This is a genomic window from Seonamhaeicola algicola (assembly GCF_007997385.1).
Lineage (GTDB): Bacteria > Bacteroidota > Bacteroidia > Flavobacteriales > Flavobacteriaceae > Seonamhaeicola > Seonamhaeicola algicola.
This window is the reverse complement of record NZ_VOSC01000025.1, coordinates 346,319-461,661: the sequence shown is the minus strand read 5'-3', so window position 1 is coordinate 461,661 and position 115,343 is coordinate 346,319. Positions and strand designations below refer to the sequence as shown.

The window sequence follows — 115,343 nt, the reverse complement described above, 5'->3', positions numbered from 1 at the left end:
TAGTTCTACACATATCTAAAGGTCTGTCTACTGCAAAAATTAAGGCTAACGCTATTGGCAAAATATCGGAAGGAAAGCCTATGGCTTCTAAAACAATAACTAACATAACCATACCAGCGCCTGGTACAGCTGCGCTTCCAATGGAAGCTAAAAGCGCTGTTAAAATTATCATTAATTGGTTACTAAACACTAAGCCTTCTGGCCATAAAACTTGCATTATAAATACAGCTGCAACACCTTGATAAAGGCTTGTACCATCCATATTTATGGTAGCGCCAACTGGCAAAACAAAACTTGAAACCTCTTTATCTACCCCTACATGCTCTTCAACCCGCTCCATAGTTACGGGTAAAGCCGCAGCACTACTACTTGTTGAAAATGCTAATAATTGCGCAGGACTAATTTGACTTAAAAACCAAAGCGGTGATTTTTTTGCATATACAGCAATTAAAAACAGGTAAAAACATATCATTAATATAAGCCCTAAAACAACAACACCAGCATACTTTAATAACGCAATTAATATGTCAGGATCATCAGCAGATACTACAACGGTAGCCAAAAGTGCAAATACAGCGTAAGGGGCAGAAAGCATTATTAAATCTACCAACTTTAAAATTACTTCATTCAAAGAATCAAAAAAATCTTTAAGAGGTTTTGCTTTTTCTTCGGGCACTAACAATACACAAATACCTAATAAAATAGCAAACACTATAACCTGAAGCATTAATTTATTATCGCTCATTGCTGTTACAGCATTATCAGGTACCATATCAACCACAAAATCTAAAGGACCAGCTTCAGCTTGTTTTTGGGCGTTACTCAAAATAGTTTGCGCTTTTCCGCTAGTAGCATATTTTTCCTTTAACATAGTAACGGTTTCAGGCGTTATACCTTCTCCTGGTTTTAAAACATTTACCAAACCTAAACCTATGGTAATAGCTATTATAGTAGTTAAAATGTACACAAAAATAGTGCGTACACCCATATTTTTAAACTTTGAAATATCTTTTAAATCTGAAACCCCTTTTATTAACGAAGCTAGTATTAATGGCACTGCTATAAGTTTTAACAACTTAACAAATATTTTACCTACAGGCTCTACCCAATCTAAAACAAATTGTTGGTAGTTAAATGATGCCATTGTAAAACCAAAAACAACACCAAGAACCATTCCTATTAGTATTTTCCAGTGTAATGCTAATTTCTTCATATATTAAAATAAGATATTAAAAGCTATAAAATTACGGAATTTGCAGCAAATTTTACTGAAGCTGAAATTATAAGGTATAAAAAAAGCATTGCTATATGCAATGCTTTTTGTCGGGGTGGCAGGAATATTCACAAACCACTTTTATTAAAAAACCAACTATTGCATTTAACCTATTGCTTTTACAACTGATTTTATAACTTGTTTGATATGAAGTTTAGTTTTACTTTTTTTAAGTTACACAAATGTCTTTTGTTTTTAAATTAAAGAATTTATTTTGAATATTTTCTATTTAGGCTATATCTCAGAAATAAACTTCGCCAAATTATCACCTCTTTCTAGGTTAAACTTTTTTCTTAATCTATGTCTAGCAATATGAACACTTGGAAGAGATATATTAAGTAATTGAGCCATTTCCTTTCCGTTAAAATTAAGTTTAATTAGAGCGCAATGTTTTAATTCTGTTGAAGAAAGCATAGGATATCTTTTTCTTAATTTTTCATAGAAACTAGTATTAACATTGGTAAAACGTTCATTAAACTCATTCCATAAATTCTTATTAAAATCTTTTGTTGCGTTAAATAGCATTCTATAGTCCACCTCATTTAAATGCTTTTTTAACTCTTGTAAAAGATCATCTATAACCCTTTCTTTGTCTATTAGTTGTAAAGTATATGATGTGATTTCTTTATTTTTAACATTAATCACCTCTGCTTGTTTCTCTTTTTCATGCTGTGCTTTTAATTTAGATTTATTTCTACGCTCCAAAAACTGCTTTCTTTGATACCAATTCTTCACTATCATAATGGTACTTATAATTATTAAAACAATAAAACCCAATGAAATTTTAAGCTGAAAATTTTGTTGCTTCCTAGCACTTAATAGCTTTTGTTGTTGTGCCATTTCTTTATTTTTTTTATTTACCTCTTTTCTATATTTGTTTTTCACATCGAGAAGATCTCCATTATTTTTTGCACTAAACAAACTGTCATTTAACCTATTAGCCTCATACATAAACCTATAGGCTTTTCCATCCATTCCCTTTGATGAATATATTTGCGCGAGTTTGTGTAAAACTTCAGGTTGAATATCCTTATGTGCATTATTATTCTCCATAATTTCTAAACACAAATTGTAATAATAAAGTGCTTTATCTAGCTTACTTTGTTTCAATTTTAAATTACCAAAATAAGAAAGTGTAACAACTGCAAAATGTGAATTATTCTTTAAGAAATAAGGAGTGATAAAATCAAGTATTTCTTCAGCTTCATCTAGCTTATCTTGAAGCAAAGCAGCATTAGCCTTTTCAGCTAAAATATAGTATGGTTTCACTTTATATTTTTCAGCAATCACCAAACAAGAATCTAAGTAAAAATTTGTGTGTTGAAATTTACGAGAACGTGTGTAGCTTGCGGCAATCCCAAGATAATTTCTTATCAAATCTCTTTCTGTAACTGTTTTAAGTTTTAGTTGTTTTTTTTGATACTCTAATCCTCGCTTCATATGACCAACCGCTTCTTCTTCTTTATTAAAAACTAAATACAATAGGCCTAACTCATAATGACACCTTACTAAAAAATCCCTATTATCATATTTTTCAGCCAACAATAGGGCTTCCCATAAAAGGTCATAAGCCTTACTATAGTTTCCTTCACTTTCTGCGTTATCGGCTTTTATCATCAAAGCAGACATCTTATTTATAGCTGATTTATCATCCTGCATATCCTGAAAATCGGAACTAAAAAGATTATGTAAATCCCTATTGAACATTATAATCTCAAAATCAATGATGTTAAGTTTTAAATTTAAATCATTACTATTTAATGAAGATGCTGAAAAAACAAATTGACCTCCAAACCACAATGATATTAAAAAGAAAAAAATACATTTAAGCCTCATATTCTGAATATTACAAAAAAAATATCAATTAATTTTACTAGAAATCAAATTTAAAAAAAGGAGTTGTTTAGAAAGTTATAGTATAGCCTAATAAACCTCTTGTTAAGTTTATTCTAAGTTCTGTTAAGGTAATTTTTAAAAAAATTAATTTGAAATTTGCATAAATTAAAATAAAACACCATCAATATATATAATAATACAATTTTATTCTAAACAACAATTTCAATCAGTAAACTAAATAAAAACATTAAATAACTAATTACCATTATGAAGTCAAAAAAAATAATTTTAATCATATTTATTACACTCATTTGTATTTCAGAGCTTTTTTCACAAGCTTGGAATTACAATAATAATAGAATTGCTGTAAGTGCAGATGGGAATAGTGCTCCAGACAATGCATACAAATGGCCTATTGGTGACCCAGATGATTGGGGTGCTAATGCTGCTATACTGGCCACTTTGGCAAAAAAAGAACTACAAAATAAATTAGTGCATTTTTCATATAACAATTTTATTGATGCTCCCAGTGGTCCTGATTATGAAAATCAAAATAAAATAAGTTGCGATGGAGGAATCATTAGGTGGCACTTTGATGCTTCTCGTTTTTTTGATGTTACAACACAAAAAGATGCTGCTAGATTGCACCTTGCAAAAGAAATGGCTAAATCTACTGAGGAAAACCCTCTTTATTTATTACATGCTGGCCTTTCAGAGTTCATATATCAAGTCGTTGAAAAAACAATAGAAATTGGCGGATTAAAAGCTCTAAAGCATGTGAAGTTAATTTCACATAGTGGATTTAATGAAAATGAAAAGAGAAGAGAATGGCATCGTACATGGGCTGATATTAAGCAACTATGTGGAAACCGTATTCAATATTATAAAATTAAGGACCAAAATGCTTGTGGAGAACCAAACGTATTGTGGTGTTCTGGAAAAGACTTCTCTCCATGGTATTGGATGAGAGACCATAAAGATGAGAGTATACGCTGGCTATACACTCGCATGCTTGCTCATGATACGGGAAAAGCCGATATCTCTGATGTTGGTATGCTATACTGGCTTCTGACCAAAGATGAAAATGGAAGCCCTGAAAAGTTTAAATCATTCTTAGGTGATGATATTAAAAATTCAGTTCAAGGCATAGCTGTAACAAAAAAACTAAACGGTGAAGGTAAATTTTCTTTGGACGCTACCAAGGACTTTCCTATTGTATCAATTCCGGGTTATGAAAAACCATACTTAGACTCTTACAGAAAGGCTTTAGCCATAGACGCTTCAAAACACCAAAACACCTTTGCTGCAAGTAAGGTTGAATTAACTGCTCCAAGCGGACTCTACTTCATCACCCTAACCACTCTTGGTGAAATTGATGGAGAATCTTCATACCAATTATTCATAGATGGTAAACTGATTGGTGAGGCAAAAAATCGTAAAACAGACAAAGACTATAAAGAACAACATCATAGTTTTAGAAATATCAGATTAAAAAGCACGAGTGAAATTCTTGTATCTTTTAATTCACATTCCAATGAGAAAATACCTGAAGATGATGCTTTTGCTTTTTCACGTGGTAGATGGACTAAATTAAACTTTCATTGTGTTGAAAAAGACGTTGTAAAAAATGAAGCAGGTGATATTATTACAATTGAAGGTGAAAAATTTGATTTGCATGGACAATGGAAAATAGTAAATGATAAAATAGCAAGTGGCAATAAATATATAACATATTTTGGCCCTAACCATTATCAAAAAGTAAATCCGAAGGAAACCATTATTTCACAATTTGAAGTAACAGCTCCCGGCACCTATACGGTTAAATGGTTTATGCGTCAGCCACTGGAAGCTGAAGGTGATAAATCTAATGATGCCTGGATAAACTTCCCAGACGCTACGCAAATCGGAAGGCATACGCTAGAAGGCTTCCATAAATTTGTTGGGCGAAGTAAAAACGAATTCAAATGCAATGGACAACTTGATTTACATGGAGACCAGCCCTGGATGAAAGTTAAATTTGACAAACCTGGGGTTTACACACTTAAAATATCAGGAAGATCGGAGTTAATTGAAATTGATAAAATCATCTTATACAAGGGAATTAATTTTGATGAAATTAATTATAATTCAAAAGGCTAATTATTATTCTATTTCCACAATAATTCAAAATTTAGACTATGAGATTATATTCCTTAATTTACATAACAACCTAAGTTTTTTACTTTATCGGAAATGCTCAAAAACTATAAGGAGCTCATAAAACAATATATGAACAGAAAAAGAAACTACTGGAATAATGTAGTAGCTAAAAGTTTCTTTAAAAGCTTAATAGTGAAACTTGGTATATAAACTCAAATACTGGCTTAAATCAGAAGCTGATTAACCTATATTTCAATGGATAGAAACTTTGTACAACAGAAGAGAAATACACTCTTATTTAAGGTATAAATCTATAGAAAAGTTTAAAATTGAAATTTTTAATCAAAAAGTAGCTGCATGACTCTTATCTAATTGTCTACTTTTTTATTGCAAGTCCAAAAGCCAACTCTAAAAAATTTAGAATTGGCTTTTTTAATATTTTAACCATAAGGTCTAATAATGCAGATATGTGACATATTTTTAATTATTTAGCAAATTTAAGAATGCCATGATCTGTTGCCAGAATATACATTCCGCTTTTAAGATTTGTTATTGAAATTTCTCTAGACTCTATTTTAGCTTCTTGAACGGACTGACCTAATAAATTAAAAATTTTGTAGTCGCCATAAATCGCTGTACTTAAAACAAGAGCATCTTTATTTGAGCTATAAAATGCATCCAACTTAGATTTATTAAAATCGACTGTACTTAGAGAAGGACCAATAGTAGCCATAGCATCATAAGTCATACCTTGTACTACTAAAGTTCCACTTCCGTTATCTACAACCGGTACAGCTTCAAGACCATCGGCATCTCCCATGGCAGTACTAAACCATCGACATACTATAGTATAATCTACACCATTGGTGTAAGTTCCATCCCATCTATTATAGGCTATGGTAACATCAACGGTACTAGTTCCATCGCCGTTGTCTGAAATAGTAGGGCCAGCTAGTATATAACTTTCTGTGGATGCAGCTGACGCAGGTGTAAGACCTTGTGGTGCAAGAGTGGGTATACCAGCATTTGGAGTTCCAGGGTTACCCGTTATACTGGTAACATTAGGACCAGTAATAGTTTGTCCTGATAAACTTGATTGAACATTGGAGGTCTGACGTATTGGTGAAAATAAACCAGCAGAGGATAAATTAGCATTGCTAATAGTAATACCCGTATATTTTATGACAATATCCGGTTGTCCTACTGCAGGGCCATAAGCCCCTGCGCCATCTCCTGCAAATGTAGCTGGATATGATAAAAATTCAATTGTCTGAGCTTGTACAAATGTAAAGCAAAATGATAGTAATAAAATTAGAGTAATTTTTTTCATAATATTTGATTTTAAGTTTGTTAATTTTTAATTTTCAAGCACTTATTCTTTAGATTATATGATTAATTATTTATAACAGCATGATTAACCAAGTTGTTAATTTTTAAATAATACTTTTTAACATGTCTACAAACATAATAGAAACAATACTATCACAACCGTTATTCAATTAATAACCAACAACATACTAAATAAAAAATATTGTAAGGAGTATGGCCCTTGATATTTCTTAATTCAAAATTAAGATGAATAAATCTTTTACTTTTTTACGAATTTATAAACACCTTCTCGAACTACAAGAATATAAACTCCATTGCTTAGCTCCTGAACATCAATATTTTTTGCATAGGTCCCTTTTTTAACAATAGCACCTAGCATATTAGCTATATAATAGCTAGCACCATTCCCATTGGTTGATAACGTTATGGTTTCCTCAACAGGATTAGCTGAAGTAATTAAGCCATTAATACTATTTTTAACTGAGTTACTTAAAGTAGCACTAGAATCATAAACCATACCTTGCACCACTAAAACTCCACTACCATTATCTATTACAGGAATAGACTCTAAACCATCAGCATCGCCTTCTTTTGTGGAAAACCACCTATTTACTATGGTGTAAGATTGACCGTTGGTATAAGTGCCCTCCCATTTATAAAAAGCAATAGTAACAGATACATCGCTAGTGCCATCACCATTGTTAATTACTGTAGGGCCTTCCAAGATATAATTCTCTGAAGGTGTAGCACCTCCTGGTTTAAAACCTTGAGGAGCAAATAAAGGTGTACCCGCATTAGGAGCACCAGGATTGTTTGAAATACTGGTAACATTTGGCCCCGTAATTGTTTCTCCTGTTAAACTATTTTGCACATTAGAAGTGAGTCTTATAGGTGAAAACATACCCGCAGTTGTTATGTTTGCGTTGTCTAAAGTAACATTGGAAAATTTAACTATAAGGTTTGGTTGCCCTAAAGCTGGCCCAAAGTTACCCGCACCATCACTCGCAAAAACAGCTGGCACAGATAGATATTCAATATTCAAAGTTCTTGGACCGGTATCGGCAACTACTTGAATTGTAATAGTAGTTTCTTTAGTATCTCCAGTATTGTTACTTGCTACTGCTTTTAGTTCATAAGTACCTTCCTGCATATTAGTTAAAGCACTATCGTTTTGCCCAGCAAAACCCCATTGGTACGGTGCTGTATTTATTTGGCGAACAAGTACATTATTCAAATAGAGTCTAACATTATTAACAGATCCATTTTCGTCATTAGCATTTACTTCTACTTCTAAATCTGTCCCCACTTGAAAAACCTGAGAATTAAAAGGTTTCACAAAAGATATTGTAAAAGGGCTATCAACAGGACCTTCTTTAGACAAGTAAAAGATATCATCCTTAATATTATCATGCGGGTGCGGATTATGCCAAGGCAAATTGGTTAATGTCCAAACATAATTTCTAAAAAACGTATTGCTGGGTCTATTTATTTGAAATTGGTCTCTCATTTTAACACCTGATAATCCATCATGAGGATAAAATACATGATTATACCTCCATACATTATTTGCCGTTGGTCTTTCCCAATTATTATTGGATCCATTTTCTGAAAATCCGCCATTACTATCATCTCCTTCATAATGAATACCAACATTATTCTCAATTAGATTATTTGAGGCTGATACTTCTGTCCAAGCCATAAATCTATTACCAGATTTAATAAAAAGGTTTTCAATCACACTTGCTCTTTCTGTAAAAGCATCAATATCAACTCCATCTTGCCATGCATTAAAAACTAAATTATTTTTAATTACTAAATCTCTACATACTTTCATATGTATAGCTCTTCTTCCATCATCCATTACCACATTATTTTGAACAATACTATTCTGTGAAATTTGTTTAAGATGAAGACTGTTGTAGCAGTTATACATTTCTACACCATTAATTTCTAAATCATTAACAAATTCAGCATATATTGCATTACCAACTTGTCTTTTGTATTCTAATTGCCCTCGTTTTGTACCTATAATTTTCACATTATTTTTTCTACTATTGTTATTTAGTCCTACAATTTCAATTATTCCCCCCTCTTTTTCACCTAATGGCGTACCTGAGCTAGCTCCGGTATTCGGTATTTCTTTATCATATAGTATTATTCCATCTATAATAAGAGTGGTATTACTTCCTACTTCAATTGGGTTTCCTTGATTTATATCAATAGTTCCTCTAAAGATATAAGTAGTCATGGAAGTATGGTTTTGTGCTATTGTACTTCTTAAATTATTAAGTTGTGCTATTGTATTAATAACCGTACCAGTACCGGTATATGTTTCTGACCTTGATTTTAAATTACTTATTGTGTTTTTGGCTCCAGCTTGTTCTGCTATATTTTTTTTAAAATAACCTTCAACTAATCTGGCCTTAGAATCTAGAAGCGCATTTAGCAAACCATTACTTAGTCCTGCTTGGTTAAGATCATTTTTCAAATCTATGTCTGGAGTTCCAGTAACCGTTGGTGCTTTCTTCACTTTAACAACTCCAGGAGTAGGTGTACCGTCGGGTAGTTTATCCCATGTTTTAAATTTACAATCTGCTTGTTGATTAGGTCGATCTACTCCATCGCAAAAGGTTTGGTTTTGACTTGGATATCCCATTGTTGAAGCTACAAACTCTGTATAACCATTAGTATCATTATAAAATTGAGCTTGCACACCTAGTGATGCAAATAAAAGTGCTGCCAATATATTTACTTTAAACAAAGTTTTCATCTTTTTTATTATTAATCAATTTTGTTTACCATCAGTTACTTTAATGTTTTTTATTATGCTAATCAATTCTTTTCTTAGTATATATAGTTTTGTATTATTTCATAATTATATGTAGTTACAATGTATTTATTAAGTGATTAAAAGATCTAAACCACTGACAAACATTTTATTACACACAACTAATTGCCTTACTATCTTTTTAAACTATAAAACACAAATAAAATAGAACCCTAAAAGTTTTTAGGGTTCTAATCAAAACTAAAACTAACTAAATAACTATAAATCTCAATATTAAACTAAATGCCTAATTAGAAATTAACCGCTCATTCAGATAAATTTATTATTGCCATTCTTGCAAATTTAATTCTGTATTTCTGTAAATAAGTTCTTCTGATACATTGTGCACATCTCCATTACCATCAGTATAGCTATATTGTAACGTAAAACCTCTTGTTTGTGAATTATAGGTTCCTGTTCCGTTAAGGTTTGTTATATCACCTGTTCCGCCAGACAATGTTACATTACCAGTATCATCTATTTCAACATTCATACCTCTTCCAGAAACATCAGGATTTCCAGCATAAGGTGCGGCTAACGAACTTTTGTTTAAGGTTGTTAGCAACATATCTTCATTGCTTACCAAGTCTTGTTCTGAGTATGTTACTACTGAATTATCAACTGTATTAGTATCTGTTCCTTTTACATAATACCACCCATGGTATTTGTTATAGTAACGTACTACAAATATTGAATAATGCTTTCCGTCTAGTATAGAATCTGTTGTTGTGCTTACTAATTGCAGGGGTAATGCATAACTTTCATCAACAGCTAAAGGATCATTCATAAACAAATCTTTATTTAAAGTAATTGGTAAACTACCTTTAAACTTTCCTTTGGGTATAGTTATACTTGTACTATTCATGCTGTAGTAATTATCGGGTAACTTTGTTAATTCTGGGTAGGCATTTAATAATGTATCTTCTATAATAAAGCCAACTTCTTCGTTTACATCGTTGGTATATTTACCGCCTAAAACAACGCCTACTTCAAACTTTAAATCTTGCCCATCTGCATCAACTAATGTTCTTAAAGGAAATTGCCTTGGAAAATATGTAGCTGAATAAAGGAAATCTTCTTTGTAATCATCATAACACCCCTGGAAAAAAATAAAACTCACAATTAGGACGAATACTGTTATTTTTTTTATCATTTTTATTAATTTTTTATTAATCTTTTTCTTACCAGCCTAAATTTTGGGTTAGGTTGTTTGTTCTTAACAATTCATTAAATGGAAGTGGACCGTAATTCATAAAACTTTTATAATTTGGTGTTTGAATTACTTTTCTAGAGTAACTAAAAATACCATTTCCGCTATTGGTAATTGTTACACCTGAAATAGGCACATTCAAATCATCCTCCCATCTTCTTAAGTCGTAAAATCTATGTCCTTCAAAACAAAGTTCTATTCTGCGTTCATTTTTTATTAATTGCCTCATAGACTCTTTAGTATTAATAGACATTAGGTAGTCATCTGTTCCTCCCGAAGCAATTCCAGCTCTTCTTCTAACCTCAGCAATTGCTTCTCTTGCAGATAAACCATATGTTCTATCATCAGGACCATTAGCTTCATTAGCTGCTTCAGCAAAATTTAAAAATATTTCTACTTTACGAAATAAAGCATTGTAATGCACATCGTTTACATTGTTTCCTTCTACTAAGTTGGCATCGGAACTAATCCACTTTCTTAAATAATAGCCTGTTCTAGTAGCATTCTCAACTGTTACTCCTGGCGCTCCCACCATATGAGCTCCTCCATCAAAAGTCTCAATAACTCTTCCTTTAAAATTTTGATTATTATAAATTACAGTCATATAAAACCTAGGGTCTCTATTTTGATACATTTGGTTTTCATTATAACCACTCATACTTTCTGTAATAGGATAACCATTTGCCATGGGGAAAGCGTCTACTAGATTTTGAGAAGGATTACAGTTACCATTCCCCTCAAGCCCTGCTCCGGGAGGAAAATGGTTTTTCTCAAGATTATTATTTCCAGATGTACCTCCACTAACTCTTCGCATGATTAATTCATCATTTACATCATTGTTATAGAACGTATTTGAAATATCTCCAACATTATATACATTACTTGGAAGTGTTAAACCTATATCATCTATAACTTCTTTTGCTGCCTGTGCTGCTTCAGCATATGAAGAGGTTCCAAAAGCAGGACTAGCTGCATATAAAAGAACTCTAGATTTCAAAGCTTTACAAGCAATGGTTGTTGGTCTACCAAGGTTTGTTAAATCAAAATCAGGATCTATTGTACTGTTATCATAAGCCTCAGGTAATCCAGCATCTAGCGCTGTATCTAAATCATTAATTATTTGTTGAACTGTTTCACTATAAGTGTTTCTAGGAATGTTAGATATATCTGGGTCGTTAACATCCAATCTTGATATCATTAATGGTACCCCCATTAACTCGCCATTTTCATCAATACCTCCGTATCTTTTTAGTAATTCAAAATGAATATATGCTCTTAAAAAGAAAGCTTCTCCTTTTAAACGTTCTTTAAAAGCGGCATCTCTTGTTGGGTTAGATCTATAATACATTACTCTATCATCTAGCCCTACATCAATAAAAAGATTTATGTTCTTTAAATCATCAAATCTATCTTGCCAATTATCAAGAGGGTTTCTAACAGATGTCCACCAGCCATCTATGGCACTCATTTGATTTATTGCCCCTGTAAGGTTATTTGAAAGTGCATTATCTGTGGCACTATCTAAAAAGTCTGAACCAAAAACATCATAACCAGCAGGTATAGAACGATAAGCGTAGGTTAATAAACCTCTAACATTATCAGGTTGTGTTAATAGTACATCAAATGTTCTTTCATTTGTTAATTTAGGCTCAAAGTAATCTTCACAAGAAGATAATACTATTAAAGCTCCTAAAAAAAACATTAAATTCCTCATCTTATATTTTGTTTTAAAAACACTAGTGTATGCTGTGACAGTGTTTTCTTTTTTATTTAACTTTTGTCTCATAATAAACTTTTTAGTATGTTAATTTTAAGCCTAAAGACAGCGTTCTAAACCCTGGATAATTAGCGATTCCTGAACTTAAACTTTCAGGGTCTAAATCTTTAATTTTTGATATAGTAAACAAATCGTTACCTCTTAGAAATAATCTAAAATTAGTTGCTCCAAATTTCTTGCTAATTCTTTCATTAAAGTTATAAGCAAGTTCTGCAGTTCTTAATTTAAAGTAGTCTCCATTAGTTAACCAATAGGTTGAAGTACGGTAACTATGTGATTGATTTAAAGAGGTTAACCTAGGAGATGTTGCATTAGACACTGCCCCTGGTGTTGCTGAGCCCAAAGCAAATACAGAATACTTATTTTCACCTGTATTCCAGTAATAAGAACCGTTTCGTATGATATCAGAACCTGCTGTTCCTTGTCCTAAAAGGAATAATTCAATACCTTTATATTCTAAATTTAAGTTAAGGGAGTAATTTACTCTAGGAAACCAATTACCAATTAACTTAGTATCAAATTGATCTATTACATTGTCGTTATTATCATTGGTTATATCTATTAGTTTAACATCTCCTGGAATAATATCTCCAAATGCTGATGATACACCATGAGCTGCTATATCAGCAACATCTTGGTATAGACCATCTGCTTGCCAGCCCCATATTCCGTCAGCTACTTGACCTGTTCGGTTTTGAGTTGTATACTCGTTAAGCTCATCAAATACTTCATTAACAGATTTAGAGTATAAAACATTTGCGCCTATAGAATAATTAAAATTGTTAATATTATCTGTATACCTAATAGAAGCGTCTATACCTTTATTTGATACTTCATTAAAGTTTCCAATTGGTTTTAAATCTCCTGTATAATCAGGTAAAGCGTTTCGTAGCACTACTGGCATTGAAGTCCTTAACTCATTAAAGTAATTTACCTCTAGATCTATTTTATTATTAAATAATTGAGCTTCTATGCCTACATTTATTTCTTTAGATTCCTCAAATGTTAGACCTGGATTACCAATTTGACCTGGTCTCCATCCATATTCTGTATTAGAGTTTTGAGGACCAGTACTAAAAGCTCCACTTGCTTGATAAAAATCGCGATACAATAAGTAATCAAAAGTTCCTTGCCTATCATAACCCATTACTCCAAAAGAACCTTTCAGTTTCAAATAGTTTATATATTTATTATCATTTAAAAAGTTTTCATTAGAAACTAACCAAGCAAAACCACCTGCTCCATATAACCCCCACCTATTATCTGATATGAATTTATCAGATCCCATGTAGGAAGATGATCCTTCTAAAACATATTTATTTTTAAAGGTATAGTTTACCCTAGTTCCAATATTTACACTTTTATCATCCTGTTGAGTTGTTGGACCGTCTAGAGTTGCTTTTCTTGTAAGTGTTTGATTGATTCCTACCAAATTAATTAGTAAATCATTATTACCCCAAGATCTTTTATAATCTACTTGCATTACTAATCCTAAATTTTGAGTTGAATTATCTCCTCTTCGGCTTTCGTCTCCATCTAACCTATCAGTACCAATTCTTGTTGTTATTGACAAATCGTTAGGGTCATCAAATCTAATTCTAGAATACTCTAGGGGTTTACCAATAGATATATTATTGAATACATCAAAGGTTACATACCCTTTCGCACTTAATCCTTTGAGTATAGTATTTAAATTAAAATCAATACCTAAGTTAGTTTGTGCATAATAATTCTTTTCATTAACATAACCTGACCTAGCAAGTTCACCAACAAGGTTAGTATTAATTCTTGGGCTGTAGCCTAGGTTATCAGTATCTCCTATTTCACCTGCCCAGAGAGGATAATCATTCGGACGATGTGAAGACAAGGAACTAAAAAACTGGCTATTACTTATATTAGCTCTATCCCAAACGTCCATTCTTCCTGCTAAATCTAGAAACATAGAAACTGTTTTATTTACAGTATAATCTAAATTTCCACGAATGTTGAAGCGGTCAAATTTTTGAGTTCTTCCTTTATTTTCTATTCCATCTTCATGAATATATCCTAGATTTAAGAAATATTGGATTTTTTCATCACCTCCAATTAATTGTGCATTAAATCTTTGAAAAGATGTACTTTTTTTCAAGAATTCATCATAAAAATCAACATCAGGATAGATTACTGATGGATTATTTGCATAATTATCAATATCATCTGAAGAATAGATAGGCTCTAGCCCATCATTAACTCTAGCTTGGTTATACAAGGTTGCATATTGAGCAGAGTTTAAATACTGGGGTAACCTTGTAGGTGTTTTTATTCCATACTCATGATAGAATGACACTTTATGTTTACCATTATAACCTCGTTTAGTAGTTAACATGATAACACCATTAGCAGCTTTACTACCATACAACATTTTAGCTGTAGCGTCTTTTAAAATTTGAATACTTTCTACCTCATCTATAGCAATACTAGATAACGCTCTGTTAGCTATTCCATCAATTACAATTAATGGAAAATCATCTTGCCCCCCTCTAGAAAGCCCTCTAATTTTCATCCAAGTATTATCTAAACCAGGTGCCCCGTTACCTTCGTAAACAACTAACCCTGAAGCTTGTCCAGCTAAAATAGATTCTACATTATAATCTGAAGAATGCAATAAATCATCTCCTTCAATAATATCTACGGCACCAACCAGCCTATTTCTATCAATTTTGGTAAAAGGAAGTTCTACTTTTTTAGAGTTTACAACCTTTAACGTATCGTTTTTCTGTTGTGCAGAAACACTCCCTATTAAGGCAGTTAAAAATAATAATATGTAGTATTTCATCTTTTTTATTTTATTTACCATCCTGGGTTTTGTTCAAATTTTGACATAATATCCATTACTTCTTGAGGGAATGGATACCAATAATGTTTATCTTCAAAAACTCGAATTGCCCCTTCAATAATTTTTTTACCATAAACAGTTTGCCCATTTATAGTTTTTATATCTGCTGCATAAATATTTCCTTGACCTAAAACTTCTTTTGCTAATTTCCATCGTCTTAAATCATGCCATCTATGTTGTTCATGAAATAATTCAACTGCTCTTTCATTGTATATTCGTTTTCTAAACTCTTCTTTACTTGCCGAATATTTAGATAAAACATTAGGCATGTTAGCTCTATTTCTAACCACATTAATAGCTTCAATTGCAGTTAAAGAGCTACCTGGTGCTGTACCATTGGGACCATATGCTTCATTAACCGCCTCTGCATAATCTAAGTATAGCTGAGCTACTCTTATGTGTGGCATTGAACGATAATAACCTCCTATTCTATTCCACCTGTCACATCCTAACCATCTGTGTTTTCCTTTGTGATAATATCCTGTAAACATTTTGTTTTTTGAAACATCAAAATTATAATGCCATCCAACAGGGTTTGAAGATGCATCTAAAACTCTTTGATTTTGACCGCTCGGATTTGGTAATCCTTCAAACATATCGTCACCATGTGTAAATATTAATTGTTTTAATCTAGGGTCACGGTTTGCATAAGGATTATTTGGATCAAACCCACCATTAGTAACAGCCTCTGGATCATTAACATCATAACCTAAAGCTGTTTCAAACCATTCTACAGCATTATGAGTTGGAGGGCTTTCTGCAAACCAGCCTCCTGCAAATTGTGGTAGTACCCAACCTTCACCAATTATACCTCCAACAGGATCTGAATGTCTGGAAAAAGGAGCTACAATAATAGCTTCTTTGGGAAAACCTGGAGTTCTACTTAACCAATTTTCTGTATAATTATCCATAGAATACATAGAATATCCTCCTAAGCTATAGCTATTAATAGCCTCAGCTGCTGCTACTGCTGCTTTTTCTGCGTAAGAGATATTGTATGTTTTAGAATTTGAACCGTATGGGTTTAAATCAGGGTTCATTAGAGGACTAGCCGCATACAGTAAAGCCATTGCTTTTAATGCTCTTGCAGATGTTTTAGTGGCTCTTCCTTCATTTTGATCGTTCCATACTTCAGGTAATAAGTCTATAGCTTTATCACAATCTTCAATCAATGCATCTGTTGATTCTAAATATGTTGGACGCTCTTCATCAAAATTATAACTTGTAGAATATACTTTATTCATTATTGGAAAACCGCCATATCTTCTAATTATTTGAAAATAATGAAATGCTCTTAAAAAGTAACTTTGGCCTACAAGTTGATCTTTCAATTGTTGAGGAGTATACCCCAACTCTGTTGGATATTCTTTTAACAAATCAATGTTATCTAAAACTGAGTTAACAGCACGAATTGCCAAAAATGCTTTTGCAACAGGCTCTGAGTTAAAGTCACTTCCATCAAACTCTGTTCCCTGATTAATATACCTCATGCCACCAATTTCTCTGGCTCCAGAATCCATCCATACCCCTGCATTTAAGGTATTATGTGTTGGAAATCTTTCTTGAGACATTTGGCATTCATCAGACATAGCTCCTATTTCACTTGACCAGTCAGTTTGATTGTAAACATAGTTATGTATTAATCTACTAGCCCTGTCTACAGCTCCGCGAGTACTAAAATAGTCGGTAAAAACTTCATTTACATCTATTCCTAAATCGGGACTAACATCTAGATAATCCTCACATGAAATTAGTACAGACACTGTTGTAAACAACAACAGTAGTCTTAAATAATATCTTTTCATAATTTTTAAATTTTGTTTATTTTTTAGAAAGAGGCTCTCAATCCAAAATTGTATCTTCTAACAAGTGGGTATACCAGCAGTTGTCGCTGTTCTGGGTCAAACTCATCTGGTAAAGCTGACCAAGTCATTAAATTATTTCCATTGGCAAATAATTCAAAAGAATCAAACAAACCTATAGCTTCATTTAACCTTTTACCAAATTTATACTTAACCTCTAAGGTTTTAAATCTTAAAAAATTACTTGATCTATTTGTATAAGTACTAGCCTGGGTATCATGACTATTTGCCGATGTTCGTAATGCAGGGTGAACTCCATTAGGATTACTAAAAGACCAAGCATCTCTTTGTTCATTATTAAGAAGTTGAAAGGTGTTGACTGAAACACTTTCGTACTCAAATAAATAAATTCTACCTAAGCTTTTTGAAATATCAAACATGCCATTAAATAATGCGTTAACAGAAAAGTTTTTATAGCTAAACCCTAAATTAAATGCATACGTTTTTGTTGGATACGACGGGTTGTTTATTGGTACTACATCGTTTTGATTAATAATACCATCTCCGTTATAATCTACATAACTTAACATTCCAGGAATTGCTATATCATTTGTTAACCATACAGATGTAGGGCTATTATATAAGTCATTCCATGAATTATACAATCCATCGGATAACAAACCACTATTCCAACCTATTGGTTTTCCTGCATTTGCTCTATATGCGTCTGTTGAAGGTGGATCATCTCGTTCTACTACTCTACTTTCACTTAATGACATGTTTGCTCTCAAAAAGTATTCAAAATCTTTACCTATTCTATCGTTCCATTTTACTTCTATATCAATTCCATGATTTTTTGTTTCTCCAATATTAGCTTTTGGAGCCGCATTTCCGAACCAAGGAGCAATTGTATTACGTTGCATGATGATATCTCTTCGACGCTCATCAAACAGTTCTACTTGTAAGCGCAATCTATTATTTAACGTAGCTAATTCTACGGCTAAATCTTGCTTAATGGCTTTCTCCCAGGTATTATCTAATACTGCTGGTGTTCCTTCTCTAAATACTCCATAATTTCCTCCCCCGTAATTTATTAAAGGGTTTCCATAGAAAAAGGCGTTATTGTTATTTGTTCTAGATTCCCAAGGAGATAGATATAAAAAGCGATCATTCCCTATTCCGCCATCAGAACCAATTTCTCCGTATGAGTATCTAAACTTTAAAAAATCTAAAAAACCGACATTTTCTTCAAACCAGTTTTCCTTAGAAACAACCCAACCTACTGCAGCTGAAGGGAAAAATCCAAATCGTAAACCAGGAGCCCAATTTTCATTACCATTATATGCCCCGTTAAACTCTGCTAAATACTTACCTTTATATCCATAAGTTGCTCTACCAACCCAACTTTCTTCATATCTAGGAAAGTTTGCATTGTTTTGAGATTTTCTTCTGAAGAAAAGCCCCATAATACCGACATCATGACTATCTCCAAAAGTTTTATCATAATTTAATCTAAACTCGTAATACAAACTACTATTTGAATAACCTATACTTTCCCCATTTACTTGAAGTGGAGGTTCAACTGCATCTGGATTATCAGGCAATGTAAAATCATCTATATCTTCATCATAATAATAAAACAGAGGACTTCCTGTAATACTACTATTATACCCCTGACTAAAATTATACGACAATTTTGCACTAGCTTTTAAGTTTGCAGTTATATTTTGAATTAAAGTGAAATCAGTTATTAAAGTGTTAGATCTTCTTTTCCACTCACCCTCTCTTTCAATTCTATAAAAATTAGGATTTACAGTAGCTCCTTGAATTGTAGTTAACCTACCATCTTCCAAAATAGGTTGTGGTCCCGCAAGCGGTGTTTGCCAAATACGTGTAAAACTATCCCCTCCTCCCGGAGCAATACCATTATTGGTAAGCCTTGTTACAGAATTACCACTCCATTGTTTAAAATTACCACCAAGACCTACTTGAAATTTTGTTGTTTCACTGAAATTAAAATCTAAGTTAGACCTCCAGTTGTATCTATTTTGAAAAGTACGAGGGTCAAAATCTTTTTGCTTATTAAAGTCAAAAATATCTCCATCATGCTGATAACCTAATGAAGTAAAATATTTTACAAAATCATTCCCTCCAGAAACATTAATGTTATACTGTGATGCCTTTCCAGTAGTAAGCAACTCGTTAATCCATGTAGTGTAAGAATATAATCTTTTGTCTCTATTAGGGTCTCTCCAAGTGTCTATAACACTTTGAGGTACTAAGCTTTCATATTTTCTATCGTTCATAGCAGCTTGATTAAAAGCCTCTAGCGTAGTTGGATAATCTGCGTAGTAATTTGTATTCATTGTGGGTTCTTTAATTCCCCAACTACTTGTTATACTTACTTTAGTTTCTCCTTTTTTACCTCTTTTTGTAGTAATAACCACAACTCCATTAGCTGCTTTAACACCAAACACAGCTGTTGCAGAAGCATCTTTTAAAACTGAGATAGATTCAATTTCATTGGGATCTATATCATTAAAATCTCGCTCTACACCGTCCACTACAAATAAAGGGTCATTATTTGTCCATGTACTTTGACCTCTAATAGTGATATTTGCCTGAGTAGCCCCTGGCTGACCAGCTGCCTGCATAGTTGACACCCCGGGCATAAGACCTGAAAGAGCCTCTGATACAGTGCCTACATTTCCTGCCCTAAGGAGTTCTTCTCCTTTTGCCTGCGTTATAGACCCAACTACTGTTTCCTTTTTTTGACTTCCAAAACCTACAACCACAACTTCATCAAGTTCTGATAAGTTTTCTTTTAAAACTATTTTAATTTGTGATTGATTATTAACCGGTACTTCTTTAGTTTCAAAACCAAGAAATGACACAGTCAATATAGCATTTTTACTAGCTACATTGAGGGCAAAATCACCATCAAAATCTGCAGTTGCTCCATTTGCTGTTCCTTTTTCAATAACATTTGCTCCAGGTAGTGGCTGCCCGTTTTCATCTAAAATAGTACCGCTTACCAAAAACTTTGTTTGAGTTAGATTTTGTTTTAAGGGTATCTCATTTTTTGACTCCTTTTTAGGTTTCAATACAATTTGTTTTTTAGAAAGCTTATATTGGATTTTTGTATTGAAAAATAAATCATCTAACACTTCTAAAAGCGGTTTCTTATTTACATTAACTGTAACGCGCTTTTGATAGTTAACATCTTCATCTTTATAGATGAATTTATAATCGGTAATAGTTTCAATCCGATTTAACACCTTTTCCAAACGCACGTTTTCTAAATTAATAGTAACTGTGGTATTATCTTTTTTAGATACAGGGTTTGCGTGTGTTTGAAACAAGGCAACAACTAAAAAGATTGTGGTTAGTTTCATTTTTAAATTGCTTTGTAACAGAAAGAGAATATTTTCCCTTTGAATAACAAGGTTTTTCATTACTTTTATAGTTCTTTACGTTGGTTATTAATTTAATCACACATTTAACCGGTAAAATGTTCCCGCATTTTCCGGTTTTTTTATGCTCTTGTTTGCATAAATATGATTAAGTAGAATAATAAATTAGTTTGTTGTGTAGTGTTTTCTCTATGTCATATGTGGTATAATTTAGTTTAGTTGATTATTATAGTTGGCTTGTTTGTTGTGTTATTTATAGTGTAGTTAATACTATAGTTTTCTTTAAAAGTTCCTAAGATATATTCAATACTAGCATTATTAAAACTTGCTGTAAATGTTGTGTTATTCAATGCATTATCATTACATTGTATTGAAACATCATAATACCTTTCAAGTTTTCTTATAATATTTTTAAAGGGTTCATGTTTAAAACTAACCACTCCATTTATCCATGAAGTGTATAATGAAACATCTACATTTTCAATAATTAAATCACCTGTCCCTCTATTTAAAACAGCTAATTCTCCTGGCGTTAATCTAGTTTGAGTCTCGGCTTCGTCTATTTCTTCATTAAATAAACTTACTGCTCCTTCTACTAAAACCGTTTTAGTTTCTATATCTTCTGGATATGAAGACACATTAAATTGTGTTCCTAAAACTTTAACGTTAACACCTTCTGCTTTTACAATGAAAGGATGTGCTTTATCTTTTGTTACATTAAAAAAAGCTTCACCAGTAATAAAAACTTCTCTGTTAAAGCCTTTTAAAAATTTAACTGGATATTTTAATGAGCTACCCGCATTTAAGGTAACTTTGGTACTATCTGAAAGTACAACATCAAACCGCTTGCCGTAGGGCACTTTTAAAGTGTTGTATATTAATTTATCTGTTTTTGTATTATAATTATAATGCAAAACATTTCCTTTTTGCTGCCCATAATTATTACCTTTTGAATCAGCTAAAACCGCCACATTATTTTCGGTAATTATTTGTGTTTCACCTGTTTCTAATTGTAACACAATAGCATCTTCAGGAATAATATTATTGCTAGAATTATTCAACATGAAATATGAATACCCTACACCTAAGCAAATAACTATTAATGCGGCATACTTAAAAAGATTAGATAAATGAGTTCTTTTTTTATTTATACGTTTTTTATAAACATTATAAGCCTTATCTGTTTTAACAACCTTTAAAGTTTCTTCAAAAGTTAAAGTAATGTATTTCGCCTTTAAATCATTGAAAATTTGGATATTACGCTCTGAAGTATTCATCCAATTCACAACACTTTTAGCTTCTTCTTGAGAAGCTAATCCCTTAATGTATTTTAAAAGTTTTTCGGTTTCCATAGTTAGTTGATATTATATAGACGACTAACTATCAAACTATACCTAGTTAAATTTTAAAAAAAATGATAATTAGTGTTAAATATTCTTTCAAATAAAGCCTCATATGCTGTAAAGCTGTTGATATGTGGTTATCTACAGTTCTTTTTGAAATTTGAAGTTTTTCTGCAATTTCTGCGTTTTTTAATCCTTCAAACCTACTTTTAATAAAAACTTTTTTACATTTTTCTGGCAAAGCAGCTATGGCATTATCTATTGTTTCTTGTAATTCAGATTCTATAATTAATGAAGCTGCTTCATCTTTAATAAATTGGCTTTGAATTGAAATTCTTTGCTGATAGTAAACTGAGAAGTTATTTTTAACTTTTTGATGCTTTAAAAAGTCTAAACAAGCATTTTTAGTTATGGTATGAAGATAATTATTAATATTTTTTACAGCAGATAAGTTTTCGCTTTTTTCCCATATTTTAACAAATACATTTTGCACAATACCTTCAGCATCTTCATAATTATCAAGATAACCTTTGGCTATGTGCAATAATTTACCATAATATAGACGAAAAAGCACCTCGTGAGCGTGGTCATCTTTTTTTTCTAATAAACTGGTAAATTTTTTAGAACCAATATCTAAATGAAATTTTTTCAGCTTGTAGTGGTTAGTTAGTTTAGTTTTTTAAATTTAGCTATTAAAAAATATTGATGTGCATTATAAATGTTCAAAACACTACAACAAATGTTTATTTCACCTTTTTTTGAACAGTATTCACCTTGTTTAGTAGGAAAAAACAACCAATTATTATGAGCGCTCATTTACAAATTACTCAAAAGGGATATTGTATTGATTTTACCTGTATATTTTTTTTTTAAAACAACAAACTTTATTGCTAGCATTTAGGTCGTAAGGACCTGGATTATAAACCTTTGTTAAAAGAGCAACATAACCATCTACCAAACCATGTCTCATTTCATTATAGCTTAATTAAAAACAACAACACTACTATACTCGAAACGTACGGATCCGTCATAGAGATTCCATCATGTACAGCAACATCTTGATTAGGCATTGTGAAAAATATTTGAAAATGAAGCAACTACATCTAACTTAGTACCATCTCAAGAAGTCCCACTTCATATACCATTTGAATTTATTGTGGTTGCAAACGTATGACGAGCAATATGGCAAGTTAGATTCTTTTTGATTTTACATAGGTAAGCTATTTCCTTTAAAGATGAGTTGAGTTTTTTATTTGAAGTATTCGGGAATAAGGTTTTCGTTTTCTTGGTGTTGATATGTTCTTTGTATTTCTCTATCAATTCTTCAGCAATTGGCAGTAATGGAATTTTTACGTTGTTATGAATTTTTTGCCTATTAGTGATTATCCATTTACCACCATCTATCCCGAACGTAATATTATCTTCGTTGAGGTTCATTACATCAGTATACGATAAGCCAGTATAGCAACTAAAAACGAATAAATCTTTAACGAGCTCCAGCCTCTCTATTTCAAATTCTTTTTCAACAATAGTTTGATGTACTATTGAGTAGTGAAATAGTTCTTTAAAGTACCATAACTTAAAGATTCGTTCATTTGGGTATTGTGGTAATCAACCAATGTTATTAAAGAATACTCTTCATTATCTTCTCCCAGAAACCTTGCTTTAATAGATTGAGCACAGATAAACGCTTTTTCTTTTACCAATTCGTCATGAGTTTCGTAAATTCTATTTTTAACCTGGTCTAAATATCAGTTGAGTAGCCGTGATTCTTGTTTATTCCCTTTTGCTCTTCCTTTGTTAGAATTCCATTCGGAAAGTATTACTTTTTGTTGCAGACTAATATTTGCACGTTTACCATTTACAGTAACTCTTGCCAAAACTGAAACTTGATTGTTTTTAATACGTGTAGCATTAACCCGAAATGACAAGGTTAAGGTGGTTTATGATTGTACTGTTGTCGCCTTTTGGTTAAACATTCATTCGAGACGAAAGTCAAATCAACTATTTCAACTACAGAATTTTAATCATCGATTCGGTTCACACTTTTTGTGTTTTGAAACTGTGAACCGAATTAAGTCATATTAATTCAATTCTTATGATAGTCTAAAAACCATAAAACCTTGTAAATCATACAATTTACAAGGTTTTAGTTTCTATTGGTATTAATTTTTGTCGGGGTGGCAGGATTCGAACCTGCGACCTCCTGCTCCCAAAGCAGGCGCGATGACCGGGCTACGCTACACCCCGAATTGTAACGGGGTGCAAATATAATTTTTTTATTCATTTTAACACCTTAATTTTAAAAAAAATATCAAAACCAAGTACTTTTTAATCTAAAAACATACCTTGCTAATTATTAAAAAAACCTGTGAACTCAAAATTTATTTACCTTTTTACTTGTGTATTAATCAGCACCCTAAGTTTAAGTCAAAATACAATATTTGGAAAAGTTATAGAAGAAAACAATAATGCTTTAGCGTATGTTGAAATTAAAAACCAAAAAGCTTCTAAAACTTTTTTTACCGATGTTAATGGTAATTTTAAAATAAATGAAGAAGGCATTTATATGTTTACAAAAGCAGGGTATAAAACTACATCAATACAATTATTTTTTGGTAAAAGTTACAATATTAAACTATTGCTAAACCCTTCTCAATTAAACGAAGTTATTGTTACTAGCAGTTTAATACCCCAAACACTAAAAACACTACCCACAACAACTCATATTATTTTAAGAAAAGACATTAATTTAAACAATAACACAAATATAAATACTACTCTAAACACTATACCTGGTGTCTTCATGCAATCTGGTGCTCTAAACACTAATCGTATTACCATAAGAGGCATTGGCGCTAGAAACTTGTTTGGAACATCAAAAATCAGAGCTTATTTTAAAGATATTCCATTAACAAATGGTAGTGGAGAAACTAACATTGAAGATTTTGAACTTGGCGCCATTAGCCGCATTGAAATTAGAAAAGGCGCTACATCTAGCACCTATGGTGCCGGTTTGGGTGGCACCATTACTTTATTTCCTGAAACCTCAAATTTCAATAAAAAAACTATAAACAACCAACTTACAATAGGCTCTTTTGGGCTTATTAAAAACTTAACAAGTTTAAATTACCACACAAAAAAACAAAGCCTAAACGTTGTTTACAGCAACACCCACAGCAATGGTTTTCGTGATAATAATACATACAATAGGCAAGCGTTTTTACTACATACAAATCATTCTATAAACAATAAAAATCATGTATCCTTTTTAGGAAGCTACGTTAATTTAAAAGCTTTTATACCAAGCTCTTTAAACGAAACCAACTATGAAAACACACCTAAAATGGCCGATTTTAATTGGAATAACGCTAAAGGTTTTGAAGACTCCAAAAGAGGCATTTTTGGAGTATCATGGGAACATAACTACAATAACAAATTAAAACAAAACACCAGTATTTTTTCTTCTTTTAGAAGTGCTTTTGAACCAAGGCCCTTTAATATTTTAAAAGAAAACACCTTTGCTTACGGCGCTAGAACACGCTTAACTAACAACTTAAAACTATTTAAAAAACCATTAAGCTGGACATTAGGAGGTGAATATTTTAAAGATATTTACACATACAAAACTTTTGAAAATTTATATGAAGATTTTCCGCCAGAAACAGGTAGTGTTCAAGGGAATTTGCTTGCAAATTTTGAGGAAAACAGAAGCTATTTCAACATTTTTTTTGAAGTTAATTACAAACCAACCACAAACACAACCATTATAATTGGTTCAAACCTAAATAAAACGTCATATACGCTATATGATAATTTTACGGCAAGTGCTGAGAACCCTGATCAATCAGGAAAATTCAAATACAAAACAATCATATCACCAAAATTTGGCATCTCACATCAAGCCACTAAAAATTTCAATATTTATAGTAATATAAGTCATGGGTTTTCGCCACTTTCTTTAAACGAAACACTATTACCAAACGGATTAATTAATACCGATTTAAATCCAGAAACAGGCTGGAATTTTGAAACAGGCATAAGAGCTACATCAACAAACAATAAACTTCAACTTAACATAGCTATTTACAGGTTAAGCTTAAAAAATTTGTTAGTAGCCCAAAGAACTTCCGAAGACCAATTTATTGGCATAAACGCTGGTAAAACACAACACAACGGTTTAGAAACCAGCATTAATTACCATATAATTTCAAACAAAAAAATAAATTTACGCAGTAGCATTAACGCATCATTAACTAATTACAAATTCAAACACTTTATTGATAATACAAATAACTACTCTGGCAACAAGGTTACAGGTGTGCCTCTAAATACAATAAATGCTAATACTAGCTTTAATATACCTTATGGAATTTATGGCAATATTAATTTTTTACACGTTGGAAAAATACCAATTACAGATGCTAACAACTTATTTTCAAAACCTTACAACCTTACAAACACCAAAATAGGTTTCAAAAAAAAACTAAATAAAAACATAAAAACAAACCTATTTATTGGTATAAATAATATATTTGATGTTAAGTATGCATCGCAAATTTTAATTAACGCCTCTAGTTTTGGCGGTAATGCACCCCGATATTACTATCCGGGAAATCCTGTAAATTTTTACAGTGGCTTTAACTTAAATTACACATTTTAATAATGAAAAAACTAAGTTTAATACTCATTATATTTTTAACATGCACTGCTTGTGCACAACAAGTTGAGTCTGAAATTAAAGCTGAAACTCCTACTGAAATTAGTTACACAACAGAAATGGTTGTGCCAGATTTAACAATACCGTGGGGCATGACATTTTTACCCGATGGCAGCATGCTAATTACTGAAAAAAACGGCGACTTAATTCATTTTAAAAATGGAAAAAAAACAACTATTGAAGGCGCACCAACAGTTTATGTACGTGGGCAAGGTGGTTTTTTAGATATTAAAGCTCACCCAAATTTTGAAAACAACGGATGGATTTACATGACGCACGCATCTAGCGAAGGTAACGGTGAGGGCGGTAACACAGCGTTAGTTAGAGCGAAATTTAATGGCCATAAACTAGAAAACCTTGAAACCTTATACAAAGCAGCGCCTAACACAAAAAAGGGGCAACATTTTGGCTCTAGAATTGCTTTTGATAATGAAGGTTACATATATTTTTCGGTTGGAGACCGCGGCAACAGAGATGAAAACCCGCAAGATATTAGTAAAGATTGCGGCAAAATTTACAGATTACATGATGATGGCACTGTGCCAGAAAGCAATCCGTTTATAAACACCAAAAATGCTAAAACAGCCATTTACAGCTACGGGCATCGTAATCCACAAGGCATGGTAAAACACCCCGTAACTGGTAAAATTTGGACCCATGAACATGGGCCACAAGGTGGCGATGAAATAAATATTATTGAAAAAGGTAAAAACTACGGTTGGCCAGTAATTTCATATGGCATTAACTATAGCGGCACCACATTTACTGATATTACCGAAAAAGAAGGTATGGAGCAACCGCTATTTTATTGGGTTCCGTCAATAGCTCCTAGTGGTTTAGCCATTGTATCTTCAAATAAATACCCCAACTGGAATGGTAATGTTTTAGTAGGCTCATTAAAGTTTCAATATTTAGAACGCTTAATTTTAAAAAATAATAAAGTTATTAAGCGCGAAAAACTTTTCGAAAATATTGGTAGAGTTAGAAACGTTATACAAGCACCAGATGGTTTTATATATTTAGCCGTTGAAAATCACGGCATTGTTAAAATTGTTCCAAATTAATTAAAAAAAGATGATGAAAAATTATTACCTACTTGCAGTTGCCTGCTTATCATTTACATTTGCTCAGGCACAAAACAACCTAAAACAAAGTATTGAAAACGGTAAAGAAATTTACAATGATTTTTGCATAACATGCCACATGGCTAAAGGTGAAGGCGTTAAAGATACATATCCGCCACTGGCAAAATCTGATTATTTAATGAATAACAGAAAAGCCGGCATAAGAGCCATTAAATTTGGCATTTCGGGTGAAATTATTGTAAACGGAAAAACATACAACAACACCATGGCCACTATAGGCTTAAGTGATGATGAAATTGCCGATGTTATGAATTATATAACCAACACTTGGGGTAATAAAAACGACAAAATATTTACAAAAACCGAAGTTGAAAACACCCAAAATGTAAACTAAACCACAAACATTGTTTATGCATTTAAATAATTTTTATTAGGTTTTTATTTAATTATTCGTAATATAAACATCAAATACACTAAAAAAATACAATAAATAATTTTAAATTTGCCTTTATAATTATAGGCAAAAACACATGTTAATAATAGGAATTGCAGGCGGTACAGGCTGCGGTAAAACTACCGTAGTAAACCAGCTTCTTAAAGAATTACCAGAAGGTGAAGTAGGTGTTATTTCACAAGACTCATATTATAAAGACACCTCTCACCTATCATACAATGAGCGCGTAAATATAAATTTTGACCATCCAAGATCTATAGATTTTGAACTTATTGAAGCGCACTTAAAACAATTAAAAAAGAACAAACCTATACACCAACCTGTGTATTCATTTGTAAAACATAACCGTACGGGCGATACCATTTTAACACACCCAAGAAAAGTTATGATTGTTGAAGGTATTTTAATTTTAACTAACCCTGAATTAAGGGATATGTTTGATATTAAAATATTTGTACATACAGACTCTGATGAACGCTTAATTAGACGCCTAAAACGTGATATTTCTGAACGTGGCAGAGATTTAGATGAAGTTTTATCGCGCTACCAAAACACACTCAAACCCATGCATGAGCAATTTATTGAGCCCATGAAAGAGTATGCTGATATTATAATACCAAACAACCGATACAACACCGTTGCTATTGATATTGTTAGAACAATTATAAACGAAAAGCTATAATGGCATTTTTAAAACATCCTTTTTTTAAACCGTTCAAAAACATATTCATACTAATTCTGGTAGCTTTTGGTATATGGATGTTGTTTTTTGACGCCAATTCGCTACTAATTCATCATGAATTAAATTCTGAAATTAATGATTTAGAAGATGAAAAAGAATACTACAAAAAGGAAATTGAAAAAGATAATAAAGCACTCAAAGAACTTAGTACAGACGAAGGTTTAGAAAAATTTGCTAGAGAAGAATATTACATGAAACGTGATAATGAAGAAATTTTCATTATTGAATACGAAGACAGCCTAAAAACAAAAAAATAATGAGCAAAAAATTGTTTAACAGTTTTGATGCAGTTTCAGCTAAACAGTGGAAACAAAAAATTCAGTTTGACCTAAAAGGAGCTGATTATAACACTACACTTAACTGGCACACAAATCATGATATTACTGTTAAACCCTTTTACCATGCTGATGATTTTAACGCTCTTCCAAACCCTTCAAACACGCAAGCAACAAAATGGCGTATTTGCGAAACTATTTATGTTGCTGATGAAAAAACAGCCAACAAACGCGCTATTAACGCTTTAAAAAAAGGCGCCGAATGTATCAAATTTATCATTCCTTCAAATTCAATTTCAATAGAAAACCTATTAAACGCTATTAATATTGATGAAACACCTTTATATTTTGAATGTGATTTCATATCAGAATCTTTCATAAAAAACTCATATTCAAAATTCAAAAAAACGGCTATTTTTCAAAATGATATTATTCACAATCTAGCAAAAATAGGAAATTGGTACGCAAATTTAAATACAGATTTTAATACATTTAAAGCTATTGTTTCGCAAACAAATAGTATAAGTATAGATACTACCTTATATCAAAATGCTGGCGCCAATATAGTACAACAACTAGCGTACGCTTTAGCACATGCTAATGAGTATTTAAACGTCTTAACTTTGCCACAAAACGCTGTAATAAATTTTAATGTTGCTATTGGCTCAAATTATTTTTTTGAAATTGCCAAACTTAAAGCTCTTAGGCTTTTATGGCAAACTTTAGCCCACGAATACAAAACAAATACAGAGTGCCACATTTTTGCAACACCAAATAAACGCAATAAAACAATTTATGATTATAACACTAACATGCTACGCACAACCACAGAATGCATGAGTGCTATTTTAGGTGGCGCCAATACCATTAGTAATTTAGCCTATGATAGTGTTTACAATAAAACCAATGCTTTTGGTAGTAGAATTGCCCGAAATCAACTATTAATTTTAAAACACGAAAGTTATTTCAATAAGGTTAACAACCCTACCGATGGTGCTTACTACATAGAAAATTTAACCCAACAATTAGCCGAAAAAGCTTTAGAGTTATTTAAAAATATTGAAACAAATGGCGGCTTTTTAAAACAACTAAAATCGGGCATTATTCAGCGCAAAATAAAAGAAAGTGCTGCTAAAGAAACTGAACAATTTAACAACGGAACACTAGTGCTTTTAGGTACAAACAAACACCCAAATAGTTTAGATAAAATGAAAAACAATTTAGAGCTATATCCGTTTGTTAAAACCAATAAAAGAAAAACACTTATTGAGCCTGTAATTGAAAGACGATTAGCCGAAACTTTAGAACAAAACCGTTTAAAAACCGAATCATAACACATTTTACAAATTAATTTAACCCATGAAATCTATTTTTAAAACGTTTATTTTAGCATTAACTTTTGTACTATTTAACTGCAAAAACACCACTAGCAATTTAGAGTACAAATACACCAACAAACCCGCTACAATTGCTTGTAAAAACACTAATGCTAAGCTTTATGCAGAAGCTTTATATGCTTTTGAAGAAGACATTTTAAATTACTACGGAAAAAATAGCCGAAATAACAACGCACAACCTAATTTAACCTATGCTTACAACCAATTTATTAGAAATGCGGTTTATAGTAAAATACCTTATGAAAGTGTTATTTCTCAACACACTATAAATGTATTTAAAGCTTTAAAAAATGACAATACACTTTGGGACGCCAACAATACAAAAAGCCATTTGAATTATAATAGTTCACTTGTAAAATGCATTGCAGAAAACTTAAAAAACACCAATTTAAAAACAACCTTTAATGCGCTACTTTCTGTTAATGATTTAAGCACAAAACTTATAGGCCCACCAATTGTATCTAATTACAGAAGCGCTTTAAACGATAAACATTTAGCTACATTTATTGCTTTTGAATTCTTTTACGCTAAACTTTTTGAGGTAGATTTAACCAAAGTAAACCCACATAAAGTTGATACAAAAGTAGATTTTAACAAAACACCAACTTCACCTAAACAACAATAAAAATATTACCGTCTTTTGAGAAAAAACCTTGAACATATAACCCTAAAAAATAGCCAGAGCAACAAAACCAAAAGCAATGATACCTTTGAAACTTCTGAAGGTATTTTAATAAAATCAACATATTCAAAAAACGATTTAAAAGATTTAGAACATCTAGATTTTGTGGCAGGTATAGCTCCCAATTTACGCGGTCCGTACAGCACCATGTATGTACGCAGACCTTGGACTATTAGGCAATATGCAGGTTTTAGCACCGCAGAAGAAAGTAATGCATTTTACCGCAGAAATTTAGCTGCAGGTCAAAAAGGCCTATCTGTTGCTTTTGATTTGGCAACACATAGAGGCTATGACAGTGATCATGAGCGTGTAGTTGGCGATGTAGGAAAAGCAGGTGTAGCTATAGATTCGGTTGAAGACATGAAGGTACTTTTCAACCAAATTCCTTTAGATAAAATGTCGGTTTCAATGACCATGAATGGCGCGGTTTTACCTATTATGGCATTTTACATTGTTGCTGCACAAGAACAAGGTGTAAAACCAGAATTACTATCGGGCACCATTCAAAATGATATATTAAAAGAATTCATGGTGCGTAATACATACATTTACCCACCTTCGCCTTCAATGAAAATAATATCTGATATTTTTGAATTTACAAGTAAAAACATGCCTAGATTCAATAGCATTAGTATTTCTGGCTACCACATGCAAGAAGCAGGTGCCACTTGCGATATTGAGCTAGCTTACACACTAGCCGATGGTTTAGAATACATAAGAAAAGGCCTTGAAGCAGGTATGGATATTGATACCTTTGCACCACGTTTATCATTTTTTTGGGCCATAGGCATGAACCATTTTATGGAAATTGCCAAAATGCGTGCCGCACGTATGCTATGGGCTAAAATTGTTAAACAATTCAATCCTAAAAACCCAAAATCATTAGCACTACGCACACATTGCCAAACTAGTGGCTGGAGTTTAACCGAGCAAGACCCCTTTAATAACGTTGCCCGAACCACTATTGAAGCCGCCGCCGCCGCATTTGGTGGCACCCAAAGTTTACATACCAATGCCTTAGATGAAGCCATTGCATTACCAACCGATTTTTCAGCACGAATTGCCCGTAACACACAAATATTTTTACAAGAAGAAACACATATTACCAAAACCGTAGACCCATGGGCAGGTAGTTACTACGTTGAAAAGCTAACACATGATATTGCCCAAAAAGCATGGAGTTTAATTGAAGAAGTTGAAGCCCTTGGTGGCATGACAAAGGCTATTGAAGCTGGCATACCAAAAATGCGTATTGAAGAAGCCGCTGCCAAAAAACAAGCCAAAATAGACGCTGTACAAGATATTATTGTTGGTGTTAACAAATATACTCTTGAAGAAGAAGCTCCAATTAGTACGCTTGAAGTTGATAACCAAACCGTAAGAAACCAACAAATTGAAGGTTTAAAAAAACTAAAAGCCGCCAGAAATACTGAAAAAGTAAAACAAACGCTTTTAAAATTAACCGAAGCAGCTAAAACAGGTAAAGAAAATTTACTAGTTTTAGCTATTGAAGCAGCCAGAGAACGTGCCACTTTAGGTGAAATAAGTGATGCTTTAGAAACTGTTTTTGGGCGTTATAAAGCACAAATAAAATCGTTTTCGGGTGTATATAGCAAAGAAGTGAAAAACAACGAATCATTTAAAAAAGCACAAGAATTAGCTGATGCTTTTGCTGAACAAGACGGCAGACGACCACGCATAATGATTGCCAAAATGGGGCAAGATGGCCATGATAGAGGTGCTAAAGTTGTAGCAACTGCTTATGCTGATATTGGTTTTGATGTTGATATTGGTCCTTTGTTTCAAACACCACAAGAGGCCGCTAAACAAGCCGTTGAAAATGATGTGCATGTATTAGGTGTTTCGTCATTGGCTGCAGGCCATAAAACCCTTGTTCCGCAAGTCATTGAAGCTTTAAAAAATTACGGAAGAGATGATATTATGGTAATTGTTGGTGGTGTTATTCCTAAACAAGATTATCAGTTTTTATTTGATGCCGGAGCCATTGCCGTTTTTGGACCTGGCACCAAAATTAGTGATGCTGCTATTAAAATATTAGAAATTTTATTAGATTGATTTTAGTAAAAAACCTATTAAAAACAACATTATTGTTTTATTTAAGCATTGTTAACAAAATGGGTTTTTATTCCTCATAAATAATTGTATTTTTACCGTTATTAAAACCGAACTATTTAATGGGTAAAATCATTGCAATTGCTAATCAAAAAGGTGGTGTAGGCAAAACAACTACATCAATTAATTTAGCAGCTTCGCTAGGTGTTCTTGAGAAAAAAGTATTATTAATTGATGCAGATCCTCAAGCAAATGCAACTTCAGGTATTGGTATTGACGTAGAATCTGTTGAAATTGGTACATACCAATTGCTAGAGCATTCGCACACTGCCAAAGAAGCTATAATTAAAACTGAAACTCCCAATCTTGATATCATACCTGCTCATATAGATTTGGTTGCTATTGAGATTGAATTGGTTGACAAAGAATCTAGAGAATATATGCTTAAAACAGCTTTAAGCGATATTAAAAATGATTATGATTATATTTTAATAGATTGTGCGCCATCATTAGGTTTACTAACATTAAACGCATTAACTGCTGCAGACGCTGTAATAATACCTATTCAATGCGAATATTTTGCTTTAGAAGGTTTAGGCAAACTATTAAACACCATTAAAAGTGTACAAAAAATACACAATAAAAGTTTAGATATTGAAGGCTTACTACTAACAATGTATGATTCGCGTTTACGCTTATCAAACCAAGTTGTTGAAGAAGTACAAAAGCACTTTAACGATATGGTTTTTCAAACAATAATACAAAGAAACATACGCTTAAGTGAAGCACCAAGTTACGGCGAAAGCATAATAAATTATGACGCTAGTAGTAAAGGCGCTAACAACTACTTAAGTTTGGCAAACGAAATTATAAATAAAAACTCCTAAAAAATGGCCAAGGCAAATAAGAAGCAAGCTTTAGGAAGAGGTTTATCGGCCTTATTAAAAGACCCTGAAAACAACATTCAATCTGCTCAAGATGAAGGAGCAGACAAAGTTGTGGGTAATATTATTGAATTGGATTTAGATTATATTGAAGTAAATCCGTTTCAACCAAGAACTAATTTTAATGAAGAAACACTTCAAGAATTAGCCACTTCAATTAAAGAACTAGGTGTTATTCAACCAATAACAGTTAGAAAATTAGAATTTAACAAATACCAATTAGTTTCAGGCGAAAGACGTTTTAGAGCCTCAAAACTACTTGGTTTAGAAACAATACCAGCATACGTAAGAATAGCAAACGACCAAGAATCATTAGAAATGGCCTTGGTTGAAAATATTCAGCGCCAAGATTTAGATCCTATTGAAATTGCGCTTTCTTACCAACGCTTAATTGATGAAATTAACCTAACCCAAGAACAAATGAGTGAGCGTGTTGGTAAAAAACGCTCAACCATTACAAACTATTTACGCTTGTTAAAACTAGACCCTATTATACAAACGGGCATGCGTGATGGTTTTATTTCTATGGGGCATGGGCGTGCGTTAATTTCTGTAGAAGACACTTCAACTCAGCTAGATATTTATGGCAAAGTGTTAGAAAATGAACTTTCAGTAAGAGCTACAGAAACCTTAATTAAAAATTATAACGCAACTAACGAGGTTACAGTACCATCCAAAGAAAAAACTAACGAAGAAAACACACCTAAGTTCATTAAAAAAGGCATTAATGTGTTTTCTGAATACTTTGGACACAAAATAGACGTTAAAGTTTCTAAAAATGGTAAAGGAAAAATAACCATTCCGTTTCATTCAGAAGAAGACTTTAATCGTATTAAAAAATTAATTGAAGGTGCTAAATAAATCCTTAATAGTAAGTGTACTAGCCTTTTTGTTTTGTTTTTCATTGGTAGCTCAAGAAGAAAAAGAAAAAAAATCAAAACGAAAAAAAATTTCAAAAGAAATAGTAGTAGACTCTGTAATTACAAGAGAACCAATAGACCCTTTATCTCCATCAAAAGCAGCATTTTACTCTGCTATTCTACCAGGTTTGGGTCAAATTTACAACAAAAAATACTGGAAAGCTCCCATAGTTTGGGGTGCTTTAGGTACAGGTATTTACTTTTACACCAGTAACAATAAAGAGTATAACAGGTATCGTGACGCCTACAAAAGAAGACTTGCTGGTTTTTCTGATGATGAGTTTTTAAGCGTTGCTCCCGATGGCACTATTACCGAACGGGTTACTACCGAAGGTTTAGAACGCGCCCAAAAATTTTATCGAAGAAATAAAGAAATATCATTACTTGTAACCATTGGTATTTATGCTTTAAACATAATTGATGCCAATGTTGATGCTCATTTACTGCAATATAATGTAGATGAAAACCTATCTTTGGCACCACATTATAAATTCAATGAATTTGACGGAAAAAGTAATGCCGGTTTAACTTTAAATTTTAAATTCTAGTTCATTATTTTTTTTGAACTTTCAGCTATAAAACACATAACCTTTCAAAAATTAAACACATGAAAATTGCTTTATTAGGATACGGACGTATGGGGCAAACCATTGAGAAAATAGCAATTAGCCGCGGACACGATGTGGTGTTAAAAATTGATAAAGATGATGTAGATTATGATATAACTCAAGCCGATGTTGCTATAGATTTTAGCCTACCTACAGCTGCTTTTGGAAACATAACAAACTGTATAAACAATAATGTTCCTGTAGTTTCTGGCACAACCGGTTGGTTAGAAAATTACAATAAAGCCGTTACACTTTGTAATGATAAAAAAGGCGCTTTTATTTATGCTTCAAATTTTAGTTTAGGTGTAAACATATTTTTTGAACTTAATAAAACCCTTGCAAAAATGATGAGTAACTTAAAACAATATAATGTTACTATGGAAGAAATTCATCATACAAAAAAATTAGATGCTCCTAGCGGAACAGCTATAACTTTAGCCGAAGGTGTTATTGAAAACAATACAAATTATAATGCTTGGGAGTTAAACGAAACAAAAAACAATAACGCTATACCAATTGTAGCAAAGCGTATTGGCGATGTACCAGGTACGCACGTAGTTAATTATGCAAGCGAGGTTGACACTATTAACATTGAGCATGTGGCTCACAACAGGCAAGGCTTTGCATTAGGTGCTGTGGTTGCTGCAGAATGGTTAGTGGGAAAAACGGGGGTTTTTTCAATGAATGATGTTTTGGGCATTAAATAAAGTTGTAAATCTTTGTTAAATGGGCACAAATGCGCACTCATAATTTTTATTTCACCCAGAAAAACTGCAAATTTGAAGCGCTAAAAAATTAACCTAATTGTTTTCAAGCAATTACAATAACATAAAACTATGTCATTATCTCAATGGTTCATATTAATTTTAATAATTCAAGTGATACATGCATTAGGCACTTGGAAATTATACATTAAAGCCGGCAGACAAGCATGGGAAGCATTTATTCCTGTTTATAACGGTGTTATTTTAATGAAAATAATTAATAGACCGTGGTGGTGGGTAATTTTATTATTTCTGCCTATAGTAAACCTTTTTATGTTTGCTATAATTTGGGTTGAAACTGCTAGAAGTTTTGGTAAAAACCAATACTTAGATACTTTTTTAGCTGTGGTAACACTAGGTTTTTATAACTACTATTTAAACTATGTTGAAGATGTTAGTTATATAGAAAATAGAGATTTAAACCCTAAATCATCATCGGGTGAATGGACAAGCTCTGTACTATTTGCTATTGTTGCTGCCACTATTGTGCATACGTATTTTATGCAACCGTTTACAATTCCGTCGTCATCACTAGAAAAATCATTATTAGTCGGCGATTTTTTATTTGTCAGCAAATTTCATTATGGTGCCAGAGTGCCAATGACAACCGTTGCAGCTCCTATGGTGCATGATACCATTCCTGTTTTAAAAACAAAATCGTATGTATTTGATGACGATTTTTCTAAACGAAACACCTCGTGGTTAAACAAACTACAACTACCTTACTTAAGAATTCCCGGGTTTCAAAAAATAAAAAGAAATGATATTGTAGTATTCAATCAACCTGCTGATACACTTCGTGATATGAACGATTTTCATCCAGACAGGAATTACTACAAGCCTATTGATAAAAAAACAAACCTAGTTAAGCGTTGTGTTGCCATTGCCGGCGATACATTTGAAATAAAAGATGGCTACGTATACATAAACGGTAAAAAAAATGAATTGCCAGACAGAGCCAAACTTCAATTTAGTTACTATGTGCAAACAAAAGGCAGATTAAATCCTGAGTATTTAAAAAAACGCTATGATATTACCGATAATATTTATGCTATGGATGCCCAAGGCACCAGCTATTTGCTATCTGCTGTAAGTGATGAAGCCCTAGCTAAATTTAAAAACCATCCAGATGTTGTAAACATTGTGCCTAATAAACAAAAAGAAGGCGAAGGTACACCTGAAGAAACGTTTCCACACGACCCAAATTACCAATGGAATCGTGACTTTTTTGGACCACTTTACGTACCCGAAAAAGGAAAAACAATTGACATAAATCTTGATGTATTACCACTTTACAAACGCGTTATTACAGAATACGAACACAACAAACTACAAGTAAAAGGTAACCAAATATTTATTAATGATGCATTAGCTACAACGTACACTTTTAAGCAAAATTATTATTGGATGATGGGTGATAACCGCCATAATTCTATTGATGCACGCGCTTGGGGTTTTGTACCTTTTGATCATGTTGTTGGAAAACCTGTATTCATTTGGATGAGTTGGGATGGTTTCCCTAATGCACGTTGGGAACGCTTTTTTACAACCGTTGGTGGCAGTGGTAAAGCAACATCATTTTTCATTCCATTTTTGGTAATACTGTTAGGCTATGTTGGTTTTAATAAATGGCGTAAACGCAAACAAGCAAACGCGTAAATTTACAGGGTTTAAACCATGAATAACATACTTATTCACCCAACATATTTTCCTAATGTAGCACACTTTTCTGCTATAGTTAAGGCAGATAATGTATACTTTGAAGTTACCGATAATTTTGTAAAACAAACCTACAGAAACCGTACTTATATTTATGGGGCTAATGGCAAACAAACACTAAACATTCCTGTTGTTTATTCTCAAAAAAACAGACAATTATATAGCGAAGTACAAATTTTTAATGACGAAAATTGGCAAGCCAACCATTGGAAATCATTACTTTCGGCCTATAGAACATCACCTTTTTTTGAGTATTACGAAGATGAACTTCAACCTTTATTTGAAGAAAAAGAAGATAACATTTTAAACTTCAACCTAAAGTGCATTAATGTTATTTGTGATTGTTTACAATTAGATATTACACCCTTACAAACTACTGTTTTTGAAAAAACACCAACTAACAAAACCGATTTAAGGTATTTGGTTAACGCAAAAAAAGAGCCTTTATATAATTTTGAAAGCTACACGCAAGTATTTAGTACAAAACATGGTTTTATAGAAAATTTAAGCATCTTAGATGTATTATTTAATGAAGGCCCAAACGCACTTAATTATTTAGAAAACCAAACCTTAAATTCACTTTAATGCTTCAACCCATTGCGCATTACGGTTGTCATTTTTTATTACCACTAGCTGTTGCTTTAATTGCATATAAACAGCATTGGAAACGTGCTTATTTAATTATGATTGCAGGCATGTTAATAGATTTAGACCACCTTTTAGCAACTCCTATTTTTAGCCCAAACAGATGTAGCATTAACTTTCACCCCTTACACACTTACTACGCCATTATTCTGTATGTTTTATTATTAATTCCAAAAAAGACTAGGCTAATAGCTTTAGGCTTGGTAATACATATAATTTCTGATGTTGTAGATTGTAGTTTTATGGTATAAAGCTAATCTGTTTCAAGCGCCAACTTAGTCATTATAGGAAAATGATCAGAAAAATGCTCGTTATAAGCTTTAAAGCCATTTACGTTAAAAGCTTCATCGGCAAAAATAAAATCTATACGCATTGGAAAAAACTTAAAATCGTGCGTACGTCCAAAACCTGTGCCAGCTTCATCATAAGTATCTTGTAAATTGCCTTTAATTTTACGGTAAACATATGAAAATGCCGTGTTATTAAAATCGCCACAAATAACCATTTTATATGGACACTGTTTTTTATGCATTAAAAACAATTCGGTTTGAAATTGTTGCATTTTAAATGTTGAACTAACACGATTAAATAAACGCTCAGAATCTTCATTTTTTAAATGTTCAACATTGGTATTTATTTTTAAAGACTCTAAGTGAATATTATAAATTCTAATGGTATCTGTACCTTTAACAACATCGGCAAAAATGGCATTGTTTGCAGTATTTGGAAACTCAATAGAACCTGAATTTACAATAGGAAATTGCGAAAAAATAGCTTGACCATACTTATCTTTTTTACCTGATAATTTTTCATATTTATATTTAAAAAAAGACAAGTTTATATTTTTATGCGGATGATACTCTTGTACACTTAAAACATGTGGCTTCTCTGTGTTTATAAAGTCTACAATTTTAGTTTCAATACTATCTTTATCAATCCATTTATACAAATTAAACAACCTAACATTGTAATTCATAACCTTAAAATTGTTAGGGTTTTCAATATTTTTTGAGGCTGAAAACTTAAACAACGATCCGTAAAAAACATAGCCAACTATTAAAATAACAATTGAAAGCATACTTTGGCGTTTCAATTTTACCAGCCAATAAACAGCAAATAAAATATTTAGAATAATAAGTAAAGACACCCCTAAATTTAAAACTGATAGTACCGAAAAAGTTTTTGGAGGCAAAAACGGCAATACGTATGAAAACAAAAGTGCCAGCGCCACAATAACGTTGATGAAGTATATAATTTTATTTAAAAAACTTAGGTGCTTCATCTATCATTTTAATTAATATTGTGCTTTAAAAATTATTTTTTTCCGGCTCTAAACAAGAAATCTTTTTCTTCAGAAGTTAAACTGTCGTAGCCGCTTTTACTAATTTTATCAAGAATTATATCTACTTTTTTCTGGTTATTAAACTCGTTAAACTCGCTTTTAGTATAACCACCAACTTTACTTTTATTTTTATGTACGGTTTTTAACGGACCCTTTTTTGATGGTTTAAAAACATTAACCAACCTATCCATAAACCTCTCAAAACCCTTGCCAATATCATTGCCTTTTGTAAGCTGCGTTGCGTATAAATACCCTAATAAAGCGCCTCCTAAATGCGCTAAATTTCCGCCGGCATTTATTGAGCCTAGCCCTATAACATCTAAAACTACAATGGCTACAGCTATGTACCAAAGTTTAATTCTGAAGCTTAAAAGTGCTACTTCTTGGTTAGGCATGTATGCGCAAATAAATATGAGTAACGCCCTAACGGATGCTGATGCACCAACTAACGTAGATTTTCCTCCAAAAATCCCTGGAAAAATTTCATAACCCAACATAAATAGCAAACCACCAAAAATAGCTCCTAAAAAGTATACATTTAAGGCCAATTTTGCATTAAACATATTTAATACACTTTTACCAATAAAGTAAAGCCAAAGCATGTTAAATAGAATATGGAAAAAATCATGATGCAAAAAAGCATAAGTTACCAAACTCCATGGTTTTAAAATAAAACTAGAAAAACTACTTGGTAGCATAAACCACGACAAACTTAGGCGTAATAATACTTGTACTAAATAAATAATAACATTAATTGCTATTATTTTTTCTAGAACATTGAGTCTGCTAAATTTATATTTTATGTTTTGCACAAACGTTGCCATTAATACCAACGGTTTTTGTTAAACTGATTTTTTTTCCAGTACCACATAATTAAAAACCCCGTTAAAGCGCCACCTACATGGGCAAAATGAGCTACATTACCATAACCAAAAATAGATTGTCCGCTTATACCCGAAATTAAGTCTATTAAAATAATACCCGGAATAAAATATTTTGCTTTAATGGGAATTGGTAAAAATATCATCATAAGTTCTGCATTAGGATTCATCATTGCAAAAGCAGCCATTATACCCATTAAACAACCAGATGCACCAACCATAGAAGCATTAAACGCTGAAAATATACTTTTTAATTGAGAAAACTGAAGTTCTGTTATACCAGTATCTAACACTTTATTTGTAGATAACATTTGTAAAATTTCACTTGGTGTTAAACCCGATGAAACTAATGAATTGTATGTTGGCACAAACTCATAATAATGGTAACCTACCTGCAAAGCTACTGCCCCTAAACCAGCCGAAAAGTATATAAACAAAAACCGTTTACTACCTAAAACCTGCTCTACTGGTGTGCCAAACATCCAAAGCGCAAACATATTAAAAAACAAGTGGGCAACTCCACCATGCATAAACATATGGGTTACTATTTGCCATGGTTTAAATGCATCATTTTTAGGGAAATGCATTGCAAACCAATCATAAAATAAAATGCCGTTACCTACGGCCAAAGTCCCAATAAACATAATAACATTAATAATTATTAAATGTTTAACGGTTTCTGAAATTCGCATCATATTTTAAATAAATTTTTTATCTAACTCATCAACACTCATGGTTATAAATGTTGTTTTGTTAGTTGGTGTAACATTAGGTTCTTTGCAAGCAAAAAGCTTATTTACCAAATGTTCTTGTTCATCTTTTTTTAAACTCTGCCCTGTTTTAATAGCTAAACTTTTTGCCATAGATTTTGCTAATAAATCAGTGGCGCTAAAATGCGCATCGGGCACTTCATTTTCAACATCGCTAATAAGCTGCTCTAAAATGATTGACACTTCGCTTTCTGGCACACTAACAGGCACGCCTGTAATTTCTACAGACTCATTTAAAACACTAGAAAACACAAAACCTGTGTGCTCTAAATCTTCTTTTAACTGTTTTAAAATTTCAATTTCTTTTACTGAAAAATGTAACTCTAAAGGAAATAGTAATTGCTGACTAATAGCTTCCTTTATTGTCATATTTTTTAAGAAATCTTCATATAATATACGTTGATGAGCACGGTGTTGGTCTATTAACAACATGCCCGATTTTATGGTACTTACAATATATTTGTTGTGAAGCTGATAGGTTGTATGGGTTTGCTCTACTTCTTTTTCATCATTAAAAATAGATGCTGTAGTTTGGTCACTTTCAAAATGAACTTCGCTAAATTCTTGTGATTCGTTATTGCTTTTAGACTCTAAACCAACATACAAACTTTCCCAATTACTTGTAGACTCTTTTTTATAAGAATAACTTTTTGAAGGTGATGTTGAAACTGGTGATGGAGCTTTTACTGGCCTGTCATCAGCAACAAAGGGATTAAAACTTCTATCTACCTCAATAGTGGGAGAATTGGTTTGTTTACGCTCAAAATTATAGGGCGTATCTAAACTTGCATCACGTTCAAAATCTAAAACAGGCGCTATATTAAATTGGCCCAAACTGTGCTTTACTGCAGAGCGTAATAAGGCATACAGTGTGTGCTCATCATCAAACTTAATTTCGGTTTTTGTTGGATGAATATTAATATCAATAGTTTGCGGGTCTACGGTTAGATATAAAAAATAACTGGCATGTGTGCCCGATTTTAACAACCCATCAAAAGCCGATGCTATGGCATGGTTTAAATAAGCACTTTTTATAAATCTATTATTTACAAAAAAATATTGTTCGCCACGGGTTTTTTTAGCAAATTCGGGCTTGCCTACAAAACCTGAAATTTTTAAAACTTCGGTATCTTCATCAACAGGCACTAACTTCTCGTTGGTTTTGGTGCCAAAAATATTTACAATTCGTTGCCTATAGTTACTTACAGGTAAATTAAACGTTTCACTACCATTGTTGTAGAGTACAAAATTAATATCAGAATGCACGAGTGCCACTCTGTGAAACTCATCAATAATATGACGTAACTCTACAGCATTCGATTTTAAAAAATTACGGCGTGCAGGAATATTAAAAAACAAATTTTTAACAGAAACCGACGTGCCTTGTGGCGTAACAACTACCTCTTGTGATGTAACTGAGCCTCCTTCTATAACAATAGCTGTACCAACATCATCACCAGCTTGTTTGGTTTTTAACTCTATGTGCGCAATGGCGGCTATACTTGCTAAGGCTTCGCCCCTAAAACCTTTAGTGTTGAGTTGAAACAAATCATCAGCCGATTTAATTTTTGAAGTAGCATGACGCTCAAAACACAAACGTGCATCTGTAACGCTCATACCTTTACCATCGTCAATAACCTGAATTAAGGTTTTACCAGCATCTTTAATAATTAATTTTATAGTTGTAGCTCCTGCATCAATAGCGTTTTCTAATAACTCTTTAACAACTGATGCTGGCCTTTGTACAACTTCGCCAGCAGCTATTTGGTTTGCAACATGATCAGGTAATAGCTGTATAATGTCTGCCATTTATTATTTTGAAAAGAAAATAGATAAATCAAACCCAATTATAAACAAGAAAATTAAAACTAGTATACCAATAATTATTAGCACACGTTTATCTGCTTCTTTATCTGGGTTGTATTTGTAATCGTTTAATGCATTATTAAATTTTGCTTTTATGCCGTTATTGTTTCCTATGGTAGTTCTGTGCTCATCAAACTTATGTTTAATTTCATAGGGGTTGCCTTCACCTTTATAATAACGTGGCGAATAACTAAACTTTTTGTTTTTTCGCGTTTTTAAAAGTCCCATAATGTGTTGTTTTTGTGAGTTACATGTATTTTTTTTCTAATACATACATAAGAATCAATAATAGTACCAAAGCCAAAATTAAGGTTCTTACGGGTAATACGCCTTTAACTTTGCGTTTACCTTCTTTGGCGGCTTTCCATTTTGATATAAAATCTGGTTGAGATTCAGTATTGTTTGAATCTTCAGGTTTATGCTCTTCAGAAAACCTTGGCTTATAATTAAAAGTTCTATGTTTACGCTGCTTAAACAAAATAAGTAATGCTTGTACTTTCAAAAGTACAAACTATAGTTTGAAGTTAAAAGTAGAACCTTAGTAACTTAACAGAAAGTTATGAAAACAGGCTGATATTAACTGTTTTTTCTTAATTCTGCCATTTTAATAGCAGCAATGGCAGCCTCTGTACCTTTATTACCATGTTTACCACCAGCGCGGTCTATGGCTTGCTGCATTGTATTATCTGTTAACACACAAAAAATAACAGGTGTTTCTCTGTTTACATTTAAATCTTTTATGCCTTGAGAAACTGCTTCACAAACAAAATCAAAATGTTTAGTTTCACCTTGTATAACGCTACCTATTGCTATAACAGCGTTTACCATTTGCTCTTGCATTTTTTTTGAGCCGTAAATAAGCTCAAAGCTTCCAGGAACATCCCATCGTATTATGTTACTTGGTAAAGCACCATTTTCAACTAAAGCATTATAAGCGCCTTGGTAAAGTGCTTCGGTGATGTTGTTATTCCATTCTGAAACAACAATCCCAAACCGGAATTTACTCGCGTTTGGGATTGTTGTTTTATCGTAATCTGATAGATTTTTGTTTACCGTTGCCATAAAAATTTCAAAATTAATTTTGAATTAGCTAATAAACTACAAAGTTAGGCAATATTATTTACTTGCTAACACTTGGGCTTTACCAATAAATGCATCAATATTAGCCGCTTCTGTAGCATTTGGGTAATCTGTTTTTATTTTTTCAAAGTATGATAATGCTTTACTTGCTTTTCCTAAATCTAAAGCAATGTTACCAGCTTTAAACAAATACATAGGTGTTGTAAACGCATTATCTCTCATATTTGCTGCTTTTTCATAGTACCCTAAAGCATCTTCTGGTTGGTTTAACTGTACAAAAGCGTCACCAATATTTCCTTTTGCTAAAGGCGCTAAAACTTCATCATCACTTTCAAAATCACTTAAATATTCTACAGCTTTTTCATAATCTTTCAATCTTAAATACGCTGTACCAGCATAGTAGTTTGCTAAATTAGCAGCATCTGTTCCGCTATATTCACTAATAATATCTAGCATACCGTATTTACCTTCGCCACCGTTAAGAGCTAAATTGTAAAGTGAATCTTTTTCAACTGCAGTAGTTGCTTGGTCAAAATATTTTTGAGCTTGAAACATATCATTCATAGCTGTAGTTTGTTTTGGGCCAGCAATAAACTCTCTGTAACCAATTGTACCTAAAACCACAACGGCCACTACACCAATAATGATGAATATGTATTTTTGATTTTTTTCAACAAAAGCTTCAGTTTTTGAAGCACCTTCATCTAAAGTATTAAAAACCTCTGCTGTTGTAGAGCTTTCTTCAATGTCATGTTGTTTCTCAACTTTAGTTGTAGGTTTGTATCCTCTCTTCTTGTACGTTGCCATATATTTTAAATTAATGCGCCGCAAAAATATAATTTTTCTTCATAACTAAAAGGCTATTTATTTGATATTTTTCAATAATTTGCACATCTTTTTAAAGGTTTTTCTGTAAAAACCATTTAAAAAATTGCTTTTGGTAATATGATTTTAAAATCCATTTCATTACTTAATTACAAAAACTTTGATAGTAAAACGTTTACTTTCAATGAAAAAATAAACTGTATTGTTGGTAACAATGGCATAGGAAAAACCAATGTTTTAGATGCTATTTATCACCTATCTTTTGGCAAAAGTTACTTTAATCCTGTGGCTTCGCAAAATATTAAACATGGCGAAGAGTTTTTTGTTATAAATGGTGAATACACAAAAGATGATAAGCCCGAAAAAATTGTTGTTAGCCTAAAACGCGGACAAAAAAAAGTTATAAAACGAAATGGTAAAGCTTATGACAAGTTTAGCGAGCACATTGGCTTTTTACCACTTGTAATAATATCGCCAGCAGACAGAAATTTAATTATTGAAGGAAGTGATACCAGACGAAAGTTTATTGATAGTGTTATTTCGCAAAGTGATAAAACATACCTAAACAACCTTATCAATTACAACAAAATACTAGTACAGCGTAACGCCTTGCTTAAATATTTTGCCTTAAACCACACCTTTAATGCCGATACTTTAGATGTTTACAACACACAACTTAACGAATTTGGCACACATATTTTTGAAAAAAGACAAACCTTTTTAAACGCGTTTATTCCTATTTTTAAAGAACGCTACAAAGCTATAAGCAACGGTAATGAAACTGTAGAACTGGTTTACAATAGCCATTTATTTGATAATGATTTAAGCACGTTATTAAAACAAGTAATAAATAAAGATAAAGCGTTACAATATACAAGTGTTGGCATACATAAAGACGATTTAAGTTTTGATATTGAAACACATCCTATTAAAAAGTTTGGTAGCCAAGGCCAGCAAAAGTCTTTTTTAATTGCTTTAAAAATGGCACAGTTTGACTTTATTAAAGCGCAAAGCGGCGTTAACCCCATTTTACTGCTTGATGATGTTTTTGATAAATTAGATGAACAACGTGTGGCACAAATAATTAAATTAGTTGACGATGAGAATTTTGGACAATTATTTATTAGCGACACCCATGCCGACAGAACTGAAAATGCAGTAAAACAAGTACATCAATCTTTTGAAATTTTTAAATTATAAAATTTAACAATTCAACACTTATAATTTTGGTACTTTTGAAGCATCAAATTTAGAGCTAGTTTATAATGATTGGCACCAAAAACAAGCTTTAGTAAAAAACTACTCATATTTAATTTATAAAATAAAACATGCCCAAACGCCATAGCGAACATATAAGCATTAAAGACGCATTAAAAGAATTTGTTGAAAGCAATAAGCTAGACAAAGGTTTAAATAAAGTAAACGTTGCCGATGCTTGGGCAAAATTAATGGGTAACGGTGTAAACAATTACACAACTGCAATAACCTTACAAAACGAAATTTTATATGTTCAGTTAAGTTCAAGTGTTTTAAGAGAAGAACTTAGTTACGGAAAACAAAAAATAATTACCTTAATTAACGAAGAGCTAGGTAAAGAAATTGTTAAAAAATTGATTTTACGCTAGTAAAACTACCAATTTTAAAAAATAAAAAATAGCCTACAACCCTTAATTTTAAAGGGGTTAGAAAAAAATTGTTAAAATTCACAAAAAAATAACTGTAAATAAATGATTTACAATTGTTTTAAACACTACCTTAGCATCAATATTAATTTAATTTTTTAAACATGAGTAAAGGAACAGTTAAATTCTTCAATGACACTAAAGGTTTTGGTTTTATTGTAGAAGAAGGTTCACAAAAAGAACATTTTGTTCACATTTCTGGTTTGGTTGACGAGATTAAGCAAGGAGATGAAGTAGAGTTTGACCTACAGGAAGGTAGAAAAGGCTTAAACGCAGTAAACGTAAAGGTAATTTAACATATAGTATTACTTATTATTTACAAAAAAAGCCCGCAATTGCGGGCTTAATTTTTTTTGCGTTTTTAATACAATATTAAAACTGCTCTCTACCTGAAAAATGAAAAGCACCTTCAATTGCTGCATTTTCATCACTATCACTTCCATGTATAGCGTTTTCACTAATAGATTCTGCATATAATTTTCTAATAGTACCTTCGGCTGCATCAACTGGATTAGTTGCACCTATTAAAGTTCTAAAATCTTCAACTGCATTATCTTTTTCTAAAATAGCTGCTACTATTGGGCCACGCGTCATATATTCAACTAAATCTGGAAAAAACGGACGCTCATTGTGTATTGCGTAAAACGTTTCTGCATCAGCTTTAGTCATTTGTGTTAATTTCATTGCTACAATTTTAAAACCTGAAGCTGAAATTTTTTCTAATATTGCGCCAATGTGCCCTTTTTCAACAGCATCTGGCTTAAGCATTGTAAATGTTCTATTTGTTGCCATTTGTTTTTTAAAATTTTGCGCAAAAATACTCTTTTATATTTATTTACGCTATTTATTTAATGTTCATTACTTTTAATACAAAAGTAAAACTATTGCTTTAAAGCATATGTTATTAAATTGTATATTCGCTAATTATGATAAAACAATACATTCCTAACATAAAACAATTACTGGCTACACCAAAAAAAATTGTAATTGTACCGCATAAAAACCCTGATGGAGATGCTATTGGCTCTACGTTAGGCTTATTTCATTATTTAAAAAAATACAACCATAACGTTAGCGTAATTACACCTAATGATTATCCTAATTTTTTAAAATGGATACCTGGTGAATCTGTTATTTTAAAACATGACAGCCAAACTAAACAATGTGAAACACTAATTGCTGAAGCCGATATAATTTTTACTTTAGATTTTAATGCATTTCACAGAACAGGTAACATGGAGCCTATTTTGGCAAACAGTTCAGCTTTAAAAATAATGATAGATCACCACCAAGCACCTGATGATTATGCAACTTACATGTATAGTGATGTTAGCATGAGTTCTACATGCGAAATGGTTTATCATTTTATTGATATGTTAGGCCATTTAAATAGTATTGATGCCAATATAGCAACGTGCTTATACACTGGTATTATGACAGATACTGGCTCATTCAGGTTTTCATCTACAACTAGTACAACCCACAACGTTGTAGCTACGCTTATTGAAAAAGGCGCAAATAACAGCCAAATACACAATAATGTTTATGATACAAATAGTTATAACAGGTTACAATTATTAGGCTGCGCATTAAACAATTTAAAAATAGTACCAGAATATAAAGCTGCATACATTACACTTTCACAAGAAGATTTAAATAAATACAATTACACTAAAGGAGATACTGAAGGCGTTGTAAATTATGGGTTATCGCTTGATGGAATTGTATTGGCTGCTATTTTTATAGAAGATAAACAAGAAGGTATTATAAAAATATCATTACGCTCAAAAGGCAACTTCTCGGTAAACGAAATGTCGCGCGCACACTTTGATGGTGGCGGACACACAAATGCTGCTGGCGGCAAAAGCTACCTGCCTTTAAAAGATACTGTTGAAAAATTTATTAGTATCTTACCAGAGTATAACAAAGCCCTAAACAATGCATAAATACATTACTTACTTTATACTACTACTTTTTTTTGGTTGTAAAACACCTGAGGCTCGCAGACCTATTACCTCAAAATCAGGGTCGTTTATTAATGAATCTATTGCCAGAAATAAAGCATTAAATGCCAAAGAAACTGCTATTATTGAAAAAATAATGCAAGAAAGCAATCAAAATTACATAGCTTCAGAAAGTGGTTTTTGGTATTATTACAACACTAAAACTGAAAGCGACACCCTTTTTACTGCCCAATTTGGAGACATTGTTAATTACAACTACAATGTTAAAGCTTTAAATGGCAATGTGATTTACAGTAAAGATGATACTAAAACTCAAAACTATGCCATGGATAAAGAAGAATTATTCACAGGCTTACGCGAAGGTTTAAAACTCATGAAATCTGGAGAAACTGTTACTTTTTTATTCCCATCGCAAAAAGCATACGGTTATTATGGCGATGAAAATAAAATAGGCACCAACGTTCCTTTAATTTGCGAAGTAACAGTAAATTCAATAACCAAAAGCCAAAACTAAACATGACATTTAGTCCCAAATTTAACGTGTTTTTATTGGCATTAACTTTGGTTTTTGTTTCTTGTAAATCGTCTTATGAAAATTTAGACGAAGGTATATACGCTGAAATTAAAACAACCAAAGGCACTATGCTAACTAAATTAGCCTACAAAAAAGTACCTGTATTAGTAGCCAATTTTGTGTCTTTAGCCGAAGGTACAAACACCCTAGTTGACAGCGCCTTTATTGGCAAAAAGTTTTATGACGGACTTATTTTTCACCGTGTTATAGACTCTTTTATGATTCAAGGAGGCGACCCTCTAGAAAATGGTTTAGGCAATCCAGGGTACAGGTTTAATGACCAGTTTCACCCAGATTTAAACCACAACAAACCTGGTGTTATTGCTATGGCTAATGCTGGTCCAAACACCAATGGCAGCCAATTTTATATTACCGAAGTTCCTAGACCAGACCTTAATGATGGCTACTGTGTATTCGGGCATTTAATTGAAGGTTATGAAGTACAAGATAGCATTTCTAATGTAAAAACCGATGCTAATAACAAGCCCCTTGAAACCATTAGCATTAAAACTATAAACATTATTAGAAAAGGTAAAGACGCTAAAAAGTTTGATGCCCCAACAATATTTAAAAATCACTTTATAGCCGAAGCTAAAAAAGAAAAGAAAGCCAAAGAAAAAGCATTAGCCCTATTAAAAACCACCAAACAACGTTTTGAAAAGCAAAAAGCTAAAGCAAAAACATTACCATCTGGTTTAAAATACTACATTACAAAAAAAGGAAGCGGCCCTAAATTACCGCCAGACTCTGATGTTAAAACACATTACGCTGTTTATTTTGAAAACGGGCAATTACTACAAACAAGCAGTTTAGAAATTGCAACAAAACAAAATGCTGTTAACCCTAAACGGCAAAAAGCCAACGGTTATAAACCAATTATTGCCAGTACAAGTGCTGATGCACAAATGATTCCTGGTTTTAAAGAAGGCTTAAAACAACTTAACGTTGGTGATAAAGCCACACTGTTTTTACCATACCATTTAGCTTATGGTGAAGAAGGCAACAGAGGTATTCCGCCAAAATCTAACTTAATTTTTGAAGTAGAAGTTTTAAGTATTGAATAACCCAACATTTTTTTAACACTTAAATTACAGCAAACACGTATATTTACAGCGCAAAAAACACAAGCATGCAAGCATTAAAATTTGATTGGAACCCTATTACAGGTATAGATATTGTTGGTAATTTTAAACTTCATTTTTACAGCCTTATGTGGGTAATTGCCTTTATACTTGGCTGGTATATAATGAAACGTATTTTTACCAAAGAAAAAGTTTCATTAACCTATTTAGATCCTTTATTTATATACACCGTTTTAGCCACCATGATTGGTGCACGCCTTGGTCATGTATTGTTTTATCAATCTGAACTTATTGATGATGATTTTTTTAGTATTTTCTTACCATTTAAATTTAAAGGCGGTATAGAGTTTACCGGCTTTCAAGGGTTAGCCAGCCACGGCGCTGCTATAGGCATTATTATTGGTATGTATTTATACCGTAGAAAATACAAGTATAAATCAATGCTTTGGATTTTAGATAGAATTGTAATTTCAGTAGCATCAGGTGCTGTGTTTATTAGAATAGGAAACTTTATAAATTCTGAAATTATTGGAAAAGTTTCAGGCAATTTTCCGTTAGGTGTTCGTTTTATTCAAGATGAATATTACAAAAGTCAAATTGTAAAATTAACAGGTATTAATGATGTACAAAAAGCATATAACGCCGTTACCGAAAACCCACAATTTGCCGATTTATTAGAAAAAGTACCATACCGCCACCCCGCACAATTATATGAATCTGCTTGCTACATAATTGTATTTTTAATATTATGGTTTTTCTACTCTAAAACAGCTAAAAAAGACCAAACTGGCTTTTTATTTGGTTTGTTTTTAATTTTACTTTGGACGGTTAGGTTTATTGTTGAATTCTTTAAAGAACCACAAGGCGACGAGTATATAAATTGGTTTGGATTTAATACTGGCCAATGGCTAAGTATTCCTTTTATTTTAATTGGTTTATATTTTATGTTTGGGTTTAAGCAAAAAAACACCATAAAATAATGCACCTAAAACACCTTATTTTCTATTTTGGCTTAATAGCATTAACCGCGTGTAAAAACGATAAAAAAATGGTTTCGCAAACTAAGGTTGCATTTACCAAAGAAGGTGAACTTACAATACACAGAATAACGTCAGATACTTCAAAAATTAATTTTGATATTGAAATAGCAGATACAGACTTTGATATTCAAACGGGATTAATGTATCGTTCCTCAATGGCACAAAACCAAGGCATGCTATTTGTTTTTAATGATGAAACCGAACGGTATTTCTACATGAAAAACACTAAAATACCTTTAGATATTATTTATGTAAATGCGGCTAAAACCATTGTAAGCATTCAAAAAAATGCTAAACCTTTTGATGAAACCTCGTTACCATCAAACGCACCTGCAAAGTATGTACTTGAAATTAATGCAGGTTTAACACAAACACTAAACATAAAAGTTGGAGATAGTTTAAGTTTTTAAAAACGTATCTTAAGTTTACTATATTTACGTTATCAAACAACTAAACTTTATGATTTTAAAAATATTCAAACTAATGGCTTGCGTGCTTTTTATAGCATGTATAGGCTGTGCAACACCTCAAAAAAAAGGTATAAACACTAAAAATTGGGGCACTGTTAATGGTAAAACTATACAACTTTATACCTTAACCAATAAAAATGGCACTGAAGCTAAACTTACTAATTTTGGTGCAATACTCACTGCACTTTCGGTTCCTGATAAAAACAACACTTTTACTGATGTTGTTTTAGGTTTTGATAATTTACAACAATACGTTGATGATAATCCTTGTTTTGGCGCTACTATTGGAAGGTTTGCAAACCGTATTAAACAGGCTCAATTCACAATAGATTCCACTTTATATCTTGTTGAAAAAAATGATGGCAATAATCACATTCATGGTGGGCAAGAATTTAATAAAGCTATTTGGACAGGAAACACTTTTGAAAATGATAATGCTGTAGGTGTTATATTCACGTATTTATCAAAAGATGGGGCAATGGGTTTTCCTGGTAATTTAAACGTTACTGTAACGTATACATTAACAAACACGAACGATTTAAAAATTGACTATACTGCCACTACCGATAAAAGTACTCACGTAAATTTAACACATCATAGCTACTTTAATTTAGCGGGTACAGATAAACTTATTTACGACCACAAAATAAAGATTGATGCCAATAATATTACAGCTATTGATGAAGACATTATACCCACTGGTATTTTAGAAAATGTTGTAAACACACCCAAAGACTTAACTAAACTTACAAGAATTGGTGATAACATCGGTAAATTCAATAATAACGGATATCACTTTTGCTATGTTTTTAATAAGAATTTAAAGGAAGCTAAAACCGTTATAGAAGTTATTGAACCTACTTCTGGCAGAACCATGACGGTTACAACAACACAACCTAGTGTACAATTTTACAGCGGTAATGCCATTAGTAAAATTAAAGGAAAATACGGCATTACCTATAAACCACATTCAGCTTTTTGCTTGGAAACGCAACATTTACCCAACACACCAAACTTACATAATTTTCCTAGCACTTTGCTACAGCCAAATAACACCTACAAAGAACATGTTATATACAGTTTTGGTGTTGTTAAATAATTCTAATTCTTTATTAATTAAAATAAAAAAAGCCTATCAACGTAATGCTGATAGGCTAAAACATATAAGTTAGTTTTTGTTTTAGTTTTTCTTCTTTTTATCATCTAACTTACTTACGGTATCGTACATTATTGGTGTTGCAATAAATAATGATGAATATGTACCAACAATTACACCAACTATTAATGCAAACATAAAGCCTCTAATAGAATCGCCTCCAAAAATAAAGATAGCTAATAATACCACTAACGTTGTTAATGAGGTATTTAATGTTCTACTTAAAGTACTGCTTAATGATTGATTTACAACACGGTCAAATTTCCAACCTGTATGCTCATTAAAGAATTCACGAATTCTATCAAATACAACCACGGTATCATTTAATGAGTAACCAATTACCGTTAAAATTGCAGCTATAAATGCTTGGTTAATTTCCATGTTAAATGGCATAAACTTATAGGTTAATGAGAATATACCTAGAACAATTAATACATCATGGAATACTGCTACAACAGCACCAAGTGAATATTGCCAACGTTTAAAACGGAATAATATATAAAGGAATACAACTATTAATGACCCTAATACAGCCCAAACTGATGCTTGTTTAATATCGTCAGCAATTGTAGGACTCACTTTATCAGATTGCATTAAACCTGTTTGCTTTGTATCATCACTTAAATCTACAAACGCATCATAAGTCATGCCATCTAAATAAGGTTGTAAACCGTTAAATAGTTTTTCTTTAATTTCTTCATCAACTTCAGCACCACTTTCGTTTACTTTGTATTTAGTGGTAATTTTTAACTGATTTTCGGCTCCAAACGTTTTAGCTTCGGCACTACCAAAAACAGATTCTTGTGATAAAGCATCAGTAATTTCAGAAGGATTAACATCATTAGCAAAGCGTACTTGGTAAGTTCTACCTCCAACAAAATCAACCCCTTGATCTAAACCTGCTGTAATTAATGACCCTAAACTTACTGCTATTAAAATTCCTGAAATTATAAACGCAACTTTACGTTTCTTTAAGAATTCAATATTAATATTTCTGAATAAGTTTTTAGTAACTGGTGTAGAGAAGTTTAAGTTTCCGCCTTTGTTTACATACCAATCTATTAATAATCTTGTAATAAAAATAGCAGTAAATAATGATGTACCAATACCTATTAATAAGGTAGTTGCAAATCCTTTAATTGGGCCTGTACCAAAAATAAATAATATTAAAGCTGTTAAACCTGTAGTAATGTTAGCATCTAAAATTGAAGACAATGCGTTACCAAAACCATCGGCAATAGAATCTTTCAACCCTTTACCTTTAGCTAGTTCTTCTCTTACACGTTCAAAAATAAGTACGTTAGCATCAACAGACATACCTATTGTTAATACAATACCCGCAATACCAGGTAATGTTAAAACGGCACCTAAACCTGATAATACACCAAATATTAAAAGAATGTTGAAAACCATGGCAACATCAGCAAATCCACCGGCTTTTCCGTAGTAAATAATCATCCACAGTAACACTACAATTAATGCAATAATGAAAGACATTGTACCACTATCAATAGCTTCTTGACCTAATGATGGCCCAACAACTTCACTTGAAATAATATCAGCCGATGCTGGTAATTTACCTGCACGTAAAACATTTGCTAAATCATCTGCTTCTGCCACAGAGAAATCGCCCGAAATAGATGAGTTACCACCAGCAATTGGCCCAGTAGTAACACCTGGTGCAGAGTACACAACATCATCTAAAACAATGGCTATTTGGCTTCTGTTATTAAATGCGTCACCCGTCATTTTTTCCCAAAGCTTAGCACCTTTAGCATTCATTTGCATTGATACTTCTGGCTTACCTGTTGGCCCAAAATTAACACGTGCATCTGTTACAACAGCACCACTTAACTGTGGTACGTTTTCTCTGTTACCAACTAAAGCGTATAAACCAACAAGCTCTGAATCTTTACTTGGTTTACCAAAAGCAAATTTTGCAAAACGTTGTTCTGCTGGTAAAAGTGCTCTTACTTCTTTTTTATTTAAGTACTCTAAAATGGTTTCTTTATCTTTTAGTTCAAATTGCGCTATAACTGGCCCGCCTTGGTAACCAGGACCTCTTACTAAATCTAATAGCGGGTTAACAGTTGCAACGGTTGTAGAGTCGGTTGTTGCTTCACCTAAAAGTTCATCTACAGCATCTTGTGCGGTAGCATCTTCAGCATCATTTCCTTTTGCGTCGTCTTGCGTCTTAGTGCTTTCTACTAAAGGTTTTAAAACCTCATTAGCTTGTGCTAAAAAGTTAAAGAATTGCTCACCTTTGTAAGCATCCCAAAACTGTAGTTGTGCCATTGTAGTAAAGTTACGCTCTGCACGTTCAATATCTTTAACACCTGGTAATTCAATTAAAATTCTACCAGAATTTCCTAAACGCTGAATGTTTGGTGATGTTACACCTAAACCATCAATACGCTTACGTAATACTTCAAAAGCGGATACTACAGACTCATCAATTTTTGTAGAAATGATAGCTTTAACCTCTTCATCTGTCATGCTTCCGTTAATTTCTCCATCTAAATCTTTTGTGTAAAAAATATCAGGTGAAGCTAATTTTGTATCACCTTTAATTTTATCAAATTCAATAAAGAAATCTTCTAAAAAAGTATTCTGACTGTTTTTTTGTACTTCAGAAGCGTTTTCTAAAGCTGTATTAAAAACGGGGTCTTTTGTGTTGTTTGCTAATCCTTTTAAAATGTCTTTTACAGATACTTGAAGAATTACGTTTATACCACCTTTTAAATCTAAACCTAAATTCATGGCTTTAGATTTCACATCATCATAGGTGTATTTTGCTATACCAATATTAAAAACGGTATCTTTTGCAATAGACTCTAAATAACTAGCTTCTTCTTGACTTCTTTTTGCTCGATAATCATCTTCTGTTTCGGCTATTTTTTCAATAGCTAAAGCCTCTGCATTGCTTTCAACTTGATTTGCTTTAAATGTGAATGATAATTGATAAATACTTACCAAACCAAACAACAAAGCAAATATTTTTACTAATCCTTTGTTTTGCATTCTTATATTTTTTTGGTCAAAAATTTTACTGTTCTAAATTTTAGAACGCGCAAATGTATAATTTACGGGAAAATTTGACAATTATTTTTTATGATATTGTTTGAAATATAAGCGCTTAGAACGCTTTTATTTTTTTAATGATAGAGGGGTTTTGAAAGTGTTTTTAGCAGTTAGGGCCTGCTCTTACTTCTGGAACTTTATGAGGTATGTTTTTTATAGTAACTTGAACCTGCTTATTTACTCTGTAAGCAGTTTTTACTAAATGATTGGTTTTGTTTATTGCAACGCTTATTAACGGAAAGTATACGTTAGGGTTGGTAAACCTATCTGAATCATATTTAATTTCAATAATATGTTTACCGTTTAAACTAGAAGGGTCTGATCCTTTCTTAATTTCGTAAACATTAACATTGTATGATGATTTTGATGATGAAGAACCATCATTTTCTTGCTCAAAGGGTACTTGCTCTAAAACTAAACCGTGCTTTTTAGCAAGTAATTGTTGTACATTGGCAACATTAATAGCACTATAATAGCTAATTTTTAAAGTGCCATTTTTTTCTTCTTGTACTTTAATGTTAGTAGCACCAACACTTTGCAACTGTTCTTTTACATTGTTTATGGCAGATTGTACTGTTTGCTTGGTAATGCTTGCACTATTAACAAACTCTAAAACAACTTCCTGATTGGGTACAGTAACCTGCTTTTGGAATACGCCAAAAAAAGCAAATGCTAATATAAATGTACTAAAGAACCATTTTGCGTTCATGCGCCAAATATATAAAAATAAAGACTGTATTACTACAGTCTTTATTTAAATGTTATTTTAAGGTTAAAGCATTAAGCTTCAACGTTTAATAAACCGTTTGTTTTTCTAACACCTTCGGCACTTGCTTTCATGTGTTCTTTTTCAGCATCACTTAAAGGAATATCAACTATTTTTTCAATACCATTTCTTCCTAAAACTACTGGTACACCAATACAAATATCATTTAAGCCATATTCACCTTCTAACAACGTTGAACAAGGATAAATTTTCTTTTGATCGCAGGCAATAGCTTGTACTAAGCCACTAACTGCAGCACCTGGTGCGTACCAAGCAGATGTTCCTAATAATTTTGTTAGGGTTGCACCACCAACTTTAGTATCGGCAGCTACTTGAGCTAAGCGTTCTTCGCTTAAAAATTCAGATACTTTAATACTATTTCTTGTAGCATGACTTGTTAATGGCACCATACCAGTATCACTATGTCCACCAATTACCATACCATCTACATCACTAATAGGCGCTTCTAGAGCTTCAGCTAACCTGTATTTAAAACGAGCAGAATCTAAAGCACCACCCATACCTATAATTCTATTTTTAGGTAAGTTAGTAGATTGGTGTACTAAGTACGTCATGGTATCCATTGGGTTACTTACTACAATAATTATTGTATTTGGTGAATGCTCAATTAAGCTAGAAGACACAGATTTTACAATGCCAGCGTTAATACCAATTAACTCTTCGCGAGTCATACCTGGTTTTCTAGGAATACCAGAGGTAATAACACAAATATCACTATTAGCTGTTTTGCTATAATCATTTGTAACACCAGTTATTTTAGTGTCAAATCCGTTTAATGATGCTGTTTGCATTAAATCCATAGCTTTACCTTCAGCATAGCCTTCTTTAATGTCTAACAAAACTACTTCTGAAGCAAAATTTTTAATAGCAATGTATTCAGCGCAACTTGCACCTACTGCTCCTGCTCCTACTACTGTTACTTTCATGTTTTTATTATTTGTTATATTATTTGAAAAATATTTTAACGTTCTATTTTATTGGGTTTGCTAAGCAAATTTCAACAAATAAAAAGAAAAAACTCTTGATTAAAGTCATACAAAATTAAGAATTAATATGCTCTAAATAAAAAAAGTACAAGATTAAATCTTGTACTTTTTTAAACAAAAAATTAAATATAAACTAACTAAAATTAAAACATCCTGTTTTTGATAAACTATCATTAAAATTGATAGCTGCGTTTTATTATCTGAACCCGAAATTAACACCTACTGAAAAGGCGTTAAATTCTGATAAATGATATTCGGCATTAAGTCTGAAAAAACCTAACTTTAATTTTGTTCCAATGGTACCTCTAACGGCTGATATTTCACTTGATACAGAGAATGGGTCTTGAATAGTTTCAGAGAAAAACGGACCACTTTGTACAGTGTAAGTCCCTAATAAATCTGATTCTGATGTTCCTTTTATATACCCAACACCACCATAAAAATTAATTACTGGTAATTTAGTTGAGGCTATTAATTGAAATAACCATGTATTGGTATCATTTTCTAAACGTTGGTTTTCTCCATCAATATTAGAAGATTCCGTTAAATCATAACTTCCATTTAAGTGTGTGTAAGCCACTAAACCAGATACGGCAACAGGTAGTATTTTATCAGCTGGTAACCATTTAGTAAATTCCATTTGTAAACCAGCTCCATACATACCTAACTCTACATCATCAGTTTCAATATTAGGTACAAAGCGTGCTTTTATTTCAATACCTTTACTTAAGCCTAAAGCACCTTGTAAAAATGCTGTTGGCAATAAATTTGCTGTAGCAGAACCTATACCACTTGGTAGTGTAATTGTTTCTTGTTGTTCTCCTAAAATAGCATCGTCATAGGTAATAATAACATCTACATCAGGATCATTTTCACCTAAAGCAGTTGCAACATTTTTGGTAGCTGCCTGGTCTGCAAATTCTATGGTAAAATCTTGCTCAGGGTTGCTGTTGTAATCAGCAATATTCATTAAAAATGATTTGTTTTTATCATCAACCATTGCTGCATTTGCAATGATAGAAATTTCAAAACCACCAAGGGGTTTTGCATCAGCGGTGTTAAACCAGTTGGCATTCATGCTGTGCATTAAACCATTAGTTCCTGATTTTAAATAATCATTAGCAAATAACTCTGCATTTTCAACACCTGCAGCTAGTAAAGCATCAATATCTTGCGCTTTGGTTGTAATTGTAGCTAAACATAACACTAGTAGTAACGTTAACTTTTTCATAGGTAATTTTTGAGATTTTGGTTAAACAAATGTATAAAAAAAACGACACAAAACAAGTTTTTGTCGATATTTTTTGCTTTTTATCGATTTTTTAAACTAAAACTGACATCTAAAACTAACATTGGGTGTTAAACCAAGCGATGTATTTTCAATTTTAATAGTTGTATTGGTATCATTGGGGTTTACTTCATAATAGGTATTTACAATGTTCTGTTTATCTAAAACATTGATAACGCCTATTTTTATTGACGACTTTAAGCTTTTTGTTAAATTAAAATTATAGTTTAAAGAAGCGTCAACTCGCATAAAATCTTCTAAATTCTCGCTATTAGGCGTATCATAATTCACAAACACATTATTACCACTTTGTACAGTTTCATTACCTTCTACAGGCTTTGTAAATGGTTGCCCAGTGCGCCAAACACCACCAATTGCAATGTTTAAATTTTTTAAAACATTATAATTAAAAGCCACTGAAACAGAATGCCTTATATCTACATTATTAGGAAACACTGGCGGTGTTAACGTTTTAAATTCATAATCATTTAAACTATAGGTATAACTAACCCAAGCACTGTAATTAGCAGCTGTTTTATTAATTAAAACCTCCGCACCTTTTGCGGTGTAATTGCCAATAGCATTAATACTTTGAAAATTATTATAAAACCCTTGATTTGAAGTGGTTATTCCGTTTACATGTTTATAAAACCCTTCAACATCAAAAAGCCAATTGTTTTTATTAAACTGAAATCCGCTAGAAATTTGTTTACTTTCTGAAATTGGAATACTTTGTTCATTAGCTAAAATCCAGCGTCTTTTCTCAACACCTAAAAAATCGTCTTGAAAATCTATAATTTGTGTAGCGGATTGATTTTTAAATTCACCCAGAAGTTTAAACGCTAAATTAGGTATTAACTTTTGCCTAAAATTTAGCCTTGGCTCAATTAAAAATTTGCTAAACTTTTGGAAGTAGTTAAACCTAACACCCAAGCGTACATAGGTTTTATTATTATTAAACTCTAACTCATTAAAAGCGGCATGATTTAACAACACGTCTTTTTTAGTTTTATCATAAGCTGGTGCGCTTACATTTGTTGCATTTAAAATACCTATTTCGCTAAACTCATAACCGTTTAATAGGTTTATATAATTGTTAAGTTTATAATTAACTTTTAGTTTTAAGCCGGTTTCTAAAACTTCATTTGTTTGCCTTAACTCTTGGTCTGTTTCAACCCTATAATCATTAGAAAACACATTATATTTTGAATAAAACCCGCTAAAATTAGTTGTTAATTTAGTGCTCCAAACAGCATTCCAACTAGCCCCAAAACCTAAATTTTCTTGTTTTAAATTACTGGTTTTAGATTGTGTTTGGTTATTAGCATCAGTAAACGCTTCGTTGTAATCTAAATTGTTATTTATGCCAATAACATGCGCTCTAAATATTTGATTTTTATTTAAATTGAAAAGCAGTTTTGCTGTATAGTCATAAAAGAAGAAGTTTGATGAGCGGTTACTCTCACTAATATTATCAACGTTTGTTGTTAGTTCACTATCTTGAAAACTTCTATTAAAATACTTATCATAAGTTGGGGAATTCAAGTAATCTGTAAATGAACGCCTACCCGAAACATGAAATGCTAATTTTTTGGTTATAGGAATTTCAAAAAAAGCATCGGCATGCATTAAATTAGCACCAAAACCACCCGAAAACTCATTATTAATAGTGTTTTTAGTTTGCATATTTATGGTACTTGATACACCATTACTAAACTCACTTGACGTACCATTTTTAGTAACTACAACCTTATTTGTTAAATACGGATTGTAAGCTGATATTAAACCAAAAAAATGCCCAGAATGATACATTTTTATGCCGTCCCATAGTATTAAATTTTGGTCGTTAGTTCCGCCACGTACATTAATATTGGCTACACTTTCATTTACACTTTCAACACCTGGCAAGGCCTGGATAGACTGTAAAATATCTGGCTCTGTAAGCCCTGGTAAAATACCAAATGCTTTAGTATTTAAAACAGTGCTACCATCGGTTTGTTTTTGTAAACCCGTAGTTAAAAATTTATAAACTAATACTTTATTGAGCGTTTCTTGCTGCTCATTTAAAATAATTGTTTTGCAAGTATTATCGGTTTTTAGCAAATCTTTAGCTAAAAATCTAGCTGTTTCAAAACCTAAATATGAAATTTCAACAACATCATTAACGGCCACATTAGTTAACGTAAACAAACCTTTTTCATTGGTAATAACACCTTTTGATGTTTTTTTAACTACTACCGAAGCTCCAAAAAGCGGCTGCTCATCATTGTTTGCAACCAAAACAGCACAAACCGTTATGGTTTTATTTAATGTTGAAACCGTAATGTAGCGCTCATTTAAAAACTGGAAATTAAGTAACGTAACTTCATTTAAATAATTTACTATATTTTTTAATGTTTTTAATTGTTTTGGTATATGAACCTGAACATGCTCTACATCATTTACGGAATATGAAAACTTTACATTAAACGTGCTTTCTAAGTTAGAAATAACAGTTTTTAAAGCCAGCTGTTCTTGTGCCTGTAATTGTACTGTAAAAAAAACAAAAACTACTGAGAATATAAGGGCTTTATTCAGCTTCATAATTATACAACTCAACATTTTTACCATTTATTTTATAGCTAAGTTTTAAAGGAATTGTTACAGCTTGCAACGCTATATTTTTATTGGTATGCGTAAAACTACCTGTAAAAGGCACAGACACATCAATGTTTTTGGCCGTAATTACAATATCATATTGTACTTGTAATTCATTTATAACTTGCCATAGTGGTACATTGTTAAATGAAGACTCTTTTAACAACCATGAGGGTGCATTTGAGTTTAAATCTTCAACATTTACAATAGTACCGTTTACAACTCTAAATGTTTTTCCAGGAGTTAAAACGGTTTTATTGCTGTTTTGTGTTACACTTACAGAACCTTCATAACAAGTTACCTCAAAAAAATTATCGCGCGCTTTTACATTAAACTGTGTACCTAAAACTTGTACAAAACCTACACTAGTTTGTACAGTAAATTTTTGGCCTTTTTTTACTTTAAAAAATGCTTCGCCATCTAAATTTAAAGTTCTATGATCTTTCCATGTTTTTTTGTTGAATGATATATTAGATTGTGCATTTAAAATAACTTCAGAATCATCAGGAAGCTGTAACGTTTCTGTTTGTGCCACAGCTGTTGAAAATGATTTAGTATTATTAAAAAATATAAAATATGATGCTGTTAAAAAAACAATTAAAACGGCTGCAACACGCAAAAATGTTTTTATTTGCAACGGTATTACCTTAGGTGTTTTTTTAGTTTGTTTGTGTTTAAAAGCCTGTAAAGCTTTGTGTTTATCAAGTTTTGGGGCTTGCAAATGTTTAGAGTAAAATCCAATTTTCTGCAAAGTTTCAAAGTCTTCGTTTGGGTATAACTGTTGTATTTCTTCTGAAGAAATTTCGCCGTTAAACCATTTTAATATATCTTTTTCTTTTTGCATTTTTTTTGCTTTATATCTTTAAGACACCTTTATTGTTTTTTTCCCTACGCTAATTAAAAAATTAAATTTTCACACCATCAATTTTTTCTCTAAGCACTTTTAAAGCGGCAGACATACGCTTTTCTACCGTTTTTTGCGAAATGTTTAAAAGGCTGGCTATTTCTCTATATTTTTTATCTTCTATTCTATTTAATAAAAAAACTTCGCGCTGTTCATCACTTAAATTAGCAATAACATTTTGTAGTTTTTGTTTAAACTCATCTTCTTCTAAAATATATTCAGGGCTTAAATTTGTTTTATCAATATAAGGGGTTTCTTTGGCATAATTTAACACCACTTTAGCGTGCCTTACTGTATTTAAAAACAAATTATTTACGGTTGTAAACAAATAGGTTTTTGATTTTGAAACATCAATTTTTGAGCAATTCTCCCAAATTTTAGCAAAGGCATCTTGCACCAAATCTAGTGCAGCAGCTTGATCTCCACATTTATAAAACGCAAAATTATTTACAGCCTCAACATGCTCTAAATAAAAAGTATTAAAATAGTTTTCTTCACAAAGATTAGCCTTAGAGTTACTCATATAATAGTATTAATACATGTAATTCAGCAAAAATATAAATAAAAAAACAAAGTTTTATTTAGCTAAAAATCAACAAAATACATTCTTTACAGTAAAAAAAATAAAAAAATGATAGGGTAATTTTTTCTATTGGTGTCTTAATACTGTAAACACAAAATACTATTTTGCCATTACAAAAAAACGAAACATGTGTAGGGTAAAATAAAAATAAAGTGTCTTACCAATAGAAAGCAAAATTGCTATGAAAAAGAAACATTTAAAAACCCAAAAAAACATTGAAATCATGAAAAATTTAAAATCTTTATTCGCTATTTTATGTATGTCGTTATTAACGTTTACCTCATGTCAAGATGAAATTGACAGTGAAAACGGAGACAGAACAAACACCAATTCAGCCACGTCACCTACCGCAAATAATTTAGAACGCTCATCAATGTATGATGGTAGTTTTGATGATTTTCTAGACGGCATGTCTTGTTCATCAATATTACTTCCTGTTACTGCCACAATAAACAACCAGGAGGTTACATTAATTTCGCAAGCAGATTATGCATTAGTTTTAAATATTTTAGGTGAAGTTGTTGGTGATGATGATAGTATTGAATTTCAATTTCCTTTATCTGTAAGGTTAAGTAACTATACCGAGGTACAAGTAACAAACCAAGCTGAATACGATGCTTTAATGGATGCGTGTGAAGACGCCGAAGACAAAGCCGAAAATGCTATTAACTGCTTAAATATTGATTTTCCTGTAACCATTTTAACATACAGTTTAAACCTAGAACAAACCGGTAGCATAGTTATTGAAAGTGAACAAGCACTTTATACTTACATGAATAATTTTGGTGATAACGAATTATTTTCTGTTAACTACCCAATAACTGCAACATTAAACAATGAAACCGTTGTAGAAATTACAAGTGATATGGATTTAAACGCAAGAATTAACGAGTGTTTAAATATTGATGAAGATATGAATGAAGCTGAAGATAATGCAAACCAAATAGAAGGCATTTTAATTGAAGGCGCTTATAAAATAGAATCGTTTATTAATGCTGGTGTAAATACTGCTAATGATTTTGCAGACTATAGCATAAACTTTGCTAACAATTTAACTTGTACTGCTACAAATACCGCAAACACAACTGCCGAAACTGTTGAAGGCACATACACTGTAACATCTGAACTTGAAGTTTATTTATCATTAACCTTTTCAGGTAACACTACCTTTAATGTATTAAACAAAACATGGGAAGTAACAAGTTATTCTGAAAACTCAATCTCTCTGCAAAGTACTACAAATGCAGCCGCAACACTTGTTTTAACTAAAATTTAAACTAGTTTAGCATTTGTAACATATGTTATGGTAAAACAGCTGTCATATATTTGGCAGCTGTTTTTAACAATAAAAACTAAAAAAATGAAACTTAAACTTATAACCTTACTCGCTTTTACATTAATTGTATTTGGTTGCACCAAAGATGATGACGCTGAAAGCACCAACACAAACAACGGTGTAAATAAAAATTTAAACAGGCAAGAAACAGGCAGTTCTGCCAATGCCATTTTATCTAGCAACACTTTTAAAAGCTTGGTTATAGAATTGGTATTTATTGAAGGCTTTGAACCCACACAAACTGCCATTAACAACTTGGTTTCATTTATAAACAACACCTCAAATAAACCAAACGGTATAACAGTACAAAAACGTGCTATACCAGCTACAGGAAAAGATACGTATACAATTAACGAAATTGCTGATATTGAGCGCCAACAACGCCAACTTTACAATACAGATACTCAAATAGCTATTTGGGCATTATTTGTTAATGGCAAATCTAGTAACGACTCTAATAACACCGTTACACTTGGTAGCGCTTACTGGAACACATCATTTGTTATTTATCAAGAAACTATTGAAAACCTAAGTAACGGCCCTTTTGAACCTGAAAGAACTTTACTTGAAACTACTGTAATAACACATGAGTTTGGGCATTTATTAGGTTTAACAAATGCCGGCACAGATATGCAAAATGATCATGAAGATGAAGAACACCCAAGACATTGTAATGAACAAGACTGCTTAATGTACTGGGCTGCAGAGTCTGGTGCTTCAATTAGCAACATGTCTAACATGAATACAGCCCCACAATTAGATGCACAGTGTTTAGCCGATTTAAAAGCTAATGGTGGAAAATAAAAAATATTAATCCCTAAATTATATATTATGAAAACTAATTTTTTAACAATTATTACTATTTTAAGTTTTATGTTTAGCCTACATGCGCAAGACAAACCCACATCAAACGCAGGTATTAAATTTGGTTACAATTTAGCTGCTGTAAGTTTTGATGGTGAAACTGAAACTAGCCAACGTCACGGATTTCATGCAGGATTTTATGGTGAATCATTTCTATCTGAAGCGTTAGCTCTTCAAATTGAAGTTTTATACTCACAACAAGGTTATGAACTTAATGATGGTAGCGGAACTTTTACCCAAAAGCTAGATTATATTAACATGCCGCTACTTTTAAAAATTTATCCTGATAATAATTTTTATTTAGAAGCTGGCCCACAAGTTGGTTTAGCCATAAATCATAAAGAAGAATTTGATAGTAACTTTAGCTTATTCAGCACATCACAAGAATTTGACCCTAATAATTTTGATTGGGGTGTAAATTTTGGCACTGGTTTTAAAACAGATTCTGGCGTAAGTTTAGGCGTAAGATATCATTTAGGTATGGGTAGCGTTTATGATGAAGGCGATCCTCAAAATAGAGTGTGGCAATTTTCATTAGGTTTCAATTTTTAAAAAATTATAAAAAAAACGTAGGGTAAACATAATTGTAAGTGTCTTATAAATGAAAAGCGTTTAAAACGCCTTTGTTAAACTAAAAATTTAATATCATGAAAACACTAAAAACAGTTATAACTGCTTTATTATTTACAATGTCATTCTCAATATATGCTCAAAACAGTGAAGACACAGCCAAAAATGCTTCAGTAGATAAAATGAGCTATTATGAAAAACGCGCTAAAGAAGACGCTAAATTTGAACAAAAATTTAAAGCTGAAAATACCGACGAAGAAGAAAGCTTTTGGGAAGAACAAAAGGCTTACGAAAAAGAGTTGAAAAAACGCGACAAAAAAGCTTACAGAGCTTATATAAGAGGTAAAAGAGATGCTTATGCTGAACATTATGAGCACTGTGATAGCCATTGTCATCATGGACATCATTACTACAACCATGCATCATTTTATTACTACAGATATGATGGTTATTATTACAAACACCCAAACCGAGGTACAAGTATTAATACCAACGTACGCCTAAGAACACCACGTATTAGTGTTGGTTTATTTTAATAACAAAAAAGCTTCCTCATAAAAAAGGAAGCTTTTTTGTTTTCACCTTATAGGGTATATTAATTATAGTGTTGGTTCCCAACCTTTTTCATAGTCTCGTTTCCAGTACTGCATGGCTTTTTTATTGCCTTTAACTTTACCTGTTTGGGTATCAATATTAATAGTTTCACCTACAAATTGCGCCATATTTCCATAATGGCATAACGCAGTGCTTATAGCAGCATCAGCAATAGGTGAGTTTTGTTTTTCGCCTACTCTAATAGCATTAAAAAAGTTACCAATATGCTTAACATCTAAACTGCCAGCTCCTGCTGTGTTTAGCGTTGCACTCTTTTCTTTTTCATCAACTTGCTTAATAAGTTTACCATCTAAACCATATAATTGGTAACTATTTCGGCTTAAAGTAATTGTACCTTTACTACCATAAATAGTAGCGCCTCTTCCTGGTTGATTTGGCATTATCTTACCACGGCTGTGGCCAACCCATTTTATATATTTATCATTATCAAACTCATAAAAAACTTCTTGGTTATCTGCAAATTCCCAATCATCATCATATGTATATTTACCACCAAAAGAGGTTACTTTATTTGGTAAATTTAAACCAAGCGCCCAACGGCAAACATCAATTTCATGTGTACCATTATTGTGCACTTCACCAGTTCCCCAAGTTTTAAACCAATGCCAATTGTATGGGTGAATATTATCACGGTACTCCTCTCTTGGAGCTGGACCTTGCCATAAATCCCAATCTAAAGTACTTGGCACAGCAACAACTTTACCTTTACCTATTGAGCCTCTATTGTTTGAATAGTATGCTTCGCCTTTGTAAGCCTCTCCTATTATACCATCTTTAATTTCTTGAACCGCTTGCTGACTGGTAATTGCTGAACGTTGTTGGTTACCCATTTGCACTACTTTGTTGTATTTTTTTTGTGCTTTTACCAATAACTCATTTTCAAAAAGATTATGGCTACAAGGTTTTTCAACATATACATGTTTACCAGCTTGTAATGACGAAATAGCCATAGGCGCATGCCAATGCTCTGGAGTTGCAATAAAAACGGCATCAACATCTTTATCTTCTAAAACCTTTCTAAAATCTTTTTCAACCTTAGCTTTATAGCCAATGGTTTTTAACATCCATTCATTATTTTTTTCAATAATATTATCATCAACATCGCAGGTGTAAATAATTTTAGCATTAGGGTATTTTGCTATGGCTTGCATTAGCGATTTTGCTCTACTGCGTACCCCAATAACAGCTACATTTACACGTTCATTTGAGCCTAAAATGCTACTATTTGCAAAACTCATACTTGGTAAAACAGTAGCTGCCAAAGTGCCTGTGGCTGCTTTTTTTATGAATTGTCGTCTTGTTGGGTTCATATTGTTTAATATATTAGTTTAGTTGAATTCTCTAATTTTTATGCTTCTAAAGTGCACTGTATCACCATGATCTTGCAAAAGAATATGACCTGCTGGCCATTGCCCAAAGTTATCCCATTTTTTATATTTACTATAAGCCACAAGTGCTCTAAACATGTGTGAAAAACGGTTGTACTCAATTACTTTTTCGTTGTTTAACCAGTGCTCTACATTACCACCATTTACAACAATTCTAGCTTTATTCCAGTTACCAATACCTTTAAATTGTTTCTTTCTTCCTTTAACTGTGTAACCCTCGGCAGTCATTAAATCGTATAATGATCCTACTGTTCTATTACCATTTACACCTTTTTTAGCATCAGGGTGTTTTTTATCATCTAAAATTTGAAATTCACAACCTATTGCAGAACCTGCTCCTTTATTCAAATTAGGATCTACAAAATATTTAATACCACTGTTGGCACCTTCGGTTATTTTAAATTCTAATTCTAATTCAAAATTGCTAAAAATATCAGTTGTAACAATATCTCCAGGTCCAGTAGATTCGCCTCCATCGGTAGCTAAAACAGTTAAAACACCGTTATTCATTTCCCATCCTGAAGGCGGAAAATCATCTCGCTTAGCACCACGCCAACCGTTACTTGTTTTTCCATCCCAAAGTAAACGCCAACCGTTTCTAACTTCTGTATTAGTTAAAGTATTAACTAAATAGCTCATTTCTTTAACTTCAGGATCTTGAGGTGTTTTACTTTTTTCTAAATCGTTGGTTTTTATCCTAATATTACGCCATTTAATTTGTTTTCCCTCTTTTTGGTTATTACCTCCAATACTATGAACTTGTAAACCAATAAAGCCTGAAGCCGTAATATCATCAACTAAATTAGCGCATTGAATGCCATTTATAAATGTTTTAATTGAATTACCAATAGCTTCAATTCGGCAAGAGTTCCACTGCCCGTTTTGGAATGCTTTTCTACCCTTTTCGTTTAAAGAAAGTGGGTATAACCAACCGCGTCTTGCTTCATCAAAAATACCTCCACTAAAACCACGACTACTAGGATCTAATTCAAATTGATACCCATGAACGCGTCCGTTATTGTGATCTTTAAAACTATTTGACCTAAATTGAACACCAGAATTAAGAATAGGATCAACCATAACTTCAAACTCTAAAATAAAGTCTGAATACATATCTTTTGTACATAAAAAACTGTTGGGTGTTCCTTTTTTTGATGTACCAACAATGGCGCCATTTTCTACTTTATAATCTGCTTCACCATTTAACTGTTTCCAACCTTTTAAATCTTTACCATTAAAAAGTGATTTCCACCCATCATCATTGGTTTGAGCAGCAATTTCTACAGACATACCTAGCAACATTAATAGTGCAAAAAGAATTCCGTATTTACGTTTTACATTCATTTTAAATTAATTATTAATTATACTTATTTAGTTTTTCGTGTGCGTGCACGTAAAATTATAAATTTAGTTTTACTATATCAAATAAATACACAATTTTATGTTAATTTGTAGTCTTAAAATATGCGTTTATAATAGTTTAGTACATTGACAACAATAAAAGACATAGCAAAAAAAGCAAACGTTTCTACTGGAACGGTAGATAGAGTAATACACAACAGACCCGGTGTATCAAAAAAAACTAAAGCGCATATTGAGAAAATTATTAAGGAACATAATTTTCAAATAAATACAATTGCCAGCACTTTAGCTTTAAATAAAACCTATAAAATTGCTGTATTAATACCTGAAGCTAGTACTGAAAATGAATTTTGGAGTGCTCCAAAAAAAGGTATTGATGCTGCTACTGAAGATGTAAAAAACTTTAGAGTATCTACCACCTTTTTTTTGTATAGTCAATTTGAAAGCGCATCATACACTAATGCTTTTAATACCATTATTACTAACAATTTTGACGCTGTTTTAATTGCGCCTGTTTTTCAAAAAGAAACTATTGAAATTGTTGCAAAACTAGAACAAAAAAGCATTCCGTATATCTTTATAAACACTCAAATTGAAGGGTTGAAACCATTATCCTTTATTGGTCAAGATTCTTTTAAAAGTGGCTATTTAGGAGCAAAACTCATGAAATTAATGCTGCCCGAAAACAGCAATATTTTAATTCCTGTATTTAGACTTAACAAAGGGAACCACACATCAATAAACCAACGAATTAACGGTTTTAAAACCTATTTTGAAGAAAAGAATTCACCTGTAAATGTTACTGAGGTTGAAATACCTAATTTTACAGATTTTGAAAGTATTACCAAGCAGTTAAACCTCGCCTTTAATAACACAACCCTTCACGGTGTATTTGTTCCATCTAGTAACACGTTTTTAATTTCAAAATATTTAGAAGCTGGCAGCCTTAAAAACGTTAGAGTTATTGGCTTTGATACCAATAATAAAAACCTAACTTATTTAAAAAATGACACTATTGATTTTTTAATATCTCAAAACCCATTTTCTCAAGGCTATGAAGGTATTAAACTTTTAAGTGATTATTTGGTTATGAATAAAACTCCAAACACCCATTATTACACACCTTTAACTATAGTAACTAAAGAAAATATAGATTAAACAAAAAGCCTCGTTTAAAACGAGGCCTTTCAAAAAAAACTGTCTTATTTAGTGGTATTACGCATCAATATTAGCGTAAATAGCATTTTTCTCAATAAAATCTCTACGTGGCGGTACTTCATCACCCATTAACATAGAGAAAATTCTATCAGCTTCAGAACCGTTATCAATTTGTACTTGTCTCATGGTTCTAAACTCTGGGTTCATTGTAGTGTCCCAAAGTTGCTCAGCATTCATTTCACCAAGACCTTTGTAACGCTGTATTTTGCTACCTTCACCAAATTCAGCTACAACTGCATCACGCTCTTTATCACTCCAAGCATAACGTTTTTTAGCTCCTCGTTTTACTAAATAAAGGGGCGGTGTTGCAATGTAAACGTGGCCACTTTCAATTAATTCTTTCATATATCTGAAGAAGAAAGTTAAAATTAAGGTTGCAATGTGGCTACCATCAATATCGGCATCACACATAATTACAATTTTATGATAACGTAATTTTGAAAGGTTTAAAGCTTTGCTATCTTCTTCTGTTCCAATTGTTACACCTAACGCTGTAAATATGTTTTTAATCTCTTCATTTTCAAATACTTTATGTTGCATTGCTTTTTCAACGTTAAGAATTTTACCTCTTAGCGGTAAAATAGCTTGAAAATTTCTATCTCTACCTTGTTTGGCTGTTCCGCCTGCAGAATCACCCTCAACTAAAAACACTTCGCACTTTTCAGGGTCTTGCTCTGAACAATCACTTAATTTACCTGGTAAACCGCCAATACTCATAACGGTTTTACGCTGTACCATTTCGCGTGCTTTTTGTGCTGCATGACGTGCCTGTGCTGCTAAAATTACTTTTTGAACTATAGTTTTAGCATCATCTGGATGTTCTTCTAAATAATCGGTTAACATTTCAGATACGGCCTGACTTACTGATGCAGACACCTCTCTGTTTCCTAACTTAGTTTTTGTTTGCCCTTCAAATTGAGGTTCTGCTACTTTTACAGAAACTATGGCTGTTAATCCTTCTCGGAAATCATCTCCAGCAATATCAAACTTCAACTTATCTGTTAAACCAGATGTATCGGCGTACTTTTTTAATGTGTGTGTTAAACCACGACGAAAACCTGATAAATGTGTACCACCTTCGTGCGTATTAATATTATTTACGTAAGAATGTAAATTTTCAGCGTATGATGTATTATAAATCATGGCTACCTCAACCGGAATGCCATTTTTTTCACCTTCAAAAGCAATAACATCTTTCATTAAAGGTTCTCTTGTGGCATCAAGGTACTGAACAAATTCTGTTAAACCAGCTTCAGAGTGAAAAGTTTCAGTTATAAATTCACCTTTTTCATCTTTATGTCTTAAATCTGTAAGCACTACAGTAATGCCTTTATTTAAGTAAGCTAACTCACGTAAACGGCTTGCTAAAGTATCATAATTATACTCTAAAGTTTGTTGAAATATTTGCGGATCGGGTTTAAAGGTTACAATAGTTCCTGTAACATCAGAATCGCCAATAGTTTTTACTGGGTAAAGTGTTTTTCCTCTTTCATATTCTTGCTCCCAAATTTTTCCTTCTCTATGTACAGTTGCTTTTAAGTGTGTAGATAGTGCGTTAACACAACTTACACCAACACCGTGTAAACCACCAGATACTTTATATGAATCTTTATCAAACTTACCACCAGCACCAATTTTTGTCATTACAACCTCAAGAGCCGATACGCCTTCTTTTTTATGTAAACCAACAGGAATACCACGTCCGTTATCTTCAGTAGTGATAGAGTTATCTTCGTTTATTGTTACTTTTATGGTATCACAATGTCCTGCTAATGCTTCATCAATTGAGTTATCAACTACCTCATAAACCAAATGGTGTAAACCGCGTACACCAACATCACCAATATACATTGAAGGACGCATGCGTACATGCTCCATACCTTCTAATGCTTGAATACTATCAGCTGAATAATTGTGCTTTTTAGCTTCTTCGCTCATACTTTTATATTTATTTTATTTTTGCTTTTTTTACTGCGCTAAGGCAAGTTATATTTATACTGCAGCTGTTTTACATGCTACTGCTTTTAGACTTTTGTTAACACAAAAAATGACGCATTATTGCATCATCATTAATAACAAATATACAAAATTAAAAAGCCTTTTTAACGCTTTTAAAAGAGTTTATTCAAAAATTATTAACAATTGCTTCAAATTAAAAAAGTTGCTTAAAAGCCCTTAAAAATACCTTAAAACAAATTTTCAATATTACACTATAAAACTTCTTCTAATAAAAAACACAAAAACATCTTACAGCTTATATTTTAAAAGTTATAATTATGCACTATTTAACGTTAGTAACATATAGTTTTGCTAGTTTGTATTAAACTATTACAATAAATAGACTTACAATACTTATTATTTACACAATAACATTAAAGAACTTACAATTTAAAATCATTTTTTTTAGCAATCTATTAATTATGAAATACGAATCAAAAAAAAATGCGCTTTCTATGCATATTCTAACTATCTTTGAGGCCATAAAAATGAGACAAAATAATAACAACAATAATAATTTCAATAATCCTAAGCATTAGGATTGGAAGGTTATTGTTTTAAAATATTGAAAAGCCTTCCAATAGCGGAAGGCTTTTTTTAATCTAAAAAATTTAGCAATGAGCAAAATTATGACAGTCGACGTTCTGTCGAGTATCAAAGACGCTAAACCCTCAGAGGCTGTAAGCAAGTTGTTTGATGTTATTAAAAATGCACACGCAACAAACAACACTATTAACACCAATAAAACCAATGCTGTTTCAATTAACAGTTTAAGAGATGATGTTGTTATTGAAAGCTCAGAAACTGAAAAACAAATTATAAAAGACAATTTTCCTAAACAGAAAAAAGGATATTTAGTTGTTTCAAAAGTTATAGAAGAATAAGTATGGATTCTCAAATACGCTCATTACATAATAAACTTGTAAGTAAACAAATTTCTTGCACTAATTTAGTTAAAGAAAAATTAGCCCTTTTAAAACCAAACACCCATAATACTGTTAATAGTTTACTTGATGAAACTGCTATTAATTTGGCAAAAAAAGTAGATGAAAAAATAGCCAACGGTGAACCTATTGGTTTGTTAGAAGGTATCCCTTTTGGTATTAAAGATGTATATATGGTTGAAGGTACTTATACCACAGCCAGTTCAACTTTACTTAAAAACTACAAATCTGCTTACACAGCCACAGCCATTAAAAAATTATTAGATGCTGGCGCCATACCTTTGGTAAAAGAAAACTGCGATAGTTTTGGCCATGGCTCATCTAGTGAAAACACCATTTTTGGTGCTGTTAAAAACGCCAAAAATCCAGAATTAGTAGGTGGCGGCTCTAGTGGTGGTTCTGCTGTAAATGTTGCTAAAAATTTTACCGTATTTTCAATAGGCGGTGATACCGGCGGTTCTGTACGTCAACCTGCTGGTTACAATAGCATTTATGGTTTAAAACCAACGTACGGTCGTATTTCTCGCTACGGTTTAATGGCTTATGCCTCATCAACAGATTGTGTTGGCCCTATTGCAAAATCTATTGAAGATATCCGTATTGTACTAAATGTTATGAGCGGTAAAGATGTAAAAGACCAAACCACTTACGCTTCTTCAAAAATTGAGCAAAATGCCATTTTAAATGCAGAAAACATAAAAACCGTTGGCTACTTTAAAAACTTTGTTGATAGTAAAGCTATTGATGAAAACATAAAAAAAGATTTTCTTTCAACAATTGAAAATATAAAAGCAAAAGGAATTGAAGTAAAAGCTTTAGATTTTTTTGAAGCAGACACTTTAGTATCTACCTATTACACATTAGCAATGGCCGAAACTGCCTCTAACCTATCGCGTTTAGATGGCACAAATTACGGTAACCGAATTGATGCCGATAATTTAAAAGAAAGCTATTCTATTACGCGTTCTGAAAACCTTTCGGAAGAAACAAAACGCAGAATTGTTGGCGGTAACCAAGTATTATCACAAGGCTTTAGTGATGAAATTTACTTAAAAGGGCTAGCATTAAGAGATCAAATTTCTCAAAATTTTGAAAACGATTTTAACGAAGTTGACATTATAATTTCTCCAGTTACACCAATGGCACCTCCTAAAATTGGCGATAGCTTAAAAGACCCGCTAGCCATGTATTTATCTGATGCTTACACTGTTGGTTTCAGTTTAGGGCAATTACCTACCCTAACCGTTCCTAATGGCACTGAAACAGGCTTGCAAATTACAGCTGCAAAAAATAATGATGAACTTGTTTTGAAGTTTGCTAACTTCTTAAAAGACATACTATAATGGATTTAGAGCAATTAAATGAAGCGTTAAAAGCGCACGAATTAGAATTGGTTATTGGGCTTGAAACCCATATTAGATTAAATACAAAAACCAAATTATTCTGCTCGTGTCCTAATGAAGAGACAGATATACCAAACCATCATATTTGTTCTGTTTGTACTGGGCAAATGGGTGTTTTACCTGCTGTAAACAAAGAAGCTATTAACAAAGCTATTTACTTTGGAAAAGCAGTTAAATCTACCTTTAGTAATGAGGTCATTTCTTGGGACAGAAAGCATTATGAATACCCTGACAACCCAAAGAACATCCAAATCACACAGTTTCACAATCCGGTAATTCCAAACGGGCAAGTATCATGTTTTAGAAACGACGGCACTGAATTTACGGTAAATTTAACACAAGTACATATTGAAGAAGATGCAGCTAAATTAATACACGAAAAAAACGTGTCTTTAGTAGATTTTAATAAAGCTGGCGTGCCTTTAATTGAAATTGTTACTGAACCATGTATTAGAAATATTGAAGACGCTTCAACCTACGCACAATACCTACAACGTATTGTTCAAAACTTAAAAATATCTGAAGCTAACCTTGAAAAAGGTGAATTCAAATCTGATGTATCAGTATCTTTAAGAAAAAAACATAGTTATGAATTAAACCCAAGAACAGAGATTAAAAACCTCAACTCCTTTAAATTCATGACAGAAGCTTTAATTGAAGAAGTTGGCAAACAACTCAACTACTTTTTAGAGCATAAAAAGTTTAGACCAGACCAAACAACCGTTTTATTTGATGCCGATTTAAAGCAAACTAAAACCATGCGTAAAAAAGAGTTTGAGGCAGATTACCGCTTTATCTCTGAGCCAGACTTACCTTTTGTAAACATAAAAGATGCTATTAACACCATACATGTTGATACAAGTGCACTACCTTATGCTGTAGAGCGTATTTTAATTAAAGGTGGGGTACTACCGCAAGATGCTAAATTTTTTACTGCAGATGCGTTACGCTCTGAAACCTTTGTTTCTATAAACAACGCCATAAATGAACCATCATTTGTTGCAAAAACCTTAACCAATAACTTAAAACCTGAAGATTACGTAAGCATTAAAAACATCAATGATTTTATTGAAGTTTTCAGTTTGCTAAAAAATGATAAAGTTACACCTGTTTTAGCTCAAAATGCTATTACAAAACTTATAGAAAATCATAACTTCAACTATAAAACCTATTTTGAAGAAAACACTATTTCAGAAAACACTATAAACAATGCTATTGCTAAAGTAATTTCTGAAAACGAAGCTGTAGCCAACGATATTAAAGCTGGAAACCAAGGAAAAGCTGGTATTCTAGTTGGTAAAGTTATTGCTATTATTGGCAAAGGTGCTTCTGGTAAAGTAATTCGCGAAAGTATTTTAAAAGCACTTTCTGCCGAAAATGATGAAAAACAAAATGCAGAAGTTCACAGCAAAAAAACATCAATAGCCAACAACCAACAATCAACAACCACACAAAAGGAAGAAGTTTTACCACAAATTCCTTTAGTTATTAAAGATGAATACAGAACACATATTGCAACGCAACTTTCAGAAGATGCCATATCACAAACGGTAACATTAGCGGGTTGGGTTTCTAGTGTTAGAGATCATGGTGAATTAATGTTTATTGATTTACGCGATTCTAGTAATGAAATTTTCCAAGTGCGTTTAAGCAGAGAAACCTTTGCTAACATTGATCATTTGGTTAAGCTTAAACCAGAATCTGTCATTATGGTTACGGGTGTAATTGTAAAACGAAAAGAAGACGATTTCAACCCAAGCTTAAGAACAGGCACTATAGAATTAGAAACATCAGCTTTAGAAATTCTAAACCTTTCAAAAACCTTACCTTTTGAAATAAAACGCGCTTTAAAAACTAATGAAACCACACGTTTTCAGTATAAATTTCTAGACCACAGAAATCAAGATGTACACCGCGTTATTAGAAACCGCCACAAGGTTATAAAATTAATACGCGATGTTTTAGATGCACAAGATTTCCTTGAAATTGAAACACCAATTTTAAGTGCAGGAACAGATGAAGGTGCGCGCGAATTTATTGTGCCTTCACGTAAAGAACCCGGAGCTTTTTACACCTTACCACAAGCACCTCAGCAATTTAAACAAATGCTTATGGTAAGTGGTTATGAAAAATATTTCCAAATTGCACGTTGTTTTAGAGACGAAGATTCTCGCGGTGATCGCCAACCAGAATTCACCCAATTAGATATTGAAATGGCTTATGCCAGCATGCAACAAATTATAGATTTGAACACCAAAATGTTCAATGATATTGTTACTAAAATTTATGGTAAAAAATGGATTTTAAAACCTTTTGAAGTTTTAACCTACAAAGAAGCCATGGATAAATATGGTTGTGACAGGCCCGATCTTCGTTTTGGTTTAGAAATGCAAGACATAACCGCTATAGTAAAAGATACTACTTTCCAAGTATTTAGCAAACCTATTGATGAAGGCGGTATTGTAAAATGTATAAAAGTATCAGCTAAAGAGCAAGGTAAAAAGCGCATGTCTAAAGGGCAAATTGAAAAACTTACAAGCATTGCTCAAGAACATGGTTTAGGTGGGCTTGCTTACATTATTGTTAATGAAAATGATTTACAATCGCCTATCATTAAGTTTTTAGGCGAAACTATAGCAGCCAATATTATTAAAGCAACAAATGCTAAAGTTGGTGATATTGTATTTTTCTCTGCCGCCGATTATGCCACGGCAAACAAAGCTTTAGATGCTGTTAGGCAAGAAATGGGGCGTATGCTAAACCTAATAAACGCAAAAGAATTAAGACCTGCTTGGGTGGTAGATTTTCCTATGTTTGAAAAAACAGACGAAGGTAGCTGGACATTTACCCACAACCCCTTTTCAATGCCAGCAACCTATGATATTGAAAAACATATAAACGGCAAAGAAGAAGAAATTGGTTCAATTATAGCCCAACAATATGATTTAATTTTGAATGGCTATGAAATTGGTGGCGGTTCTGTTCGTGCCCACAAACCTGAAATTTTAGAAGCCACTTACCGTAATATGGGGTACAACAAAGAAGAGATGATGAAAAGTGTTGGCACCATGTACAAGGCATTCCATTATGGCGCACCACCACACGGTGGTATTGCTTGGGGTGTAGACCGCTTAATGATGATTTTAGAAAAGAAAGCATCAATTAGAGAGGTTATGGCTTTCCCTAAAACAGGAACCAGTGAAGATTTACTATTTGGCGCACCATCACTTTTATCTGATAAAAAGGTTGAAGAAATGAATGTAAAAGTTATGAAAAAATAAATATTTCAAAACTTGCCTTATAGCTTTTTTAGCTAAGTTTGTTATATGAAATTCATAAAAATACTACCTCTTTTTATAGGTATAATCACCTTTGCACAAGCAAATTGGCAAACAGTGCCCAACTTAGTTTCAAACGGAGATGGAACACGTTTTGATGATGTTTTCTTTTTAAACGAAACTACAGGTTGGGCCGCAAACGGTTGGCATGCGGCTGTTTACAAAACCACCGATGGCGGTTTAACTTGGACAGAGCAACTTAATGAAACCAATTTACCAGGCAATTATTATTTCAGAAACATCATTTTTTTAAATGAAAATATTGGTTTTTTAGGCACATTAAATGATACTTTTTTTAAAACTACTAATGGCGGACAAACTTGGGCAGAAGTTACCAACATAAGCCCAAACCCCAATGCTATTTGTGGCCTTGATACTGCTGGAGCTTCAACAATTTATGGTTGTGGCGCTTATTTTGAGCCTGCTCACGTTATAAAATCTACAGACGGCGGTAACACATGGCAATACATTGATATGTCTGCATACGCTACAGCTTTAGTTGAAATAAAATTCACTTCTGAAACCACTGGTTATGTTGCTGGCAAAAGCACTACTGGGGCTATTATTTTAAAAACCACTGATGGTGGACAAACTTGGACAGAAATTTACAACTCTAACATTGCGGGTGAATATGTTTGGAAACTTCAAATTTTAAACAATAATCCCAACATATTTTTTGGAGCAGTTTATAGCACTGCCCCTAACCCCGGTAAATTAATCTCTTCATCAAATGCTGGTATTACTTGGACTAGTTTTGATGCTCCTGAAAGTGATGTACAAGCTGTAGGTTTTATTAATGAAAATACCGGTTGGATGGGTGGGCATAATACTGGTTTTTATCAAACTACTAATGGCGGGCAAACCTGGACAAACTTAAACATAGGCGGAAATTTAAACCGCATTTTTGTATTAAACAACACGTTAGCTTATGCAAGCGGCACTGGTATTTATAAATACAGTAATGAGTCTTTAAACACTGAAAACTTAAAGGAAGCTTTCACTAAAAACCCGTTAAACATAACCATAACCAAAAACCCAATTAAAGAAACCTTAGCTTTTACAATAGGCTTTAATTCACCAGATAATCTTCTTATAAATTTGTATGATAACAATGGTAAATTAATAAAAAAACTTCAGCGAGATATTATAACAGCCTCTACAACAAAAACATACAATTTTAACGTAAGCCATTTATCTAGTGGTATTTACATTGTTGAATTTCACAATAACTTAGGCAGAGTTTCAAAACAAATAATCAAATTATAACTTTCAGTTTTAAGCTTTCAGGCTTTAACATATTTTATGTAAAATTTAACGTTTACAAGGTAAGTTTCACACTAACTTGCAGACCACATTAATTGAATTACATAAAACAAAAAACATGAAAAAATTATCTTTTTTAGGTGCTATTACACTAGCTTTAACCTTATTTTTAACTACCAATGTTACCGCTCAAGAATTTAGAGATTTAGACAAAAGCCCAATGGATGCAGCTGCATTTCCTACAAGCTATAAAGATTCAAATAAATTAATTAGAATAATTTACAGTCGTCCACAATTAAAAGGAAGAGACCTTGCTACTTTAGCTCCTAACGGAAAAGTTTGGAGAGTTGGAGCTAACGAAGCTGCAGAACTTACATTGTTTACAGATATGAAATTAGGTAATACCACTGTTAAAGCTGGTACGTATACATTTTACACCATTCCTGGTGATGATGAATGGACAGCTATAATTAGTAAAGATGTTAATGTTTGGGGATCATATTTTTACAAAGAAGCTAATGATGTTGCAAGACTTACTGTGCCTGTAACTACTAGCACCGATGTTTTAGAAGCTTTTTCAATAGCTTTTACTGAAGCTAAAAACGGGGTTACTATGCACTTAGGTTGGGGCACAACAAGAGTTGCTGTACCGTTTACTAAATAATAATTATACTACAACATAAAAAAAAAGCGCTGAATTTGTTCTCAGCGCTTTTTTTATGCTTTATCATCTAAACTTTCTAAAGCTTCAGACATGTAATAGAGTTTTTTCAAACTTCGTTTTAATGTTGTAAACCGGTACACACCAATTATTAAAAATAAACCACTAAATACTAATGATGCGCCTGCTAAATATTTAAAATTAGGAAAATCTTTCAATTGATAAAAAGCAATACTACCAAGCAATAAATATAATGAAGACCTTATGTATGACAGCAATGTGCGCTCATTTGCTAAACGTGTACGTTCAATGGCTAAATAATCTCTTAAAATTACTTTCTCATCGGGCTTAAAATGTCTTCCAAAGCTTGGTAACTTCATAACCTTTAGTTTACGGAATATTTAAATATTTATGCGTTTGTAATGATACTTTCCATTTAGGGTTTTGCATAACATAATCTACAATTAACGGCACTACTTTATCACGCTTACTCCATTCTGGCTGTAAGTACAAAATACAATTTTCACTCACTTTAGCTGCTTGCTCTTCTGCAAAACGAAAATCGTCTTTATTATAAACAATTACTTTAAGTTCATTAGCTTTTTTACTTACCTCTTTGGTTGGTAATTTCATTTTCTTGGGCGATAAACAAATCCAATCCCATTCTCCCGTTAATTTATAAGCTCCTGAAGTTTCAATGTGAGTTTTTAAACCTTCAGCTTTTAATTGTGTTGTAAGTAACGTCATATCCCACGTTAAAGGTTCGCCACCTGTTACAACTATGGTATCACTGTATTTTTTTGCGTTTTCAACAATTTTTGTAGTTTCTGTTGGTGGATGCAAATTAGCATTCCAACTTTCTTTTACATCACACCAATGACAACCTACATCGCAACCACCAACTCTAATAAAATAGGCAGCGGTTCCTTTATAATAACCTTCACCTTGTATGGTGTAAAACTCTTCCATTAAAGGCAACATTTCGCCTTTGTCTACCAATGTTTGTATCTCTCTGTTCATAAGGGCACAAAGATACGTATTCGTATGGTTTTATATTTATGAATTTTGAAATTCAATTAAAAACACGTATTTTTACATTATAAATTGCTGATTTACCCAAATCTCTCAATTCTCTCAAAATGAAAAAAATAGTTTGCCTACTCGCATGCACATGCCTAAACTTTTGTTTAAGTTTTTCTCAAGTTGGTATTGGTACCACTACACCTGATGCTTCATCTATTTTAGATGTTGAAAGCACCGACAAAGGTATTTTAATACCCCGATTAACCGATGCTCAAATTGCTGCCATTGCAAATCCTGCTATTGGTTTAATGGTGTTTAACACCTCAACAAATATGTTTCAGTATAACAGTGGTTCACCTTCAACACCTATTTGGAGTGCTATACAAACAAGCGCATCATCATCAGCTTATTTTGGTAGTTTTATTATTAGTAGCACAGGCACTACAACAATTACCGGATTACCATTTATGCCATCTCAAATAAAATTTACGGCATGCGCCAACGTTGAAACTAACAACCTAAATTCTGATAACGGTGTAGGAAACAACAATTCTGGGTTAGCCAATGCTTTTGGTATGATGAGCGGATACGCTAATAATTTTGGCGGCTCTATTGCACAACAAGTAATGTACATTGGTGGTAGTGGAAACTCTATTAATGATATTTCGCGTTACGCATCTAGTAGTCATGCAATTGGTATTAGATACTCTAACCAAAACGGTGACTCTTTAGGTCTAACAAATGCATCGCTATCCAGTTTTAATTCTAATGGTTTTACACTAAACGTTACAAACCACTCTGATGATATTTTAGTTATATACGAGGCTTACAGATAACTGTTGCTCAGTAGTTTTCAAATTAAAACATTAAAGCCTAAGTATCTATTTTTTTTCTTTTTGCTTTTAGTGTATTTTTATGCAAAATTATAAGGCATGGATACTAAAGAAACGTTTTTTAATTATATAACTGAAGGTCATAAAACAAAAGGTGATTTTATACCTGTTGGTGCCGCTATGCTAAATGGCGAAACTGTTACGGGTGCACATGTAAAAATACCTTTAAAAACCCTAAACAGACATGGTTTAATAGCTGGAGCAACGGGTACCGGTAAAACAAAATCGTTACAAGTATTGGCCGAAAATTTAAGTGAAAAAGGCATACCTGTTTTACTTATGGATATTAAAGGCGATTTAAGTGGTATTGCTCAAGCAAGTGCTGGACACCCAAAAATTGATGAACGCCATGAAAAAATAGGCTTACCCTTTGAAGCCAAAGCTTTTCCTGTTGAAGTTTTAACTTTATCAGAGCAAGATGGTGTTAGACTAAGAGCAACTATTAGTGAATTTGGCCCCGTTTTATTATCTAGAATTTTAGATTTAACCGAAACACAAAGTGGTATTGTATCAGTTATTTTTCAATATTGTGATGACAATAAATTACCGCTTTTAGATTTAAAAGATTTTAAAAAAATATTACAATACGCCACACAAGAAGGTAAGGCCGAATTTACAGAAGCTTATGGGCGTATTTCTACCGCTTCAACAGGTGCTATTCTTAGAAAAATTATTGAATTAGAGCAACAAGGTGCCGATTTATTTTTTGGCGAAACCTCTTTTGAAGTTGATGATTTACTACGCGTTGATGAAAACGGAAGAGGCTACATAAATATAATTAGACTAACCGATATACAAGATAGACCAAAACTATTTTCAACCTTTATGCTTAGCTTATTGGCTGAAATTTACTCTACCTTCCCCGAACAAGGTGATAGTGATAGGCCCGAACTTGTCATGTTTATTGATGAAGCTCATTTAATTTTCAACCAAGCATCTAAAGCCTTATTAAATCAAATAGAAAGCATTGTAAAACTTATACGTAGTAAAGGAGTTGGCTTATATTTTGTAACCCAAAACCCAACCGATGTTCCTGAAGAAGTTCTTGGGCAATTAGGTTTAAAAATTCAGCATGCCTTAAGAGCTTTTACTGCTAAAGACAGAAAAGCTATTAAACTTACAGCGCAAAATTACCCCGAATCTGATTATTATGATACTACCGAAGTTTTAACATCATTAGGTATTGGCGAAGCCTTAGTATCTGCTCTAGACGAAAAAGGCCGCCCAACACCATTAGCTGCAACCATGATGCGCGCACCAATGAGCCGTATGGATGTTTTAACAGATACTGAACTTAGCAACCTTATAGCCAACTCTAAACTAGCAAAAAAATATAATAAAGCTATTGATAGAGAAAGTGCTTATGAAATGCTTAACGAAAAAATTAAAAAAGCTGAGGCTGATGAAGCCAAAGAAAAAGCAAAACAAGAACAAGAAGCTTTAAAAAAAGCTGAAGCAAAAAGAAAGTCTAGAACTACCTCAACCAGACGCCGAAGCACAAGAATGAATCCTGTTGTTAAAGTACTAACAAGCGCCACGTTTATTAGAAGCGTTTTTGGTATACTAACCAAAGTAATGAAAAACAGATAAGCTGTATTATTTAAAACAAAAACCCATGCGTAAATTAATTTTTAGCCTTTTAGCGCTTACCCTATTTTTTTCTAGTTGTAAAAAAGAACAAAACCCATTTGAAGTTGCCAAACAACATGTTGGTTTACTAACAGACTCAACCCAAATTAAAGATTTAAAAACTATTTTCATAAATGATTCAGTGGCAAAATACACCGCAGGTGATGAGTTTGCTGGCGGCATAAACAACATAGAAGTATTTAAAAAAACTGGTGAAAAACTATTAGTACTAACCCCTGAAAATGCTTTAGACTCTACCTCAACAATACAAAGTATTCAAATTATTGATCCTTTGTATAAAACAGTTAAAGGCATATCTACAGCTAGTACTTTTAAAGATATAGCATCAGCTTATAAAATTTCTAAAATTGATAACTTAATAAACTCTGTAGCACTATCTGTAAAAGAAATTAATGCCAACTTTGTTATTGATAAAAAAGAACTACCAGCTAATTTACGATTTGATTTAAATTTAGATTTTGAAGAAACTCACATTCCTGATAATGCTAAAATTAAATACTTTTTCTTAATGTGGAATGATTAATTATAAATTATGAAAAAGTACACCATACAAAACAAGCCGTTTATAGTACCAACCAGTGATGGCAAAACCATAAAAGAGCATTTTGGCAACGCCACAAACGGTAATTCACAAATTAGTATTGCTCACATGATTGCGCCAGCAGGCTGGAGCGAACCTTTTCAAACGCCCGAATTTGATGAGTATACATTTATCATTAAAGGAAAAAAACAATTTATAATTGAAGACGAGGTTGTAACTTTGCATGCCGGACAATCTATAAAAATTGAAAAACACACACGTGTACAGTATTCAAATCCGTTTAAAGAACCTTGTGAATACTTAGCCATTTGTTTGCCCGCTTTTTCAATGGATTTGGTCCATAGAGAAGATTAGAACATGAAAAAGATTATACAAAAAAGTATACCTAAAATTATAGGAACATCATTAAATACCTTAAGCTTTATTGCTCCAAAATATGCAACTTCAAAAGCTTTAGATATTTTTATGACCCCACGCAAAGGCCGTTTAACTAATAAACAAAATGCATTTTTTGACACGGCACAACATCTAGAATTACAATACAAAAACCATACTATACAAACTTACAATTGGCCTGCTAGTGGCAAAACTATTTTATTGGCTCACGGTTGGGAAAGCAACAGTTATCGTTGGAAAAATTTAATTAAAAAATTACAAGCATTTAATTACAATATTGTAGCGCTTGATGGTCCTGCACACGGAAAATCTAGCGGTACTAAATTTAATGCTATTTTATATTCTGAATTTATAAATGAGGTGGCAAACCACTATAAACCTAATATAATTATTGGTCATTCTGTTGGCGGAATGGCATCCATATTTTTTCAGCATAACTATCAATTTAAAACCTTAGAAAAATTAGTACTGTTGGGTGCTCCTTCAGAATTTACCAAAATTTTCAAAGGCTATGTACGCATGTTAAATTTCAATAGTAAAATTGAAAATGGGCTAAATAAAATGGTTGAAGAACGTTTTGATAATAGTACTGCCTATTTTTCTTCGGCTAATTTCACAAAAAAAATAGAAACCGAAGGATTAATCATTCATGATAAACACGATAAAATTATTGGTTATGATGAAGCTGAACTTATTGCCAGAAATTATAAAAATTCAACTTTAAAAACCACCGAAGGTTTTGGTCATGGTCTAAAAGATGCAAGTATTGATGATGCAATAATTAACTTTATAAACAACTAACTTTTGAGCGATAATTTAACACGATTAAACAAGTATTTAAGTGAAGTTGGCTATTGCTCTAGACGAGAAGCTGATAAACTTATTGATGCTGGCAGAGTAACTATTAATGGCACTGTACCCGAAATGGGCACTAAAGTGGCGCCCAACGATGTGGTTGCAGTTGATGGTGAAATCATTAAAAACACCAAAGACCATTTTGTGTATTTGGCCTTTAACAAACCTGTTGGCATTGTTTGCACTACTGATACACGTGTTGAAAAAGATAATATTATAGATTTTATTGGCTACCACAAACGTATTTTTCCCGTTGGTAGGCTAGACAAACCTAGTGAAGGTTTAATTTTATTAACCGATGATGGCGATATTGTAAACAAAATTCTTAGAGCCAGCAACAACCATGAAAAAGAATATATTGTTACGGTTGATAAACCTATTTCGCAAACCTTTATTGAACGCATGAAAAAAGGTATTTACCTTGATGAGCTAAAACAAACAACCAAACCCTGCAAAGTAAAAAAGATAAATTCTACCACTTTTAAAATAGTTTTAACCCAAGGTTTAAACAGGCAAATTAGGCGTATGTGCGCTCATTTAAATTACGAAGTTCAAACACTAAAACGGGTAAGAATTATGAATATAAAACTAGATTTACCAGTTGGTAAACACCGTGAACTTACCAAAGACGAGTTTAGTGAATTAAGTAAACTTATTAGTAACTCTACTAAAGAATTTAAACCTAAAACAGTAAAGAGAAAACAATAACAAATATTAATTAAGACATAGCGTAAATTGTTTTAAAACCATCACATAAAAATTCTCTATATAATATTAAAAAGTAGTCATGTACTTTGGTTTTTTTAACCTAAAAAATCAAAACAACATGAAAAAAAATCTACTATTTATAGTCTCTTTATTTATAGCAGCTATAGTTAATTCGCAAACGTTTACATTTACAGATAGCTACGGAAACGAATTACAATATGCTGTTTCATCTGCTACAACTGTTTCATTAACATCAGGTAGTACATTAAATAACAATAATATAGATATTCCTGCCACAGTTTCTAACGCAGGTAACACCTATAATGTTACTTCTATTGGTAATTATGCTTTTCAAGGCTCATCAACAACATATGTTAGTATTCCTAATACAATAACTAGTATTGGAAAACAAGCCTTTGGAAACACAAACCTAACTAGTGTAGTATTACCAAGTAGTTTAATTACAATAGACGAGTATGCTTTTCAATACAATCAATTACAAGGTATTACCATACCTGAAAATGTTAACAGCATAGGTATTGGTGCTTTTAGAGGAAACCCCTTAACAACAGTTACCTCATTGGCTACAGCACCTCCAACAATAACAACCGCAGCAAGTAATAGCGATTCATTTGCTGTAGGAGGAAACAGAAGCAACATAGACTTATACATACCAACAAGTACAACGGGAGCTTATGTTACAAACTCTGGTGCTCTGTGGACAGGTTTTAATACCGTAACAGAAAATTTAAATACAGGAGATACTTATGTTTATAATTATATTACATACGAAGTTATTTCGGCTGCTAATAGCACTGTAAAAGTAATAGATTACAATACTACTGGCGGAACCGTAGTAAATATTCCTACTACAATTCCAAATGGTTTAATAACCTATAGCGTTATTGAAATAGGAACCCAAGCTTTTGAAAACAAAGGACTAACAGATGTGACCTTGCCCAGTACTCTTACAAATATTGGCGAAAAAGCTTTCTTTATTAACAATTTAGCTTCAGTTACTATACCAAACAATGTAACTACTATTAATAATGGTGCTTTTGCACAAAACCAAAATATGACAAATATAACATTAGGAAATAATGTTTCTGTTATAGGCGATTATGCATTTCGTTTTACAGGTTTAACAACAATAACTATACCTGAAAGTGTTACCAATATTGGAGTTATTGCTTTTGGAGGAATGGGAGATATTATAACAGATGTTTATTGTGAAGGCATAGTGCCCCCTACCATAAGTACAAGCAGTAACCCTAATTCAGATACATTCAATCTATCACGAAGTAGTGTTAACCTACATATACCTTCAGGAACGGAAGGTGCTTACGTTACAAACCCTGGAGCATTATGGACTGGTTTTAACTCTGTTAACACATTAAGTGCTTCACAATTTGAGCTTAATAACCAAATTAAAGTAATTACAAAAGATAATGGTTTAGAAATAACATCAGATAATGGTTTAACTTTAAAAAAGTATTCTATCTACAATATAACTGGCGCAAAAATTACTCAAGGTAAGGCAACCTTTATTTCAACAGAAACATTATCAAATGGTATTTATATTTTAGAGTTACAATTTAATGAAGGTAGAATTGCTAAAAAATTTGTAAAGTAGCATAACGCAACATCTAATTATTAACTAACCGCATACTTTTAAAAAAGTTTGCGGTTAATTTTTATAATGACCGAGAATATAGAGCTCTAATTATTTTATTTACTATCAAAATTAAATTGTTTATTAGTAAAATGAAAACATTCCACATACATCTAGTGATGCTAATCCTCATTTTATGTAACACGTACGTTTTTGCTCAGACCAAAAAAATTGATAGTTTAAAAAATGAGTTGAAATTACAGCACAAAAAAGATACATTAAGAGTTAATCTTCTCCTAAAAATAGTTGAAAATAATTATAAAAATGATTTTCAGGAAAATATAAAATTTCTAGATGAAGCTGAAACCATTTCAAAAGAAGTAAAATTTAAAAAAGGTATAGCTATCAGTTTATTTTACAAAGGTTTAATTATTAGCAGGAATTCAAATTACCAATTTGGAGATACGTATTACAAAGAAGCTATTTCATTGTTTAATGAAATAAACATGCATCAACAAGTTATAAATTCTTATAGGAATTTAAGTATTTTTAGCAATAACCAAGGTAATTTTAATAATGCCATACATTATAGGAAACAGCGTGTAAAATATAGAGAACGTATTGGAAATGAAAAAGTTGAAGAAGATTTATATTATATTGGGTATTACTATTATAAAATTGGCAAATTTGATGAATGTATTTCTTATTACAACAAGGCTTTATTAATAAGTGATAAAAATGGTAATCATAAGATTTTTCAGGAATGTTTAACCTCTATAGGCAATATGTACAGCCACCAAGGTAATCATCCTTTGGCACTAAAATATTTAAACCAGGCACTAGAAAATGCTAAGAAATTTAGAGAACCAAAAAATATAAGTGACGCCCTAATATCAATAGGTAATATTTATATACGTATACAAGATTATGACAAAGCTATTTCATTTCATAAAAAAGCCTTAAATGAACCTAACCATGATAATTACGGATCAATTTCTCACAACCTAGGAGAATCTTATAAATACAAAAAGGAATATGAGAAATCACTTGAGTATTTTACTGCCGCTTTGAATGTATACATAAAAAAACACAACAGATCAGATGAAGCCGAAACTTTAAACAAAATAGGCGAAATCTATTTTGAACTAAATGAGCTACATAAAGCTAATTCTTATTTTGAGAATGCAAAAAATATAAACATTGAAATTGAAAATAAGCGCGGGTTATGCGGATCTTATCTAGGTTTAGGAAAAATTTATTTTAAAAAAAAGCAATTTAATAAGGCTTTAATTTTTGGTTTAAAGTGCCAAAAAATAGCCAATAAATTAAAATTAACAGATATACAAAGAGATACAGAAAAACTACTTTTTAATATCTACAAAGAAACAGGAAACTATAAAAAATCTTTAGTTAGCCATATAGAGTATAAAAAATTAAACGATAGTCTTTTTAATAAAGAAAACATTGAAAAAATTACCCAATTAGAGTACGAGTATAAATATAAGCAAGCACTAGATTCTGCTAGTATTAAAGAATTACAATTAAAAAAAACAGTACAAACTACTTCTCAAAATTTAGAAAAATCTAAACGGCACTATTTATGGGCCATTATTGGAATACTGTTAATCTCTATTATACTAGGCTCTATTATTTTTGCCCAAAAATTAAAGAATGTAAAATCTAAAACTCAAAATGTAGTCATGGAACAAAAGTTATTACGCTCTCAAATGACACCTCATTTTATTTTCAATTCGCTTTCAGTATTACAGGGCATGATTTTAAATAAAGAAGAAAAAAAATCAATTCATTATCTATCAAAATTTTCAAAATTACTTAGGCTAACCCTAGAAAACTCAAGAGACAAAACAGTTTCATTAACTCAAGAATTAAGAGCTGTTCAAGATTATTTAACACTTCAAAATCTAGAAAATGAAGCGTATAAATGTACTATTACAGTTGAAAACACTGTAAATACAAAATTATTTGAAGTACCACCAATGCTCATTCAACCCTTTGTAGAAAATGCCGTAGAACATGCTTTTATTAATCAAAAAGAAAACAAAAAAATAGATATTCGCTTAAGATATTTAAATAAAAAATTAATTTGTACTATTTGTGATAATGGTGTTGGTGTTAACTACCAACGCTACAGTAAAGCAAAGCACAAAAAATCATTATCTACAACTATAACTTCAGAACGTATTAAAATACTTTCAAAAGATTTAAAGATACCTGGTTCTGTAAAGATTGAAGACAAACAAATTTATGGAAAACAAGGCACTCTAGTTACACTTGAAATTCCTTACATAATAATTTAAATTAATGAAAGCACTAATAGTAGAAGATAAATCATACATAAGGCAAGGTTTACTTAATTTATTACAATTAATAGACACCAAAGTTGACGTAATTGGCGAATGTGAATCTGTTAAAGATGCTGTAATTGTAACAAATAGCTGTAAACCAGAATTAATTTTTTTAGATATTAACCTAACAGATGGTAATGCCTTTGATTTTTTAGAACAAACAGAGCATCTAGATTTTAAAATTATATTTATTACTGCTTATGAAGAATATGCTTTAAAAGCTATAAAAATTGGAGCTGTTGATTACATTTTAAAACCTGTAGATTTAGAAGAACTTGAAACTGCTGTAAAAAAAGTTACAGCTATACCTACAGCTAAACAGAAACAACAAATAAAAACTGTAAAAGATATATGGAATGATGAAGATTCTAAATTAATTTTATCACTACAAGATAGTTTTCAAGTTATTGATTTAAATGATCTTTTGTTTTGCGAATCTGATAAAGGCTACACTACTTTTCATTGTAGTAATGAAAAAAGATATTTAGTTTCAAAAACATTAAAAGAATTTGAAGAACGCTTAACATTAGCTTCGTTTATAAGACCGCACCAATCTTTTATGGTTAACTTAAAATTTATAGATAAATATGATAAATCTGGTATTATTTATTTAAAAAATGGCAAAAAAATACCCGTATCTACTCGTAAAAAAGAACATTTTTTAAACGTATTTTTAAATTGGAAAAAGTAAATATTATTTATTAAGCTTTACTAAAAAACCTATTATAAAAACAAATACACTTTCCTTATTTTAACAATTAGGCCTTTCTTTCTCTTGCTAAAAGCGTATTTTTTAAAAGCATAGCAATAGTCATTGGGCCAACACCACCAGGAACTGGTGTAATATAGCTTGCCTTTTTACTTACGCTTTCAAAATGAACATCGCCTGCTAAACGGTAACCATTTTTTTTGGTTTGGTCTGGTACACGCGTAATACCAACATCAATAACCACAACATCTTCTTTAACCATATCGCCGGTTAAAAACTCTGATATACCTATGGCAGCCACAATAATATCGGCAGCTAAAGTAATTTCTTTTAAGTTTTTTGAACGACTATGAACTACTGTAACTGTAGCGTCGCCTGCTTTACGTTTCTGGCTCATTAAAATACTCATTGGGCGTCCTACAATATGGCTACGCCCCATAACCACAACATTTTTACCTGATGTTTCAACTTGGTAACGCTCCAATAACTCCATAATTCCGTATGGTGTTGCTGGTAAAAAAGTTGGTAAATCTAAAGCCATTCGGCCTACATTTGTTGGGTGAAAACCATCTACATCTTTATCAGGGTCTATAGCCATTAGCACTTTTTGCTCATCTATTTGTTCTGGCAATGGCAACTGTACTATAAAACCATCAATATCATTGTTGTTGTTTAACTCGTGTATTTTTTCTAACAATTCTTCTTCTGAAGTATATTCGGGTAATTCAATTAGCGTAGAATTAAAACCTATTTTTTGGCAGGCTTTTACTTTTGCATTTACATAGGTCATACTTGCACCATCACTACCAACTAATATGGCGGCTAAATGAGGTACTTTTTCACCTTTTGTTACCATAGCAGCTACGTGTTCTGCTATTTCTTCTTTAATATCGTTACTAACTTTTTTACCGTCTAAAATTGTCATAGTTTTTCTAGCAAAGGCGTAAAAGACGCCAAGTTTTATTTTTTATTTTTTAAGATGCCACAACTGCGCTCAGCATGACACTTTTAACTTTTAACTTTTAACAAGATTAACGCATGTTTTGCATCATTTGCATCATTTTACGGCCACCACCACCTTGCATCATTTTCATCATTTTACTCATTTGGTTAAATTGTTTTAACAATTGGTTTACCTCTTGTACTGAAGTCCCTGAGCCTTTACCTATGCGTTTTTTTCTACTTGCATTAATTATTGATGGGTTTTCTCTTTCTTTTGGCGTCATTGAGTGGATAATAGCTTCAATACTTTTAAAAGCATCGTCATCAATATCTACATCTTTCATCATTTTTCCAGCGCCAGGTATCATACCAATAAGGTCTTTCATGTTACCCATTTTCTTTATTTGCTGAATTTGTTTTAAGAAATCATCAAAGCCAAACTTGTTTTTTGCAATTTTCTTTTGAAGTTTTCTTGCTTCTTCTTCATCAAACTGTTCTTGAGCTCTTTCAACAAGAGACACAACATCTCCCATGCCTAATATTCTATCGGCCATACGTGAAGGATGGAACACATCAATAGCTTCCATTTTTTCACCTGTACCAATAAATTTAATGGGTTTATTTACAACAGATTTAATTGAAATTGCTGCACCACCACGTGTATCACCATCTAATTTGGTAAGTATAACACCATCAAAATTTAATACATCATTAAATGCTTTTGCTGTGTTAACGGCATCTTGCCCCGTCATAGAATCTACCACAAACAAGGTTTCTTGTGGCTGGATGGCTTTATGAATGTTTGATATTTCAGTCATCATAGCTTCATCAACGGCTAAACGACCTGCGGTATCAATAATGACTACATTATGCCCGTTAGATTTTGCATGTGCTATTGCTGCTTGCGAAATTGCTACAGGATCATTATTTCCTCTATCGCTAAAAACCTCAACACCTATTTGATCTCCAACAACATGTAACTGATCTATTGCTGCAGGACGATACACATCACAAGCTACTAATAACGGTTTTTTAGTTTTTTTATTTTTAAGATAGTTTGCTAGTTTACCCGAAAAGGTAGTTTTACCAGAACCCTGTAAACCAGACATTAAAATTACGCTTGGTGTAGCTGATAAATTAATACCTGCTGCATCACCACCCATAAGTTGTGTTAACTCATCTTTTACAATTTTAACCATTAATTGCCCTGGTTGTAATGTAGTTAATACATCTTGCCCAAGTGCTTTTTCTTTTACCTTGTTGGTAAAATCTTTGGCTATTTTAAAGTTAACATCGGCATCTAATAAAGCGCGTCTTACTTCTTTTAGGGTTTCAGCAACATTTACTTCGGTTATACTTCCGTGCCCCTTTAATACGTGTAAAGCTTTATCTAATTTATCACTTAAATTATTAAACATAATTTTCTTTAAATTTTAAGAATTGCAAATTTAGTGAATTGCCCTGTATTTATAAAGTTTGTTTTTTGTAAAATACATAAAAAAGGCTGCCAATATTGACAGCCTTTTAATAGGAAACTTAGCTAATTAACCTAAAAACCGAAAATCCAAGTTTCTATTTTTAATTATTGTGTGCTTTCTAGTACCAGAATACGCTCTATTTCGCCTGTAGATGAATAGTCTTTTAACTCTACTCTGTTAGGTGATATTTCTTTAATTTTCCAACGGTGTGTAAATTCACTAAAAGGTTCATCTTGTGTTTTAAAGTTTAAACCTAAAAACAATCCTTCGTTTCTGTATGATAACCATGAGCCGTAGAAGTTGTTGCCATTGCCTTCTGCAAATACTTTTCCGTTTTCATTAAACCCAATTACATATGCTGCGTAGTTTTGAGTTTCATCTGCCCCCATATCTGTGTAGTTTGCAACTTTCCATTCACTAGAAACTAATACATCTAAAATGTAGTTTATATCTTGGTCTTGCTCTGGGCAATGTCTAGCTAAAACCATTTGGTTATTTACATTTTCAAGTTTTATTAAGTTTTCAGAAAGAAATGTTATTAACCATTGTAATTTTAAATTTGGCCTGCCCTCTAAATTAATTTCTAACCCTATACCAGCATTTCTTACTATTACTTCATAAGTGCCTTCAATTAATTGTCCGTCAACTCTAATTTTAACTACATTATCATCGTAAAATTTTAAAGGCGTTCCAATGTATTGCTTATCATTATCAGTTCCTTCTACATTAATTTTTGTAATACGCCACAAACATTCTTTTAGGTAGTTTTCTACACGTTCTTTTGTGTGTTCAATAACAACATCACAATTACGTTTTAAAATAATACGGTTACCGCCTTCTTGATAAATTTTAACTTTACCTTCTTCAATTTCATACACATACCAATCTAGTGTAAAGTCTGCTAAGTTTTCAAAAGTCATTTTTATTTTGGCTCCTCTATCGGTAATTCTGGTTTCCCAATTTCCTGTTAAAATATCGCCTTCTCTGTCTCTCATTATTACTACACCATCTTCCTTAAAATTAATTGCATACTCAAAGAAGCCTTCAGTATTATCTTGGTTATCTCTTTTAAATTCTTTAACTAACCATGGGCATTTTTTTAGGTATTCATCTAAACGTTCTTTAGTAAAATCGTCATCATTATGGTCATTATCATCATCTTCATCGCAAGCATTTTTAGCGTCTTTAATTGTATTGTGAAGTTCTTGATTATTGTTAACCTCAATTTGAGTACCATCGGCTAATACTAAGCTTACAGGGTAATTAATACTTGCAATTACTTCTTTGTTTTTTATGCGTTTCATGAAACGAAACAATTGCTTATCGTTTTCAATTTGAATGGTGTCAATTATTTGAAAATCGGCATTAAAAATTGAGAATGATATTGGATAGTTAAAATCTATACATTCAATATCATCATCCTCTTCGTTTTCGCCAGCACAGGCTTCAACATAAGCTTCAAGTTCATCTTCATTGTTAACGGTAATTTCTTCATGTTCAGCATTAATTACTGTAATTGGAAAAATCATATCTAAATTATCTTCATCATCATCAAATTCATCAAAAATGGCTTCAATGACATCAAAATCTTCTTCAGAATCTACAATAATTTCTAAACCGTTTACAATAACCGTAAGTGGCAATTTAACTGATATACAGCTTGCTTGGTCTATAATATTATCTTTAGAGCCATCCATTTTAGCGGTAGCACTAACAAAGGCTGTTAATTCTGCCTCAGCAACTAAGGCCTCAGATTCTGATGGTTCTGTAATTTCAACTACTTCTTCTTGGCATGCTGTAAATAACATTAGGGCAAAAAAAGGTAGCATTAGTAAAATTCTCCATTTAGTTTTCATAGTATTTAATTTTGGGTTACACATAGCTTTTGGTTATAAAACAATTTAAGTTTAAAAACTCCTACCCTTTTTGTTAAAAAAAATCAAAAAAATTAATTTTAAACCCTGAAACAAAGTGCTAAAACCTTTATTTTAGTGGCATTAACTAAACTTAAAATGAGCAAACAACTACGCGATAATATTTGTGAAGAGCGTATTTTTTCGTCTATTTTTAAAAAACACGCCACAGATTTACACAATTTTCTATACTATAAGTTTGGCAATTTTTTAAACCCAAAAGACAAAACCCAAGAGGCATTTGTTAAACTTTGGGAAAATTGCAGCAAAGTAACACCAGACAAAGCTAAAAGCTTTTTGTTTACCACTGCTAACAACCTAATGCTCAATGAGGTTGCACACCAAAAGGTTGTTTTAAAGCACCAACAAATAGCAAAACCCAAGCTTAGCACCAATGAAAGCCCTGAATTTTTAATGCAAGAAAACGAATACAATAAAAAATTACAAAGGGCTTTGGCTAACTTAACCGAACCACAACGCGTTGCATTTTTAATGAACCGTATTGAAGGAAAGCGTTTTAAAGAAATTGCCGAAATACTAGGTATTTCAACAAAAGCGGTAGAAAAACGTATTTATGGTGCTTTGGAAAAATTACGAAAAGACATTAAAGAGTTGTAGTGATAGTTTTAGTAAGCAAAAAACTAAAAAATTTAAATCTTAGAAAAAAAACAAATACAAGGGTAGGAAAAAATAAAAGTAACTTGTTTTATAATTGAATACAGAGAAAATGGACAGAGAAGCTTTAATATTAAAATGGTTAAATAATGATTTGAATGATCAGGAACTTCAAGCATTTAAAAAACTTGAAGACTATAATGATTTAATACAATTAAACACTAACATTAAAGCCTTTAAAGCTCCTAATTTTGATGACAAACAAGCATTAAACAATGTACTTAACACCATAAAAACAACTAAAAAGTCGCAAAAAAACTGGATAAAACCATTTATGCGCGCTGCCGCAATTATTACCATTTGTTTTGGGCTTTATTATTACACAACTACACTAAACACAACTATTACAACTAATATGGCACAAAAAACCGAAGTTGCATTGCCCGATGCTTCTAATGTGTTTTTAAATGCCAAATCTGTTTTAGTGTACAATAAAAGCAAATGGAAAAATAATCGTGAAGTTAAATTACAAGGCGAAGCTTTTTTTAAAGTGGCCAAAGGCGCTTCATTTAATGTAAAAACTGAAGCCGGCACCGTAACTGTTTACGGCACCCAATTTAACGTAAAACAAAGAGCTAATTATTTTGAAGTTATATGCTACGAAGGGTTAGTTGGTGTTACTTTTAATTCTATTGAAACTAAATTAAAACCTGGCGACAGTTTTTTAATTATTGATGGGAAAAAAATTGCTAAACAAAAAGAAAGTAACACAACACCTTCGTGGTTAAATAATGAAAGTAAGTTTAAAAGTTTACCATACAAACAAGTTATTGCTGAGTTTGAAAGGCAATATAATGTTAATATTACCCTTGTTGGCGTAAATTCTGCAGAGCTTTTTACGGGCAGTTTTACACACAACAACATTGATGTAGCTTTAAAATCTATTACATTACCTTTACAATTAACATACAGCAATAATAACGGTAATATAACTTTAAAGCGTGCGCAGTAAACAGCTATTATCACTTACTTTTTTCTTGTTTTTTTTAAATGTTTTTATCTTAAAAGCACAAAACATTCAAAAAGAAAAACAACCGCTTTCTGCAATTTTAAACACATTAGAAAAAAAATATAACATTAGTTTTTCTTACGCTGATAAAACAATACTAAACAAACAAGCCAAATTACCCAATAACAATGCAACCTTAAAAGATGCTTTAAATACACTTGAAAAAGAAACGCATTTAAATTTTGAACTTTTAAACAATAGATTTATTGTTATAAAACCTGCAAAAAAAAAGCGCTCTAGTTTTAGAGTTCAAAATTTAGATGAAGTTATAATAAGCAATTATCTTACCACTGGTTTAACAAAATTAAATGACGGCACTGTTACTATAAAACCTGAAGCTTTTGGTATTCTACCTGGTTTAATTGAACCCGATGTTTTACAAACTATACAAGCGCTTCCGGGTATTTTAAGTACAGATGAAACCGTATCAAATATAAATGTTAGAGGCGGCACACACGACCAAAACTTAATACTTTGGGATGGTATAAAAATGTATCAATCTGGGCACTTTTTCGGACTTATTTCCGCATTTAATCCGCATATAACAAAAAAAATAAACATCTATAAAAATGGGTCAAGTGCCAAGTATGGCGATGGTATTTCTAGTGTTATAGACATGCAATTACCCAATACTATTGATAATGAGTTTAAAACTGGTGCTGGTGTTAATTTTATAAATGCCGATATTTTTGCAAAAATTCCGCTTTCAAAAAATACCGAATTACAACTTTCAACACGTCGTTCTGTTACCGATATTATTGAAACCAGTACTTACAATCAGTATTTTAAGCGTATTTTTCAAGATTCAGATTTTACAAATAATAACAAAGGCGCCAATACCATTTCGCAAAACGAATCATTTTATTTTTATGATATTTCGGCTAAATTCTTATTTGATATTTCAAAAACAGATAAGCTTCGCTTTCATGCTTTAAACGTTAATAATAGGTTGAATTATGAAGAACAATCTACCATAAACAACAGGCCCGAAGTATTAAACAGCAAGCTATGGCAGCAAAATACGGCTGCAGGTATAACATATATAAAAGACTGGAATAGCCAACTACAAACAACCGCTTTAATATATGTTTCAAACTATGATTTAGATGCCACCAACCACGATATTTTAAACAACCAACGCTTAGTACAAGAAAATGAAGTATATGATGGTGCTGCAAAAATTGATATAAACTACACACATAATAACCAATTAAAAATTAATGGTGGCTACCAATTTACCGAGGTTGGCATTAGTAATTTAGAAGATGTAAACAACCCTAATTTTAGAAGTTATATAAAAGAAGTTATAAGAAGCCATGCTGTATATGCCGAAACTAATTTATTATCATACGGCGCAAACACCAAACTAATATTTGGCACACGTTTAAATTATATTAAAAAATTTAGCATGTTATTTGCTGAACCGCGTTTAAGTTTTAGCCAACGGTTTTTAAATAACTTTAGGTTTGAAATTTTAGGCGAATATAAAAGTCAAACCACATCACAAATTATAGATTTACAAAATGATTTTTTAGGCATTGAAAAACGCCGTTGGGTACTTTCAAACAACACTAATATTCCTGTTTTAAAAAGTAAACAAGCATCGGTTGGTATTCATTTTAAAAAAAATGGTTTTATGGCAAGTGCCGAAACTTATATAAAAAAGGTTAATGGCATTACAACCCGTAGTCAGGGTTTTCAAAACCAATATCAATTTGTAAATGACACCGGTAGTTATGAAATTAAAGGCATTGATATTTTATTAAACAAACAATTTAATGATGTAGTTAGCACATGGGTTTCGTACTCATTTAGTGATAATAATTATATCTTTTCAAACTTAAATAACGGTAAAAAATTCCCTAACAACACAAATATTAGGCACGCCATAACGTTTGCTGGCACATATACTTTTAATGATTTTAAATTGGCTTTGGGCGTAAACTGGAACTCAGGAAAACCCACAACGCAACCTGCAGAAACCCAAAACCAAAGCAACGCAATAGTGTACAAAAGCCCAAATAATAGCAACTTAAAAGATTATTTAAGAACAGATTGCTCTGCAACTTATAAATTTAATCTTTCAAGAACTACCTATGCCTCCATTGGCACCTCTGTTTGGAATATTTTAAACAGAAAAAACATAATAAACACATACCACACACGTGACAATGACGGTAATATTAATACCATTGAAAACGAATCTTTAGGCATTACACCAAACGTAAGTTTTAGGGTGTATTTTTAACTGTATAGCTTTATTAAAGTTAAATTTGTGCTTTTACATTTATTGTTAAGTTTTATTCTATAAGTATTATAAATATTTTTTATAATACTTATAGATATTTGATGCTTAAACTAAACAAACATGAACAACAAACATCTAATTATTTACATGCTATCTATACTACTTCTAGCGTGTAGTAAAAACGAAACTAAAACACCTAGTGAAAACTTTAATTTAAATTGGAAGTTTTTTTTAAGCGAAAAAGAAGTTGACTTCAGTGCTATTAAAGATAACCAATATAAAACAGTAAACTTACCCCACGATTGGGTTATTGAAGGGGAATTTGATAAATCATTAGGAAAAGACGCTTGGGCAACGGGTTATATTAAAAGCGAAGGCTATGGCTATTATACCAAAACTTTCAATAAACAAATTTCTAATGACGAGTTAGTTTATGTACTTTTTGACGGCGTTTACAACAATTCTACAATTTTTATAAATGGGCATAAATTAGGTTTCCACCCTTACGGATATTCTCCATTTTATTTTGAAATTTCTAAATATTTAAACAAAAATGGTAAAAACAATGTTCTAGCCGTTAAAATAGACCACTCTAGGTATGCTGATAGCCGCTGGTACACAGGCGCGGGTATTTACAGAGACGTTTCTTTAATAACCAATAAAAAACTACACATACCGGTTTGGGGCACTTTTATAACAACTCCAAAAGTTACTAAAGAAAAAGCAACCGTAAATATACAAGTAACTATTGAAAATGCTTTTAAAACAGATGAAACCATTGAAGTTACTACCACATTTTTTGATGAAGCTAAAAACCAAGTTACAAACACAACAAACACCATAACAGTAACCCAAAACAATAGCAAAAGCATTTCTCAAGAAGTTGAAATAAACACACCAAAACTATGGGATATTAATACACCTAATTTATATACAGCTGTTACCACACTAAAAAAAAATAACACTATTATTAATACTCATAAAACACGTTTTGGTATAAGAAGCATAAAGTTTGATGCTAATAAGGGTTTCTTTTTAAATGGCGAAAACATAAAAATTAAAGGTGTTTGTTTACATCATGACGTTGGTTTAGTTGGCACTGCAGTACCAAAAGGCGTATGGAAACGCAGGCTACAAATACTAAAAGACGGAGGCTGTAATGCTATTAGAAGCTCGCACAATCCCGCTTCAAAAGTTTTGCTTGAAGTTTGTGACGAAATGGGTATGCTTATGCAAGATGAATTTTTTGATGAATGGGATAACCCAAAAGACAAAAGATATAATAAATGGGAAGAAAAAAGCACAGACTATATTACGCGAGGTTATGGCGAACACTTTCAAGAGTGGGCAAAAAAAGATTTAACCAACGTTATGCTTAGTCACCGTAACCACCCTTCTATTATTCAATGGAGTATAGGTAACGAAATAGAATGGACGTACCCAAGAAATGCAGCCTCAACAGGATTTTTTGACAAAATGACTTGGCAAGGAAATTATTTTTGGTCTGAACCACCACACTCAATAGATCAAATTAAACACCTCATGAAAACATTACCCAGAGGTAAATATGATATTGGTAAAACTGCACAAAAACTATCAAAATGGACTAAAGAAATTGATACCACACGCCCCGTAATAGCCAACTGTATTTTACCTTCGTCTAGCTACGAGTCTGGTTACGCCGATGCTTTAGATATTATTGGTTATAGTTACAGAAGGGTTATTTACGATTATGGACACAAAAACTACCCCAATTTACCAATTATGGGCACCGAAAATGTTGCCCAATACCATGAATGGAAAGCCATAATGGAGCGCCCTTTTATTGCTGGTACATTTTTATGGACGGGTGCCGATTATATGGGAGAAATAAGGCAAGAGTGGCCAACAAGAGTACAACCATCTGGCATGTTAAATACAGCTAGTTTCCCAAAAGGTTCTTATTTTATGATGAAATCATTATGGACAAATGAACCTATGATACACATGGCTACACAAACTTTAGATAAATCATTATACAAAATTGAAAAAGACGCACTCATAGAAAAGAAAAAAGACGGTTGGAAACACTATTTATGGCGTTGGCAAGATGTAAATGAACACTGGAATTACAATGACGGAGAAACCGTTGTTACCGAAATTTATTCAAATTGTGATGATATTGAACTTTTCTTAAACAAGAAATCTCTTGGCAAACAAAAACTAACCGAAACCGTTGGAAATATTTATAAATGGGCTATTCCTTATGAAGAAGGCACTTTAACTGCAAAAGGCACAAAAAATGGGCAAAGTATAGAAACCCAGCTAATAACTGCAAAAAAAGCTTCAAAAATTAAACTTACTTATGACACCAAAACTATTAAAGCAAATAACAATGATGTTGTACATATTGTAGCCGAATTATTTGATGATAATGGAAATCCAGTAAAAAGTGATGATAAAAAAATTACATTCACAATAAATGGTGAAGCTAAATTACTAGGTGTAGATAGTGGATGGAAAAATAGTGTAGAGAAATTTCAATCAAACAGAGGCACAACCCATAATGGTAAAATTTTATTAATAATTCAAGCAAAAGATAAAGTGGGCAATGTTGAAATAACAGCAAGTGCCAATAACTGTTCAAGTGATACAGTTAATATTAGTATGGAATAAATTACAATTATATGAAATAAAAAAACCAGAGTTATAACTCTGGTTTTTTTATAACTTATTGTGCTTTTACATTCTTTCTGGCACGTTAATACCCAAAACACTAAATGCATTTTTTATGGTATTAGCTACAGTTTTTGAGAGCTGAACTCTAAACGTTTTTTCAACCTCATTGTCGGCTCCTAAAATAGATACGTTTTGGTAAAATGAATTGAACTCTTTAACTAAATCATAAGTATAATTAGCAATTATTGCAGGACTATGCTGCTCAGCTGCGTTTTGAATTACCTCTGGAAATTGCTGTATTTGCTTTAAAAGCTCCTTTTCTTTAGCATGTAATGAAAACTCTTCTGAAGTATTTAAAACATCACTATCATTCACATTTGCTTTTCTTAATATAGACTGTATTCTTGCGTAAGTATACTGAATAAAAGGCCCTGTATTTCCTTGAAAATCAATTGATTCTTTAGGATCAAATAAAATACGTTTTTTAGGATCTACTTTTAAAATATAATATTTAAGTGCACCTAAACCAATGGTTTTGTAAAGCGCTTGTTTTTCTTCTTCAGAGTAGCCTTCAAGTTTTCCTAATTCTTTCGAAATCTCTTCGGCAGTTGAAGCCATTTCAACTATTAAATCATCGGCATCAACAACAGTTCCTTCACGGCTTTTCATTTTTCCGCTAGGTAAATCTACCATGCCGTAACTTAAGTGGTATAAATTTTCAGCCCAATCAAATCCTAATTTCTTAAGTATTAAAAATAACACCTGAAAGTGGTAATCTTGCTCGTTACCTACTGTGTAAACCATGCCTGTAACATCAGGAAAATCTTTTACACGCTGAATAGCTGTACCAATATCTTGTGTCATGTAAACGGCAGTTCCATCGGCACGTTGCACAATTTTCTCATCAAGCCCGTCTTCAGTTAAATCGCACCAAACTGAGCCATCTTCTTTTTTATAAAACACGCTAGTTTTTAAACCTTCGGCTACAAATTCTTTTCCTAACAAATAGGTGTTACTTTCGTAATAAAGCGTATCAAAATCTACCCCTAAATTTTTATAAGTTTGGTTAAAACCATTGTAAACCCAACCATTCATTGTTTCCCACAGCGCAACTACTTCGGCATCACCAGCTTCCCATTTACGTAGCATTTCTTGGGCTTCTAATAAAATAGGTGCATTTTTTTTAGCATCTTCCTCACTTTTACCATTGGCAATTAAAGCCTCTATTTCTTTTTTATATTCTTGGTCAAACTTTACGTAATAGTTACCTACTAACTTATCTCCTTTTAAACCTGTAGTTTTGGGTGTTTCACCATTTCCAAAACGTTTCCAAGCCAACATACTTTTACATATATGAATACCCCTATCATTAATTATTTGCGTTTTGTACACTTTTTGTCCGCTAGCCTTCAAAATTTCAGCAACACTATAACCCAAAAGGTTATTTCTAATATGGCCTAAATGCAATGGTTTATTGGTGTTAGGCGAAGAATACTCTACCATTACAGCTTTGTTATTAGCTTTAGATTGTACAAAACCGTAAGTTGTATTGTTTTTTATGTCATTGAAAAAATTTAGGTAAAATGAATCACTAATTTCAATATTTAAAAACCCTTTAACCACATTAAAAGCTTTAACATCCTCTACATTATCAACTAAATAAGCACCAATAGTTTCGCCAATTTGAACTGGGTTACCTTTTACAAATTTTAACATAGGAAAAACTACTACTGTTATATCACCTGCAAACTCTTTACGGGTTGCCTGAAACTCTACAGTTTCAATTTCTACGTTATATGATGCTAAAACGGCTTGCTTTACTTGGTTAAATAAGGTTTCTTGTAAATTCATTTACTGTACTTTTTTAGGTGGCAAAGATAAAACTTTTATAAAACCTTGGTGAATAAAAAATGTTTCAATTACAACTTATTGTTTTAAGAAAAAAACATCGGTTTATATAGTAATTATACTACAAATTAAACACCCTAATAAACTAGGCAAATGCCTTGTTTATTAGGGTGTTTGACAATGTATTTCATCGATAAAAGTGTATTTTTTCTATGTTTTTTACCGTTTATCTATTCGTCGATTTTTTCGCGATTTTTTCCACGTCATTTTAACTGATTTATTGGTATTAAAACTTAAAAATTAGATTTTAAAGGTTGATTTTTCAATTTTTGTTTCTGTAAAAAGCTATTATAAGTTGCAAGTATTTTTACTTGTACATTGTTGGTAACACATACTACTATCACTATTTTATAAAGTATTCTTAATTTTCCCTCAAAATAAGACTTCTTTTGTGGTTGGTTTATTGTGTTCAATTTTAAACGTTTTATGAGGAGAATTTTTACTTTACTAATATTTTTATTTGTGTGCATTGGTTACAGCCAAACCAATGACATAGATAGCCTCACCATACAACTAGCTTACCAAAACCAAGATTCATTAAAAGTAGATACTTCTTTAAACTTAATAAAATCACTGTACCAAATAGGAGAGTATGACAGAGCGCTTAAATATATTGTACAAAGTGAGCGCTTATCTAGCGATATAAATTACGAAAAAGGCATTGCACAAATAACTTTTTACAAAGCATTAATTTATGCACAAAAAGACGATTATATAAACGCCTTAAGCGGTTACAAAAAAGCCAAAGAACTTTTTTACAATTTAAATGACACACTGCACATTGCTAAAGTTAACAACAGTATTGGTAGTATTGAAATAAAACGTGGTAACTACAACAAAGGGTTACAATACACCTTAGCTGCCTTAAAACCGCTTGAAGCTAATAATGCTCCTTTCCATTTAAAAATAGCTTACAACAACCTTGCTTCTGCTTACATTAAAAATAATAATTTTGATGAAGCCGTTACTTACTACGAAAAAACGCTTGCTTTACAAGAACAATTAAAGGATGAAAAAGGTGCAAATGTATCATACAGTAATTTAGCAGAATTGTATTCACAAAAAAAGGAACACAGAAAAGCTATTAACTATTATGAAAAGATACTAAAACGTATTAAAACAGATTCTGCAAGAGCCGAAATTTACCCAAAACTTGGTGGCGAATATTTGAAATTTAATGATTACTCAAAAGCAACATTATACTTAGTTAGAGGTTATAATGTTACAAAACGCACCAATGATAAAGCTAATTTATTAATCACCTTAAACAACCTTGCTAATTTAAACATTCAGCAAGATAGGTTAGTTGTAGCTGAAAAACAATTACTAGAAGCACGTGAACTTGCTATTGATTTAGATAATAAACAAGAATTATTAAAACATTATAAACTAAGAAAGTCTTTAGATTCTATTAGAAAAAAGTTTGATAAAGCATTTGTTTGGCAAAGAGAATATTATGATTTAAAACAAACCTTAGACCAAGAAAAAATTGCTGCTTTAGAAAACGCTGCATCTACTAAAAATGATTTGGCTGTTGTTACAGATTTAAAAAAACCTGAAACCAAAAACACTAATAACCAAAGCATTAATAACAGTACACCTGTTTATAATGAAGATACGCAATTAGATAAGTTTAAACTTATTTTTTACGGCTTGCTTGCAGCTTTAGCAATTGTTACAACCTTTTTAGTTTTAATTTATTTAAAACGAAATAGTAACATAAAATACACCCAAGAATTAGAGGAAAAAAACATTAAAATTGAATTACAAAACCAAGCATTTTTAGAACAAACTAAACATCTTGAAAATGTAAACAATGTAAAAGACAAGTTGTTTTCAATAGTATCACATGACTTGAAAGATTCTCTATCATCTATTAACGGGTTTATTGAGCTACTAAAAGATGGCTCATTATCAAGAGAAGAATTTGACAACTTAATTCCAGAACTTAGTGAAAATGCAAACAATGCATCATTATTACTTTTCAATTTACTAAACTGGTCTAAATCTCAAATGCAGTCTTTAGAACCTAAACCAAGTTTATTTGATGTTCAAGAAGTTTTTGAAGATAAAATTAAATTAATTGAACAACGCGTTGAAAGTAAAGGCATAAATTTAGTTGATCATTCCTTACGTGATTTTGCTTATGCTGATAGAAGCATGTTTGAAATTGTGGTACAAAATCTTTTAGCTAATGCTATAAAATTCTCTAAAAAAGGCGATACAATTACCATTTCAAACCACATTAGTAACGGTAGTTGTATTATAAGTATTGCCGATACGGGCATTGGTATTTCTAAAGAAAATTTGGAAAAGTTATTTAAAAATACGTCATTTACTACCATGGGAACTAGTAACGAAAAAGGTACTGGTTTAGGCCTTTCAATTTGTAAAGAATTGGTTGAGCTTAACCACGGTAAAATTTGGGTTGAAAGTACGGTAAATGTAGGCAGTACATTTTATGTACAGTTACCAAAATCTAAACCAAGTTAAATAACTTAACATACGTATTTTGAAAAAAATTTTCTTACTGCTACTTATTGTAGCTATTGCTGCTTGCAAACAAAAAACTGAAACTCCAAAAACTGATAAAGAACTTGACGAATTATTTGCTTTAATGCAAGGATCATTTAATTCTGAAGCACAAGCAAAAGCAGACTCAACATATTACAACATTTCACTTCATATGTACCCAATTTGGGAAGATAAAGGAAATTACCTGTATGTAGAACAAGCTTTAAACAGCATGCAAAATAAACCATACAGGCAGCGTATTTACGAAGTTACAAGAGATACAGACAGCACATTCAAATCGGCTATTTATACTTTAAAAACTGATTCTTTATGGATTGGCAAATGGAAAACACCTAAAGTTTTTGACTCTATAACACCACAAGATATTGCCTTAAAACAAGGTTGCGAAGTTATTTTAAAACGCCTAGGCAATAAACATTTTAAAGGTTCAACCATTTTTAAATCTTGTGAAAGTTCACTTAGAGGTGCCAGTTTTGCTACTAGTAAGGTTGAAATTACTTCAGAACGTGTATTATCTTGGGATCGAGGTTTTGACTCTTTAGGAAATCACGTTTGGGGTGCTACCAAAGGCGCTTATGTTTTTGATAAATTAAAATAACCTTGTGTTGTTAATTGAAATTTACACTTAATTATTAAGCTTTAGGTAAAAACACTTCGGCCATCATACAACGCGCACTACCGCCACCACAAGCTTCAATAGTATCTAACGAACTTGAAATTATAGGGCAATGCTTTTCAATTTGCTTAATTTGATTTGGTGTTAAACTATTATAAGCAGCTTGACTCATAACCAAATAAAGCTGATTGTTTTCTCCTTTTACTTGCAGCATATTACCAGCAAAATTATTTACTTGCGCTTCGGTTATGGCAATAACCTCTTTATTGGTTTGTTGCAAATGCTTCACAATTTGTTTACGCTCTTTTTTATCATCAATAGCATCTAAACAAATAACAGCAAAAGTTTCAGCTAAACACATCATAACATTTGTATGATATATAGCTTTACGTTTTCCGTTTACCGTTTGATTAGCTGTAAATACAACCGGTGTATATTCAAAATCTTCACAAAACTCAATAAACAGACTTTCATCTGCTCGGGCTGATAATGCACAATAGGCTATTTGATTTTCTCTATCTAAAAGAATACTGCCAGTACCTTCTAAAAAAACATTTTCATCTTCTGCTGATGTATAATCTACTATATTTTCAATCACAAATCCGTTTGTCTCTAAGATGTTTAAAATATCTTCTCTTCGCTCATGTCTTCTATTAACAGCAAACATTGGGTATAATGCAACTGTTCCGTTTTCATGAAAAGAAATCCAATTATTAGGAAAAATAGAGTCTGGTGTATCAAAATCATCTGTATCTGATACAACAACAACATCAACACCATGTGCTTTTAGTTTTTCAACATAAGCATCAAATTCATCTTGTGCTTTCTTATTAACGGTAGCTGGTAGTAAATTATCAACTACTTTTTGGTAGTAATTATTAACTGCTGTTTGTTCATTCATCCTAAAATTTATAGGGCGAATCATTAATATTGTATTTGTAGTTTGTTGCATTTTAATCTCTAATTAATGGCATTGTTGTACAACGTAGCAGGCCTTCTTGCTTACTTATTTCTGCATACGGTACTTCTTCAACAGTAAAGCCTTGTGTTCTTAACCAATTATTTAATCGTGTGAAGTTTTTTTCAGAAATTATAACATCTTCAGAAATTGAAAACACGTTACTGTACATTTGGTACATTTCATCTTTTGTAATTTCAAATACGTTTTCTTTTCCAAAGAAATTAACCAACCATTCATATTCACTTTCAACTAAAAATCCGTTTTTATGAATTATAGCTTTATTTTTTCCAATTGGTTGAAAACAACAATCTAGATGCAATGCATTTTCTTTGGCATTGGTATTAGATTTTCTAAGCTCAAAAGCTTTAACTTTTTTATGCGGAAATAATGTTTTAATGGCATTTACCGCTTGTATATTAGTTCTAGCTGTAATAATATCTGGGTAGTCTTTACCTGTGTACGTTCCAATAAAAATGTAGTCGTTCCATGGCATTACATCGCCACCTTCAACATGGCATTCTTCGGGTAAAATAATTCTATCGCTTTCATCAATTTTATTCCAAACATACCTAATAGCTTCAATTTCTTTATCTCTGTCAGGCAATATATTTGCTCTAATAATTTTATTGTCAATTACAAAAGCAATATCTCTAGAAAAAATTTGATTACAATTTTTTAAAACATCGGGTCTGTAAACTGTAACATCGTACTTTTCTAGCACCTTGGCTACAGAATCCATTTCAAAAATCATATCTTCTTCTTTTGGGTAGGTACCTGCTAAAACGTGTTCAACACTTTTAGGGTCATAACAATCTTCAACTTTAGGTGTTGGACCACAACTTTCAGCTGTACCCAAAATAACGGCTCTTAACCTAGAGGTTTCATTTTGAATATTTAACTTCACTTCGTTTTAATTTTAAAGTTTCAAAGCTAGTGATAAAAAAGTAATTTTTGAATAATTCTTAAAAATAAGTATTTATACAAAAAAAGCTTCACGGAAAAACCGCAAAGCTTAACAATTATTTAAAATAGCAATGTATTATCTATCTGAAATTGCCTTGAATTTTCTTTCAGTTTCACCAATATAAAGCTGTCTTGGTCTTCCTATTGGTTCTTTACGTAAACGCATTTCTCTCCATTGGGCAATCCAACCTGGTAAACGGCCTAATGCAAACATTACTGTAAACATTTCAACAGGTATACCCATTGCACGGTAAATAATACCTGAATAGAAATCTACGTTTGGATATAATTTTCTATCAACAAAGTATTGGTCTTCTAAAGCTTCTTTTTCTAAACCTTTAGCTATATCTAAAATTGGGTCTTTAATACCTAAATCATTTAAAACTTCATCAGCCGCTACCTTAATAATTCTGGCTCTAGGATCAAAGTTTTTATAAACTCTATGCCCAAACCCCATTAAACGGAAAGGATCAGACTTGTCTTTAGCTTTAGCCATGTATTTTTTAGTGTCTCCGCCATCAGCTTTAATAGCCTCTAACATTTCTAACACTGCTTGGTTAGCACCACCGTGAAGTGGCCCCCAAAGCGCCGAAATACCCGCAGATAATGATGCAAATAAACCAGCATGCGATGATCCTACAATTCTTACTGTTGAGGTTGAACAGTTTTGTTCATGATCTGCGTGTAAGATTAATAATTTATCTAATGCATCTCTAACAATGTGGTTCATTTTATATTCTTCAATGGGTACTTCAAACATCATTTTCATCATGTTATCAACGTAGCCAAGTTTTTTAGAACCGTAGTTTAATGGTAAACCTTTCTTTTTACGCATTACCCATGCAACTAATACTGGAAATTGCCCTAGTATTTTAACTATAGCTCTGTACATTTCTTCTTCAGAATCTACGTTTACTGATGAAGGGTTGAATGCTATTAAACCACTAGTTAAAGAAGTTAAAACCCCCATTGGGTGTGCATTTTTAGGGAATGCATCTAAAATTTTATGAACGTCTTCATCAACCATTGAATTGTTCATAATATCTGTATGAAACTTGTTCAATTGGTCTGAAGTTGGTAATTCACCAAAAATTAACAAATAAGCTACCTCTAAGAAATCTGCTTTTTCAGCTAATTCTTCAATTGAATATCCTCGGTAACGTAATATACCTTTTTCACCATCTAAAAAAGTAATGGCACTTTCACAAGACCCTGTATTTTTATAGCCAGAGTCTAAAGTTATTAGACCATTTGTTGCTGCTCTTAGGCTTTTAATATCTATTGCAACTTCTTTTTCAGTTCCTTCTATTAGAGGAAATTCATATTTTTTACCATCTATTTCTATGGTTGCGTTATTTGCCATAAGTTTAAGTAAATTTATTTTGTTTAAGCGGAGCGCTAATTTACAAAATATCTAAGGATTTTTAAAGTACTTTAACCATAGGTTTACTAAATTAAAATATTGATAAAATTGATAGCAAAAAAAAAGCGATTATTAAAAATAATCGCTTTTTAAGTATTAATTATAAAACTAAGTATTATTACTTAATTTTAAATGCTTTTTCTTGAGGAAAATAAGCCACATCGGCAAGCTCTTCTTCAATTCTTAATAACTGATTGTATTTGGCCATACGATCTGAACGTGAGGCAGATCCTGTTTTAATTTGACCACAGTTTAATGCTACTGCTAAATCTGCAATTGTATTATCTTCAGTTTCACCAGATCTGTGTGACATTACTGAAGTGTAACCTGCATTTTTAGCCATATTTACGGCTGCAATAGTTTCAGTTAAAGAACCTATTTGGTTTACTTTAATTAAAATTGAGTTTGCAATACCGTTTTCTATACCTCTTGATAAACGTTCTACGTTAGTTACAAATAAATCATCACCAACTAATTGTACTTTATCACCAACTTTTTCAGTTAAAGATTTCCAACCGTCCCAGTCGTTCTCATCCATACCATCTTCAATAGATATTATTGGATATTTTTCACATAATTGAGCTAAATAGGTTGCTTGCTCTTCTGAAGTTCTTACTTCTCCTTTATCGCCTTCAAACTTTGTGTAATCGTATTTACCATCAACATAAAACTCAGCCGATGCACAATCTAAAGCAATCATAACTTCATCTCCAAACTTATAACCTGCGTTTTCTACAGCTTTTGCAATAGTATCTAAGGCATCTTCTGTTCCTCCTGCTAAGTTAGGTGCAAAACCACCTTCATCACCAACAGCTGTACTTAAACCTCTGTCATGTAACACTTTCTTCAAATGGTGAAAAATTTCAGTTCCCATTTGCATGGCATGTGTAAAAGTTTTTGCTTTTACTGGCATAATCATAAACTCTTGGAATGCAATAGGAGCATCACTATGCGAGCCACCGTTAATAATGTTCATCATTGGTACAGGAAGTGTATTTGCTGATACACCACCAACGTAACGGTATAATGGTAAACCTAACTCGGCTGCTGCAGCTTTAGCTACGGCTAAAGACACACCTAAAATGGCATTGGCTCCTAATTTAGATTTATTTGCTGTACCATCTAAATCAATCATTAATTGATCTATTAAGTTTTGTTCAAAAACAGAAACGCCTAAAAGTTCTTCAGCTATAACAGTGTTTACATTTTCAACAGCTTTTAATACGCCTTTTCCCATGTAAGTATCACCACCATCACGTAACTCAACGGCTTCGTGTTCACCTGTTGAAGCTCCTGAAGGAACCGCTGCTCTTCCTAAAACATTATTTTCTGTAATAACATCTACCTCTACTGTTGGGTTTCCTCTAGAGTCTAGAATCTGTCTAGCATGAATATTTATTATTGAACTCATAATTGGTTTGTTTATTTACTTTAATTTATACTTCAAATTTAAGGTTAAATCTTGTTTTTTTGGAGATGTTTTATAATATTTTTTTAAAAACACCGCTATAACGTTTTAGTAAAATATAAGCCTTAAAAACAGTGGTTTATAAGGCTTATATTAAATTTTTTATTTTTTTATATTTTCAATAAATTGATCAAATAAATATGATGAATCATGTGGCCCAGGGCTTGCCTCTGGATGATATTGTACTGAAAATACATTTTTGTTTTTCATAGCTATTCCTGCTACAGTATTATCATTTAAATGTACGTGTGTAACTTCTAAATCTGTATTAGCTTCAGCTTCTTCTCTATTTACAGCAAAACCGTGATTTTGTGATGTTATTTCACCTTTACCTGTTTTTAAGTTTTTAACAGGGTGATTAATACCTCTATGTCCGTTATGCATTTTGTAAGTTGAAACACCGTTTGCTAATGCTATTACTTGGTGCCCTAAACAAATACCAAATAATGGTAAATTACGTTTTATAATTTCTTTTGCTACTTCTTGGGCTTCAACTAGAGGTTCTGGGTCACCAGGACCATTTGATAAGAAATATCCATCAGGATTGAAAGCTTCTAAATCTTCAAACTTAGAGTTGTACGGAAATACTTTTATATAGCAATCTCTACTAGCTATATTTCTTAATATATTCTTTTTAATTCCTATATCAAGTGCCGCAACTTTATAGGTTGCATTTTCATCGCCAAAGAAATAAGGCTCTTTTGTTGATACTTTTGATGCTAGCTCTAAACCGTTCATGTTTGGCACATCGGCTAGTTGTTTTTTAAGTCCTTCAATATTATCAACATCAGTACTTATAACCGCATTCATTGCTCCGTTTTCTCTAATATAGCTTACAAGCGCTCTTGTATCAACATCAGAAATGGCTAAAAGATTATTTTTTTCAAGAAAGTTTTCTAATGAATCATCTGCGGCATCACGTGAATATTCATAACTGAAGTTTTTCACAATAAGACCTGCAATTTTAATAGAATCAGATTCTACTTCATCAGCATTTGTACCGTAGTTACCAATATGTGCATTTGTAGCAACCATTAATTGGCCATAGTACGAAGGATCGGTAAAAATTTCTTGGTAACCTGTCATACCGGTATTAAAACAAACTTCACCAAAGGCTGTACCTTGTTTGTTTCCTACTGCTTTACCGTAAAAAATTGTGCCATCAGCTAAAAGAACTACGGCATCTTGTTTTTTTTGATATTTCATTTAATTACTGTTGTTTTATGTGCCTTTGCTTGTTTAGTTGCACATTAAAAAGTTTTACAAAAATTCAAAAAAAAAGGATAAACTAAAAATAGTTTATCCTTTATATATTAAATGCTTATTAACATTTATTCTTCCTCTTCGTTAGTTACTGTATTTTCTACAGGAGCTGCAGCTGGTTTAGCACTACCTCTTCTACTTCTTCTGGTAGATTTCTTTTTAGGCTTATCAGCATTATAAATTTCGTTGTAATCTACAAGCTCAATCATGGCCATATCAGCGTTATCACCTAAACGGTTTCCTAACTTAATGATTCTTGTATAACCACCTGGTCTGTCTCCAACTTTTACAGCTACTTCTCTAAACAATTCTGTAACAGCTTCTTTTTGTCTTAATTTAGCAAAAACAAGACGTCTGTTATGTGTTGTATCTTCTTTAGATTTTGTTACTAAAGGTTCAACAAATTGCTTTAAAGCTTTTGCTTTAGCAACAGTAGTATTAATACGTTTGTGCTCAATTAAAGAACAAGCCATATTAGCTAACATTGCTTTTCTGTGGGCAGTTTTTCTACCTAAGTGATTAATTTTTTTTCCGTGTCTCATGACATTTGTTTTATCATCTTGCTTCCAAACCACATTTCTGTGGGAGCAAAATATGATTAATAATTATGACTAAAATTAGTCTTTATCTAATTTATATTTGCTTAAATCCATTCCGAAATTCAAACCTTTAACATTCACTAGTTCTTCTAGCTCAGTTAATGATTTTTTACCAAAATTTCTAAACTTCATTAAGTCGTTTTTATTAAATGATACTAAGTCACCTAAAGTATCAACTTCAGCAGCTTTTAAACAGTTAAGTGCACGAACTGATAAATCCATATCAATTAACTTAGTTTTAAGTAACTGGCGCATGTGTAATGATTCTTCATCATATGTTTCAGTTTGTGCAATTTCATCAGCCTCTAAAGTTATACGCTCATCTGAGAATAACATGAAGTGGTGAATTAACGTTTTAGCGGCTTCAGTTAAAGCATCTTGTGGTGTAATTGAACCATCAGTAATAATTTCAAAAACTAATTTCTCATAATCAGTTTTTTGTTCTACACGATAGTTTTCAATACTATACTTAACGTTTTTTATAGGTGTGTAAACAGAATCTGTAAAAATAGTTCCTACTGGTGCTGCAGCTTTTTTGTTTTCTTCTGCAGGCACATAACCTCTACCTTTTTCAATAGTAATTTCAAGGTTTAAGTTAACTTTAGGATCTAAATTACAAATTACTAACTCTGTGTTTAACACTTGAAAACCAGAAATAAATTTCTGGAAATCGCCAGCTGTAATTCTTTCTTGACCAGAGATTGAAATTGAAACAGACTCGTTATCAATATCATCAATTTGTCTTTTAAAACGTACTTGTTTTAAATTTAAAATGATTTCTGTAACATCTTCAACCACACCCGCAATTGCAGAAAACTCGTGGTCTACACCTTCAATTCTTACTGAAGTTATTGCATAGCCTTCTAATGAAGATAGCAACACTCTTCTAAGTGCATTACCTACTGTTAATCCGTAACCAGGTTCTAAAGGACGAAATTCGAATTTCCCTTCAAAATCTGTTGAATCAATCATGATTACTTTGTCGGGCTTCTGAAAATTAAATACTGCCATATTGTTTGTTTCTTCGTTTTAATTGTTATTTGGTTGCGCGGTTTATAAGTTTGAAGAAGAACAAATAAACCCTTTGGCCAAACACCAATGTTGTTAATTTATTATTTAGA

General features: G+C 32.1%; 96 protein-coding genes and 1 tRNA gene (2 of these 97 running past the window's edge). 50 read left to right on the top strand and 47 right to left on the bottom strand.

The window, feature by feature from the left end; translation table 11 throughout:
• Positions 1–1,213, bottom strand: partial view of a dicarboxylate/amino acid:cation symporter gene (locus FUA26_RS10705; RefSeq protein ID WP_147135625.1) — the 5' portion only. The gene continues 110 nt to the left of window position 1, outside the view; only the first 1,213 of its 1,323 coding nucleotides appear in the window; its start codon is at positions 1,211–1,213; the stop codon falls past the left edge of the window.
• Positions 1,214–1,507: 294 nt separating this feature from the next.
• Positions 1,508–3,109 (bottom strand): tetratricopeptide repeat protein, encoded by a 1,602-nt coding sequence (locus FUA26_RS10700; RefSeq protein WP_147135623.1) that lies wholly within the window; start codon positions 3,107–3,109, stop codon positions 1,508–1,510.
• A gap of 267 nt (positions 3,110–3,376) precedes the next feature.
• On the opposite strand from FUA26_RS10700, the gene FUA26_RS15715 reads away from it, so the two are divergent.
• Positions 3,377–5,248 (top strand): hypothetical protein, encoded by a 1,872-nt coding sequence (locus FUA26_RS15715; protein ID WP_186826903.1) that lies wholly within the window; start codon positions 3,377–3,379, stop codon positions 5,246–5,248.
• Positions 5,249–5,732: 484 nt separating this feature from the next.
• On the opposite strand, the gene FUA26_RS10690 is transcribed toward FUA26_RS15715, so the two are convergent.
• The 12 genes from FUA26_RS10690 to FUA26_RS10635 all read right to left on the bottom strand — a co-directional run bounded on the left by FUA26_RS10690 (position 5,733) and on the right by FUA26_RS10635 (position 24,074).
• The gene (locus tag FUA26_RS10690) at positions 5,733–6,578 is read right to left on the bottom strand and encodes a hypothetical protein (protein ID WP_147135620.1); all 846 of its coding nucleotides are present in this window, start codon (positions 6,576–6,578) and stop codon (positions 5,733–5,735) included.
• A 258-nt stretch (positions 6,579–6,836) separates the two neighbouring features.
• The gene (locus FUA26_RS10685; RefSeq protein ID WP_147135617.1) at positions 6,837–9,347 is read right to left on the bottom strand and encodes an Ig-like domain-containing protein; all 2,511 of its coding nucleotides are present in this window, start codon (positions 9,345–9,347) and stop codon (positions 6,837–6,839) included.
• A gap of 340 nt (positions 9,348–9,687) precedes the next feature.
• A complete protein-coding gene (locus FUA26_RS10680; RefSeq protein WP_147135614.1) occupies positions 9,688–10,557 on the bottom strand; it encodes a BT_3987 domain-containing protein in 870 nt (289 codons plus the stop codon).
• Between the two features lie 28 nt (positions 10,558–10,585).
• Complete coding sequence (locus tag FUA26_RS10675; protein ID WP_186826902.1) at positions 10,586–12,328, bottom strand: RagB/SusD family nutrient uptake outer membrane protein; 1,743 nt, start codon at positions 12,326–12,328, stop codon at positions 10,586–10,588.
• A gap of 82 nt (positions 12,329–12,410) precedes the next feature.
• The gene (locus FUA26_RS10670) at positions 12,411–15,206 is read right to left on the bottom strand and encodes a SusC/RagA family TonB-linked outer membrane protein (RefSeq protein ID WP_186826901.1); all 2,796 of its coding nucleotides are present in this window, start codon (positions 15,204–15,206) and stop codon (positions 12,411–12,413) included.
• A gap of 14 nt (positions 15,207–15,220) precedes the next feature.
• Positions 15,221–17,071 carry a RagB/SusD family nutrient uptake outer membrane protein gene (locus tag FUA26_RS10665; RefSeq protein ID WP_147135604.1) on the bottom strand — a complete coding sequence of 617 codons (1,851 nt, stop codon included), beginning with the start codon at positions 17,069–17,071 and terminating at the stop codon, positions 15,221–15,223.
• Positions 17,072–17,094: 23 nt separating this feature from the next.
• Positions 17,095–20,463 carry a TonB-dependent receptor gene (locus FUA26_RS10660; protein WP_186826900.1) on the bottom strand — a complete coding sequence of 1,123 codons (3,369 nt, stop codon included), beginning with the start codon at positions 20,461–20,463 and terminating at the stop codon, positions 17,095–17,097.
• A gap of 233 nt (positions 20,464–20,696) precedes the next feature.
• Positions 20,697–21,833, bottom strand: a complete 1,137-nt coding sequence (locus FUA26_RS10655) for a FecR family protein (protein ID WP_147135598.1) — start codon at positions 21,831–21,833, stop codon at positions 20,697–20,699.
• A 46-nt stretch (positions 21,834–21,879) separates the two neighbouring features.
• On the bottom strand, positions 21,880–22,455 hold the full coding sequence (locus FUA26_RS10650; protein ID WP_147135596.1) for an RNA polymerase sigma-70 factor: 576 nt from the start codon (positions 22,453–22,455) through the stop codon (positions 21,880–21,882).
• A gap of 503 nt (positions 22,456–22,958) precedes the next feature.
• Positions 22,959–23,261, bottom strand: coding sequence for a tyrosine-type recombinase/integrase (locus FUA26_RS15905; protein WP_147135593.1), 303 nt, complete (start codon positions 23,259–23,261; stop codon positions 22,959–22,961).
• A 314-nt stretch (positions 23,262–23,575) separates the two neighbouring features.
• Positions 23,576–23,704, bottom strand: a complete 129-nt coding sequence (locus FUA26_RS15900) for an Arm DNA-binding domain-containing protein (protein ID WP_394344918.1) — start codon at positions 23,702–23,704, stop codon at positions 23,576–23,578.
• A 295-nt stretch (positions 23,705–23,999) separates the two neighbouring features.
• A tRNA-Pro gene (locus FUA26_RS10635) sits at positions 24,000–24,074 on the bottom strand.
• Between the two features lie 121 nt (positions 24,075–24,195).
• On the opposite strand from FUA26_RS10635, the gene FUA26_RS10630 reads away from it, so the two are divergent.
• The 15 genes from FUA26_RS10630 to FUA26_RS10560 all read left to right on the top strand — a co-directional run bounded on the left by FUA26_RS10630 (position 24,196) and on the right by FUA26_RS10560 (position 39,103).
• Complete coding sequence (locus FUA26_RS10630) at positions 24,196–26,487, top strand: TonB-dependent receptor (protein ID WP_246109123.1); 2,292 nt, start codon at positions 24,196–24,198, stop codon at positions 26,485–26,487.
• Between the two features lie 2 nt (positions 26,488–26,489).
• Positions 26,490–27,608 carry a PQQ-dependent sugar dehydrogenase gene (locus tag FUA26_RS10625; protein ID WP_147135587.1) on the top strand — a complete coding sequence of 373 codons (1,119 nt, stop codon included), beginning with the start codon at positions 26,490–26,492 and terminating at the stop codon, positions 27,606–27,608.
• Positions 27,609–27,618: 10 nt separating this feature from the next.
• A complete protein-coding gene (locus FUA26_RS10620) occupies positions 27,619–28,023 on the top strand; it encodes a c-type cytochrome (RefSeq protein WP_246109122.1) in 405 nt (134 codons plus the stop codon).
• 136 nt (positions 28,024–28,159) lie between these two features.
• On the top strand, positions 28,160–28,765 hold the full coding sequence (gene udk, locus FUA26_RS10615) for a uridine kinase (protein WP_147135584.1): 606 nt from the start codon (positions 28,160–28,162) through the stop codon (positions 28,763–28,765).
• A complete protein-coding gene (locus tag FUA26_RS10610; protein WP_147135581.1) occupies positions 28,765–29,082 on the top strand; it encodes an FtsB family cell division protein in 318 nt (105 codons plus the stop codon). Before udk ends, FUA26_RS10610 begins: the two co-directional genes overlap by 1 nt.
• Positions 29,082–30,434: a methylmalonyl-CoA mutase subunit beta gene (locus FUA26_RS10605; protein ID WP_147135579.1), complete on the top strand. Its 1,353-nt coding sequence runs from the start codon at positions 29,082–29,084 to the stop codon at positions 30,432–30,434. The genes FUA26_RS10610 and FUA26_RS10605 overlap by 1 nt, the downstream gene beginning before the upstream one ends.
• 25 nt (positions 30,435–30,459) lie before the next feature.
• Positions 30,460–31,122: a hypothetical protein gene (locus tag FUA26_RS10600; protein ID WP_147135576.1), complete on the top strand. Its 663-nt coding sequence runs from the start codon at positions 30,460–30,462 to the stop codon at positions 31,120–31,122.
• Between the two features lie 15 nt (positions 31,123–31,137).
• Complete coding sequence (scpA, locus tag FUA26_RS10595; RefSeq protein ID WP_147135573.1) at positions 31,138–33,255, top strand: methylmalonyl-CoA mutase; 2,118 nt, start codon at positions 31,138–31,140, stop codon at positions 33,253–33,255.
• 119 nt (positions 33,256–33,374) lie between these two features.
• Positions 33,375–34,139 (top strand): ParA family protein, encoded by a 765-nt coding sequence (locus FUA26_RS10590; protein ID WP_147135570.1) that lies wholly within the window; start codon positions 33,375–33,377, stop codon positions 34,137–34,139.
• A 3-nt stretch (positions 34,140–34,142) separates the two neighbouring features.
• On the top strand, positions 34,143–35,057 hold the full coding sequence (locus tag FUA26_RS10585) for a ParB/RepB/Spo0J family partition protein (RefSeq protein WP_147135567.1): 915 nt from the start codon (positions 34,143–34,145) through the stop codon (positions 35,055–35,057).
• Entirely contained in the window at positions 35,047–35,664 is a 618-nt protein-coding gene (locus tag FUA26_RS10580) for a DUF5683 domain-containing protein (RefSeq protein WP_147135565.1), read from the top strand. The genes FUA26_RS10585 and FUA26_RS10580 overlap by 11 nt, the downstream gene beginning before the upstream one ends.
• Positions 35,665–35,723: 59 nt before the next feature.
• On the top strand, positions 35,724–36,431 hold the full coding sequence (gene dapB, locus FUA26_RS10575) for a 4-hydroxy-tetrahydrodipicolinate reductase (protein WP_147135562.1): 708 nt from the start codon (positions 35,724–35,726) through the stop codon (positions 36,429–36,431).
• Positions 36,432–36,560: 129 nt separating this feature from the next.
• Positions 36,561–38,147 carry a signal peptidase I gene (gene lepB, locus FUA26_RS10570; protein WP_147135559.1) on the top strand — a complete coding sequence of 529 codons (1,587 nt, stop codon included), beginning with the start codon at positions 36,561–36,563 and terminating at the stop codon, positions 38,145–38,147.
• Between the two features lie 18 nt (positions 38,148–38,165).
• Positions 38,166–38,792, top strand: coding sequence for a WbqC family protein (locus FUA26_RS10565; RefSeq protein WP_147135556.1), 627 nt, complete (start codon positions 38,166–38,168; stop codon positions 38,790–38,792).
• Positions 38,792–39,103 carry a DUF6122 family protein gene (locus FUA26_RS10560; RefSeq protein ID WP_147135553.1) on the top strand — a complete coding sequence of 104 codons (312 nt, stop codon included), beginning with the start codon at positions 38,792–38,794 and terminating at the stop codon, positions 39,101–39,103. The genes FUA26_RS10565 and FUA26_RS10560 overlap by 1 nt, the downstream gene beginning before the upstream one ends.
• A gap of 2 nt (positions 39,104–39,105) precedes the next feature.
• On the opposite strand, the gene FUA26_RS10555 is transcribed toward FUA26_RS10560, so the two are convergent.
• The 8 genes from FUA26_RS10555 to FUA26_RS10520 all read right to left on the bottom strand — a co-directional run bounded on the left by FUA26_RS10555 (position 39,106) and on the right by FUA26_RS10520 (position 45,598).
• Positions 39,106–40,134 (bottom strand): endonuclease/exonuclease/phosphatase family protein, encoded by a 1,029-nt coding sequence (locus FUA26_RS10555; protein WP_147135551.1) that lies wholly within the window; start codon positions 40,132–40,134, stop codon positions 39,106–39,108.
• A gap of 32 nt (positions 40,135–40,166) precedes the next feature.
• On the bottom strand, positions 40,167–41,018 hold the full coding sequence (locus FUA26_RS10550) for a rhomboid family intramembrane serine protease (protein ID WP_147135548.1): 852 nt from the start codon (positions 41,016–41,018) through the stop codon (positions 40,167–40,169).
• Positions 41,018–41,770, bottom strand: coding sequence for a rhomboid family intramembrane serine protease (locus tag FUA26_RS10545; protein WP_147135545.1), 753 nt, complete (start codon positions 41,768–41,770; stop codon positions 41,018–41,020). Before FUA26_RS10545 ends, FUA26_RS10550 begins: the two co-directional genes overlap by 1 nt.
• A 3-nt stretch (positions 41,771–41,773) precedes the next feature.
• The gene (gene mutL, locus FUA26_RS10540; RefSeq protein WP_147135542.1) at positions 41,774–43,654 is read right to left on the bottom strand and encodes a DNA mismatch repair endonuclease MutL; all 1,881 of its coding nucleotides are present in this window, start codon (positions 43,652–43,654) and stop codon (positions 41,774–41,776) included.
• A 3-nt stretch (positions 43,655–43,657) separates the two neighbouring features.
• Positions 43,658–43,939, bottom strand: coding sequence for a riboflavin synthase subunit beta (locus tag FUA26_RS10535; protein ID WP_147135539.1), 282 nt, complete (start codon positions 43,937–43,939; stop codon positions 43,658–43,660).
• Positions 43,940–43,958: 19 nt separating this feature from the next.
• On the bottom strand, positions 43,959–44,213 hold the full coding sequence (locus FUA26_RS10530) for a hypothetical protein (protein WP_147135535.1): 255 nt from the start codon (positions 44,211–44,213) through the stop codon (positions 43,959–43,961).
• A 74-nt stretch (positions 44,214–44,287) separates the two neighbouring features.
• Positions 44,288–44,773 carry a 6,7-dimethyl-8-ribityllumazine synthase gene (gene ribH, locus FUA26_RS10525; RefSeq protein WP_147135532.1) on the bottom strand — a complete coding sequence of 162 codons (486 nt, stop codon included), beginning with the start codon at positions 44,771–44,773 and terminating at the stop codon, positions 44,288–44,290.
• A gap of 54 nt (positions 44,774–44,827) precedes the next feature.
• Entirely contained in the window at positions 44,828–45,598 is a 771-nt protein-coding gene (locus FUA26_RS10520) for a tetratricopeptide repeat protein (RefSeq protein ID WP_147135530.1), read from the bottom strand.
• Positions 45,599–45,736: 138 nt separating this feature from the next.
• Between FUA26_RS10520 and recF the strand changes: the two genes are divergently transcribed.
• From recF to FUA26_RS10505, 3 genes are all read left to right on the top strand, one after another.
• The gene (gene recF / locus FUA26_RS10515) at positions 45,737–46,816 is read left to right on the top strand and encodes a DNA replication/repair protein RecF (protein ID WP_147135526.1); all 1,080 of its coding nucleotides are present in this window, start codon (positions 45,737–45,739) and stop codon (positions 46,814–46,816) included.
• Positions 46,817–46,944: 128 nt separating this feature from the next.
• Complete coding sequence (locus FUA26_RS10510) at positions 46,945–47,241, top strand: DUF721 domain-containing protein (RefSeq protein WP_147135523.1); 297 nt, start codon at positions 46,945–46,947, stop codon at positions 47,239–47,241.
• Positions 47,242–47,402: 161 nt separating this feature from the next.
• Positions 47,403–47,594, top strand: coding sequence for a cold-shock protein (locus tag FUA26_RS10505; protein ID WP_147135520.1), 192 nt, complete (start codon positions 47,403–47,405; stop codon positions 47,592–47,594).
• 76 nt (positions 47,595–47,670) lie between these two features.
• Here FUA26_RS10505 and FUA26_RS10500 read toward each other — a convergent pair whose 3' ends face one another.
• Positions 47,671–48,090: a nucleoside-diphosphate kinase gene (locus FUA26_RS10500; RefSeq protein WP_147135517.1), complete on the bottom strand. Its 420-nt coding sequence runs from the start codon at positions 48,088–48,090 to the stop codon at positions 47,671–47,673.
• 134 nt (positions 48,091–48,224) lie between these two features.
• Between FUA26_RS10500 and FUA26_RS10495 the strand changes: the two genes are divergently transcribed.
• From FUA26_RS10495 to FUA26_RS10470, 6 genes are all read left to right on the top strand, one after another.
• The gene (locus FUA26_RS10495) at positions 48,225–49,244 is read left to right on the top strand and encodes a DHH family phosphoesterase (RefSeq protein WP_147135514.1); all 1,020 of its coding nucleotides are present in this window, start codon (positions 48,225–48,227) and stop codon (positions 49,242–49,244) included.
• Entirely contained in the window at positions 49,237–49,776 is a 540-nt protein-coding gene (gene gldI, locus FUA26_RS10490) for a gliding motility-associated peptidyl-prolyl isomerase GldI (protein WP_147135511.1), read from the top strand. Before FUA26_RS10495 ends, gldI begins: the two co-directional genes overlap by 8 nt.
• 2 nt (positions 49,777–49,778) lie before the next feature.
• On the top strand, positions 49,779–50,900 hold the full coding sequence (locus FUA26_RS10485) for a peptidylprolyl isomerase (RefSeq protein WP_147135508.1): 1,122 nt from the start codon (positions 49,779–49,781) through the stop codon (positions 50,898–50,900).
• 65 nt (positions 50,901–50,965) lie between these two features.
• Positions 50,966–51,898 (top strand): prolipoprotein diacylglyceryl transferase, encoded by a 933-nt coding sequence (gene lgt / locus FUA26_RS10480; RefSeq protein ID WP_147135506.1) that lies wholly within the window; start codon positions 50,966–50,968, stop codon positions 51,896–51,898.
• Positions 51,898–52,368, top strand: coding sequence for a DUF192 domain-containing protein (locus FUA26_RS10475; protein WP_147135503.1), 471 nt, complete (start codon positions 51,898–51,900; stop codon positions 52,366–52,368). Before lgt ends, FUA26_RS10475 begins: the two co-directional genes overlap by 1 nt.
• A gap of 49 nt (positions 52,369–52,417) precedes the next feature.
• Positions 52,418–53,527: an aldose epimerase family protein gene (locus FUA26_RS10470; RefSeq protein WP_147135500.1), complete on the top strand. Its 1,110-nt coding sequence runs from the start codon at positions 52,418–52,420 to the stop codon at positions 53,525–53,527.
• Between the two features lie 81 nt (positions 53,528–53,608).
• Here FUA26_RS10470 and secDF read toward each other — a convergent pair whose 3' ends face one another.
• From secDF to FUA26_RS10435, 7 genes are all read right to left on the bottom strand, one after another.
• On the bottom strand, positions 53,609–56,605 hold the full coding sequence (secDF, locus tag FUA26_RS10465; RefSeq protein ID WP_147135498.1) for a protein translocase subunit SecDF: 2,997 nt from the start codon (positions 56,603–56,605) through the stop codon (positions 53,609–53,611).
• A 163-nt stretch (positions 56,606–56,768) separates the two neighbouring features.
• A complete protein-coding gene (locus tag FUA26_RS10460) occupies positions 56,769–57,374 on the bottom strand; it encodes a hypothetical protein (protein ID WP_147135496.1) in 606 nt (201 codons plus the stop codon).
• Positions 57,375–57,445: 71 nt separating this feature from the next.
• Positions 57,446–58,378 (bottom strand): malate dehydrogenase, encoded by a 933-nt coding sequence (mdh, locus tag FUA26_RS10455; protein ID WP_147135494.1) that lies wholly within the window; start codon positions 58,376–58,378, stop codon positions 57,446–57,448.
• A gap of 256 nt (positions 58,379–58,634) precedes the next feature.
• Positions 58,635–59,669: a DUF6588 family protein gene (locus FUA26_RS10450; RefSeq protein ID WP_147135491.1), complete on the bottom strand. Its 1,035-nt coding sequence runs from the start codon at positions 59,667–59,669 to the stop codon at positions 58,635–58,637.
• Between the two features lie 96 nt (positions 59,670–59,765).
• Positions 59,766–62,309: a TonB-dependent receptor plug domain-containing protein gene (locus FUA26_RS10445; RefSeq protein WP_186826899.1), complete on the bottom strand. Its 2,544-nt coding sequence runs from the start codon at positions 62,307–62,309 to the stop codon at positions 59,766–59,768.
• A complete protein-coding gene (locus FUA26_RS10440) occupies positions 62,296–63,207 on the bottom strand; it encodes a FecR family protein (protein WP_147135484.1) in 912 nt (303 codons plus the stop codon). Before FUA26_RS10440 ends, FUA26_RS10445 begins: the two co-directional genes overlap by 14 nt.
• 61 nt (positions 63,208–63,268) lie before the next feature.
• Positions 63,269–63,790: an RNA polymerase sigma factor gene (locus tag FUA26_RS10435; RefSeq protein ID WP_147135481.1), complete on the bottom strand. Its 522-nt coding sequence runs from the start codon at positions 63,788–63,790 to the stop codon at positions 63,269–63,271.
• A 283-nt stretch (positions 63,791–64,073) separates the two neighbouring features.
• On the opposite strand from FUA26_RS10435, the gene FUA26_RS10430 reads away from it, so the two are divergent.
• From FUA26_RS10430 to FUA26_RS10415, 4 genes are all read left to right on the top strand, one after another.
• The gene (locus FUA26_RS10430) at positions 64,074–65,126 is read left to right on the top strand and encodes a hypothetical protein (protein WP_147135479.1); all 1,053 of its coding nucleotides are present in this window, start codon (positions 64,074–64,076) and stop codon (positions 65,124–65,126) included.
• 84 nt (positions 65,127–65,210) lie between these two features.
• A complete protein-coding gene (locus tag FUA26_RS10425; protein WP_147135476.1) occupies positions 65,211–65,990 on the top strand; it encodes a membrane metalloprotease in 780 nt (259 codons plus the stop codon).
• A 27-nt stretch (positions 65,991–66,017) separates the two neighbouring features.
• Positions 66,018–66,602, top strand: a complete 585-nt coding sequence (locus FUA26_RS10420) for a porin family protein (RefSeq protein ID WP_147135473.1) — start codon at positions 66,018–66,020, stop codon at positions 66,600–66,602.
• Between the two features lie 95 nt (positions 66,603–66,697).
• The gene (locus tag FUA26_RS10415; protein ID WP_147135470.1) at positions 66,698–67,156 is read left to right on the top strand and encodes a hypothetical protein; all 459 of its coding nucleotides are present in this window, start codon (positions 66,698–66,700) and stop codon (positions 67,154–67,156) included.
• A gap of 63 nt (positions 67,157–67,219) precedes the next feature.
• Here FUA26_RS10415 and FUA26_RS10410 read toward each other — a convergent pair whose 3' ends face one another.
• Together FUA26_RS10410 and FUA26_RS10405 are read right to left on the bottom strand one after the other, a co-directional pair.
• Positions 67,220–68,545, bottom strand: coding sequence for a Gfo/Idh/MocA family protein (locus FUA26_RS10410; protein ID WP_147135467.1), 1,326 nt, complete (start codon positions 68,543–68,545; stop codon positions 67,220–67,222).
• A gap of 18 nt (positions 68,546–68,563) precedes the next feature.
• On the bottom strand, positions 68,564–69,967 hold the full coding sequence (locus FUA26_RS10405; protein WP_147135465.1) for a 3-keto-disaccharide hydrolase: 1,404 nt from the start codon (positions 69,965–69,967) through the stop codon (positions 68,564–68,566).
• A 144-nt stretch (positions 69,968–70,111) separates the two neighbouring features.
• Between FUA26_RS10405 and FUA26_RS10400 the strand changes: the two genes are divergently transcribed.
• The gene (locus FUA26_RS10400; protein WP_147135462.1) at positions 70,112–71,143 is read left to right on the top strand and encodes a substrate-binding domain-containing protein; all 1,032 of its coding nucleotides are present in this window, start codon (positions 70,112–70,114) and stop codon (positions 71,141–71,143) included.
• A 57-nt stretch (positions 71,144–71,200) separates the two neighbouring features.
• Here FUA26_RS10400 and gyrB read toward each other — a convergent pair whose 3' ends face one another.
• On the bottom strand, positions 71,201–73,141 hold the full coding sequence (gyrB, locus tag FUA26_RS10395) for a DNA topoisomerase (ATP-hydrolyzing) subunit B (protein ID WP_147135460.1): 1,941 nt from the start codon (positions 73,139–73,141) through the stop codon (positions 71,201–71,203).
• 689 nt (positions 73,142–73,830) lie between these two features.
• Between gyrB and FUA26_RS10390 the strand changes: the two genes are divergently transcribed.
• The 5 genes from FUA26_RS10390 (at position 73,831) to FUA26_RS10370 (ending at position 80,813) form a co-directional block, all read left to right on the top strand.
• On the top strand, positions 73,831–74,085 hold the full coding sequence (locus FUA26_RS10390) for an Asp-tRNA(Asn)/Glu-tRNA(Gln) amidotransferase subunit GatC (RefSeq protein ID WP_147135457.1): 255 nt from the start codon (positions 73,831–73,833) through the stop codon (positions 74,083–74,085).
• Between the two features lie 2 nt (positions 74,086–74,087).
• Positions 74,088–75,488: an amidase family protein gene (locus tag FUA26_RS10385; protein ID WP_147135454.1), complete on the top strand. Its 1,401-nt coding sequence runs from the start codon at positions 74,088–74,090 to the stop codon at positions 75,486–75,488.
• Positions 75,488–78,829 (top strand): bifunctional amidotransferase subunit GatB/aspartate--tRNA ligase AspS, encoded by a 3,342-nt coding sequence (gene gatB/aspS / locus FUA26_RS10380; RefSeq protein WP_147135451.1) that lies wholly within the window; start codon positions 75,488–75,490, stop codon positions 78,827–78,829. Before FUA26_RS10385 ends, gatB/aspS begins: the two co-directional genes overlap by 1 nt.
• A gap of 45 nt (positions 78,830–78,874) precedes the next feature.
• Positions 78,875–80,152: a YCF48-related protein gene (locus tag FUA26_RS10375; RefSeq protein WP_147135448.1), complete on the top strand. Its 1,278-nt coding sequence runs from the start codon at positions 78,875–78,877 to the stop codon at positions 80,150–80,152.
• Positions 80,153–80,267: 115 nt separating this feature from the next.
• Positions 80,268–80,813: a DUF2911 domain-containing protein gene (locus FUA26_RS10370; protein ID WP_147135444.1), complete on the top strand. Its 546-nt coding sequence runs from the start codon at positions 80,268–80,270 to the stop codon at positions 80,811–80,813.
• A 53-nt stretch (positions 80,814–80,866) separates the two neighbouring features.
• Here the strand turns inward: FUA26_RS10370 and FUA26_RS10365 are convergent, their stop codons facing one another.
• Positions 80,867–81,190 carry a DUF202 domain-containing protein gene (locus FUA26_RS10365; protein WP_147135442.1) on the bottom strand — a complete coding sequence of 108 codons (324 nt, stop codon included), beginning with the start codon at positions 81,188–81,190 and terminating at the stop codon, positions 80,867–80,869.
• Between the two features lie 10 nt (positions 81,191–81,200).
• A complete protein-coding gene (locus tag FUA26_RS10360) occupies positions 81,201–81,830 on the bottom strand; it encodes a 7-carboxy-7-deazaguanine synthase QueE (protein WP_147135439.1) in 630 nt (209 codons plus the stop codon).
• Between the two features lie 119 nt (positions 81,831–81,949).
• On the opposite strand from FUA26_RS10360, the gene FUA26_RS10355 reads away from it, so the two are divergent.
• From FUA26_RS10355 to FUA26_RS10315, 9 genes are all read left to right on the top strand, one after another.
• Positions 81,950–82,669, top strand: coding sequence for a hypothetical protein (locus tag FUA26_RS10355; RefSeq protein WP_147135437.1), 720 nt, complete (start codon positions 81,950–81,952; stop codon positions 82,667–82,669).
• A gap of 96 nt (positions 82,670–82,765) precedes the next feature.
• Positions 82,766–84,316: a helicase HerA-like domain-containing protein gene (locus FUA26_RS10350; protein ID WP_147135434.1), complete on the top strand. Its 1,551-nt coding sequence runs from the start codon at positions 82,766–82,768 to the stop codon at positions 84,314–84,316.
• Positions 84,317–84,341: 25 nt separating this feature from the next.
• Positions 84,342–84,899, top strand: coding sequence for a hypothetical protein (locus FUA26_RS10345; protein WP_147135431.1), 558 nt, complete (start codon positions 84,342–84,344; stop codon positions 84,897–84,899).
• Between the two features lie 9 nt (positions 84,900–84,908).
• Complete coding sequence (locus FUA26_RS10340) at positions 84,909–85,271, top strand: cupin domain-containing protein (protein ID WP_147135429.1); 363 nt, start codon at positions 84,909–84,911, stop codon at positions 85,269–85,271.
• Positions 85,272–85,274: 3 nt separating this feature from the next.
• Positions 85,275–86,114 carry an alpha/beta hydrolase gene (locus tag FUA26_RS10335; RefSeq protein WP_246109121.1) on the top strand — a complete coding sequence of 280 codons (840 nt, stop codon included), beginning with the start codon at positions 85,275–85,277 and terminating at the stop codon, positions 86,112–86,114.
• 3 nt (positions 86,115–86,117) lie between these two features.
• Entirely contained in the window at positions 86,118–86,876 is a 759-nt protein-coding gene (rluF, locus tag FUA26_RS10330) for a 23S rRNA pseudouridine(2604) synthase RluF (protein ID WP_147135426.1), read from the top strand.
• A 118-nt stretch (positions 86,877–86,994) separates the two neighbouring features.
• Positions 86,995–88,509, top strand: a complete 1,515-nt coding sequence (locus FUA26_RS10325; protein ID WP_186826897.1) for a leucine-rich repeat domain-containing protein — start codon at positions 86,995–86,997, stop codon at positions 88,507–88,509.
• Positions 88,510–88,739: 230 nt separating this feature from the next.
• Positions 88,740–90,806: a tetratricopeptide repeat-containing sensor histidine kinase gene (locus tag FUA26_RS10320; protein WP_186826896.1), complete on the top strand. Its 2,067-nt coding sequence runs from the start codon at positions 88,740–88,742 to the stop codon at positions 90,804–90,806.
• Positions 90,807–90,810: 4 nt separating this feature from the next.
• Complete coding sequence (locus FUA26_RS10315; RefSeq protein WP_147135418.1) at positions 90,811–91,545, top strand: LytR/AlgR family response regulator transcription factor; 735 nt, start codon at positions 90,811–90,813, stop codon at positions 91,543–91,545.
• A gap of 67 nt (positions 91,546–91,612) precedes the next feature.
• On the opposite strand, the gene folD is transcribed toward FUA26_RS10315, so the two are convergent.
• From folD to FUA26_RS10300, 3 genes are all read right to left on the bottom strand, one after another.
• A complete protein-coding gene (gene folD / locus FUA26_RS10310; RefSeq protein ID WP_147135415.1) occupies positions 91,613–92,488 on the bottom strand; it encodes a bifunctional methylenetetrahydrofolate dehydrogenase/methenyltetrahydrofolate cyclohydrolase FolD in 876 nt (291 codons plus the stop codon).
• A 106-nt stretch (positions 92,489–92,594) separates the two neighbouring features.
• A complete protein-coding gene (gene ffh / locus FUA26_RS10305; protein WP_147135412.1) occupies positions 92,595–93,923 on the bottom strand; it encodes a signal recognition particle protein in 1,329 nt (442 codons plus the stop codon).
• 164 nt (positions 93,924–94,087) lie between these two features.
• Positions 94,088–95,839 (bottom strand): hypothetical protein, encoded by a 1,752-nt coding sequence (locus tag FUA26_RS10300; protein ID WP_147135410.1) that lies wholly within the window; start codon positions 95,837–95,839, stop codon positions 94,088–94,090.
• Positions 95,840–95,995: 156 nt separating this feature from the next.
• Here FUA26_RS10300 and FUA26_RS10295 point away from each other — a divergent pair, with 156 nt between their 5' ends.
• The 4 genes from FUA26_RS10295 (at position 95,996) to FUA26_RS10280 (ending at position 102,483) form a co-directional block, all read left to right on the top strand.
• On the top strand, positions 95,996–96,514 hold the full coding sequence (locus tag FUA26_RS10295) for an RNA polymerase sigma factor (RefSeq protein WP_147135407.1): 519 nt from the start codon (positions 95,996–95,998) through the stop codon (positions 96,512–96,514).
• Positions 96,515–96,608: 94 nt separating this feature from the next.
• A complete protein-coding gene (locus FUA26_RS10290; protein WP_246109120.1) occupies positions 96,609–97,523 on the top strand; it encodes a FecR family protein in 915 nt (304 codons plus the stop codon).
• Positions 97,513–99,828, top strand: a complete 2,316-nt coding sequence (locus FUA26_RS10285) for a TonB-dependent receptor plug domain-containing protein (RefSeq protein ID WP_147135404.1) — start codon at positions 97,513–97,515, stop codon at positions 99,826–99,828. The genes FUA26_RS10290 and FUA26_RS10285 overlap by 11 nt, the downstream gene beginning before the upstream one ends.
• A 120-nt stretch (positions 99,829–99,948) precedes the next feature.
• Entirely contained in the window at positions 99,949–102,483 is a 2,535-nt protein-coding gene (locus FUA26_RS10280; protein ID WP_147135401.1) for a glycoside hydrolase family 2 TIM barrel-domain containing protein, read from the top strand.
• A 66-nt stretch (positions 102,484–102,549) separates the two neighbouring features.
• Here FUA26_RS10280 and argS read toward each other — a convergent pair whose 3' ends face one another.
• A complete protein-coding gene (argS, locus tag FUA26_RS10275; RefSeq protein ID WP_147135398.1) occupies positions 102,550–104,337 on the bottom strand; it encodes an arginine--tRNA ligase in 1,788 nt (595 codons plus the stop codon).
• Between the two features lie 483 nt (positions 104,338–104,820).
• On the opposite strand from argS, the gene FUA26_RS10270 reads away from it, so the two are divergent.
• Complete coding sequence (locus FUA26_RS10270; protein ID WP_147135396.1) at positions 104,821–106,887, top strand: tetratricopeptide repeat-containing sensor histidine kinase; 2,067 nt, start codon at positions 104,821–104,823, stop codon at positions 106,885–106,887.
• A 19-nt stretch (positions 106,888–106,906) separates the two neighbouring features.
• The gene (locus tag FUA26_RS10265; protein WP_147135393.1) at positions 106,907–107,527 is read left to right on the top strand and encodes a chromophore lyase CpcT/CpeT; all 621 of its coding nucleotides are present in this window, start codon (positions 106,907–106,909) and stop codon (positions 107,525–107,527) included.
• A gap of 34 nt (positions 107,528–107,561) precedes the next feature.
• Here FUA26_RS10265 and ctlX read toward each other — a convergent pair whose 3' ends face one another.
• The 8 genes from ctlX to rpsD form a co-directional block, all read right to left on the bottom strand.
• Positions 107,562–108,497, bottom strand: coding sequence for a citrulline utilization hydrolase CtlX (gene ctlX / locus FUA26_RS10260; protein ID WP_147135390.1), 936 nt, complete (start codon positions 108,495–108,497; stop codon positions 107,562–107,564).
• A gap of 1 nt (position 108,498) precedes the next feature.
• Positions 108,499–109,410 carry a dimethylarginine dimethylaminohydrolase family protein gene (locus tag FUA26_RS10255; protein ID WP_147135387.1) on the bottom strand — a complete coding sequence of 304 codons (912 nt, stop codon included), beginning with the start codon at positions 109,408–109,410 and terminating at the stop codon, positions 108,499–108,501.
• 135 nt (positions 109,411–109,545) lie between these two features.
• Entirely contained in the window at positions 109,546–110,832 is a 1,287-nt protein-coding gene (locus tag FUA26_RS10250) for a citrate synthase (protein WP_147135384.1), read from the bottom strand.
• Between the two features lie 178 nt (positions 110,833–111,010).
• Complete coding sequence (eno, locus tag FUA26_RS10245; RefSeq protein WP_147135381.1) at positions 111,011–112,303, bottom strand: phosphopyruvate hydratase; 1,293 nt, start codon at positions 112,301–112,303, stop codon at positions 111,011–111,013.
• A gap of 159 nt (positions 112,304–112,462) precedes the next feature.
• A complete protein-coding gene (gene carA / locus FUA26_RS10240; RefSeq protein ID WP_147135379.1) occupies positions 112,463–113,566 on the bottom strand; it encodes a glutamine-hydrolyzing carbamoyl-phosphate synthase small subunit in 1,104 nt (367 codons plus the stop codon).
• A 125-nt stretch (positions 113,567–113,691) separates the two neighbouring features.
• Positions 113,692–114,165 carry a 50S ribosomal protein L17 gene (gene rplQ / locus FUA26_RS10235; protein WP_147135376.1) on the bottom strand — a complete coding sequence of 158 codons (474 nt, stop codon included), beginning with the start codon at positions 114,163–114,165 and terminating at the stop codon, positions 113,692–113,694.
• Positions 114,166–114,240: 75 nt separating this feature from the next.
• Positions 114,241–115,233 carry a DNA-directed RNA polymerase subunit alpha gene (locus tag FUA26_RS10230; RefSeq protein WP_147135373.1) on the bottom strand — a complete coding sequence of 331 codons (993 nt, stop codon included), beginning with the start codon at positions 115,231–115,233 and terminating at the stop codon, positions 114,241–114,243.
• Between the two features lie 101 nt (positions 115,234–115,334).
• A protein-coding gene (rpsD, locus tag FUA26_RS10225; protein ID WP_147135371.1) for a 30S ribosomal protein S4 crosses the window boundary here: on the bottom strand, positions 115,335–115,343 show its final stretch. The gene runs 597 nt beyond the window's last position; 9 of the gene's 606 nt are visible here — the last part of the coding sequence; the start codon falls outside the window, past its right edge; it ends in the stop codon at positions 115,335–115,337.

Bases quoted from the DNA above. Each gene is read 5' to 3' on its own strand.
- FUA26_RS10700 (WP_147135623.1), bottom strand. From the start codon at position 3,109: ATGAGGCTTAAATGTATTTTTTTCTTTTTAATATCATTGTGGTTTGGA.
- FUA26_RS15715 (WP_186826903.1), top strand. From the start codon at position 3,377: ATGAAGTCAAAAAAAATAATTTTAATCATATTTATTACACTCATTTGT.
- FUA26_RS10690 (WP_147135620.1), bottom strand. From the start codon at position 6,578: ATGAAAAAAATTACTCTAATTTTATTACTATCATTTTGCTTTACATTT.
- FUA26_RS10685 (WP_147135617.1), bottom strand. From the start codon at position 9,347: ATGAAAACTTTGTTTAAAGTAAATATATTGGCAGCACTTTTATTTGCA.
- FUA26_RS10680 (WP_147135614.1), bottom strand. From the start codon at position 10,557: ATGATAAAAAAAATAACAGTATTCGTCCTAATTGTGAGTTTTATTTTT.
- FUA26_RS10675 (WP_186826902.1), bottom strand. From the start codon at position 12,328: ATGAGGAATTTAATGTTTTTTTTAGGAGCTTTAATAGTATTATCTTCT.
- FUA26_RS10670 (WP_186826901.1), bottom strand. From the start codon at position 15,206: ATGAAATACTACATATTATTATTTTTAACTGCCTTAATAGGGAGTGTT.
- FUA26_RS10665 (WP_147135604.1), bottom strand. From the start codon at position 17,071: ATGAAAAGATATTATTTAAGACTACTGTTGTTGTTTACAACAGTGTCT.
- FUA26_RS10660 (WP_186826900.1), bottom strand. From the start codon at position 20,463: ATGAAACTAACCACAATCTTTTTAGTTGTTGCCTTGTTTCAAACACAC.
- FUA26_RS10655 (WP_147135598.1), bottom strand. From the start codon at position 21,833: ATGGAAACCGAAAAACTTTTAAAATACATTAAGGGATTAGCTTCTCAA.
- FUA26_RS15905 (WP_147135593.1), bottom strand. From the start codon at position 23,261: ATGAACCTCAACGAAGATAATATTACGTTCGGGATAGATGGTGGTAAA.
- FUA26_RS10625 (WP_147135587.1), top strand. From the start codon at position 26,490: ATGAAAAAACTAAGTTTAATACTCATTATATTTTTAACATGCACTGCT.
- FUA26_RS10620 (WP_246109122.1), top strand. From the start codon at position 27,619: ATGATGAAAAATTATTACCTACTTGCAGTTGCCTGCTTATCATTTACA.
- udk (WP_147135584.1), top strand. From the start codon at position 28,160: ATGTTAATAATAGGAATTGCAGGCGGTACAGGCTGCGGTAAAACTACC.
- FUA26_RS10610 (WP_147135581.1), top strand. From the start codon at position 28,765: ATGGCATTTTTAAAACATCCTTTTTTTAAACCGTTCAAAAACATATTC.
- FUA26_RS10605 (WP_147135579.1), top strand. From the start codon at position 29,082: ATGAGCAAAAAATTGTTTAACAGTTTTGATGCAGTTTCAGCTAAACAG.
- FUA26_RS10600 (WP_147135576.1), top strand. From the start codon at position 30,460: ATGAAATCTATTTTTAAAACGTTTATTTTAGCATTAACTTTTGTACTA.
- FUA26_RS10590 (WP_147135570.1), top strand. From the start codon at position 33,375: ATGGGTAAAATCATTGCAATTGCTAATCAAAAAGGTGGTGTAGGCAAA.
- FUA26_RS10585 (WP_147135567.1), top strand. From the start codon at position 34,143: ATGGCCAAGGCAAATAAGAAGCAAGCTTTAGGAAGAGGTTTATCGGCC.
- dapB (WP_147135562.1), top strand. From the start codon at position 35,724: ATGAAAATTGCTTTATTAGGATACGGACGTATGGGGCAAACCATTGAG.
- lepB (WP_147135559.1), top strand. From the start codon at position 36,561: ATGTCATTATCTCAATGGTTCATATTAATTTTAATAATTCAAGTGATA.
- FUA26_RS10565 (WP_147135556.1), top strand. From the start codon at position 38,166: ATGAATAACATACTTATTCACCCAACATATTTTCCTAATGTAGCACAC.
- FUA26_RS10560 (WP_147135553.1), top strand. From the start codon at position 38,792: ATGCTTCAACCCATTGCGCATTACGGTTGTCATTTTTTATTACCACTA.
- FUA26_RS10555 (WP_147135551.1), bottom strand. From the start codon at position 40,134: ATGAAGCACCTAAGTTTTTTAAATAAAATTATATACTTCATCAACGTT.
- FUA26_RS10550 (WP_147135548.1), bottom strand. From the start codon at position 41,018: ATGGCAACGTTTGTGCAAAACATAAAATATAAATTTAGCAGACTCAAT.
- FUA26_RS10545 (WP_147135545.1), bottom strand. From the start codon at position 41,770: ATGATGCGAATTTCAGAAACCGTTAAACATTTAATAATTATTAATGTT.
- mutL (WP_147135542.1), bottom strand. From the start codon at position 43,654: ATGGCAGACATTATACAGCTATTACCTGATCATGTTGCAAACCAAATA.
- FUA26_RS10535 (WP_147135539.1), bottom strand. From the start codon at position 43,939: ATGGGACTTTTAAAAACGCGAAAAAACAAAAAGTTTAGTTATTCGCCA.
- ribH (WP_147135532.1), bottom strand. From the start codon at position 44,773: ATGGCAACGGTAAACAAAAATCTATCAGATTACGATAAAACAACAATC.
- FUA26_RS10520 (WP_147135530.1), bottom strand. From the start codon at position 45,598: ATGGCAACGTACAAGAAGAGAGGATACAAACCTACAACTAAAGTTGAG.
- recF (WP_147135526.1), top strand. From the start codon at position 45,737: ATGATTTTAAAATCCATTTCATTACTTAATTACAAAAACTTTGATAGT.
- FUA26_RS10510 (WP_147135523.1), top strand. From the start codon at position 46,945: ATGCCCAAACGCCATAGCGAACATATAAGCATTAAAGACGCATTAAAA.
- FUA26_RS10505 (WP_147135520.1), top strand. From the start codon at position 47,403: ATGAGTAAAGGAACAGTTAAATTCTTCAATGACACTAAAGGTTTTGGT.
- FUA26_RS10500 (WP_147135517.1), bottom strand. From the start codon at position 48,090: ATGGCAACAAATAGAACATTTACAATGCTTAAGCCAGATGCTGTTGAA.
- FUA26_RS10495 (WP_147135514.1), top strand. From the start codon at position 48,225: ATGATAAAACAATACATTCCTAACATAAAACAATTACTGGCTACACCA.
- gldI (WP_147135511.1), top strand. From the start codon at position 49,237: ATGCATAAATACATTACTTACTTTATACTACTACTTTTTTTTGGTTGT.
- FUA26_RS10485 (WP_147135508.1), top strand. From the start codon at position 49,779: ATGACATTTAGTCCCAAATTTAACGTGTTTTTATTGGCATTAACTTTG.
- lgt (WP_147135506.1), top strand. From the start codon at position 50,966: ATGCAAGCATTAAAATTTGATTGGAACCCTATTACAGGTATAGATATT.
- FUA26_RS10475 (WP_147135503.1), top strand. From the start codon at position 51,898: ATGCACCTAAAACACCTTATTTTCTATTTTGGCTTAATAGCATTAACC.
- FUA26_RS10470 (WP_147135500.1), top strand. From the start codon at position 52,418: ATGATTTTAAAAATATTCAAACTAATGGCTTGCGTGCTTTTTATAGCA.
- secDF (WP_147135498.1), bottom strand. From the start codon at position 56,605: ATGCAAAACAAAGGATTAGTAAAAATATTTGCTTTGTTGTTTGGTTTG.
- FUA26_RS10460 (WP_147135496.1), bottom strand. From the start codon at position 57,374: ATGAACGCAAAATGGTTCTTTAGTACATTTATATTAGCATTTGCTTTT.
- mdh (WP_147135494.1), bottom strand. From the start codon at position 58,378: ATGAAAGTAACAGTAGTAGGAGCAGGAGCAGTAGGTGCAAGTTGCGCT.
- FUA26_RS10450 (WP_147135491.1), bottom strand. From the start codon at position 59,669: ATGAAAAAGTTAACGTTACTACTAGTGTTATGTTTAGCTACAATTACA.
- FUA26_RS10445 (WP_186826899.1), bottom strand. From the start codon at position 62,309: ATGAAGCTGAATAAAGCCCTTATATTCTCAGTAGTTTTTGTTTTTTTT.
- FUA26_RS10440 (WP_147135484.1), bottom strand. From the start codon at position 63,207: ATGCAAAAAGAAAAAGATATATTAAAATGGTTTAACGGCGAAATTTCT.
- FUA26_RS10435 (WP_147135481.1), bottom strand. From the start codon at position 63,790: ATGAGTAACTCTAAGGCTAATCTTTGTGAAGAAAACTATTTTAATACT.
- FUA26_RS10430 (WP_147135479.1), top strand. From the start codon at position 64,074: ATGAAAAATTTAAAATCTTTATTCGCTATTTTATGTATGTCGTTATTA.
- FUA26_RS10425 (WP_147135476.1), top strand. From the start codon at position 65,211: ATGAAACTTAAACTTATAACCTTACTCGCTTTTACATTAATTGTATTT.
- FUA26_RS10420 (WP_147135473.1), top strand. From the start codon at position 66,018: ATGAAAACTAATTTTTTAACAATTATTACTATTTTAAGTTTTATGTTT.
- FUA26_RS10415 (WP_147135470.1), top strand. From the start codon at position 66,698: ATGAAAACACTAAAAACAGTTATAACTGCTTTATTATTTACAATGTCA.
- FUA26_RS10410 (WP_147135467.1), bottom strand. From the start codon at position 68,545: ATGAACCCAACAAGACGACAATTCATAAAAAAAGCAGCCACAGGCACT.
- FUA26_RS10405 (WP_147135465.1), bottom strand. From the start codon at position 69,967: ATGAATGTAAAACGTAAATACGGAATTCTTTTTGCACTATTAATGTTG.
- gyrB (WP_147135460.1), bottom strand. From the start codon at position 73,141: ATGAGCGAAGAAGCTAAAAAGCACAATTATTCAGCTGATAGTATTCAA.
- FUA26_RS10390 (WP_147135457.1), top strand. From the start codon at position 73,831: ATGACAGTCGACGTTCTGTCGAGTATCAAAGACGCTAAACCCTCAGAG.
- FUA26_RS10385 (WP_147135454.1), top strand. From the start codon at position 74,088: ATGGATTCTCAAATACGCTCATTACATAATAAACTTGTAAGTAAACAA.
- gatB/aspS (WP_147135451.1), top strand. From the start codon at position 75,488: ATGGATTTAGAGCAATTAAATGAAGCGTTAAAAGCGCACGAATTAGAA.
- FUA26_RS10375 (WP_147135448.1), top strand. From the start codon at position 78,875: ATGAAATTCATAAAAATACTACCTCTTTTTATAGGTATAATCACCTTT.
- FUA26_RS10370 (WP_147135444.1), top strand. From the start codon at position 80,268: ATGAAAAAATTATCTTTTTTAGGTGCTATTACACTAGCTTTAACCTTA.
- FUA26_RS10365 (WP_147135442.1), bottom strand. From the start codon at position 81,190: ATGAAGTTACCAAGCTTTGGAAGACATTTTAAGCCCGATGAGAAAGTA.
- FUA26_RS10360 (WP_147135439.1), bottom strand. From the start codon at position 81,830: ATGAACAGAGAGATACAAACATTGGTAGACAAAGGCGAAATGTTGCCT.
- FUA26_RS10355 (WP_147135437.1), top strand. From the start codon at position 81,950: ATGAAAAAAATAGTTTGCCTACTCGCATGCACATGCCTAAACTTTTGT.
- FUA26_RS10350 (WP_147135434.1), top strand. From the start codon at position 82,766: ATGGATACTAAAGAAACGTTTTTTAATTATATAACTGAAGGTCATAAA.
- FUA26_RS10345 (WP_147135431.1), top strand. From the start codon at position 84,342: ATGCGTAAATTAATTTTTAGCCTTTTAGCGCTTACCCTATTTTTTTCT.
- FUA26_RS10340 (WP_147135429.1), top strand. From the start codon at position 84,909: ATGAAAAAGTACACCATACAAAACAAGCCGTTTATAGTACCAACCAGT.
- FUA26_RS10335 (WP_246109121.1), top strand. From the start codon at position 85,275: ATGAAAAAGATTATACAAAAAAGTATACCTAAAATTATAGGAACATCA.
- FUA26_RS10325 (WP_186826897.1), top strand. From the start codon at position 86,995: ATGAAAAAAAATCTACTATTTATAGTCTCTTTATTTATAGCAGCTATA.
- FUA26_RS10315 (WP_147135418.1), top strand. From the start codon at position 90,811: ATGAAAGCACTAATAGTAGAAGATAAATCATACATAAGGCAAGGTTTA.
- folD (WP_147135415.1), bottom strand. From the start codon at position 92,488: ATGACAATTTTAGACGGTAAAAAAGTTAGTAACGATATTAAAGAAGAA.
- ffh (WP_147135412.1), bottom strand. From the start codon at position 93,923: ATGTTTAATAATTTAAGTGATAAATTAGATAAAGCTTTACACGTATTA.
- FUA26_RS10300 (WP_147135410.1), bottom strand. From the start codon at position 95,839: ATGAAAACTAAATGGAGAATTTTACTAATGCTACCTTTTTTTGCCCTA.
- FUA26_RS10295 (WP_147135407.1), top strand. From the start codon at position 95,996: ATGAGCAAACAACTACGCGATAATATTTGTGAAGAGCGTATTTTTTCG.
- FUA26_RS10280 (WP_147135401.1), top strand. From the start codon at position 99,949: ATGAACAACAAACATCTAATTATTTACATGCTATCTATACTACTTCTA.
- argS (WP_147135398.1), bottom strand. From the start codon at position 104,337: ATGAATTTACAAGAAACCTTATTTAACCAAGTAAAGCAAGCCGTTTTA.
- FUA26_RS10270 (WP_147135396.1), top strand. From the start codon at position 104,821: ATGAGGAGAATTTTTACTTTACTAATATTTTTATTTGTGTGCATTGGT.
- ctlX (WP_147135390.1), bottom strand. From the start codon at position 108,497: ATGCAACAAACTACAAATACAATATTAATGATTCGCCCTATAAATTTT.
- FUA26_RS10250 (WP_147135384.1), bottom strand. From the start codon at position 110,832: ATGGCAAATAACGCAACCATAGAAATAGATGGTAAAAAATATGAATTT.
- eno (WP_147135381.1), bottom strand. From the start codon at position 112,303: ATGAGTTCAATAATAAATATTCATGCTAGACAGATTCTAGACTCTAGA.
- carA (WP_147135379.1), bottom strand. From the start codon at position 113,566: ATGAAATATCAAAAAAAACAAGATGCCGTAGTTCTTTTAGCTGATGGC.
- rplQ (WP_147135376.1), bottom strand. From the start codon at position 114,165: ATGAGACACGGAAAAAAAATTAATCACTTAGGTAGAAAAACTGCCCAC.
- FUA26_RS10230 (WP_147135373.1), bottom strand. From the start codon at position 115,233: ATGGCAGTATTTAATTTTCAGAAGCCCGACAAAGTAATCATGATTGAT.